The sequence below is a fragment of the Burkholderia sp. BCC0322 genome, from assembly GCF_902833045.1.
Taxonomy (GTDB): domain Bacteria; phylum Pseudomonadota; class Gammaproteobacteria; order Burkholderiales; family Burkholderiaceae; genus Burkholderia.
The window spans coordinates 341705-448893 of sequence record NZ_CADFDU010000006.1 but is presented as its reverse complement, the minus strand read 5'-3'; the positions used below and the strand labels follow the sequence as shown (position 1 = coordinate 448893).

Sequence of the window (107189 nt, the reverse complement as noted above, 5' to 3'; positions counted from 1 at the left end):
GGCCGAGCCGATCGCCGACTGGATCAGCGCCTCGTACATCACGCTCTGCGCATCCCACGGCTGCGAACGCGCACCGTTCTCGTCCATCATGCGCGCAAGCAGATCCTGGTCGAGACTGCCCCAGTTCACGCCGATCCGCACCGGCTTGTCGTACTTGGCCGCAGCCTCGATCATCTGCGCGAACTGCGTATCGCGCTTCGCACCCTGGCCGACGTTGCCCGGGTTGATCCGGTACTTCGACAGCGCCTCCGCGCAGCCCGGGTAGTCGCGCAGCAGCAGGTGGCCGTTGTAGTGGAAATCGCCGACGAGCGGCACGGTCACGCCCATGCGGTCGAGCTGCTCGCGGATCGCCGGCACGGCGGCCGCGGCCTCGGGCGTGTTGACCGTGATGCGCACCAGTTCGGAGCCCGCGTTCGCGAGTTCCTTGATCTGGATTGCCGTGCCGATCGCGTCAGCCGTATCGGTATTCGTCATCGACTGCACGCGCACCGGCGCGTCGCCGCCGATCGTCACGAGCTGCCCGCCCCAGCGGACATCCACCGCATGCGATACACGGCGCGGCTGATGCCCGCCGAACACCGGCTCGGTTGAACAAATCTGACTGCTGCGTGGGGATTGAGCTTCGGATTGCATCGATAGATCCATTTACGCGGAATGCGCCGCGACGCGGCGCATGAATTGAAAAAGCGCCGTGCCCTCGCGGCCTGTCGATATCGACGACAGGCCTTCGCCACGGCGCTTGACGTCAGGGCAACGTGAACCGCGCCACATTACCCCGCGCTGCCGAATATTTTGCCGGATCGACAGGTTTTCCGTCGAACGCGATTGCGTCGAGGCCCGCCTTGTTGCCGATCGTGACCTTGAACGGGCCGTCGCCGGCGACCTGCTTCGCCTCGCCGCCGTGTACCAGCCCGGAGAACAGCTCCTTGCCGCTCTTGTCGCGCACGCTGAACCAGCTGTCCTGCTTCACCTTCAGCTCCACCATCGACTGGCCGGCCGCGACCACGACGCTCGCCGGCGCGGCGGCGCTTGCGGCCGTCGTTGCCGCGACGGGCTGTGAAGCGGCTGCCGTCACGACCGGCGCCACGGGCGCAGGCGCCGGAACAGCCGACGCAACGGCCGGCGCCGGAGCTGCCGACGCAACAGCCGAGGCCGGAACCTCATTTGCGACCCCAGCAGAGGCACCACCCGAGGCCGCCTCTTCGGCGGATGACGGCGATGCCGCCACCGGCACGCTCGCGGCCGACGCATGCTCCGCGTCGCCGCTCTTGAAGCGCGCGAGCAGGCTCGACGAATCGCCGCCAGTGTGCCACATCAGTACTGCAACCACTGCGACGACGACGATCCCCGTGCCCCACAGCCACGGGTGATGGCGCGACGATCCGCCCAGCGGAATCGACACGCGGCCGCGCGGCAGATCCGTCCCCGACGACGCAGGCATCGACAGGTCGACTTCCTGCACCCCGCGCTCACGGCGCAACGCCTGCGCGAACGGTTCCGGATCGACGCCGAGCATCTTCGCGTAGCTGCGCACGACACCAAGCGCGAACGTCACGCCGGGCAAATGGCTGATGTCGCCGGCCTCGAGCGCCCGAAGCTTCTGCGGTGCGACCTTGAGTCGCGCCGACACGTCGTCGACGGTCCAACCTCTCGTTTCCCGAAGCTGCGCCAGTCGGCTGCCGACTGCCGCAAGCGATTCCAACCCTGCCGGTGCCGGCTTCGCGCCATTCGTCTCTGCGCCGTTAGACGGCTGCGGCTCACTCATCCTTGTCCTCGCGTCGATTCTTCTTCACTGGCGGCCGCCGCCGGTTCCCGCCGGCCGGCACCCGCAACTGTCCATACCATGCGCGACGCCGAGGCGCCGCGACCGATCGCTGTTCGCGTGTTGTACCGCTCAAAGGCCCTGGCATCCCCGGCCGGGCGCCCCTGTCAAATCGCCCTAACTTCGATGATTTTTCCTGCTGCGCCCGTACGTTCCGCGAGGCGCGTGCGATCCTTCACTGCGCCGGCCAGCTGGCCGCACGCGGCATCGATATCGTCGCCGCGCGTCTTGCGCACGGTCGTGACGACTCCCGCGTCGATGAGAATCTGCGCAAAGCGCTTGATCTGCTCCGGCTTCGAGCGGATGAGGCCCGATTCCGGAAACGGATTGAACGGGATCAGATTGAACTTGCACGGCACGTCGCGCGTGACGGCCAGCAGTTCGCGCGCATGCGCTTCGGTGTCGTTGACGCCGTCCAGCATGCAGTATTCGAAAGTGATGAAGTCGCGCGGTGCGACTTTCAGATAACGCTGGCAAGCCGCCATCAGCTCGCGCAGCGGATACTTCTTGTTGAGCGGCACCAGCTCGTCGCGCAGCGGATCGTTCGGCGCGTGCAGCGAAACGGCCAGCGCAACCGGCAGTTCGGCGCCGAGGCGGTCCATCATCGGCACCACGCCGGACGTCGACAGCGTGACGCGGCGGCGCGACAGGCCGTACGCGTTGTCGTCGAGCATCAGCCGCATCGCCGGCACGACCGCGCTGTAATTCAGCAGCGGCTCGCCCATGCCCATCATCACCACGTTGGTGACGACCCGCTCTGCCTTACCGTTCGGGCCGGGCGCGCGGCCCAGCGACGCTCGCAATGCAAATTCGGCCATCCGTAGCTGGCCGATGATTTCGGCTGTCGACAGGTTGCGGGAAAAGCCCTGCTTGCCCGTCGAACAGAAGCGGCAGTTGACCGCACACCCGGCCTGCGACGACACGCACAGCGTGCCGCGCGTCTCTTCCGGGATGAACACGGTTTCGACCGCATTGCCGTTTCCGACGTCGATCAGCCACTTGCGCGTGCCGTCGGCGGAAACGTGATCGCTGGCAATCTCGGGCATGCCGATCGACGCGCGGCCCTTGAGTTTCTCTCTCAAGGACTTCGCGAGATCGGTCATGCCGTCGAAGTCGCCAGCGTTGTACTGGTGAATCCAGCGCTGCAACTGCTTGGCGCGGAACGGCTTCTCGCCGAGGCTGCCGCAGTACGCGACCAGACCCTCGGCGTCGAAGTCGAGAAGATTGACGGAAGTTTCGCTCGTCATGATGTGCTGCCTTGCCGCGTGCGCTGAATCCTGCCTACTTGCTGCCAGCCGGGGCTTAGCGCGAGTAAACGTTCATTTCCGGGAAGAAGAACGCGATTTCGACCGCTGCCGTTTCTGCAGCGTCCGAGCCGTGAACGGCGTTCGCGTCGATGCTGTCGGCGAAATCGGCGCGGATCGTGCCCTTTTCTGCCTTCTTCGGATCCGTTGCGCCCATCAGGTCGCGGTTCTTCAGGATCGCGCCTTCACCTTCCAGAACCTGGATCATCACCGGGCCCGAGATCATGAAATCGACGAGGTCCTTGAAGAACGGACGTGCTGCGTGAACCGCATAGAACTTCTCTGCGTCAGCACGCGACAGGTGAGCCATGCGCGATGCGACGATCTTCAGGCCGGCGCCTTCGAAACGGCTGTAGATCTGGCCGATCACGTTCTTTGCCACCGCATCCGGCTTGATGATCGACAGGGTGCGCTCGATTGCCATAAAAACTCCAAAAAATTAAGAAGTTACAGGTTCAAATGAATCCGCTATTGTAGCACGATCCCGTGTATCATTGCGATTGAACCCTTACATACATGAAAGGTTCAGAATCCATATGTTTTAGTGCCGCCCGGCCATTGAAACCTCTCGGCACGGAACGTATCTTAGCCATAGCTGCCCCGGTTTGCTGCGCCGCACATCGCGCGCGCCGAACCGGCCCTGGACGCCCATGCGTTCAATGTTAGGAGAAACCATGAACGACTATCCGTACAATTTCGGCCGCGGCGGTTCCGTCAGCACCGCCGAAGTTCGCAACCGCGTGCTGCGAAACACGTACTGGCTGCTCGCGCTGTCGATGGTGCCGACCGTGTTGGGCGCCTGGGTCGGCGTCGCGACGGGCTTCTCGCTGTTCGCAGCCACGAGCCCGATGATGAGCCTGCTCGCGTTCTTCGCGATCGCGTTCGGCTTCATGTTCGCGATCGAGCGGACGAAGAACAGCGCGGCCGGCGTGTTCGTGCTGCTCGGCTTCACGTTCTTCATGGGCCTGATGCTGTCGCGGCTGCTGAGCTTCATCCTCGGCTTTTCGAACGGCCCGTCGCTGATCATGCTTGCGTTCGGCGGCACCGGCATCATCTTCGCCGCGATGGCGACGATCGCCACCGTCAGCAAGCGCGACTTCTCGGGGCTCGGCAAGTGGCTGTTCATGGGCGTGATCGTGATCCTGCTCGCCTCGGTCGCGAACATCTTCCTGCAACTCCCGGCCCTGATGCTCACCGTGTCGGTACTCGCGATCGCGATCTTCTCCGCATACATGCTGTTCGACGTCCAGCGCGTCGTGAACGGCGGCGAGACGAACTACATCTCGGCAACGCTCGCGATCTACCTCGACCTGTACAACGTGTTCACGAACCTGCTCGCGCTGCTCGGCATCTTCGGCGGCAACCGCAACTGACGTTTGCTGCACACCCTGAAAAAACCGGCCCGCGGGCCGGTTTTTTTACGTCCGCCGCGTGGGCTCAGTCGCGCTCGAACAGCGCGATCGATTCGACGTGCGACGTATTCGGGAACATGTTCACGACACCGGCGCCCTTCAGGCGATAGCCGGCCTCGTGCACGAGCAGACCCGCGTCGCGCGCCAGCGTCGACGGGTTGCACGACACGTAGACGATGCGCTTCGGCAGCGGGCCTTCACCGCTCTGCGCAATCTCGGCCAGCGCCTTCGACACTGCGAGCGCGCCTTCGCGCGGCGGGTCGATCAGGAACTTGTCGAATGCGCCGAGCGCGCGGATGTCATCGCCCGTCACTTCGAACAGGTTACGGCACGCGAACGTCGTATGGCCGTCGACACCGTTCTCGCGCGCGTTCGCCAGCGCGCGTGTCGTCAGCGTGTCGCTGCCTTCGATGCCCATCACCTCGCGCGACAGCCGCGCGAGCGGCAGCGTGAAGTTGCCGATCCCGCAGAACAGGTCGAGCACGCGGTCGTCGCGCGACGGCGCGAGCAGACGCAGCGCGCGGCCCACCAGCACACGGTTGATCTGATGGTTGACCTGCGTGAAGTCGGTCGGCTTGAACGGCATGCGGATGCCGAATTCCGGCAACGTGTAGTCGAGCGATACGTCGAGCGGATAGAACGGCGTTACCGTGTCCGGGCCTTTCGGCTGCAGCCAGAACTGCACCTTGTGCTCGTCCGCGAACGCGCGCAACAGCGCTTCGTCGTCCGCGTTGATCGGCTCCAGGACCCGAAGCACGAGCGCCGTGACTTCCGAGCCGACCGCAAGCTCGATCTGCGGCATCCGATCGCGGATCGACAGCCCCTCGACCAGCCGGCGCAGCGGCACGAGCATTGCGGACACGTGCGGCGGCAGCACTTCGCAGCTCGTCATGTCGGCGACGTAGCTGCTCTTCTTCTCATGGAAGCCGACCAGCACGCCGCCCTTCTTCGCGACGTTGCGCACGGTCAGGCGTGCGCGGTAGCGATAGCCCCAGGACGGGCCGTGGATAGGCGCGAACATCGTTTCCGCGCGCAGCTTCGCCAGGTGCCACAGGTTGTCTTCGAGCACGCGCTGCTTGACCGCCACCTGCGCACGCATGTCGAGATGCTGCATCGAACAGCCGCCGCAGGTGCCGAAGAACGCGCATTTCGGCTTCGTGCGCATCACGCTCGGGCGCAGAATGTCGACAACCGTCGCCTGCTCGTAGCTCGGCTTGCGACGGAAGCTCGAATAGGTCACGCGCTCGCCTGGCAACGCACCCTCGACGAAGATGACCTTGCCCGGCTCGCCGTCCTCGGTCATCGTGCGGCCAACACCGCGCGCTTCCATGTCGAGCGATTCGATCTCGAGAACCGGGGCAATTCCGGGCGCGACGGGCGCATTTCTAGATTTGCGCGCAGAAGTGGGGACGGCTTCGGACACCAGCTTTTCCTGACAAACGTTGAAGAAGGCGAGATTGTAGACGACGAAGGCCCGGATCGCCCGCTTTGCATGACGCAAGCGTCGATACTTGAGCATAGACGGTCCGGCATCGCGCCGGAGCCGCGAGGCAGGCGGCCCGGAAGCACCACGGCCGGGTGCCGATCGACAGGCCGATCGGACGCGGCCCTCGGCCCGAAATTCGCCCGACAGGAGATTCGACCATGCGACTGATCGACTGGAACATCCAATGGGGTCGGGACGCAGACGGCAGCGTCGATCTTTCGCGCACCGTCGCGGCGATCCGCGAACTCGGCGACTTCGACGTGCTGTGCCTTCAGGAGGTTACGCGCGGCTTCGGCGCACTGCCCGGCCGGCCCGGCGCCGACCAGTTCGCCGAACTCGCGGCGCTGCTGCCCGGCCATACGATCATCGAGGCGATCGGCGCCGACCTGCCAGCCATCGAAGCCGGCGCGCCGCGCCGCCAGTTCGGCCACGCGATCGCGACCCGGCTGCCGGTCGGGCGCGTGCTCCGCCAGTTGCTGCCTTGGCCAGCCGACGCCGGTGCGCCGTCGATGCCGCGCGTTGCGCTCGATGTCGAGTTGCAGGCGCCCTTCGGGCCACTGCGGGTGGTCACCACGCATCTGGAATACTATTCGGCGCGCCAGCGGCTCGCTCAGGTCGACGCGCTGCGTGGCCGGCACCGCGAGGCCTGCGCACACGCGGCACAACCGGCGCCTGCCGAAACCGCCGAGGGGCCATTCAGCGCAACCTGCCAGCCGTGCGATGCAATCGTGTGCGGCGATTTCAACAGCGCGTTCGGCAGCGATGCCTATCGCCGATTCCTGGAGCCGATCCCAGACGCGCCGCGCTTCATCGACGCATGGGTCGCACGGCACCCTGGCCGCACGCCACCGCCGACGGCCGGGGTCTACGATACGGTGCAATGGTCGGAGGGGCCGCTCGCGTGCGACTTCGTGTTCGTGACCGATACGTTGCTGCCGCGCGTCACGCGCTGCGAGATCGACGGCGATGTGCGCGCGTCGGATCACCAGCCGGTGCTGCTCGAACTCTCGTGATCGCACCGGCTGCTGAGCACCCCACCCGCGTTACGCGTCGAAGCCGGCCAGGTATTCGGTCCAGTGCGACGCAGGTTCCTGCGCAAGCGAGTTCCTCACGAGCAGGATCTCGTCTGCATACTCGCTCGGCGTCAGGCCACCGCGCATCAACTGGAACCGGCAATACAGCAGGTAGGTATTGACGACGTCGGTTTCGCAATAGTTGCGGATTTCCTCGATCCGCCCTGCCTGGAACGCCGGCCACACCTGGCTGCCGTCCATTCCGAGCTTGCCCGGAAATCCGCACATCTTCGCGAGCGCGTCGAGCGGCGCGTTCGCGCGCGCCTGATACATCGCGAGCACATCCATCAGGTCGGTATGCCGCGAGTGGTAGCGCGAGATGTAGTTGTTCCACTTGAAATCGCGATCGTCCTCGCCGAGATCCCAGTAGCGCGACGCGGGGATGCCGTGCACGAGCGCGCGGTAATGGAGCACCGGCAAATCGAAGCCGCCGCCGTTCCACGACACGAGCTGCGGCGTGTATTTCTCGATCACGCGATAGAACGACTGAATCAGCGTCGCCTCGTTGTCCTGCGGCGTGCCGAGCGAGCGCACGCGAAAACCGTTGTTGTCGCGGAACACGCAAGAAATCGCCGCGATGCGCTGCAGGTGATGCGGCAGGAAATCGCTGCCGGTCTTCTCGCGGCGCGCGGCGAACGCATGTTCGGCCACCGCGGCATCGTCGAGCGTCGCGGGCAGGTCTTCCAGACGGCGAATGCCGTCGACATCGGGAATTGTCTCGATGTCAAAAACAAGAATCGGAGTCATCGGTTACAGAACGGCGTCCTTACGCACACCGTTGGAGGCGAAAAACCGCTTGAGGCGCACCAGCGCTTCCTGCTGGATCTGACGCACGCGCTCGCGCGTGAGCCCCATCTCGTCGGCCAGCTCCTCGAGCGTCGCCGGTTCGATGTGGTTCAGGCCGAAGCGGCGCTCGATCACGTGCCGATGCTTGTCGGACAGCCGCGACAGCCACGCGCGCGTCAGCGTCTCGAGCTCGCGGTGCTGCACCTCGGCATCGGGCGACTGGCTCTGGTCGTCGGGCAGCAGGTCGAGCAGGCTGCTCGCGGGATCGAGGTCGAGCGGCGCGTCGAGCGACGCCGTGTGCTCGTTGAGCGCGAGGATGTCGGTAACTTCCTCGGCGGTCTTGCCGGTGAGATAGGCGATGTCGTCGATGCTGGCTTCGCGGCGCTCGGCCGCTTCGCCCGTCGACATCGAGTTCTTTTCGAGGTGGCGCTTCGCGCGCAGCACCTGGTTCAGTTCACGGATCACGTGCACGGGCAGGCGCACCGTGCGGGCCTGGTTCATGATCGCGCGCTCGATGCTCTGCCGGATCCACCACGTCGCATACGTGGAAAAACGAAAGCCGCGCGTCGGGTCGAATTTTTCGATTGCATGCATCAGGCCGAGGTTGCCTTCCTCGATCAGGTCGAGCAGCGGCACGCCACGGTTCAGATAGCCCTTCGCGATGCTGACGACGAGGCGCAGGTTGCGCTCGATCATCACCTGCCGCGCCTCGAATTCGCCGGCCTTGGCCAGACGCGAATAGCGCTGCTCCTCCTCGACGGTGAGCAGCGGCTTTACGCTGATGCGGTTCAGGTAATGCTGAATCGTGTCGGCCGTGAGTTCGGCCTGTAGCAGCGTGCGGAAATCGTCGACGTCGGGCGACCCCTCGGCGCGGCCTTCGCGCTCGTCGTCGCCACCTTCCGCGTCAGAGTCGCGTGCCTCGAGGTCACGCTCGTTGTCCGCGACATCGTCTTCGTCGTCCGTCGAAGCACCAGCTCGCCCCACCGATGCTTGCGTGGCACGACTGATTTTCTCAGACTCGGCTTGCGGCTCGTGGCGCTTCGATTTCGGCATGGTCGTCTCGATTATTGAGGCGGCAAATACTTCAGCGGATCGACAGGTTTACCCTGCCGGCGAACCTCGAAATGCAGCATCACACGGTCGGAATCGCTATTCCCCATCTCGGCGATCTTCTGCCCCTTCGTTACCGCGTCCCCCTCTTTTACCATCAAAGCGCGATTGTGTGCATACGCCGTGAGGTAAGTTGCATCGTGCTTGATGATAATGAGGTTGCCGTAGCCGCGCAGACCATTGCCGGAGTAGACGACGCGACCGTCGGCCGCCGCCTTCACGGTCTCGCCGGCCGTACCGCCGATATTGACGCCCTTGTTCTTCGCGTCGTCGAAACCGTTCAGCACGGGACCGCGCGCGGGCCACGCGAACGTCACGGGGCCGCTCGGCGCGGCAGCCGTATCGCTCGATGCGGCTGCCGCGGCAGGCGGCGTCGCGACCGACGACGTACCGGCGCCCGGCGTTGCCGGGCCGCTGCTGAGCGGCGCGGTCGCAACGGCGGCGCCCGCGATCGGCGCGGCGACCTGCGTGCCCGCCACGGCGGCACCGGCCTGCGGCGAAACGCGCAGCAGCTGGTCGACTTCAATCTGATTCGGGTTCGCCAGGTTGTTCCACGCAGCGATGTCGCGGTAGTTCTGCCCGTTTTCGAGTGCGATCCGGTACAGCGTGTCGCCCGGCTTCACCCGGTAGTAACCCGGCGGTGCCGGGGGGAGCGGCGCCGCCGGCTGCGCGGTGCCGGTCGTGCCGAGCGAACCGGAGCGATCGACGACGGGCGCGTTGTCGAGCCGCGTCGCACAGGCGGCCAGAAGCGTGGAGAACGCAGCTACGCAGATCGCGCGCTGGGCGAGCGTGAGCGGTTCCCTGGAACGGTTGTTTTGCATCGCGCGCAACATACTCATCGGTTTCAAATTACTCCGGATTTTAAAGGGACAAAGAAAACGCGATCAAGCCGTGACTCTCGCCATTGCGCGTGCGCGACGCGCTCGACGAGCGTGAGCACCTGGTGCGACCCGCTCTGCGCGCCCACCGGCGCGACGAGCCTCCCGCCGATCGCGAGTTGCTCGAGCAGCGCCTGCGGCACGTCGAGCCCCGCCGCTGCGATCACGATCGCGTCGAACGGGGCCGCGGACGGCAGGCCGACACGCCCGTCGCCGTAGTGCAGACGGATGTTCGGCACGCGTAGCGGCCGCAGGTTCAGCTTCGCGCGCTCGTAGAGCGGCTTGATGCGTTCAATCGAATACACGTCGCGTGCCACGTGGCTCAGCACGGCGGCCTGATAGCCGCAGCCCGTGCCGATCTCGAGGACGCGCTCGAGCGTGCGGCCGGCCATCGCGAGCTCGATCATGCGCGCGACGACCGACGGCTTTGAAATGGTCTGCTGGTGGCCGATCGGCAACGCGGAATCCTCGTAAGCCTGCGTCGCGAGCCCCGGATCCACGAACATGTGTCGCGGCACCGCGGCCATCGCTTCCAGCACGCGCGCGTCGGTCACGCCGTTCGCGCGCAGCCGTTCGACCATCCGTTCGCGCACACGTTCCGACGTGAGTGCAAACGTGCCGGCCGGCGCGGCCGGCTTCGGCATCGCGGGCTTCAGCACGGTTGGCTTCGGTGCGGTCGCCGGCTTCGCGGCGGCGGAGCCGGGCAATGCAGTGCGGGCCGCAGCAGGCTTCACCGCAACCGGTTTCAGCACGGCCGCGGGCTTGTCGGCGGCCTTCGATACCGCGACCGCCGCATGGCGTTCGCCGGCCCGGCCTTCCGACTTGCGTGGCGCTCGCTTGAGATCTTCGAGCGCGAGCGGGAACCGCTTCGCGCGCTCGCCGCTCATGAAGCCCGCCCTCCAGCGCGCGCCCATTCGCGCGTCGCGGGCAGCATCTGCGTATGCGTGAGGTCCAGCTGCAGCGGCGTGATCGACACGAAACCGTTTGCCACCGCGTGAAAATCGGTGCCGTCGCTGGCGTCCATCGCTTCGCCCGCCGCGCCGATCCAGTAGATCGGTTCGCCGCGCGGGTCGGTCTGGCGAATCACCGGCTGCGACGGATGACGCTTGCCGAGGCGCGTGACCTTCCAGCCTTTCAGTTCGTGGTACGGCAGGTTCGGAATATTGACGTTCAGCAACGGCTGGCCCGGCAGCGGATGCGCGAGATAGTGCTCGACGATTTCCGCGGCGACGCGCGCGGCGTCCGCCAGATGGGCCCAACCCTTATCGACCAGCGAAAATGCGATGGCCGGCACGCCGAACATGACGCCTTCGGTGGCGGCCGCAACTGTCCCCGAATAGAGCGTGTCTTCGCCCATGTTCTGGCCGTTGTTGATCCCGGAAACGACGAGGTCCGGCGTGGCGCCGGCCATCCCCGTCAACGCGACGTGCACCGAATCGGTCGGCGTGCCGTTCACGTAGAAAAAACCCGTACTCGCCGCGCGCTGCACCGACAGCGGCCGCGACAACGTGAGTGAATTCGACGCGCCGCTGCAGTTCTGCTCGGGCGCGATCACCGTGAGTTCGGCCAGCGGCTGCAGCGCGCCGCTGAGCGCGGCGAGACCGGGGGCGAGATAGCCGTCGTCGTTGCTGAGTAGGATTCGCATCCGGCGATTGTAACCGAGGAAAGATGGCGCGAGAGCGACAGTCCGGCGACTGCGGATGGAAGGTTGCGGGCACCCGGACACGCTGCGCCGTTGCGTTGCGGTGCGGCGTTCCGCGTGCTCAGGAAAACGCCGCGCCGCCCCGGGTTTCCCCTCGCCAACCACGCCCCGTTGGGGAGCACGCCATTCCGGGAGCCTGGCTCGATGCGACAGGCCCGAGGGCGCTCAAATCGCGCCCGCGTCGCGCAATGCGGCAATCGCCTGTGCGTCGTAGCCCAGGCCGCGCAGCACCTCGTCCGTATGCTCGCCGAGCTCGGGGCCGAGCCAGCGCGTTTCTCCCGGCGTGTCGGACAGCTTCGGCGTGATGTTCGGCAGCGGAATGTCGGTGCCGTCGGCCAGCTTGAAACGCTGGATCATCTGCCGCGCGACGAACTGCGGATCGGTGAACATGTCGGCGGCGCTGTAGATGCGCCCGGCCGGCACGTCGGCCGCGTTGAGCACGACGAGCGCTTCGTCGATCGTGCGCGGCGCGAGCCACGCGGCGATCGCTTCGTCGATCTCCTGGGTGCGCGGCACGCGCCCGTCGTTTTGCGCGAGCGCGGGATCGTCGGCGAGGTCGTCGCGCCCGATCGCCTTCATCAGCCGCTTGAAGATCGGATCGCTGTTGCCGCCGATCACGATGCTGCCGTCGCGGCACGCATAGGTATTCGACGGCACGATGCCCGGCAGCGACGCGCCGGTGCGCTCGCGCACCATCCCGTACACGCCGTATTCGGGCACCACGCTTTCCATCATGTTGAAGACGGCTTCATACAGGGCAACATCGACCACCTGCCCCGCACCGCCGTTGACCTTGCGGTGATGCAGCGCCATCAGTGCGCCGATCACGCCGTGCAGCGCGGCGATCGAATCGCCGATCGAGATGCCGATGCGCGGGGGCGGCAACTCGGGATAGCCGGTGATGTGACGCAGCCCGCCCATCGACTCGGCAATCGCGCCGAATCCCGGCCGGTCGCGGTACGGGCCCGTCTGCCCGTAACCGGACAGGCGCACCATCACGAGGCCCGGGTTGTCGGCCGACAGCACGTCGTAGCCGAGCCCGAGCTTTTCGAGCAAGCCCGGGCGGAAATTCTCGATCACGATGTCGGCTTCGCGCGCGAGTTGCCGCGCGATCGCCTTGCCGGCGTCGGCCTTCAGGTTGAGCGTGACCGATTTCTTGTTGCGCGCCTGGACGGACCACCACAGCGACGTGCCGCCCTGCTCCGGGTGGAGCTTGCGCCACTTGCGCAGCGGGTCCCCGCCGTTCGGATCCTCGATCTTGATCACTTCCGCGCCGAATTCGGCGAACAGCCGCGACGCAAACGGCCCCGCGATCAGCGTTCCGAATTCGAGCACTTTGACGCCCGCGAGCGGGCCCTGGCTGGTGCTCATGTGTCTCCCTGGTATGAGGAACGGCGCCGCCTGCAAGCGGCGCCCGGCTTACATCGTGCGGCGATCGAGCATCGCGCGGGCGATGGTGCCCGCGTCGACGTATTCGAGCTCGCCGCCCACCGGCACGCCGCGCGCGAGGCGCGTGACTGCGAGCCCGCGCGCCTTCAGCGTCTGGCCGAGGTAGTGCGCGGTGGCTTCGCCCTCGTTCGTGAAGTTGGTCGCGAGCACGACTTCCTTGACGACGCCGTCGGACGCGCGCCGCACGAGACGATCGAAATGGATTTCCTTCGGGCCGATCCCGTCGAGCGGGCTCAGCCGCCCCATCAGTACGAAATACAGCCCGCGGTAAGTCATCGTCTGCTCGAGCATGATCTGGTCGGCAGGTGTCTCGACGACGCACAGCAGCGTCGGATCACGTTCTTCGTCGCTGCAGACCTCGCAGATCTGCGCTTCGGTAAACGTGTTGCACTTCTCGCAGTGCTGCAGGTGCTCGGTCGCGAACAGCAGCGACCGGCCGAGCCGCTCCGCGCCCTCCCGATCGTGCTGCATCAGGTGGACCGCCATGCGCTGGGCGGATTTCGGCCCGACGCCGGGCAACACGCGCAACGCTTCGACGAGAGCGGACAGGGCGGACGGCTGTTTCATACGGCAGCAAAAAGTGGCACGGACGCTGCGCTCAGAACGGCAGCTTGAAGCCCGGGGGCAGCGGCAGGCCCGACGTCATGCCGCTCATCTTTTCCTGCGACGTCGCTTCGGCCTTGCGCACGGCGTCATTGAACGCAGCCGCGACGAGATCCTCGAGCATGTCCTTGTCGTCCGCGAGCAGGCTGGGGTCGATCGACACGCGACGCACTTCGTTGCGGCACGTCATCGTCACCTTGACGAGGCCGGCACCCGACTGCCCTTCGACTTCGATCAGCGCAAGCTGCTCCTGCATCTTCTTCATGTTTTCCTGCATTTGCTGCGCTTGCTTCATCAGTCCGGCGAGGTTGCCTTTCAACATGGGAATACTCCTTCTTGATCGTGTAAAAACCGGCACGCGGCGCGTGCCGGCCAATGTGTGGGCGTGATTGTGCCTGTCGCGGGGCGCTCAGTTCAATGCAGCGTCGGCGGCGGGCCATCCGACGCGGCGTCGGCGAGCGGGCGCACCGAACCCTCGACGATGCGCGCACCGAAATCGCGCACGAGCTGCTGGACGAACGGATCGCCGTGAATCTCCTGCTCGGCCTCGCGCTGACGTGCCGCGCGCGCGGCCGCATCGAGCGCCGCCGCCGTACGCCGTGCGGGCCCGACTTCGACGGCCACCTCGACCGGCTTGCCGAGCGCATCGGCCAGCGCGGCCTTCAGCTTCACCACCTGCGCGGCGTCCGCATATTGCGGCACCGGCACGGAAAGATTCAACGTCGTCGCATTGACGGCCGTCAGTTCGCTGTTGAACGCGAGCTGGTACGCGACGCCCTTGAGCGGCAGCCGCGCGGCCAGCGTCGGCCATTCACCGTCGAAGCCGACCGGATCGAGTGCGATCGCGGGCGGCAACGGACGCGTATCGACCGGCGCGGAAGGACGAATTTCCGCCGGTCCCGGCGTCACGCGCACATCGTCGGGGCCGCTGTCGAACACCGGCACGAAGCCATCGTCAGGCGGGCCGCCGAACATCTCGTCGGCGCTGAGCGGTACGTAGTCGTCGGGCGGGATGTCCTCCCACGGCGGCGACGCCTGGCGCGAATCGGCCGCCTGCGGCGCACGGGCCGCAGCGCGCGGCGTCGGCACCTGCACAGCGGCGGGACGCGGTGCAGCCGGCTTCTCGGCGGCCGGCTGGGCTGCCGGTTTAGCGGCGGCAGCGCCCGCGCGCCCGCGGTCGGACGATACACGCATCCCCGCGTTGCGCAGCACGTCGAGCGCGGCGGCGGCTCCTCCGGAACGCGCTGCCGGACGCGCGGCAGCCTCGGGCGGCGCAGCACGCGGAACCGGTTCGGCCGGCGCAGCCGGTTCGTCGCTTCGCTGCGCAACGGTAGCAGGCGGCTCGGGTTCCTTGCGCGCAGGTGCCGGGTTATCGCCGGCAGGCTCTGCTTGCGGTGCGGCAACCGTCTGCGGCTGCAGCGTTTCGATGGCTGGCGCGTCAACCGGGGCCGGGGCCGGGGCCGGCGCCGGCGCCCGGACGGCAGCCGGCTTCGCGGCCGGCCGGTCTGTTTCGTCGCCGGACTGCAGCGGCGCTGCAGGCACGACCGGTGCCGCGGGCGCTGCCGGTGCAACGGCCTGCGGCCGCGCTGCTTCGGCAGGTGCAGCCGACGCCGGCTTCGCCGCAGCGGCCGATGCCGCCGCAACGCGCGGACCCGGCACCGCACGCGGCACGGACGGCTGGCCGCCCGGCGCGCTGCCGGCGGCAACCGCCGGCTCGAACGCGAGCATCCGCAACAGCGTCATCGTGAAACCGGCGTACTCGTCCGGCGCCAGACCGAGCTCGGCGCGACCGACCGTCGAGATCTGATAGAACAGCTGGACCTGCTCGGGGCTCAGCGTCTCGGCGAAGCGGCGCAGGTCGCCCGCTTCCGGCCATTCGTCGAGCACCGAGCCCGGCGCGAACTGCGCCCACGCGATCCGGTGCAGCAGGCTCGCGAGATCCTGCAGCGCGGTCGAGAACGACAGGCTGCGCAGCGACATCTCGTCGGCGATCGCGAGGATTTCCGGGCCGCTGCCTGCGGCAAGCGCGTCGAGCAGACGCACCATGTATGTCTGGTCGAGTGCACCGAGCATGCCCGACACAGCCGACTCGGTCACTTCGTTCGCCGAATAGGCGATCGCCTGATCGGTGAGGGACAGCGCGTCGCGCATGCTGCCCTGCGCGGCACGCGCGAGCAGGCGCAGTGCCTGCGGTTCGAACGTGATCTGCTCTTCGCCGAGAATCCGTTCGAGATGCGACACGATGTGTCCGGCCGGCATCTGCTTCAGGTTGAACTGCAGGCAGCGCGACAGCACGGTAACGGGAATTTTCTGCGGATCGGTCGTCGCGAGGATGAACTTGACGTGCGGCGGCGGCTCTTCGAGCGTCTTCAGCATCGCGTTGAACGCGTGATTCGTCAGCATGTGCACTTCGTCGATCATGTAGACCTTGAAGCGTGCATCGACGGGCGCGTACACCGCGCGCTCGAGCAGCGCGGCCATTTCATCGACGCCGCGGTTGCTCGCGGCGTCCATCTCGACGTAATCGACGAAACGCCCTTCGTCGATCTCGCGACAGGCGCGACACACGCCGCATGGCTGCGACGTGACGCCGGTTTCACAGTTGAGCGCCTTGGCGAAGATCCGCGACAGCGTCGTCTTGCCGACACCGCGGGTTCCGGTAAACAGATAGGCGTGATGGAGACGCCCGCCGTCGAGCGCGTGCGTAAGCGCCCTGACGACGTGCTCCTGGCCGACGAGCGAAGCGAAATCCTTCGGACGCCACTTGCGTGCGAGAACTTGATAGGTCATCGGGAAATTGTATCAGTAACGCTGCGTCGCGCCGACACGCGAAACGGTGCGGAAGACAGGCAACGCGCAGGTAAAACGGAGTGTGATGCAGAAATAAAAAACGCCCGGCGAACGGGGCGAGAAGGAAGGTGACGAGCCCGACCCTCGGCACTGGCGGAAAACGATTGTGGCTGCTTCGTTCCCGACCTGACCAGGTTCACCGCCCCACCATGCGAGGAGGCCCGTCACGGCATATTCTATCACCGCTTCCGGATGAATGCGACCGTTTGTTCGCACCAATGCCAATTTGACCAGACAAACCGGCGCGCATCGGGCCGCACGAAGCTCCCCCGAAAGCGAATTGCATGCGCGCCCACCCCTTGTAATTCGCGGGCCGGCCTCCACCTGCGGGATACAACGGTCGAACGTCGCGTCGTACCCCTACTCGCGTAGCGGCTACTATCGCCGCCCGCAGCAGATAGCAATTTAGGCTAATATGACGCCCGAACGACCCGCGAGCCGCGGCATGCAGCGCTTACACCCCTCCTTTCCGGAGAGCGGAGTGACCTGCCGCAGCGGCCGGCAGCCAACGGCAGCCGGTACGCCGCAACGCGCAAGCAGGCAGTCCCCGAACCGAAAGAGGTATTGACCCAATGAGCGAACAGATCAAACACATCAGCGACGCATCGTTCGAACAGGACGTCGTCAAGTCCGACAAGCCCGTGCTCGTCGATTTCTGGGCCGAATGGTGCGGCCCGTGCAAGATGATCGCCCCGATCCTCGACGAAGTCGCGAAGGACTACGGCGACAAGCTGCAGATCGCGAAGATCAACGTCGACGACAACCAGGCGACGCCCGCGAAGTTCGGCGTGCGCGGCATCCCGACGCTGATCCTGTTCAAGAACGGCGCGGCCGCCGCGCAGAAGGTCGGCGCGCTGTCGAAGTCGCAGCTCACCGCATTCCTGGACAGCCACCTGTAATACAGGCAGTTCCGCGGACGTGTTGTCATCCGGCAACACGTCCGTCGACAAGCCGCCGATCGCTCGCTCAAGCGCGAATCGGCCTATGCTAGAATTAAAAAACGTCTACAAGACGCATTTAAGTCTCTGAGCGCTTCCGCTCGCCCTCCTCCCTTTATTTCTTTCGTCGTCTCCTCCCTGGCGGGTTCTCCGTATGCATTTATCCGAGCTCAAGTCTCTGCACGTCTCCGAACTGATCGAAATGGCCAATGGCCTGGAGATCGAAAACGCGAACCGCCTGCGCAAGCAGGAGTTGATGTTTGCCATTCTTAAAAAGCGCGCCAAGACGGGAGAGACGATCTTCGGCGACGGTACGCTCGAAGTGCTGCCGGACGGCTTCGGCTTCCTGCGCTCGCCGGAAATGTCGTACCTCGCGAGCACCGACGACATCTATATCAGCCCGTCGCAGATCCGCCGCTTCAACCTGCACACCGGCGACACCATCGAAGGTGAAGTCCGCACGCCGAAGGACGGCGAGCGCTACTTCGCGCTGGTGAAGGTCGACAAAGTCAACGGGCAGCCGCCCGAGGCCTCGAAACACAAGATCATGTTCGAGAACCTCACGCCGCTGCACCCGAACAAGCCGCTGTCGCTCGAACGCGAAATGCGCGGCGAGGAAAACGTCACGGGCCGCATCATCGACATGATCGCGCCGATCGGCAAGGGCCAGCGCGGCCTGCTCGTCGCGTCGCCGAAGTCGGGCAAGACCGTGATGCTCCAGCACATCGCACACGCGATCAAGCAGAACCACCCGGACGTCATCCTGTTCGTGCTGCTGATCGACGAGCGCCCGGAAGAAGTGACCGAAATGCAGCGCTCGGTCGCCGGCGAAGTGATCGCATCGACGTTCGACGAACCGGCCACGCGCCACGTCCAGGTCGCCGAAATGGTGATCGAGAAGGCCAAGCGCCTCGTCGAAATGAAACATGACGTCGTGATTCTGCTCGACTCGATCACGCGTCTCGCACGCGCGTACAACACCGTGATCCCGGCATCGGGCAAGGTGCTGACGGGTGGTGTCGACGCGAACGCGCTGCAGCGGCCGAAGCGCTTCTTCGGCGCGGCGCGCAACATCGAGGAAGGCGGTTCGCTGACGATCATCGGCACCGCGCTGATCGAAACCGGCAGCCGCATGGACGACGTGATCTACGAAGAGTTCAAGGGCACCGGTAACATGGAAGTGCACCTCGAGCGCCGTCTCGCGGAAAAACGCGTGTATCCGTCGATCAACTTGAACAAGTCGGGCACGCGTCGCGAAGAAATGCTGATCAAGCCCGAGATCCTTCAGAAGATCTGGGTGCTGCGCAAGTTCATCCACGACATGGATGAAGTCGAAGCGATGGAATTCCTGCTCGACAAGATCCGCCAGACGAAGAGCAACTCCGAGTTCTTCGACCTGATGCGCCGCGGCGGCTGATCGCCCCCGCCCCGCAACGAACGGCCGCCCGCGCATCCTGCCCGGCGGCCGTTTTTCGATCCCAACCTGAACGTGAACGTACAGGTTGATCTATAATCGTGCCATCGCCCCGATCTAATCCCCGCCTCCCGATGCCGAACGACGCCTCCACCCCACTGCTGACCGTGAGCGACGCCGCATCGCGCCTCGGCGTCACGCCGCGCACGCTGAAGTATTACGAAGAGCGCGGGCTCGTCACGCCATCGCGCAGCGAGGGCCGCTACCGCCTCTACGACGAAGCCGATCTCGAGCGCTTCGCGCGCATCCTGCGGCTGCGCGCGCTCGGCTTCTCGTTGCATGGCATCACCGAGATGCTGAAGCGCCCGCTGGAAGAAACGGGCGACGGCCGGCGTCGCTATTCCGACGCGTCGCTGCGCGACATCCGTACCGGCCTTGCCGAGCAGATCGGCACGCTCGACCGCCGGATCGCGGCCGTCCAGCGCGAGTTGAAGGAAGCCGTCGCGCTGCGCAAGGAGTTGCAGCACGATATCGACTACGTCGAGCGGCGTCTCGCCGGAGAAAGCCCCGATGCGCTGATCGCGCAGCGGCAGGCCGAGGCCGGCTCGCGGCGCACGCGCCAGGACCGCGAATGAATGCGGTGCCCGGCCGCTCGCCGCTGTGGAGCCGCGCCAACCTGCGCGCGGACCTGTTCCCGTGGGCGCTCGCACTCGTCACCGGCATCGACTATTTCGACAACGCGGCCTTCTCGTTCTTCGCGAGCTACATCGCAGGCGGCATCAACGCGTCGCCCGACGAACTCGTGTGGTCGTCGAGCGCCTACGCGGTCACGGCCGTGCTCGGCATCCTCCAGCAGCAATGGTGGATCGACCGGCTCGGCCATCGCCGCTACGCCGCCGGCTGCATGCTGATGTTCTCGTTCGGCGCGATTGCGGCCGCGCTCGCCGACACCTCGCTCGAACTCGCGTTCGCGCGCGGTTTTCAGGGATATTTCATCGGCCCGATGATGGGCGCGTGCCGGATCCTGATCCAGATCAGCTTCAAGCCGCAAGAACGGCCACCCGCGACACGCGCGTTCCTGATCATGATCCTGCTCGGCAGCGCGCTCGCGCCGATCGTCGGCGGCCTGCTCGTCGCGCATTCGACGTGGCGCGCGCTGTTCGCGTGCTCGGCGCCGGCCGGCATCGCGTTCGCGATCCTCGCGCTGCTCACGTTGCCCGATTCGGGCCGGACACCCGACGACGAACGCGGCTCCGGGCACTTCTGGCCGTATGTCGTGTTCGCGCTCGCGCAAGGCGCGCTGCAGATCGTGCTGCAACAGGTGCATTACCAGCTCTACAGCGGCTCGCCGATGCTGATCTTGTTGACGATCGCGGGGATCGGCGCGCTTGCGTGGTTCGCGTATCACCAGTGGCACCATCCGAAGCCGCTCGTGCGGCTGCACGCGTTCCGCGAACGGACGTTCCAGGTCGGGCTGCTGCTCTACATGTTCTATTACTACGAGTCGACGGGCTTCAGTTACCTGACGTCGCGGTTTCTCGAAGGCGGGCTCGGCTATCCGGTCGAGAACGCCGGGCGGCTGGTGGGCACGATGTCGCTGATTTCGGCCACCGCGCTGTTCGCGTACCTGCGTTACGCGAAATTCGTCACGCACAAGAAGTGGTTCGTCGTGCCGGGATTCGCGATCGCCATCACGGCCGCGCTGTGGATGACGCGGATGACACCGCAGGTCGGCGAAGCCGCGCTGATCGTCCCACTGCTGCTGCGCGGATTGCTGCTGCTCTTCATCGTGCTGCCGGTGGCCAACCTGACGTTCCGGATCTTCGCGATCGACGAATATACGCACGGCTACCGGCTGAAGAACATCGTGCGGCAACTGACGATCTCGTTCGCGACGTCGTCGGTGATCATCGTCGAACAGCACCGCGTGGCCGTGCACCAGACGCGGCTCGTCGAGCGCGCGAACGTGTTCGACCCGGCGTTCCAGCAGACCGTCGACGCCCTGACGCGCAGCTATGCCGCCGCCGGCCATGCGCTGAACGAGGCACACGGCCTCGCGATCGCGTCGATCGCGCGCATGGTCGCGCAACAGGCGTCGTTCCTTGCGTCGCTCGACGGCTTTTACTTCCTGGCGGGCGTGGCGCTGGTCGGCGGCCTCTTCGCGGCATGGCAAAAAGAGATCGATTGAGTTAAAAGACAGGCTTTGGATTTCCGCGAACCGCCTTCATGCTCTCGAAACTGACCCGCTGGTTCGACGACCGCCGCCGCGACCGCGCGCTGCGCAGCCACCCGATCCCCGACGCGCTGTGGCAGGACACCGTCGAGCGCCTGCCGTTCCTCGCGGCGCTGTCGCCCGACGCGCTCGGCCGGTTGCGCGAACTGACGAGCCTGTTCGTCGCGAAAAAATCGTTCTCGACCGCGCACGGGCTGGAACTGACCGACGCGATGATCGTCGCGATCGCCGCGCAGGCCTGCCTGCCGGTACTGAATCTCGACCTGTCGCTGTACGACGGCTGGGTCGGCGTCGTCGTCTATCCGGGCGAATTCGTGATCCGCAAGACGGTACAGGACGAAGACGGCGTCGTCCACGAAGTCGAGCAGGATGCGAGCGGCGAGGCCTGGGAAGGCGGCCCCGTGATCCTGTCGTGGGAAGACGCGCAGATGACGGACGGCCGCGATGCGTACAACGTCGTGATCCACGAGTTCGCGCACAAGATCGACATGGTCAACGGCGCGGCCGACGGCTATCCGCCCCTATTTCGACGCTGGCACGCGCCTCACCTCGATGCGCAGGCCTGGGCCGACGTGTTCGAGCACGCGTACGACCAATTCTGCGCGCGCGTCGACGCTGTGCCGGACCGCGCGTGGGCGCGCTTCGAGCGGGACTCGCTGATCGACCCGTATGCGGCCGACCACCCGTCGGAATTCTTCGCGGTATGCAGCGAAGCGCTGTTCGTGCGGCCGAAAGCGTTCGAGTCCGAATTTCCGGAGCTGTACCGATTGCTCGCTCGCTACTACCGGCAAGACCCGGCCGGCACCGGCGCGCTCGACGCACCGTGAAAATTATTCGTCAACCATCTGATTTTCTGGCATAATCGCCGTTTTTCGACCTTAGGCAAGTGGCTCGCGCCGGGCTTGGCGTCGTCTGGTTTGCGCAATGCGCGCGCTCCGGCACGGCAAGCGGCGGGTTGGCTACCGCTCTCACCAAGGAAAGACCATGAAAGAAGGCATCCACCCGAACTACCGCGAAGTCGTCTTCCAAGACATGTCGAACGGCTTCAAGTTCATCACGCGCTCGACGATCCAGACGCGCGAAAACATCGAACTCGACGGCAAGACCTACCCGCTCGCCAAGATCGAAGTGTCGTCGGAATCGCACTCGTTCTACACGGGTCAGCAAAAGATCATGGACACGGCAGGCCGTGTCGAGAAGTTCAAGAACAAGTTCGGCGTACGCGCCAGCGGCAAGGCGAAGTAAGCTTCGCATTGCATCCGGTGGTTGCAACGCACCGGTGTCGCACAAAAGGGCAGCCCAGGCTGCCCTTTTTTGTCTCTGCTCGCCCGACCGGCGCCGGCTGGCGCCCGGGCATCGACCTGACGCGCAACAGCGGGCGCGTCTACAATGCCGGATGCTCGAAGCCGGCTCGACCGCGCACCTCCGCGCCGGCCGCCCGCCCATAACAAATCGCTCATCTGCATGAAGCCTGTCGTCCGTCTCACCGCCTCCGCCACGCGCGCGCTGCCGCGCTGGCTGCTGCTCACACTCTGCTTCGTCTACGCAGCGTTCGGCCTGTTCGGCCGCGACCCGTGGAAGAACGAGGACGCGGCGGGCTTTGGCGTGATGTGGACGATGGCCAAGGGCGGCTGGCACGACTGGCTACTGCCGAACCTGGTCGGCAAGTTCATCACGACCGACGGACCGCTCGGCTACTGGCTCGGCGCGCTGTCGATCCGCGGCCTGGGCCCGTGGGTCGACGCGAGCAACGCGTCGCGCGTCGAAACCGGCGTGCTGTTCTGCGTCGCGTGTGCATTCGTCTGGTACGCGGCCTACCTGCTCGGCCGGCGTGCCGAGGTCCAGCCGTTCAAATACGCATTCGGCGGCGAGCCCGAGCCGCGCGACTACGGCCGCACGCTCGCCGACGGCGCACTGCTGGTTCTCGTCGCCTGCTTCGGTCTCGCGGAGCGCGGGCATGAAACGACGCCGCAGCTCGCCCAGTTCGCGTGGATCGCGATGCTCGTCTACGGGATCGTGCGCGGCATCGACAAGCCGATGCAGGGCGCGCTGTGGTGGGGTGTCGCGATCGGCCTGGTCGCGCTGTCCGGCAATCCGGTACTGGTCGTCGCGCTGCTCGTCGGTACGGCCGTGCTGTGGATCGTCACGCCCGAGATGCGCAACCTGAGCCTGCCGTTGGTCGGCGTGCCGCTCGCAGCCGCGATCTTCGCGCTATGGCCGCTGGCCGCGTTCGTCGCGGCGCCCGACGACGCCGCATGGTTCTTCAACCAGTGGATCCACGGCAGCCTGATGCGCTTTTCGGGGCCGCCGACCGCCGTGCTCGGCTATGCGGCGAAGAACCTGCCGCTGTTCACCTGGCCCGCGTGCCCGCTCGCGATCTGGGCGTGGTGGAGCTGGGCCGGCATGCGCCGCCGGGCGCACGTCGCGATTCCGCTGTCGGTCGCCGTGCCGCTCGTCGCGCTCGTGATCCTGCAGAGCCAGCAGTCGAACCGCATGTACATGCTGCTGTTGCCGCCGCTCGCGGTGCTCGCGACGTTCGCGCTGCCAACCCTCAAGCGCGGCGCGATCAACGCGATCGACTGGTTCGCGGTGCTGAGCTTCACGATCCTCGGCACCTTCGTGTGGCTCGTGTGGCTCGCATCGCTCACGGGCTTCCCGCATCCGCTCGCGCGCAACCTCGCGCGCCTCGTGCCCGGCTACGAACCGCATTTCAAGATCCTGTCGTTCATCTGCGCGGTGATCGCCACCGTGTGCTGGTGCTTCCTCGTACGCTGGCGCATCTCGCGGCAGCCGAAGGTGCTGTGGCGCAGCGTCGTGCTGTCGGGTGCGGGCACCACGCTGATGTGGGTGCTGCTGATGACGCTGTGGCTGCCGATCGTCAACTACGGCCGGACCTATCGCGATGTCGCGCAACAGATCGCGGTGCACCTGCCGTCCGACTACGAGTGCATCTCGCCGGTGCGGCTCGGTGACGCGCAGATCGCGACCTTCGCGTATTTCGGCAACATGCGCTTCGATTTCTCCGGCGACTGCGACGTGATCCTGCGTCAGGACCGCGCGGACTTCGGCGAGCCGAGCTCGGTGTCGCAATATGTGTGGCGTCTCGTGTGGGAAGGCCGCCGCGTCGCCGACCGCGACGAGCGCTTCCGCCTGTACGAGCGCATCGAACGGCCGAAGACGCCCGTCAAGCGACGTCCGCCGCGCCGCCAGCCGGCCGACTGACGATGTTCGGCGACATCCGCCGGATCGTCGGTCTCGCGTGGCCGGTGCTCGTCGGCCAGCTTGCGATCATCGCGTTCGGCGTGATCGACACCGCGATGGTCGGGCGCTACTCGGCCGTCGATCTGGCCGCGCTCGGGCTCGGCTCGTCGATCTACATATCGATCTATATCGGCCTGACGGGCATCCTGTCGGCGCTGCAGCCGATCACCGGGCAACTGTACGGCGCGCGGCGCTATGCGGAGATCGGCGAGGAAGTGCGCCAGGCGCTGTGGCTCGCGCTGCTGCTCGCGGTGCCCGGCTTTCTCCTGCTGCATTTTCCCGAACCGCTGCTGCGCGTCGCGCACACGCCCGCCGCGCTGCACGACCGCACCGTCGACTACCTGCGCATCCTGTCGTACGGGCTGCCCGCCAGCCTCGTCTTCCGCATCTACAACGCGCTGACCAACGCGGCCGGCAAGCCGCGCCTCGCGATGATGCTGCAGATCGGCGCGCTGCTGCTCAAGTTTCCGCTCAACGTGTGGTTCATCTTCGGCGGGTTCGGCGTGCCGGCCCTCGGCGGCCCCGGCTGCGGGCTCGCGAGCACGCTGATCAACTGGGCGCTCGCGCTGATCGGCTACACGCTGCTCGCGAAGCTCGACGTGTTCGCGCCGCTCGCGATCTTCTCGCGCTTCTGCTGGCCGGTCTGGGAACGCCAGAAGGCCATCCTGAAACTCGGCGTGCCGATGGGCCTGTCGTACCTGATCGAGGTCACGTCGTACACGTGCATGGCGCTGTTCATCGCGCAGTTCGGCACGACGACGCTCGCCGGCCACCAGATCGCCGGCAACATCGGCGCGGTGCTGTACATGACGCCGCTGTCGATCGGCGTGGCGGCGTCGACGCTGGTCGCGCGCGCGCTCGGCGCCGGGCGGCCCGAGGAAGCCCGGCTGCTCGGCCGGCACAGCGTGATTTTCGCGTGCGGCATTGCCGCGACCTACGGCCTGCTCGTGTTCGTGCTGCGCCCGCTGATCATCGGCGGCTATACGCCGAACCCGGCCGTCGCCGCGGCCGCGATGCCGCTCGTCGCGATCGTCGCGTGCTACCACGTCTTCGATGCGCTGCAGGTCACGTCGGCGTTCGTGCTGCGCGCCTACAAGGTCGCGGTCGTGCCGACCGTGATCTATGCGGTCGCGCTGTGGGGCGTCGGGCTCAGCGGCGGCTACGTGCTCGGTTTCGACGTGGGCGGGATCGCGCCCGCGTGGCTGACGGGCGCGCGCGGTTTCTGGTTCGCGAACACGATCAGCCTGATGCTCGCGGGCGCCGGGCTCGTGCTGTACCTGCGCCGCGTCAGCCGCGCGCATGCCTCCGCTTTCACGTCCGCCTGACGCGCTGCCCGCTACGTCTCGTCCAGCACGTCGGCCGCGTGATACGACGACCGCACGAGCGGGCCCGCGACGACTTCCCTGAAACCGAGCAATAGCGCCTCGTCGCGCCACGCGGCGAATGCGTCCGGGCTCACGTAGCGCCGCACCGGCAGATGGTGCGCGGACGGCGCGAGATACTGGCCGAGCGTCAGCACGTCGACGTCGTGCGCACGCAGGTCGCGCAGCGTGTCGCGCACTTCGTCGTCGCACTCGCCAAGGCCAAGCATCAACCCCGATTTCGTCACCAGTCCCGGCCGCGCCCGCTTCGCCTGCGCAAGCAGTTCGAGCGAGCCGCGATAGTCGGCGCCCGGCCGCGCTGCGCGATACAGCGACGGCACCGTCTCGATGTTGTGGTTGAACACGTCGGGCCACGCCGTCGACAACGCATCGAGCGCGCGGCCCGCGCGGCCTCGGAAATCCGGTGTCAATACCTCGACGCCGATGCCCGGCACGCTCGCGCGCACCGCCGCGATGCACGCGGCGAAATGCGCGGCGCCGCCGTCGCGCAGGTCGTCGCGGTCGACCGACGTGATCACGACGTAGCGCAGCCCGAGCGCCGCAGCCGCATCGGCCAGCCGCGCGGGCTCGTCGGGATCGAGCGGCTCGGGACGGCCGTGCGCGACGTCGCAGAACGGGCAGCGCCGCGTGCACAGGCCGCCCATGATCATGAAGGTCGCCGTGCGCTGCGCAAAGCATTCACCGATGTTCGGGCACATCGCCTCCTCGCAGACGGAATGCAGCCGATGGTCACGCAGCACGGCCGCCGTGTCGACGACCGCTGCGCTCATCATCGGCCGCGCGCGCAGCCACGGCGGCTTCGGCAATGCCGCACCGGCCGCGGGCTCGACGCGCACGGGAATGCGCGCGAGCTTGTCGCGGCTTCTCGCACCCGGCTGGCCGAGCGCCGTGAGGCTGGGTCGTTCGAGCGCGGCGGCCATCGTCAGTCTCCGAGAAACGCGACGATCAGGCGGTTCACGTCGGCGGCCGCCTCCATCTGCACCATGTGCCCGCTGCCGGCGATCACCTCGGCACGGACGCCATCCGGCAAACCCTGCGCGTGCTGCGCCGGGATCACCTGGTCGTGCTCGCCCCAGATCACGAGCGTGCGCGGCGCAAGCGTCGCGAGCCGGTCGCGGAACACCCGCCGCTGCGCGGCGCCGTCGAACGCGGCATGCGCGATCTTCTCCAGCGCAGCCTGCACGCCTTCGAGCCGCTTGTACTTGACCAGATCCTCGACGAGCTGCCGCGTGACCAGCGCATTGTCCGCGAACAGTGCGCCGAGATGCGGCTTCAGCGTGTTGCGGCTGTTGCCGGCGACGAAGCCGTCGATGTAAGCGCGGTTGATGTCGGTGCCGAGCCCCGCGCTCGCGATCAGCGTGAGCGACGCGACGCGTTGCGGGGCGCGCCCAGCGGCCGCCATCGCGACCGCGCCCCCCATCGAATGACCGATCAGGTGGGCCTTGTCGATGCCCTTCGCATCGAGCAGCGCGAGCACCGCGTCGGCCAGTTCATCGAGGCTGCCCGTCTCGACCGCCTTGCCCGACTCGCCATGGCCGGGCAGGTCGAGCGCCCACACCGGCCGGTGCGCGGCGAGATCCGCGTGATTGAACAGCCAGTTGTTGAGGTCGCCGCCGAAGCCGTGAATCAGCACGGCGGGAGTGCCGCCGCCTTCGCCGAGCTTCAGGAAGCGCACCGTCCGGCCGCCGATCTGCGCCTTTTCCGGCTGCGGACCCGCGGCTTCGTCGGAAGCCGCGCTCGGCACGAAATCGCGCTGGAAATCGGCGATCGCCGCGTCGATGTCGGCATCGCTCGCGTCGTCGGCCGCGACGACGCCAAGCAGCGCGCCGACCGGCAGCGTCTCGCCTTCCTGCGCGACCTGCCGGCGCAGCGTGCCGTCGAACGCGCATTCGACGCCCGACGAGATCTTGTCGGTCTCGACGTCGAGCACTTCGTCGCCCTTCGTCACGCGTTCGCCGAGCGCCTTCAGCCAGCCGTTGACCTGCCCCTGCTCCATCGACAGCCCCCACTTGGGCATCGTGATCATGTGAATCGACATCGTGTCAGCTCCTCGTCTTCAGGACCGCCTGCGCAATCGCATCGGCGGACGGGATATACAGGTCTTCCAGCACGCTCGCGAACGGCGCGGGCGTATGCGGCGCGGTCACGAGTTCGATCGGCGCCTTAAGCGTTCGGAACGCGCGCTGCGCGACGAGCGCCGCGATGTCGGTCGCGATCGAGCAACGCGGGTTCGCTTCGTCGACGACCACCACGCGTCCGGTGCGCTCCGCGCTTTCGAGGATCGTTTCCTCGTCGAGCGGCGACGTCGTGCGCAGGTCGATCACGTCGACCTGGATGCCGTCCTTCGCGAGCTTCGCGGCCGCGTCCATCGCGAGATGCACCATCCGGCCGTACGTGACGATCGTCGCGTCGTCGCCGTCGCGCATCACGTTCGCTTCGCCGAACGGAATCGCATAGGACTCCTCCGGCACGTCGCCTTCACGGGTATAGAGCAACTTGTGTTCGAGGAAGATCACGGGATCGTTGTCGCGGATCGCCTGGATCAGCAGCCCCTTCGCGTCGTACGGCGTCGACGGGCACACGACCTTCAGCCCCGGAATGTGCGTGAACAGCGACGTGAGCATCTGCGAATGCTGAGCCGCCGCGCGCAAGCCGGCGCCGTACATCGCGCGAATCACGACCGGCGTCACCGCCTTGCCGCCGAACATGTAGCGGAATTTGGCGGCCTGGTTGAAGATCTGGTCGAAACACACGCCCATGAAATCGATGAACATCAGCTCCGCGACGGGCCGCATCCCGCACGCGGCCGCGCCGACCGCCGCGCCGATGTAGCCGCCTTCGGACAGCGGCGTATCGAGCACGCGGCCCGGAAACTTGTGGAACAGCCCTTTCGTCACACCGAGCACGCCGCCCCACGCGTCGTCCTCGCCCGGCGCACCCGCGCCGCCCGCGTTGTCCTCGCCCATCACGATCACGCTGTCGTCGCGCGCCATTTCCTGCGCGAGCGCCTCGTTGATCGCCTGCGAATAAGTGATCTTCCTTGCCATGTCTGTCTCCTGAAATGTTCGGTTCGCCGTGCCGGCTGCGGTGTCAGGCCGTGCTCACGGGTACGACACGTAGACGTCGGTCAGCAGGTCGGCTGCATCGGGTACCGGCGCGGCCTTCGCCTGCGCGACCGCGTCGTCGATCAGCGCCTTGACCTGTGCATCGACCGCGCGCAGATCGGCGGTCGTCAGCGCTTCGGCCCGCACGACGCGCGTTTCGAAATGCTTCAGACAGTCCTTCTCGTCGCGCAGCTTCTGCACTTCGCCAGGTGCACGATAGGTTTGCGCATCGCCTTCGAAATGGCCGAAATAGCGCGTGAACTTCACCTCGACGAGCGTCGGGCCGCCGCCGTTGCGCGCACGATCGACGGCCTCGCCGAGCGCTTCGTGCACCGCGAAGAAATCGAAACCGTCGACGATCACGCCCGGCATCCCGAACCCGTTCGCACGATCGGCGATGTTGTCGGTCGCGACCGACCAGCTCGACGACGTCGCTTCCGCATAGCCGTTGTTTTCGGCCACGAAGATCGCGGGCAGCCGCCACACCGACGCGAGGTTCATCGATTCGAAGATCACGCCCTGGTTCGATGCGCCGTCGCCGAAGAAGCACACGCCGACGCCGCCGGTCTTCCTGTGCTTCGCCGCGAGCGCCGCGCCGCAGACGAGCGGGCCGCCCGCACCGACGATCCCGTTGGCGCCGAGCATCCCCATCGCCAGGTCGGCGATGTGCATCGAGCCGCCCTTGCCGTGGCAGACGCCCGTCTTCTTGCCGTAGATCTCGGCCATCATCCCGTGCACGTCGACGCCCTTCGCGATGCAATGGCCGTGGCCGCGGTGCGTGGTCGCGACGTAGTCGTCGAGGCCGAGGTGCAGCATCGTGCCGACCGCGGACGCCTCCTCGCCCGCATACAGGTGAACGAAGCCGGGGATCTCGCCGGTGGCGAATTCGACGTGCAGGCGCTCCTCGAATTCGCGAATCGTGCGCATCAGCCGGTAGGCGTCCAGCAGCGTGTCCCTGCTGAGCTGTGTCGAAGCTGTCATGTGTGTCTCCTGGGTAGGTCTGACTGCGAATGCCGCCGCGGCCGCGCCGTGGCGACGGATTGCACGGCCTGCGGCCGTCAGTGGAACGTGAAGCCACCGTCGACGTTCACGGCCTGGCCCGTCACGTTGTCCATCGTCGCGAAGAACAGCGCGAGCCGGCCCATGTCTTCCGGCGTCTGCGCGCGGCCCTGCGGAATCAGCGTCAACTGGTGCCGCTGCCACGACGCCTCGACCGATTCGCCGTCGGTCTTCCATGCGTCGGACAGACGGTCCCACATGTCGGTACGCACGATGCCGGGGCAGATCGCGTTGACGGTCACGCCGTCGCGCGCGACCTCCTTCGCGAGTGCATTCGTGAAGCCGACAACCGCGAATTTCGATGCGCTGTAATGCGCGAGATTCGGAAAGCCCTCCTTGCCGGCGATCGACGCGACGTTGATGATCCGGCCGCGGCCCTGCGCCTTCAGCGGCGCGAGCGCCGCGCGGCAGCCGAGGAACGTGCCCTTCGCGTTCACGTCCATCACGACATCCCAGTCGTGCTCGGTCAGTTCGCCGACCGGATGAATGCTGATCACGCCCGCGCAGTTCACGAGGATGTCGAGCCGGCCGAGTTCGGCGAGCGCCTGCGCAACCATCGCATCGACCTGCGCGGCCTGCGTGACGTCGACCTTCGCGACCGCCACCCGGCGGCCGAGCGCGCGTACCTCGCATGCGGTGGCATCGAGTGCGTCGTCGAGCAGGTCGGCGAGCAGGATGTCGGCGCCCGCGCCTGCGAGCGTCAGTGCAATGCCGCGACCGATACCGCGCGCACCGCCTGTGACGATGGCGACCTGTCCGTCGAGTGGGGGTGTCATGGCGATGTCTCCTGGGTAATCGTTATGGATGTCGAAATGTCACTCGGTAATACGGCGCCTCAATAGCGCCACTCGCCGGCATCGCGCAGCAGTTGGCGTGACGACGCGTAGCGCAGCGTGCGGCCGACGTCGACCGTCAGCGGCCCGCGCCAGTCGAGCGAGATCTCGTAGCGATCGCCGCGCGCGACCTCGATCTCGCGTTCGCCGTCGAACGCGAGCGTGCCGTGCTCGAACGGGATCGTCTGCCATGCACCCGGCTCGAGCCGCTCGCAACTGCGCATCACGACGCGATCGACGCGGCCCGGCGCAATCGGGGCCACGAGTGGCGTGCCGGCCGTCTTGCCTTCGGTCGCGAAGCGCATCGCGAGCCCGTGCGGCGCGCTGCGTTCGAGCGGCGCCCACGCGCCGCCGAGCGCGGACAGGCCGATCCCGTCAGGTTCCGCAAATGTCAGGTAGAGCGAGTCGATGTCGTCGGACCCCGAGATCGCACGGGCGCCGATGAAGCGCTGCCGTGCCGCGCACACGTCGACGAGTGCGATCTCCTCGCGCCCCGGCTGCGCGCCCGCCACGCAGCGCACGACGAGCCGCTTGTTGCGCGTGAACGCGACTTCGGCCGGTACCGCGCCGGTCGCGGCGAGTCCTGCCGCGACCCCGGCGACGGTGGCTTCGCGATGTTCGGGAAATGCGTTGTTGGTGCCGGTGGACAGCGCGACGAGCGGCGTCGCGCCGCAGTGCGCAGCCACGGCGCGATGGGTGCCGTCGCCACCGAGCACGACGATCAGCGCGACTTCCATCCGGTGCAGGTACGCGGCGCCGGCCTGTGTGTCGGCGACGGTGTCGGTGATCGGCAGGTCGACGAATTCGACCTCGGGCCAGCGCTCGTGCGGCGCAACCGCACGATGCGTGTCGAGCGCACGCAGCAGCAGCGTCGCGATGCCCGTCCGGTCGCGCAGCGTCAGCACGCGCTCGACGCCCATCGCGCCGAGGCCGGCCAGCAGGCGCACGATCATGTTCGCCTTCTCCGCCGTCGGAAATACGGATGCATGCGTCGTGAGGCGGCGGATATCGCGCCCCGATGCGGGGTTCGCGATCACGCCGACGGTAACGGGCGTCGTCACGGGTTCGTCTCCATCCGGTTGGCCGGCCCCGGGGCATGGGTGTGCGCCGCGGCCTTGCCTGTCTCGTCCGCTGCCATCGCCGGGCGGCGGATCGTCGTCAGCGCGACCGCGCCGACTTGCCCGTGATCTCTGCAAGCGGCGTGCCATCGTGCGTGCGATGCACGTGAAACCCATGTGAATGTTGACGCGGCGGGTATGCAGGCGCTCCCCGGTTCGCGGCTGGAAGGACGGAGCACGCGGCAATTCGACTCGTGCGTCTCACATCGTCGATGCGACGAAACGGTCCTCGCGACGCCGGTGCAAGCGTGCCGCTGCGCCCGCAAACCCCGCGGTATCGCGGCGCCGCGCATGCCGCGTCATGCGGGACGATCTCCGCCGGTCGCACATGAACGCGTCTCAACGTCACGAGACGGCCCGCGATACCGGTGAGACGAACGTCTCACGCCGGTCGCGTGCTGCGATGCAATGTGATCCGCCGAACGGGATGTGCTACAAGGACAGCGCATTCCCCGCCGTACGGAACCGGAGCCGACCATGCCTTACGCCGTCCCCCAGGCCCAGCACGCCGACCGTGTGCTCGGCGCGCTCGCCGGACGCCTGCCCGCGCCGGCCGAATCGTCGCGCCTCGTGTCGTCGTGGCAGCGGTCGCTGGAGCGCTACCGTCTCGACCCCGCTTCGTCGATCGGTCCGCGCGTGCTGACCGCGGCCGAGCTGCGCGAAGTGCGCGACAAGGAGGAGGCGTTCCTGCGCGCGTCGGGCCAGTGCCTGACGCGGCTGCACGACATGATCCGCGTCGCCGACTACTGCGTGATGCTGACCGACGCGCACGGCGTGACGATCGACTACCGGATCGACCGCGAGCGCCGCAACGACTTCCGCCACGCCGGGCTGCATATCGGTTCGTGCTGGTCGGAAAGCGAGGAAGGCACCTGCGGTGTCGCGAACGTACTGACCGATCTCGCGCCGATTACCGTGCACAAGACCGATCACTTTCGCGCGGCATTCACGACGCTCACCTGCAGCGCGGCACCGATCTTCTCGCCGGGCGGCGAACTGATCGGCGTGCTAGACGCGTCGGCCGTTCATTCGCCCGACGGCCGCGACAGCCAGCGTCTCGTCTATCAGCTCGTGCGGCAGAGCGCGGCGCTGATCGAGGACGGCTACTTCGTGCACAGCACCGCGCACCACTGGATCCTGTTCGGGCATCCGAATCGTCACTACGTCGAAGCGCAACCCGAGTGGCTGATCGCGTTCGACGAATGCGGCAATATCGTCGCCGCGAACCGGCAGGCACGCGATGCGCTGCCGGCGCTGCGCGAACCGCGCCATATCGACGAGATCTTCGATGCGACCGAGATGCCGCTGCGCGATGCCGCGCGGCTCGATGCGATCGCCACGCTGCGGCTGCGCGCGACCGGCGCGCCGCTCTATGCACGGCTGCGTGCGCCGCTACGGCGCACCGGCCGCGAACCCGGCACGGCCTCGCGCCGCCCGGGCACCGCGCAACGCCACGTCGGCGCGCTGACGCCGTTCCTGCACAGCAGCGACGCGCATATCGCGCAGCAGGCCGAGCTCGCGCTGCGTGTCGCGAGCAAGCGGCTGCCGATTCTCGTGCTCGGCGAAACCGGCGCGGGCAAGGAAGTGTTCGCGCGCGCGATCCACGACGCCGGTGCGCGACGTGCGCGGCCGTTCGTCGCCGTCAATTGCGGAGCGCTGCCGGAAGCGCTGATCGAGAGCGAATTGTTCGGCTATGCGGCCGGCGCGTTCACCGGCGCACGCAAGCATGGCGCGCGCGGCAAGATCGCGCTCGCCGACGGCGGCACGCTGTTCCTCGACGAAATCGGCGACATGCCGCTCGCGCTGCAGACACGCCTGTTGCGTGTGCTCGCCGATGGCGAGGTCGTGCCGCTCGGCAGCGATACCCCCGTACGCGTCGATCTCGACGTGATCTGCGCGACGCACCGCGATCTCGCACGCATGGTGGCCGACGGCACGTTCCGCGAGGATCTGTACTACCGGCTGAGCGGCGCGACGTTCGAACTGCCGCCGCTGCGTGAGCGTGCTGACGTGCGCGACGTGATTGCCGCCGTGTTCGCCGAGGAGGCGCAGGCAACCGGCCACGTGCTGACGCTCGACGCGACGCTCGCCGAACAACTCGCCGCGTACCCGTGGCCCGGCAACGTGCGGCAGTTGCGCAACGTGCTGCGCTATGCGTGCGCGGTGTGCGACACCGCGCGCGTGACGCGGCAAGATCTGCCGGCCGATATTGCCGCGTCACTCGGCGGCGTGGCGACCGGCACGCTGCCCGACGACGAACGCGGCCGCATCATCGCCGCGCTCACCGCGCATCGCTGGCGGCCCGACGCGGCCGCGCAGGCGCTCGGCATCTCGCGGGCGACGTTGTACCGGCGCATCGCGAAGCACCGGATCGTCGCGCCGCATCGCGCGTGACGCGCCGGCGCGCCGACCACTCACGACGCATGCACCGCCGCTTCGCGCGCGTTCGCGGTGTCACCCGTCTTGCCGGCCGCCTCGGCTTCGTCGCGCCGCACGAACACCTCGTGCGCGGCGAACAATGCGTTGAGCGCGGCTGGAAAACCCGCATAGACGGCCATCTGCATGAACACCTCGACGATCTCGTCGCGCGTGCAACCCACATTGAGCGCGGCCTCGATATGCACTTTGAGTTGCGGCTGCGCGTTGCCGAGCGCGGCCAGCGCCGCGATCGTCGCGATCTCGCGCGCTTTCAGGTCGAGTTGCGGCCGGCTGTAGATGTCGCCGAAACCGAATTCGACCAGGAGCCGACCGAAGTCCGGCGCGACCGGCGCGAGGGCCGCGATCACGCGCTCGCCCACTTCGCCGTCGATTTCCTTCAGTTTGTTCCAGCCGCGCGTGTAGCGGTCTTCAACGCGTCGTTCCATTGTGTCCGTCCTGTTCCGATGGAGAGTGAGAAGGTTTCGCCCGTCTCGCCGCATCCCGCTCCTGTGCTTCGTAGTACGCGATCTTGTCGCTGATCACGTCGAGGCTCGCCTGCAGCTCCGCGATATGCGCGCGCACCGCATCGCGATGCCCGACTAGCAGACTGCGCCGCGCACCGAAGGTCGCTTCGCCTTGCGCGCGCAGCGCCGCGAACGCCTGCATCTGCGCGACCGGCATACCGGTCGCCTTCAGGCGCATCACGAAGGCCAGCCAGTCAAGGTCGGCCGGCGCATAGAGCCGGTGCCCGGCCGCCGTGCGCGAAATTGCGCGCAGCAGGCCGGCCTGCTCGTAGTACCGCAGCGTATGCGTCGACAAGCCGGTCATTTCGGCGACCTGGCCGATCGTCAGCGGGCCGGCGGAGGAAGGTTGGGTTACGGTTTTCGACATGGCAGGAACAAGGTTAGGAGTTAGAGTTCACTCTAAGTCAAGCCCTGTCGAACAGCCAGTGCGACGATCATCGGCGATACCCCCGCGACACCGTAAAGAATGGTCAAAACCGCCGTCCGGCGCGAGCTTCGGCCTTTACAGCGCCGCAAGCCTTCAGCAAGATTCGGTCAGCCTGTCTTAAAAAGGGCACGCATTTGTCCTATGCTTAACGGCGACGCCCGGCCGGGCCTCGCTCCGCCGTTCGTTACAACAGCCATTCATCCGTCAGAACCAGGGAGCCTTTGCCATGCTGAAAAAGCTGCTGATGCTGTTCGTCGCGCTATCGCTATCGCTCGCCGCAGGCCTCGCCGCGGCCGTCGAGGTCAACACGGCTGACCAGGCCGCGCTCGAATCCGTGAAGGGTCTCGGGCCCGTGAAGTCGAAGGCGATCATCGACGAACGCACCAAGAACGGCCCGTTCAAGGACGCGGACGATCTCGCGAACCGCGTGAAGGGCCTCGGCACGAAGTCGGTCGGGCATCTCGAGGAAAACGGCCTGACGATCGGCGGCTCGGCGACGCCGCCGAAGGGGGTGAAACTGTCGAAGCCGGCCGCGACGACTTCGGCCGCCCCGTCGGCAACGACGTCGGCAGGCACGGCGTCCACGTCCACGACCGCGACGGCCGGCACGACGGCCACCGCACCGGCACCGGCGGCCAGCGCGCCGGATGCGGCGGCGAAGCCGGCCAAGGCCAAGCGCATGACGAAGAAGGAAAAAGCGGCCGCGGCAACGGCGGCATCCGCGGATGCGGGTGCGAGCGCACCGGCCGCAGCGTCGTCGGCTAAGGCGACGAAGGGTTCGAAGAAGAAAGGCAAGAAGGACAAGGCAGCCTCCGCCGCCGCGGCGTCGGGCGCCTGATGTGCGCCGCGCGCGCGACGGCGTGCGCGCGGCATTCGTTCAACGGGCGCCCACTGCGTGGCGCCCTTATCGGTAAAGGTGAAGAACCATGGGTCTCCTCGACATCGTTGGCGGTCTGCTCGGCGGCCAGGCCGGCGGCAACTCGCAAAGCGCACTGATCACGACCGCGCTCGAATTTATCAACAACCAGCCGGGCGGCCTGAATGGCCTGATCGAGAAATTCAAGGCCGGCGGCGCCGGCGACATCATCGGCTCGTGGGTCGGCACCGGCCAGAACCAGCCGATCTCGCCGGACACGCTGCAGAACGTGCTCGGCTCGGACGCGATCGGCGCGCTCGCGAGCAAGTTCGGTGTCGATCCGTCGATGGCCTCGACCGTCCTCGCGCAAGTGCTGCCGCACGTCGTCAACCACGCGACGCCGGACGGCACGGTGCCGGCCGACGGCCAGGCACAGGTCGATCCGTCGAATGTGCTCGGCTCGCTGTCGCAGATCGCCGGCATGTTCGGCGGCAACAAGCAGGGCTGACGCGCCGCGTCGTTGCGACGCGCCATAAACAAACACCCCGCCGAGGCGGGGTGTTTGCTTTTGCGCGCCCGGCGCGAACCGGGCGGCAGCCGATGGCAGGCGATCAGTGCACGACGCGGTCGAACACGAAGGTGCCGTCGTGGACGTCGACCGGAATCACGTCCTTCGGACCGAAGCGGCCCGCGAGGATGAGCTTCGCGACCGGGTTCTCGATCTCTTGCTGGATCGCGCGCTTCAGCGGACGCGCACCGAACAGCGGATCGTAGCCGACCTTGCCGATCTGTTCGAGCGCCGCTTCCGACACGTCGAGCGCCATGTCGAGCTTCGCGAGCCGTTCGTGCAGGCGCGCAAGCTGGATCTTCGCGATCGACTCGATGTTGCTGCGGTCGAGCGCGTGGAACACGACGACGTCGTCGATCCGGTTCAGGAACTCGGGGCGGAAATGCTGCTTCACCTCGAGCCACACGGCGTCCTTGATCTCTTCCTGCGGCGCACCCGTCATCGCCTGGATCACCTGCGAGCCGAGGTTCGACGTCATCACGATCACCGTGTTCTTGAAGTCGACCGTGCGCCCCTGCCCGTCCGTCATGCGGCCGTCGTCCAGCACCTGCAGCAGCACGTTGAACACGTCCGGATGCGCCTTCTCGATCTCGTCGAGCAGGATCACGCTGTACGGCTTGCGGCGCACGGCTTCCGTCAGGTAGCCGCCTTCCTCGTAGCCGACATAGCCCGGCGGCGCGCCGATCAGCCGCGCGACGCTGTGCTTCTCCATGAACTCGCTCATGTCGATGCGGATCAGGTGCTCTTCCGAATCGAACAGGAACGACGCCAGCGCCTTGCACAGCTCGGTCTTGCCGACACCCGTCGGGCCGAGGAACAGGAACGAGCCGTACGGACGGTTCGGATCGGCGAGACCCGCGCGCGAACGGCGGATCGCGTCGGCCACCGCACTGATCGCCTCGTCCTGGCCAACCACGCGCTCATGCAGCTTTTCCTCGATGTGCAGCAGCTTCTCGCGTTCGCCCTGCATCATCCGCGACACCGGAATCCCGGTCGAACGCGACACGACTTCCGCGATTTCCTCGGCGCCGACCTGCGTACGCAGCAGGCGCGGGCGCGTCGGGTTGTGCTGCTCCTGCTCTTCGGCCTGCGTGACCTGCTTCAGTTGCGCCTCGAGCTGCGGCAGCTTGCCGTACTGCAGCTCGGCGACCTTCTCCAGCTTGCCGTCACGCTGCAGCCGTGCGATGTCCGCCCGCACCTTCTCGATCTCTTCCTTCAGCTGTGCGCTGCCCTGCACCGCGGCCTTCTCGGCGGTCCAGATTTCCTCGAGATCCGAATACTCGCGACCGAGCCGCTCGATCTCTTCCTCGATCAGCTGCAGGCGCTTCTGCGACGCTTCGTCCTGCTCCTTCTTCACGGCTTCGCGCTCGATCTTCAGTTGGATCAGCCGGCGGTCGAGCTTGTCCATCTCTTCGGGCTTCGAATCGATTTCCATCTTGATCTTCGACGCGGCTTCGTCGATCAGGTCGATCGCCTTGTCAGGCAGGAAGCGGTCGGTGATGTAGCGGTGCGACAGCTCGGCCGCGGCGACGATCGCCGGGTCGGTGATATCGACGCCGTGGTGCAGTTCGTACTTCTCCTGCAGCCCGCGCAGGATCGCGATCGTCGCCTCGACGCTCGGCTCGTCGACGAGCACCTTCTGGAAGCGGCGCTCGAGCGCGGCGTCCTTCTCGATGTACTTGCGGTATTCGTCGAGCGTGGTCGCGCCGATGCAGTGCAGCTCGCCGCGCGACAGCGCCGGCTTCAGCATGTTGCCCGCATCCATCGCGCCTTCGGCCTTGCCCGCGCCGACCATCGTGTGGATTTCGTCGATGAAGACGATCGTCTGGCCTTCGTCCTTCGCGATGTCGTTGAGCACCGCCTTCAGGCGCTCCTCGAATTCGCCGCGATACTTCGCGCCCGCGAGCAGTGCAGCCATGTCGAGCGACAGCACGCGCTTGCCCTTCAGCGTCTCGGGCACTTCGCCGTTGACGATCCGCTGCGCGAGCCCTTCGACGATCGCGGTCTTGCCGACGCCCGGCTCGCCGATCAGCACCGGGTTGTTCTTGGTGCGGCGCTGCAGGATCTGGATCGAACGGCGGATTTCGTCGTCGCGGCCGATCACCGGATCGAGCTTGCCCGCACGGGCGCGCTCGGTCAGGTCGACCGTGTATTTCTTCAGTGCCTCGCGCTGGCTTTCCGCGTCCTGGCTGTGCACCTGCGAGCCGCCGCGCACAGCGGCGATCGCGGCTTCCAGCGCCTTGCGCGTGAGGCCATGCTGGCGCGCGAGCTTGCCGGCGTCGCCCTTGTCGTCGGACACGGCGAGCAGGAACATCTCGCTCGCGATGAACGTGTCGTTGAGCTTCTGCGCTTCCTTGTCGGCCTGGTTCAGCAACCCGGCCAGTTCACGGCCGATCTGGATATCGCCGCCCGTGCCCGTCACTTGCGGCAGGCGCGAGATCGCCTCGTTCAGCGCGCCTTGCAGCGCCTGAATGTGCACGCCCGCGCGCGACATCAGCGAGCGGGCGGAACCGTCCTGCTGCGCGACCAGCGCCGCGAGAACGTGAACGGGTTCGATGTATTGATTGTCGCGGCCTGCCGCGAGGCTTTGCGCGTCCGCGAGTGCTTCCTGGAACTTGGTGGTGAGCTTGTCGATTCTCATTTAGTCGAGACCTCCAATTTTCGATTAACACCAAGATGAGGATGGTTATGCGGCTTTCAAGCGAAATTCGGGTTGATTCAGCGCAAAAATCGATGGATATCCTTGACGCGGCGCCTGGACGGGCCGCAGCCGGATCGAGAAGCCCGGCGAGCGCGTATCAGCCGGCCGTCGACGGCGGCTCGACGGGCGCGGGTACGTCTTCCGGCAACGGCTCGGCACGCATGTGCACGACCGGGAGAATGCCGAGCAACGCGGCCAGCGGCGAGGCAGGTTCGACCAGTTCGCCTAGCGTGTGACGGTCGAGTTCGGCAAAGAATGCATCGCGCGCGGCCGCCAGCACGCCCTTCAACCGACACCGCGGCTCGATCACGCAGCCGCGCGACTCGCCGTCGGTCGAGAAGCAGCCGACCAGCGCAAAATCGCTCTCGGTCGCACGCACGACCTGGCCGACGGTCAGTTGCAGCGATTCGGGGAACAGCCGCAGCCCGCCATTGCGACCACGAACGGTATCGACCCACCCCAGCTCGCCGAGCTGCTGCACGACTTTCATCAGATGGTTCTTCGAGATGCCGTAGGCGTCCGAGATCTCCTGGATCGTGGCGAGCCCCTCGCCGCGCACGGCAAGGTACAGCATCACGCGCAGCGAATAGTCGGTGTAGTCGGTGAGTCTCATGGGCGAATACGGAAAAGATCGATCGTGTCCCGATTACGTGAGCCGGGCCGGTCGGGATGCACACGAAGCCGGTTGACGGCCCTGTTCTGCGGCCCCGGGTTGCCGGGAGGGCGTGCGCGCAATAAGATGCTTGACACTTACACGTTTTCAGGGGTCATTGGACGCCATTTTGCGTCAAAATTCGGCCGGTGTCCTGCACGATGTCCGCGCCGCCGCCCTGTCGTTGCCTATTTCTCCGGCCCTTTTGCCATGACCGTCATGCCCGCCTCGCCCGATACCGCACCGGCCCGCCCTCGCGACACCGAGCCGACCGAAGAGAACATCCGCGATCTCGTCTACGCGTTCTACGACCGCGTGCGCGCCGATCCGCTGCTCGGGCCCGTGTTCGACGCGAAGCTGGCGGGCCGCTGGGACGACCACCTGCCGAAGATGGTCACTTTCTGGTCGAGCCTCGTGCTTGGCACCAAGGGCTATCGCGGCAACGTGCAGCAGGCGCACCAGCCGCTCGACGGGATCGAGCCGGCCCATTTCAGCCGCTGGCTGTCACTGTTCCTGAAGACCGTCGAGGCGCGCTACGCGCCGCCCGCGGCAATCCGCTTCATGGAGCCCGCGCTGCGGATCGCGCAGAGCCTCCAGTTGAGCCGGTTCGGCTGGGACTACCGGATTCCGCCCGAGCAGCAGGCCCTGCTCGACGCGATCTCGCCGCGCCGTCGCGACGTGGGCGACGATCCGCACGCGTTGCCGTCGCGTGCCCGCGGCGAGCCGTTTCCGACGAAGATCATCGGCCGCGGCAGCGATCCGGACGCTTAACGGGCAACCGTCACGCGTGCCGCTTGCGCGCAAGCGGCACCACGCCGCACTCCGCTGACGCCGTGCTCAGCGCCGCGTATTGCCCGATTCGATGCCCCAGCGCGCGAGTGCAGCATCGTCGGTGCTGCGCGCATCGACCCAGCGCTCGCCATCCGGCGTCGTTTCCTTCTTCCAGAACGGCGCTTCGGTCTTCAGGTAGTCCATCACGAACTCGCACGACGCGAACGCATCGCCGCGGTGCGACGCAACCGTTGCGACCATCACGATCTGGTCGAGCGGCAGGAGTCGGCCGACGCGATGCACGATCGCGACGTCGATGCCCGGCCAGCGCCGGCCGGCCTCGGCGGCAATCTTCTCGAGCGCCTTCTCGGTCATTCCCGGATAGTGCTCGAGCTCCAACGCGGCAACCGAATCGCCTTCGTTCAGATCACGCACCGTGCCGACGAAGCACGCGAGCGCACCGATCTTCGGGTTGCGTGCGCGCAGTGCCGCGACTTCCGCATTCAGGTCGAAGTCGTCGGACTGGATTCGTACCGTTGTCATCGCCCGTGCCTCAACCGCCCGTCACCGGCGGAAAGAACGCGACTTCGCAGCCTTCGGTGAGCCGCGTGTCGGCATCGGTCATCTCGTGGTTGCACGCCATGCGCAGTGCGCGCCCTTCGGCGAGCGTCTCGGCCCACGCGCCGCCGCGCACGCGCAGCCACGCACGCACGTCGCCGACGGTCGTGACGCTGTCCGGCACGTCGGCCTGCTCGTCGGCGACGCCCAGTGCCTCGCGGACGCTTGCAAAGAATTTCAGTTGAATATTCATGGTTCGGCAAGCCGTCGCGTTACGACAGCAGTTCGGAAAACGGAATGAAACGCACGGTCTCGCCAGCGCTGATCGCGTGCTGCGGCGGGTTGTCGATCAGGCCGTCGCCCCACACTGTCGACGTCAGCACCGCCGAGCTCTGGTTCGGGAACAGGTCAAGGCCACCGGCCGCGTTCACGCGCGCACGCAGGAATTCGTTGCGCCGGTCGCCCTTGTTTTGCGAAAAGTCGGCGCGCAGCGACAGCGCGCGCGGCGCGACGTCGCGCACGCCGGACAGGCGCAGCAGGAACGGCCGCACGAACAGCAGGAACGTAACGAAGCTCGACACCGGGTTGCCGGGCAGCCCGATGAAGTGCGCATCGGCGCGATCGTCGCCGCGGCGCACCGCGCCGAACGCGAGCGGCTTGCCGGGCTTCATCGCGATCTGCCACAGCGCGAGCCGCCCTTCGGCCTCGACGGCCGGCTTCACGTGGTCTTCGTCGCCGACCGACACACCGCCGCTCGTCAGGATCACGTCGTGATCGCGGGCGGCCTCGCGCAGCGTGTCGCGCGTTGCGGCGAGCGAGTCGGGCACGATCCCGTAGTCGGTCACGTGGCAGCCGAGCCGCTCCAGCAGCCCACGCAGCGTGAAGCGGTTCGAGTTGTAGATCGCGCCGGGCTTCAGCGGCTCACCGGGCATCGTCAGTTCGTCGCCGGTGAAGAACACCGCGACGCGAATCCGCCGAGCGACCGGCAGTTGCGCGCAGCCAACCGACGCGGCCAGGCCGAGCGCCTGCGGCGTGAGCCGCGTGCCGGCCGGCAGGATCACCGAGCCTTGCCGGATATCCGCGCCCTGTGCGGTGATCCATTCACCGGCCTTCGGCGTGTGCAGGATCTCCACCGCATCGCCGTCGGCCGACGTCTGTTCCTGCATCACGACGGCGTCGGCGCCGGGCGGCACCGTCGCGCCGGTGAAGATCCGCGCGGCCGTGCCGGCAGCGAGCGGCGCGGCCGGATGACCTGCCGGAATGCGCTGCGACACGGGCAACCGCCGCTCGCCATGCAGCAGGTCGGCGACGCGCACCGCATAGCCGTCCATCGCACTCGTATGCATCGGCGGCACGTCGAGCGGCGAGCTCACGTCAGCGACCAGCACGCGGCCAAGCGCGTCGAGCGTGGCGACCGTTTCGGCGCCGGGCAACGGCTTCGCGGCATCGAGCAGCGCGGCGAGTGCCTCGGCGGTCGACAGCATCGGCGCGCGCGGCGCCGCGGGATTCGGGTTCGACATCGATGGAATCGGGGATCGTTGGATTCAAACCGTCATTGTAGCGACGCCGTCGCACGGGCGCGCGATATGGCCGACATGCGGAAACTGTGATCGGCGCGAACGCCCAGGTCTGGCACTTGTTTCGGGTGCAATGCGGCGGTCGCCGCGCGGCGCCGCCAAACGAAACGGCCGGAACCCCGATCCGTTCGACGAATCGGCATTCCGGCCGTCCTGCGCAGCCGGGCCCGCGGCCCGGCCGTGCGTCATGCGCCCGTATGGGCGGCGATGAAGTCCTTCACCTGCTGCGCGTCGGCCTTCACGACCTCGAAACGCTGCGGCAGCGCCTCGAGCCCGTCGAATGCAGCCGGACGCTCGGCTTCGCGATCGAGTGCTTCGCGAATCGTCTCGCCGAACTTGATCGGCTGCGCGGTCTCGAGCACGACCATCGGCACGCCTGCGTCGAGATGCTCGCGCGCGACCTTCACGCCGTCGGCCGTGTGCGTATCGATCATCGTGTCGTAGCGCGAGAACACGTCGCGAATCGTCGCGATGCGGTCGGTATGGCTGCTGCGGCCCGACACGAAACCGAACTCGGCGACGCGCGAGAAATCGCCGCTCTCCGCGAGATCGAAACCGCCCTTCTCCTCGACGTCGCGGAACAGCTGCATCACGCGCGCCGGATCGCGGCCGAGCAGGTCGAACACGAAACGCTCGAAGTTCGATGCCTTCGAGATGTCCATGCTCGGGCTGCTCGTGTGATAGGTGTTCTCGGCGCTGCGCACGCGATACGCGCCCGTGCGGAAGAACTCGTCGAGCACGTCGTTCTCGTTGGTCGCGACCACGAGCTTCGCGATCGGCAGCCCCATCATCCGCGCGATGTGGCCTGCGCAGACATTGCCGAAGTTGCCCGACGGCACCGTGAACGACACGCGCTCGTCGTTGGATTGCGTAGCCGCGAAATAGCCCTTGAAGTAGTACACGACCTGCGCGACGACGCGCGCCCAGTTGATCGAGTTGACCGTGCCGATCTTCTGCTGCGCCTTGAACGCGTGATCGTTCGACACGGCCTTCACGATGTCCTGGCAATCGTCGAACACGCCCTCGACCGCGAGGTTGAAGATGTTCGGATCCTGCAGGCTGAACATCTGGGCCGTCTGGAACGCGCTCATCTTCTTGTGGGGCGACAGCATGAACACGCGCACGCCGGCCTTGCCGCGCATCGCGTATTCGGCCGCGCTGCCGGTGTCGCCGGACGTCGCACCAAGAATGTTCAGCGTCTGCCCGTGCTTCGCGAGCGTGTACTCGAACAGGTTGCCGAGCAGCTGCATCGCCATGTCCTTGAACGCGAGCGTCGGGCCGTTCGACAGTTCGAGCAGCGAGATCGGCGCGCCGTGCTCGGTGCCGAGCGTCTTCAGCGGCGTGATGTCGGACGCGTTCTCGCCATGACGCGTGTTGCGGTAAACGTCGGCCGTGTACGTGCGGCGCGTGATCGCGTGCAGGTCGTCGGCCGGCACGTCGTCGCAGAACTTCGACAGGATCTCGAACGCGAGATCCGCGTACGGCAGCGTGCGCCAGCGCGCGAGCTCGTCGGCGGACACCTTCGGATACTCGGCCGGCAGGTAGAGCCCGCCGTCCTTCGCGAGACCGCCGAGCAGGATGTCGGAGAACGTGTGGCGCTCGCCGATACCGGCGCCGCGCGTGGAGATGTAGTTCATGTCGTCCTCAGCTCAGTTCAGCGCTTCCATGCGCAGCTTCGTCACCTTCGACACGACCGTCGCGAGGCTCTCGATTTGCGCGATCGCCGTGTTGACGCTCTTCTCGAGCGTCTCGTGCGTGATCAGGATGATGTCGGTCTCGCCGTTCGCGCCGTCGATCTGCTCCGATTCCTTCTGCAGCAGCGCGTCGATCGAGATGCCCGATTCGGCGAGGATGCGCGTGATGTTGGCGAGCACGCCCGTCTGGTCGGCCACCCGCAGGCGCAGGTAGTAGCCGCTCGTGACTTCCTCGATCGGCAGGATCGGCGTGTTCGACAGGCTGTCGGGCTGGAACGCGAGGTGCGGCACGCGATGCTCGGGGTCGGCCGTGTGCAGGCGCGTGACGTCGACGAGATCCGCGACGACCGCCGACGCGGTCGGCTCCGCGCCCGCGCCCTTGCCGTAGTACAGCGTCGTGCCGACCGCGTCGCCGTGCACGACGACCGCGTTCATCGCGCCCTCGACGTTCGCGAGCAGGCGCTTCTCCGGAATCAGCGTCGGGTGCACGCGCAGCTCGATGCCGCGCTCGGTGCGGCGCGTGATGCCGAGCAGCTTGATCCGGTAGCCGAGTTCTTCCGCGTAGCGGATGTCGGTTGCGTCGAGCTTGCTGATGCCCTCCACGTACGCGCGCTCGAACTGCACCGGCACGCCGAACGCGATCGCGCTCATGATCGTCGCCTTGTGCGCGGCGTCGACGCCTTCGATGTCGAAGGTCGGATCGGCTTCCGCGTAGCCGAGCGCCTGCGCGGCCTTCAGCGCGGTCGCGAAGTCGAGCCCGCGATCGCGCATTTCCGACAGGATGTAGTTGGTCGTGCCGTTGATGATGCCGGCGATGTACTGGATGCGGTTAGCGGTCAGGCCTTCGCGCAGCGCCTTGATGATCGGGATGCCGCCGGCGACGGCCGCCTCGAACGCGACCATCACGCCCTTCGCGCGCGCGGCCTCGAAAATCTCGGTGCCGTGCACCGCGAGCAGCGCCTTGTTGGCCGTCACGACGTGCTTGCCGTTCGCGATCGCGCGCAGCACGAGCTCGCGTGCGATGCCCGTGCCGCCGATCATCTCGGCGATGATCGCGATCGACGGATCATCGACGACTGCGTTGAAATCGTCGGTGATCTGCGCGTCGCCGGCGTTGCCGCCGAGCGCAGCCAGCGCCTTGGCCGGGTTGCGCACCGCAATGCGCGTCACCTCGATGCCGCGCCCCGCGCGTCGCTTGATTTCTTCCTGGTTGCGGCCCAGCACCGTGAAGGTGCCGCTGCCCACCGTGCCGAAGCCCAACAGGCCAACTTTGATCGGTTCCATGCTGCGTGTGATCGCTGAGTAAGAAGTAGTGAGTACCGTGTGGTTCTGCCGCTCAGGCCGAATGGCGCTTGCGGTAGCCGTCGAGGAAGCGTGCGATCCGGTTGATCGAATCGGTCAGGTCGTCGAGGTTCGGCAGGAAGACCACGCGGAAGTGATCCGGCGTCGTCCAGTTGAAGCCCGTGCCCTGTACGAGCAATACGCGCTCCTCGAGCAGCAGGTCGAGAATGAACTGCTGGTCGTTCTGGATCGGATAAAGCTTCGGGTCGAGGCGCGGGAACATGTACAGCGCGGCCTGCGGCTTCACGCAGGTCACGCCCGGGATCGACGTGAGCATGTCGTACGCGAGCTCGCGCTGCTTGTACAGGCGCCCGCTCGGCACGATCAGCTCGTTGATGCTCTGGTAGCCGCCGAGCGCCGTCTGGATCGCGAACTGCCCGGGCACGTTCGCGCACAGGCGCATCGACGACAGGATGCCGAGCCCCTCGAGATAATCCTTCGCGCGCCGGCGGTTGTCGCCGCCGAGGCCCGACACGGCCATCCAGCCCGCGCGGTAGCCGCACGATCGATAGCTCTTCGACAGACTGTTGAACGTGACGGTGATCACGTCCTCCGACAGCGAACCCAGCGCCGTGTGCTCGAGGCCGTCGTAGACGATCTTGTCGTACACCTCGTCGGCGAACACGATCAGCCCGTGCTGGCGAGCGATCTCGAGCAGCTCGAGCAGCAATTCGTCCGAATAAAGCGCGCCCGTCGGGTTGTTCGGGTTGATCACGACGATCGCCTTCGTGTTCGGCGTGATCTTGCGGCGGATGTCGTCGAGATCGGGCATCCACGCGTTCTGCTCGTCGCAGATGTAGTGCACCGGCGTGCCGCCCGACAGGCTGACCGCCGCCGTCCACAGCGGGTAGTCGGGCGCGGGCAGCAGCACTTCGTCGCCGTCGTTCAGCAGCGCCTGGGTCGCCATCACGATCAGCTCGGATGCGCCGTTGCCGATGTAGATGTCGTCGAGGCCGACGCCCACGACGCCCTTTTCCTGCGTGTAGTGCATCACGGCCTTGCGCGCCGAGAACACGCCCTTCGAATCCGAATAGCCGGACGACGTCGGCAGGTTGCGGATCATGTCCTGGATGATTTCGTCCGGCGCGTCGAAACCGAACGGCGCGAGATTGCCGATGTTCAGCTTGATGATGCGGTGGCCTTCTTCCTCGAGGCGCTTCGCGTGCTCGAGCACCGGGCCACGGATGTCGTAGCAGACGTTGAGCAGCTTGTTCGACTTCTGAATCGGTTTCACGACGACACGGTTCCTGGGTTGGCCTTGCGGCCGGGGGACGGGATCAAAACTGGAAAGCGGCCGGTCTGTGCGCGCTGTCTAGACTGGGAAAAAGCGGGCGGTCGGGCGCGGCTTGTGGCGACGCGCGACGCAAGTGGCGCCCGGGGGCGACCAAAAAGTTATAATTTAGCGGATTTTGGCCGACTTTCGCAATGCACCATAGCCGCGCCGGGCCCGCGCCGTCAGGCGTCCCGCGTGCTCGGGCGAGCGAAACCGGCCGTCCGGGCCCGTGTGGCCCTGCGATACATTCCCCTACGGAACCGCGGAATACCGATTTGAAACTGCACCAGGACACGAGCGGCGCGCTCAATACCGTCACCGGCTACGGCCCCGATTATGTCGACGTCAATCTCGAACGCCACGAAACGAGCGTCATCGTACTGCCCGGCGCGCCGGTCCAGGCATGGCCCGTGTCGTCGTTCGACGCGCTCGCGCCCGAGCATTTCGCGATGCTGCTCGACCCGACGCCCGAACTCGTGATCTTCGGCAGCGGCGCGCGGCTGCGCTTCCCGCACCCGCGGCTCGTCGCGGCGCTCACGGCCAAGCGGATCGGCGTCGAGACGATGGATTTCCAGGCCGCCTGCCGGACCTACAACATCCTGATGGCCGAGGGCCGCAAAGTCGCCGCCGCGCTCTTAATTGAACGTTAATCCCCGATGCGGTAAAACTCGGGCCGGCTCAGCGGGTCGATCCCCCGGATCGGCCCGGCCCGGCCGCCCGCCGCCGGCGCAACCCGCCGGCGGCCCGTCACAATAACCAACAGGCTGAAAATCCATGAACGATACGCCGTCGAGGCTACCGCTCAATCGCATCACGCTCGTCCTTCTCGTCGTCGCACTCGCGATCGTCTGGTTCGCGCCGCTCGGGCTGCGCCACCTGATCCCGAGCGACGAAGGCCGCTACGCGGAAATGGCGCGCGAGATGTTCGTCACCGGCGACTGGATCACGCCGCGCTACAACGGCTACAAGTATTTCGAGAAACCGCCGCTGCAGACCTGGCTGAACGCACTCACGTTCGCGTGGTTCGGCATCGGCGAATGGCAGGCGCGCCTCTACACGGCCGTCGCGAGCTTCGCCGGCATCCTGCTGGTCGGCTACACCGGCGCGCGCCTGTTCAACCCGCTGTCGGGCTTCCTCGCCGCCGTCGTGCTCGCGTCGTCGCCTTACTGGAACCTGATGGGTCACTTCAACGCGCTCGACATGGGGCTCGCGTTCTGGATGTCGCTGTCGCTGTGCTCGCTGCTGCTCGCGCAGCGGCCCGGGCTGCGCCCGGCCGCGGCGCGCGGCTGGATGTGGGCATGCTGGGCCGCGATGGCGTTCGCGGTGCTGTCGAAGGGCCTCGTCGGCCTGATCCTGCCCGGCGCCGTGCTCGTGCTCTATACGCTGATCGCACGCGACTGGGCGCTCTGGAAGCGCCTGTACCTGGTGAGCGGCCTCGTGATCTTCTTCGCGATCGTCACGCCGTGGTTCGTGCTCGTCCAGCAGCGCAACCCCGAGTTCTTCAACTTCTTCTTCATCGTCCAGCAGTTCCGCCGCTACCTGACCCCGGAACAGAACCGCCCGGGCCCGCTCTACTACTTCGTGCCCGTACTCCTGGTCGGCTTCCTGCCGTGGCTGTCGGTCGCGTGGCAGAGCCTGCGCCACGCACTGCGGATGCCGCGCCAGCCGAACGGTTTCTCGCCGATGCTCGTGCTGCTGATCTGGAGCGCATTCATCTTCCTGTTCTTCAGCGCATCGCATTCGAAGCTGATCTCGTACGTGCTGCCGGTCGCGCCGGCGCTCGCGCTCGTCATCGGCGCGTACCTGCCGCTGATGAGCGCCGACCGGTTCCGCCGCCACCTGCTCGGCTACCTCGTGTTCCTCGTCGTCGCGGCGTTCGGGATCATCTTCCTCGCATACCAGGGCGACGCCCGCACGCCGAACGCGCTGTACCGTGCGTTCCAGATGTGGCTGTACGCGGGCCTCGCGGTCGCAGCCGTGCTGACGCTCGCGGCCGCATGGCTGAACCGCCGCACGGGCGTCGCCGCCGCGCTCGCCGCATTTGGCGCCGCCTGGCTCGCGTTCGGCACGATCGGCGGCACCGGTCACGATGAATTCGGCCGCTACAGCTCGGGCGCGCTGCTCGCGCCAACGGTGCGCGCCGAACTGGCGAAACTGCCGGCCGATACGCCGTTCTACTCGATCGAGATGCTCGATCACACATTCCCGTTCTACATGGGTCACACGACGATCATGGTCCAGCGCCAGGACGAGCTCGCGTTCGGGATCTCGATGGAGCCGAACAAGTGGATTCCGACCGTCGACGAGTGGATCAAGCGCTGGAACCAGGAAACCCATGCGCTCGCGATCATGCCGCCCGGCCAGTACGACGCCCTGGTCAAGCAAGGCGTGCCGATGCGCGTGATTGCGCGCGACAACCGCCGCGTGATCGTCGAGAAACCGCAATCGTAAGGACGCCTGCCGCATGAATCCCGTTTCGTTCGTCTGCATCATCACCGGCGTGATGCTCAACGCCTGTGCGCAACTTCTGCTGAAAGCCGGCGTCAACGCCGTTGGACACTTCGAATTCAGCCGTGCGAACATCATCCCGGTCGGCCTGAAGATCGCGACCCAACTGCCGATCATCGGCGGCCTCGGCTGCTACGTGCTGAGCGTCGTGGTCTGGATCGTCGGGCTGTCGCGGGTCGACGTGTCGATCGCGTACCCGATGCTGTCGCTCGGCTACGTCGTCAACGCGTTCGCGGCCTGGTACCTGTTCGGCGAAGTGCTGTCGGTCCAGCGGCTCGTCGGCATCGGCATCATCCTGATCGGCGTGCTGGTGCTCGCGCGAAGCTGATCCCGCCCCGCCGCGTGCGTTAAGCGTCCGCCTACAAAAAATCACGGTGCGATTCCGCCAACCGGTGTTTAATGCCGGTTTCGGTCGGGACCGCCCGACCCTTTTATTACACGCCATTACAGGCCAAAGCGTACATGAGCCAGACTACCGCTCCGTTTCTGCCGTTCACCCGCCCCGAGATCGATGAGGAAACCATCCAGGGCGTCGTCGAAGTGCTGCGCTCGGGCTGGATCACCACCGGCCCGCAGAGCCAGAAATTCGAAGCGGCGCTGTCCGAGTACTGCGGCGGCCGTCCGGTCCGCGCGTTCAATTCGGGCACCTGCACGCTCGAGATCGGCCTGCGCATCGCGGGCGTCGGTGCCGGCGACGAGGTGATCACGACGCCGGCGTCGTGGGTCTCGACCAGCAACGTGATCCTCGAGACGGGCGCGACGCCCGTGTTCGCCGACATCGATCCCGTCACGCGCAACATCGACCTCGACAAGCTCGAGCAGGCGATCACGCCGCGCACGAAGGCGATCATCCCCGTGTTCCTGTCCGGCCTGCCGGTCGACATGGACCGCCTGTACGCGATTGCGCGCGCGCACAAGCTGCGCGTGATCGAGGATGCGGCGCAGGCGTTCGGCTCGACGTGGAACGGCAAGCGCATCGGCGCGATCGGCGACATCGTGTCGTTCAGCTTTCACGCGAACAAGAACCTGACGACGATCGAAGGCGGCGCACTCGTGCTCAACAACGAGGAAGAAGCCACGCTCGCACAGAAATACCGGCTGCAGGGCATCACGCGCACGGGCTTCGACGGGATGGACTGCGACGTGCTCGGCGGCAAGTACAACCTGACCGACGTCGCCGCACGCGTCGGCCTCGGCCAGTTGCCGCACCTCGAACGCTTCACCGCGCAGCGCCGCGCGCTGGCGCGCGCCTATTTCGCCGCGTTCGACGGCAGCGCGGCCGTGAAGCTCGGCGTCGGCCTGCCGATCGCCGAATTCGAGAACGGCAACTGGCACATGTTCCTGATCACGCTGCCGCTCGAGCGGCTGACGATCTCGCGCGCCGAGTTCATGGCGCAGATGAAGGAACGCGGCATCGGCACGGGCATCCATTACCCGGCGATCCATCTTTTCACGCTGTACCGTGCACGCGGCTTCAAGGAGGGCATGTTCCCCCACGCCGAACGGTACGGCGCGTCGACCGTCACGCTGCCGCTCTTCACGCAGATGACGGAAGGCGACGTGCGTCGCGTGGTCGACGCCATCAACCAGATTTGCGAACAATACGGAAAATAAGCGTACATGAGTCACCTTGAAGCACGCGCCGGGCATCCGGGCGCCGCGCACCTGGACGCCGGCCGACCCGAAGTGTCGGTCATCATCCCCGTGTACAACGAGGAAGACGGCCTCGCCGCGCTGTTCGCGCGGCTGTATCCGGCGCTCGACGCACTCGACACGTCATACGAAGTGATCCTGATCAACGACGGCAGCCGCGACCGCTCGGCCGCGATGCTCGCCGATCAGTTCCACGTGCGCCCCGACACGACGCGCGTCGTGCTGCTCAACGGCAACTACGGCCAGCACATGGCGATCCTCGCCGGCTTCGCGCAATCGCGCGGCGAGATCGTCATCACGCTCGACGCCGACCTGCAGAACCCGCCCGAGGAAATCGGCAAGCTGATCGCGAAGATGCGCGAGGGCTACGACTACGTCGGCTCGATCCGCAAGCAGCGCCAGGACAGCCTGTGGCGGCGCAAGGCGTCGCAGATGATGAACCGCCTGCGCGAGCGCATCACGCGCATCAAGATGACCGACCAGGGCTGCATGCTGCGCGCATACAGCCGCCGCATCATCGACACGATCAACGTGTGCGGCGAAGTCAACACGTTCATCCCCGCACTCGCGTACACGTTCGCGCAGAAGCCGACCGAGATCGAGGTCGCGCACGAGGAACGCTTCGCCGGCGAGTCGAAGTACTCGCTGTACAGCCTGATCCGGTTGAACTTCGACCTCGTGACGGGTTTCTCGGTCGTGCCGCTGCAGTGGCTGTCGTTCATCGGCGTGATCCTGTCGCTCGGCTCCGCCGCGCTGTTCGTGCTGCTGCTCGTGCGACGCTTCATCGTCGGCGCGGAAGTACAAGGCGTGTTCACGCTGTTCGCCATCACGTTCTTCCTGCTCGGCGTGATCATCTTCGCGCTCGGCCTGCTCGGCGAATACGTCGGCCGCATCTACCAGCAGGTGCGCGCACGGCCGCGCTACCTGATCCAGGCCGTGCTCGAGCAGCACGACGGCGTACCGGCGGTACCGGCCGGCGCGAACCGCACGGAGGCCGCGCAATGAAGCCGCGCGCAGTCGTCTTCGCTTATCACAACGTCGGCGTGCGGTGCCTGCAGGTGCTGCTCGCACGCGGCGTCGACGTCGCGCTCGTCGTCACGCACGAGGACAACCCGAACGAGAACATCTGGTTCGGCAGCGTCGCCTCCGTAGCCGCCGAGCACGGCATTCCGGTCGTCACGCCGGCCGATCCCGCCGATCCGGCGCTGCGCCGCGCGGTTTCCGACGCGCAGCCGGACTTCATCTTCTCGTTCTACTACCGGCACATGCTGCCGGTGGACCTGCTCGCGATCGCGCCGCGTGGCGCGTACAACATGCACGGTTCGTTGCTGCCGAAATACCGGGGTCGGGTACCGACCAACTGGGCGGTGCTGAACGGTGAAACCGAAACCGGCGCGACTCTGCACGAGATGGCCGCGAAGCCCGACGCGGGCGCGATCATCGGCCAGACCGCGGTGCCGATCCTGCCGGACGACACGGCCGCGCAGGTGTTCGACAAGGTCACGGTAGCCGCCGAGCAGACGCTCTGGCGCGTGCTGCCCGCGCTGCTCGCGGGCGAGGCGCCGCACCTGCCGAACCATCTCGCGACCGGCAGCTACTACGGCGGGCGCAAGCCCGAGGACGGCCGCGTCGACTGGTCGAAGCCGGCCGCGCAGGTCTACAACCTGGTGCGCGCGGTCGCGCCCCCGTATCCGGGCGCGTTTACGGACGTCGGCGGCACGCGTTTCGTGATCGCGCGCGCGCGCCTCGCGGCGCCCGGCAGCGCGGCAGCGGCCGCCGCGGCAGATTTGCCGCCCGGCCTGCACGTAAGCGATAATGCGCTATTCGGCGTCTGCGGCGACAGCCGCGCCCTATCCATTCTCGAGCTGTGGCAGCAGCGCGACGGCAGCGAAACCGTCGTGACGCCCGCGGAATTCGCGCAGTTCATTCATTCTTCCCGTCATTCATGAAAGCAAAAAAAGTCCTGATCCTGGGTGTGAACGGCTTCATCGGCCATCACCTGTCGAAGCGCATTCTTGAAACCACCGATTGGGAAGTGTTCGGCATGGACATGCAGACCGACCGGCTTGGCGACCTCGTCAACCACGAGCGGATGCATTTCTTCGAAGGCGACATCACGATCAACAAGGAGTGGGTCGAATATCACGTGAAGAAGTGCGACGTGATCCTGCCGCTCGTCGCGATCGCGACGCCCGCCACCTACGTCCAGCAGCCGCTGCGCGTGTTCGAACTCGACTTCGAGGCGAACCTGCCGATCGTGCGTTCGGCCGTCAAGTACGGCAAGCACCTGGTGTTCCCGTCGACCTCCGAGGTCTACGGCATGTGCTCGGACGAGCAGTTCGATCCGGATGCATCGGCCCTCACCTATGGCCCGATCAACAAGCCGCGCTGGATCTACGCATGCTCGAAGCAACTGATGGACCGCGTGATCTGGGGCTACGGGATGGAAGGCCTGAACTTCACGCTGTTCCGTCCGTTCAACTGGATCGGCCCGGGCCTCGACTCGATCTACACGCCGAAGGAAGGCAGCTCGCGCGTGGTCACGCAGTTCCTCGGCCACATCGTGCGCGGCGAGAACATCAGCCTCGTCGACGGCGGCTCGCAGAAGCGCGCGTTCACCGACATCGGCGACGGCATCAGTGCGCTGATGAAGATCATCGAAAACAAGGACGGCGTCGCGTCGGGCAAGATATACAACATCGGGAATCCGAAGAACAACTTCTCGGTTCGAGAACTCGCGCACAAGATGCTCGAACTGGCGGCGGAATTCCCCGAGTACGCCGATTCGGCCAAGCAGGTGAAGCTCGTCGAAACGACGTCCGGCGCCTACTACGGCAACGGCTACCAGGACGTGCAGAACCGCGTGCCGAAGATCGACAACACGATGCAGGAGCTCGGCTGGGCGCCGCAAGCGACGTTCGACGACGCGCTGCGCAACATCTTCGAAGCGTATCGCGGCCACGTTGCCGACGCGCGCGCGCTCGTCGAACAGCAAGGCTGATCGGGACGTTCGCTTGGCTCGCATCGTCCTCAAGATCGACGTCGACACGCTGCGCGGCACGCGCGAAGGCGTGCCGAACCTCGCGCGCATCTTCGACCGCTTCAATGCGCGCGCGACCTTCCTCTTCAGCCTCGGCCCCGATCACACGGGCTGGGCGCTGCGGCGCGTGTTCCGCCCCGGCTTCCTGAAGAAGGTGTCGCGCACGTCGGTGGTCGAGCACTACGGCGTGAAGCAGCTGATGTACGGCGTGCTGCTGCCGGGCCCCGACATCGGCCGCCGCGCGATCGCCGACATGCGCGCGATCCACGAGGCCGGCTTCGAATGCGGGATCCACACGTGGGATCACGTGTACTGGCAGGACAACGTCCGCGCGCGGGATCGCGACTGGACTGCGCGTGAAATGCAGAAGAGCCACGCGCGCTTCATCGAGGTGTTCGGCGCGCCGCCCGTCACGCACGGCGCGGCCGGCTGGCAGATGAACGATTCCGCGTTCGAGCAGATCGACGCATGGGGGATGCGCTACGCATCCGACGGCCGCGGCCATTCGCCGTACCTGCCCGTCGTCAACGGCCGCACGCTGTCGCACGTGCAGATGCCGACGACGCTGCCCACGCTCGACGAAGTGCTCGGCATCGACGGCGTCGACACGCACAACGTCGCCGCGCACATCCTCAAGTTCACCGAAACCAATCCGCACGACCAGGTGTTCACGCTGCATGCGGAACTGGAAGGCCAGAAGCTCGCGCCCGTGTTCGAACAACTGCTCGCCGGCTGGCGCGCGCAGGGCCACACGTTTGCGACGATGGGCGACTACCACGCGACGCTGGACCGCGACTCGCTGCCATCGTACCCTGTCACGTGGGGCGAAATCCCCGGCCGCTCCGGCGAACTGATCGTCCAGCCCGACTGAGTTCGCGCGCGAGCCGGCGTCGCCCGCCGCATTCTTGCGGCGTTGCCGCGACGCCCCGCCGAACCGCGCCGCCGCCGCGGCGCCTTTGCATAACAACAGGAGAAACACGTGTCTGTCGAAGTTGACCGTCAAGTTCCCGATTTCACCGCACCGGCCACGGGCGGCGACATTTCGCTGTCCGACCTGAAGGGCAAGAAGCTCGTGCTGTACTTCTATCCGAAGGACAACACGCCGGGCTGCACGACCGAAGGGCTGCAGTTCCGCGATCTCTATCCGAAGTTCAAGAAAGCCGGTGCGGAAGTCATCGGCGTGTCGCGCGACAGCCTGCGCTCGCATGACAATTTCAAGGCAAAGCTCGAACTGCCGTTCCCGCTGATTTCCGATGCCGACGAAGCGCTGTGCGCGCTGTTCGATGTCATCAAGATGAAGAAAATGTATGGCAAGGAAGTGCGCGGAATCGAGCGCTCGACGTTCCTGATCGACGCCGACGGCGTGCTTCGCCAGGCATGGCGCGGCATCAAGGTGCCGGGTCACGTGGACGACGTGCTAAGTGCTGTACAAGCGCTTTGAGGCGCGTTATATTGGGCCGCAATGAATGCCAGTTCGCCCCATATTTCTCGTAGCTGCGCCGGTGCCCGATGCGACGCTTCCCGGCACCTGACGCGCATCACGACGGTATCAGCCGAGCCGCATGTCCCTGTCGACGGGGCAGCGGCTTTTTTTATGGATTGCGCGCCGGCCTTCGGTCCGGCCCTCACCCCGTCAAGGAGCTGATCGACACTTAGGCGAACCGGCTAGACGAACTTCCTGTGCGCCACCGCGCGCAAACTGCATGCGTCTACGTCACGCAGGATGCGATCAGCGGCGCACGCCTTGCGACACGATTCCTCCCGAGGGACACCATGCCTTTGCCTACTCCCCCCAGCAAGCTCGGCAGCCTGCTGCCGCCCGACGAATACAAGGCGAAAGCGCGGCCCGCGAAAGCCGCGAAGAAATCCGCCGAAGGGGACGCATCCACAGCCGGTGACTATGGTCCGGCCAGCGTGGCCCAACCGATGATCGAAGCCGCGAACACGGCCGCGCCGCTGCGCGCCGTCGCGTCTTCGGCGCAAGATGCCGCGAGCGCACCCGCACGCGGCCGCAAGACCAGACAGACGGCCGCACTGTTGCAGCCGATGCCGGCGCCCGCCGAACCCGCGGCGCCGGTCGTCGCGCGCAACGACCGGCCGGCCGCCGACAAACCGGCCGCCGCCCCCGCGCGCGATGCCGGCGCGGCGACAAAATCGCGCGGCCGCAAGCCCGCCGACGCCGAACTGCAGAAACTGTTCGTGCTCGACACCAACGTGCTGATGCACGACCCGAGCAGCCTCTTCCGCTTCGAGGAACACGACGTCTATCTGCCGATGATGACGCTCGAGGAACTCGACAACCACAAGAAGGGGATGTCCGAAGTCGCGCGCAACGCACGCCAGGTCAGCCGTACGCTCGACGCGCTCGTCGCCGATGCCGGCGCGATCACGGCCGGCATTCCGCTGTCGCGCCTCGGCAGCCGCGAGGCGCTCGGTCGCCTGTACTTCCAGACGAAGCTTGCCGACATCGCGCCGATCGAAGGCTTGCCCGAAGGCAAGGCCGACAACCAGATCCTCGGCGTCGTGCGCGCGCTGCAGCGCGACCGCCCCGACCGCCAGGTCGTGCTGGTGTCGAAAGACATCAACATGCGGATCAAGGCGCACGCGCTCGGCCTGCCCGCGGAAGACTACTTCAACGACCAGGTCCTCGAGGACTCGGATCTCCTGTACAACGGCGTGCGCGAACTGCCGCAGGACTTCTGGACCAAGCACGCGAAGGGCATGGAGAGCTGGCAGGATACGAAGACGGGCACCACGTACTACCGCGTGACCGGCCCGCTCGTCGCGTCGATGCTCGTCAACGAGTTCGTCTATCTCGAGCCGCAGAACGGCGAGCCGACATTCCACGCGATCGTCCGCGAGCTGAACGGCAAGACGGCGCTGCTGCAGACGCTGCGCGACTACAGCCACCACAAGAACAACGTGTGGGGCATCACCGCGCGCAACCGCGAGCAGAACTTCGCACTGAACCTGCTGATGAACCCCGAGATCGACTTCGTCACGCTGCTCGGCCAGGCCGGCACCGGCAAGACGCTCGTCGCGCTCGCGGCCGGCCTCGCGCAGGTGCTCGACGACAAGCGCTACAACGAGATCATCGTGACGCGCGCGACCGTGCCCGTCGGCGAGGACATCGGGTTCCTGCCCGGCACCGAGGAAGAGAAGATGCAGCCGTGGATGGGTGCATTCGACGACAACCTCGAAGTGCTGCAGAAGACCGACGACGCGGCCGGCGAATGGGGTCGTGCCGCGACGCAGGAACTGATCCGTTCGCGCCTGAAGGTGAAGAGCATGAACTTCATGCGCGGCCGCACGTTCGTCGACAAGTACCTGATCATCGACGAGGCGCAGAACCTGACGCCGAAGCAGATGAAGACGCTCGTCACGCGCGCGGGCCCGGGTACGAAGATCGTGTGCCTCGGCAACATCGCACAGATCGACACGCCTTACCTGACCGAAGGCAGTTCGGGTCTCACGTACGTCGTCGATCGCTTCAAGGGCTGGGGCCACAGCGGCCACGTGACGCTCGCGCGCGGTGAACGCTCGCGGCTCGCCGACTACGCGTCGGACATCCTGTAACGCGACAGGCCGGCCGCCCGGCCGGCTTTCGACGCATCGCGGCGCTCCGTTTCCGGAGCGCCGTTTTTATTTGGGGTCGAAAACGCAGGTAACACATCGTCACGCAACAACCCGGTTTACGCGCGAAACTTCAAGTAAATTCTCAAGAACGGTTGCTTAAGCCCCGCCAGAGCGTCTACCATCGGGTCTATCCGTTGTCATACGATTCGCGAGCGCGCCGCGCTTGCCCGCCTTGCCATGCTTCGAATCTGGGTTCCCGTTGTTGTCGTGTCACTGCTTGCGGCCTGCTCCAGCGTGCCGCCGCAGTCGGCATCGCGCCCCGCCTCGGGCATGAAGATCACGACGCCACGTGCGTTCCCCGCCCCCGCCAATTTCCCGAAGTTCGTCGATCACAGCGTCGGCCAGGAAGAAATCTCGATCCAGGCAATGAGCCTCGTCGGCGTCCCGTATCGCTGGGGCGGCAATACCCCGACGAGCGGCTTCGACTGCAGCGGGCTCGTGCGCTACGTGATCGGCCGTGCGGCTGACGTGAACCTGCCGCGCACGACGGCCGACATGAGCGGCCGCGGCGTATCGATCGAGCCCGACCAGATCGCACCGGGCGACCTGATCTTCTTCAATACGACCGGGCGGCCGCATTCGCACGTCGGCATCTATGTCGGCAAGCTGCGCTTCGTCAACGCACCGTCGACGGGCGGCACCGTGCGGCTCGACTACCTGACGAACCCCTATTGGGCCAAGCGTTTCGACGGCATTCGCCGCGTCGCGCCGCCACGCGAGGCGCCTACGCCGTTCGATGCGCCGACCTACGAGGCGAAGCGTGACGAGCCGCGCAGCGCGCCGGTCGTTGCGCCCGCTCCCGTGGTCGTGACCGCCGCCGCGCCGCGACAGCCGGCCTATGCGTCGTCACGAACTGCCGCGCCCCGGGCACCTGCACCGGTCACGCCGGCCGCGCCGGTCGTATCGACCGCAGCGGTTGCCCTCGCAGCCGCGTCGGCCGACCCGTATGAAGCGCCGCCGCCGCGCATGCAGACGGCTGAGCAGCAGGCTACATCCGTGAATGACGGCACGGGCACCACTGCAATCACGGCGAATGCCGCACCGGCCGGCCCGGCCGAAGTCGGCACGCAGATTCCGACGACGGCGCTGACTGCCGCCGAGGCCGCGGCTTTCGATGCGGAACCGCCGCCCGCCACCGCCGCGGCGTCACCGCGCAGTATCGAGCCCGCCCCTGTTCAGGTATGGCGTGCGTCGACCCAATCTGCGCCCGTCAGCCCGCGCACTGCCACCGCGGACGATCCGATTGCCCGATTCGCGAACGGAAGCTACTAGCCCGCTTCGCCCCCGCCTGCACCCGCCCGCGACTGCACCCGCCATTCGCCGCCCATTCCCGCACGCCAAATGAAAATGCGCCGCAGCCTTTCGGCTTGCGGCGCATGTCATGTCTGCTCGACAGTATCGGCGATCAGAAGATCCGGTGGCCGAGCCACCATCCACCGGCCGCGAACAACGCAGCCGCGGGCAGCGTCAGCACCCATGCCCACACGATGTTGCCGGCCACGCCCCAGCGCACGGCCGACAGCTTCTGCGTCGCGCCGACGCCGACGATCGCGCCGGTGATCGTGTGCGTGGTCGACACCGGAATGCCGAGGAACGAGGCGAGGAACAGCGTCATCGCGCCGCCGGTTTCCGCACAGAAACCACCGACCGGCTTGAGCTTCGTGATCTTCTGGCCCATCGTGCGCACGATGCGCCAGCCGCCGAACAGCGTGCCAAGGCCCATCGACAGGTAGCACGCGCCGATCACCCACGCCGGCGGCGCATCGGCGGTCGCCGACGCATAGCCCGACGCGATCAGCAGCATCCAGATGATGCCGATCGTCTTCTGCGCGTCGTTGCCGCCGTGGCCCAGGCTGTACAGCCCGGCCGACAGCAGTTGCAGCCGGCGGAAGCGCCGGTCGACCTTGCTGGGCGCGGTGCGGAAATACAGCCACGACACGCCGAGCATGAACAGCGAGCCGAGGATGAAACCGAGCAGCGGCGAGATGAAGATGAATGCGATGGTCTTCAGCAGCCCGTCGATATTCAGCGAACTCCAGCCCGACTTGGCGAGCGCGGCGCCGACCAGGCCACCGATCAGCGCATGCGACGAACTCGACGGAATCCCGTAGTACCACGTGATCACGTTCCAGCCGATCGCACCGACCAGCGCACCGAACACGACGTAGTGGTCGACGATCTCGGGATCGATCGTGCCTTTACCGACGGTCTGCGCGACTTTCAGGTGGAAGATGAAATACGCGATGACGTTGAACGCCGCCGCGAACACGACGGCCTGCTGGGGCTTCAGCACCCCGGTCGACACGACGGTGGCAATCGAGTTCGCCGCGTCGTGAAAGCCATTCATGAAGTCGAATACGAGCGCGACGAGCACCAGCGTCGCGACCATCCATAGGGCAAGTTGTATCGAATGCATCGTGGTCCGCTCAGGCGTTTTCCAGCACGATGCCTTCGATGATGTTTGCGACGTCCTCGCACTTGTCGGTGATCTCTTCGAGCAGCTCGTAGATCGCCTTCAGCTTGATGAGCGTCTTCACGTCATCTTCCTCGCGGAACAGCTTCGACATTGCCGCGCGCAGCACGCGATCGGCCTCCGACTCCCAGCGGTCGATCTCCTCGCACTGCTTGAGGATCTGCGCCGACTGCTTCATGTCGGACAGCAACCCGACCGCCTGCTGCACGTGCTGGGCCGACTGCGTGACGATGTGCGCGAGCTGGCTCGCTTCCGACGTGACGGAACGGACGTCGTACAGCGACACGGCGGTCGCGACGTCCTCCATCAGGTCGAGGATGTCGTCCATCGTCGTGATCAGCTTGTGGATCTCGTCGCGATCGAGCGGCGTGATGAAAGTCTTGTGCAGAAGATCGATCGCCTCGTGCGTGAGCTTGTCGGCGGCCTTCTCGGCGGTTTGCACGTTTTGCTTGTGAATCTCGGCGTCGGCGAGATTGTCGATCAGCAGTTCGAGCTCGCGGCCACCGGAAACGATGTGCTTCGCGTGCGCGTTGAAGAGTTCAAAGAACTTGCCCTCGGTGGGCATGAATCGACCGAACATGGGATTCCTGAGAGATTGTCAAACTACTGTCACGAAAACGGGCGACATTGTACCGTTTTCGGTCGCGCCGCGACGCGCGCACATGCGCGCGCCGGGATTGGATACAACGTTTGGCGATTTAGGGCTTTACAACCGGCGTTACTCGCCGTAGAACGTCTGCGCCCCTGCAAAGTTGTCGAACTTCGTGTATTGCCCCAGGAACGTGAGCCGAACGGGGCCGATCGGACCGTTACGCTGCTTGCCGATGATGATTTCGGCCGTGCCCTTGTCGGGGCTGTCCGGGTTGTAAACTTCGTCACGGTAAATGAACAGAATCACGTCCGCGTCCTGTTCGATTGCGCCTGATTCGCGCAAATCCGACATCACCGGACGTTTGTTCGGACGCTGTTCGAGGCCGCGGTTAAGCTGCGACAGCGCGATCACCGGCACGTCGAGCTCCTTCGCCAGGCTCTTCAGCGATCGCGAGATTTCCGAGATTTCGGTCGCGCGGTTCTCGCCCTGCGACGAACCCGACATCAGCTGCAGGTAGTCGACGATGATCAGGCCGAGCTTGCCGCATTGCCGCGCAAGACGCCGCGCGCGCGAGCGCAATTCCATCGGATTCAGGCCGCCCGTTTCGTCGATGAAGAGCTGCGCCTCGCTCATCTTCTGCACGGCGTGCGTCAGTTTCGGCCAATCCTCGTCGGTCAGGCGGCCCGTCCGCATCCGGTGCTGGTCGAGCCGGCCGATCGAACCGAGCATACGCATCACGAGCTGGGTGCCCGGCATTTCCATCGAAAACACCGCGACCGGCAACCCGTACTCAACCGCCACGTATTCGCCGATGTTCATCGAGAACGCCGTCTTACCCATCGACGGACGCCCTGCGACGATGATCAGTTCGCCGCCATGCATCCCGGACGTCATCCGGTCGAGGTCGACGAAGCCCGTCGGCGTGCCCGTGACGTCGCTCGGGTTCGCCGTGTGGTACAGCGTATCGATGCGCTCGACGACCTGCGTGAGCAGCGGGCCGATCTCGAGGAAGCCCTGGTTGCCGCGCGCGCCCTCTTCGGCGATCGAGAACACCTTCGACTCCGCCTCGTCGAGCAGTTGGCGGACTTCCTTGCCCTGCGGGTTGAACGCATCGGCCGAGATCTCGTCGGCGACCGACACGAGCCGGCGCAGCACCGCGCGGTCGCGCACGATTTCCGCATAGCGGCGGATGTTCGCCGCGCTCGGCGTGTTCTGTGCGAGGGCGTTGAGGTACGCAAGCCCCCCGACGTCGTCGGCCTTGCCGGACGTGGTCAGCGCTTCGTACACGGTCACGACGTCGGCCGGGCGCGTCGACGCGATCAGGCGACCGATGTGCTCGTAGATGATCCGGTGGTCGTAGCGGTAGAAATCACCCTGCGACAGGAAGTCGGCAATCCGGTCCCAGGCCGCGTTGTCGAGCAACAGGCCGCCGAGCACCGATTGTTCGGCTTCGACCGAGTGCGGCGGGACTTTCAGCGATTCGATTTGAGGATCTTGCGGCGCGTTCATGGGTTGGGATTATCGCGAATAACCTACGACGACGCCAGAGAGACGGTCGCCGGCGAGCAGGCAATAAAAAAGGCAGGCCCCGGTTGCCCGGACGCCTGCCCTTGTCCGGACGGCGGAAGCCGCCCGGAAAGCTTGCGTACGCTTACGCGTGGTCGCCGATCACGTTGATCGTGACGTCGACGACGACGTCCGTATGCAGCGCGACCTGGACGTTGTGCTCGCCGATCATCTTCAGCGGGCCTTCCGGCATGCGAACTTGCAGCTTCTCGACTTCGAAACCTGCCTTCTTCAGCAGTTCCGCGACGTCGCCGTTCGTGACCGAGCCGAACAGACGGCCGTCAACGCCCGACTTCTGCGTGATTTCGAACGACTGGCCGTTCAGCTTCTCGCCGACTGCCTGCGATGCCGCCAGCTTTTCAGCGGCGATCTTTTCGAGTTCAGCGCGGCGAACTTCGAATTCGGCGATCGCTTCCTTCGTTGCACGGCGAGCCTTGCGGTTCGGGATCAGGAAGTTGCGAGCGTAACCGTCCTTGACCTTGACGATGTCGCCGAGGTTACCCAGATTGGCGACTTTTTCCAACAGAATGATTTGCATTCGAATTCTCCTTATTGCGTCGCCTGATTACGCCTTGTGCTGATCGGTGTACGGCAGCAGCGCGAGGAAACGCGCACGCTTGATGGCCGTATCCAGCTGACGCTGATAGTGCGCCTTCGTACCCGTCAGACGAGCCGGCGTGATCTTGCCGTTTTCGCCGATGAAGTCCTTCAGCGTTTCCGTGTCCTTGTAGTCGATCTGCTCGACGCCTGCAGCCGTGAAGCGGCAGAACTTCTTGCGCTTGAAGAGCGGGTTTTGTTGCTGACGACGCTTGTCGAATTTCTTACCAGTCGGGCGGGGCATGATTTCAGTCCTTTCCAATGTCCTGCAATGCTGTGATGTGAAACACCAAGGTTCTCGCGTTGCGGCTCTTCTTTGCCAGGAAGCCCGTGAACAGCGTTTCGACGCCCATTTCACGACTCTCCAGCCTGCCGCTCGCCTCACCGGCCGCCACCGCCTCGATCGTCATTTCGACCTGACGGGGAATGCCTGCTTCGACGACTTCCGTGCGGTGATGCAATGTGGCGCTTGCGATCGGAACACCAGCCGGCGTATATCGCACCGGTGCGCGTTCGACGACGCTTGCCGTCAATTGCAACCTGTTCACGTGAGTGACGCGCTCCTTGATGGCTTAATGAATGACGAACTTAAGCCTGCGCTTCGGTCGGCTGAGCTGCAGCCGCCTTCTTGGCTTCTTCGCGCTGAACTTCCTTCATCATCGGCGACGGGCCGGTTTCGGCCTTCTTCATCTTGACGATGAGGTGACGCAGCACGGCGTCGTTGAACTTGAACGCGTGTTCGAGTTCGTCGAGCGTCGTCTGGTCGCACTCGATGTTCATGCAGACGTAGTGAGCCTTCGCGAGTTTCTCGATCATGTAGGCCAGTTGGCGACGGCCCCAGTCTTCGACACGGTGGATCTGACCGCCGTGCGACGTGATCGTGGTCTTGTAACGCTCGATCATCGCGGGCACTTGCTCGCTTTGATCGGGGTGCACGATGAATACGATTTCGTAATGACGCATTACACACTCCTTGTGGATTGAAGCCACCCGGGCGTCTGAACCGGTGTGGCAAGTGAGAAGCCGAAGATTCTAACCCGGATACGGGGCGCATGCAAGGCCAATCGACGATTCGCGCGCGGATTCGGCCATGTTTTCAAAGACTTGAAGAGGCGAACCCGGCCAGGCAGGCCGCTCTTCGGTTCTTTTACTGGTCAGGGTCGGAACAGAAACGCACGGCGGGCCCGCAGGCCGCCGCCGCGCCGTCACTCGGTACGCGTACCGGCGAGCCGCGCATCGAGCGCGGTCCTGAACGCCGCGAGCGCCGGCGGCTCGGCGTCGGTCACGGCCCACCACGTCATCCCGGCCGCGTCCCAGCGGTCGAGCGCATAACCCTGCGACACGGTCGCGTACGGCGTGCCCGGCCCTTCGCCGGCCGGCCGCACGTAGACGTCGATCACGTGCTGCCGGTAACGGTAGACGAGCACCGCGACGCGGCGCCGCCCGACGTAGTCGAGCCGGCCGCCGACCAGCGCGAAGCCGTCCGCCGCGAGATCCTCGACCGGCGGCGCGTAGTCGAGCCGGCCGTTGAACCACGGCTTGACCGTGTGCCGGTCGGTCGAGATCACGTCGATGTCGCGCGCCGACAGGTCGGCCCGCACGTGGCTCGACACGAGTTCGTCGACCGTGCGGTCGGTGTCGGCGTGACGCGCCGACAATGCCATCCCGCCCGCCGCCGCGAGCGCCACCAGCAGTGCGACACCCCAGCCGAGGCCGGGCAGCGCGGCGACCCGCGGCCCCGCACCGGCAGGCGCCGGGCGTGTCGCTGCGCCTTGATCCGTCAGCCACGAGAACCAGCGGCGGCCACGCGGACGCGGCTGCGGCCGTGACCGCGGTTCGGGCTGCGGCTCCACCCGCGCCCGCTCGCGTGCAGTCGCATCGGCCGCTGCCGGCAGGCTCGCGAGGATGCTCGCCCGCAGCGCATCCGGCGCACAGTGATAGTCGGCCTGACGCACGGCCTGAACCAGCGTGACGATCCGCGCGCGTTCACGGCGGCACGCTTCGCACCCTTCGACATGCTGCTGGACCCGCAACGCGTCGGGCGCCGACAGCTCGCGGTCGACGTCCGCGTCCAGCAACGCTCGCGCTTCGTTACAGTCCATCGATAGCCTCCGATGCGGTTCCGCCCGCCGGCGTACGGCCCGGCCTGCCTTCGGCCGCCGGTGCCGGCGCGCCGCCCAGCAGCGCGGCGAGCTTGCGCCGGCCACGTGCGAGCCGCGACATCACCGTGCCGACCGGCACATCTGCGATCGCCGCGATCTCGCGATAGCTCAGGTCTTCCATCTCGCGCAGCACCAGCACCTCGCGGTATTCGGGCGGCAGCTTCGCGAGCGCTTCATTCACGAGCCGCACGTTCTCGCCGCGCAGCAGGTGCGCGAGCGGATCCTCGGTCGCCGGTTGCCAGTCGTCGGGCACGTCGGTGTCGTCCAGCGTGTCGGGCAGCGCGACCTCGTGCGCATGCGTGCGGCGCCGCCATTCCGTGTACCAGGTGTGGCGCACGATCGTCAGCAGCCACGGCCGCGCGTTGTCGCCGCGACACGAATCGACGAAGCGCAGTGCGCGCATGCACGCGTCCTGGACGACGTCGTCCGCATCGCCGGCGCTACCGCTCAGCCAGCGCGCGAGGTTGTACGCGGCGTCGAGATGCGGCAGCACGAGCGCGCGAAACCGCTCGCCGCGCGCAACCGCGTCGTCCGCCGACCGCTCATCGACCGCCTGTCCGCCTTGCCCCACATGGCCTCCCTGGTCCCGGCGGCCGAAGCCGCACCCGTTCCGCGCACGGTGCCCGGACAGACCGGCAACGCGCGCGCTCGATGACCTTACCGTCGTTGCGTCGAGTTTATTCCCGCGCCGCGCGCCCGAAGCGTAAAAAAACGCCGGGCGGCCCCGTGGCCGGGGCCGTCCGCGCCGGTTACGGCGTGGTGCTCCAGTAGCCGGGGCTCGCGTAAGCGGCGCGCAGGTAGTCGATGAAGTAGCGCACGCGAGCCGGCACGTAGCGCTGCTGCGGGTAGACCGCGAGGATGTCGTAGTCGGGCAATGCATACTCGTCGAGCACGGTTTCGAGCTCGCCCGTCTCGAGCTGCGCGGCGATTTCCCACGTCGAGCGCCAGCCGAGCCCCAGGCCCTCGGCCACCCAGCGGTGCAGCAACTCGCCGTCGTTGCAGTCGAGATTGCCCGCGACGCGCATCGTCGCGATCTTGCCGTGGCGCTGGAAATACCAGCCGCGGTTCTGCCCCCCCTGCAGGTTGAACGCGAGGCAGTTGTGCTTGAGCAGGTCGTCGAGTGACTTCGGCCGGCCGTGCCGGCGGAAATACTCGGGCGTGCCGCACACGACGCGCCGGTTCGACGCCAGCTTCACCGCGACGAAGTTCGGATCGACGGCACCGCCGATCCGGATCGACAGGTCGTAGCCTTCGCGCACGAGATCGACGACACGGTCGGTCAGGTTGAACGACAGCTGCATCTCGGGCTTGTCGGCCAGAAAGCCGGGGGCGTGCGGCGCGACGTGCTTGCGCCCGAACGCGGCCGGCGCGGACACGATCAGGTGCCCGCTGACCGCGCGGCGCCCGGCGGCCAGCTCGTTCTCGGCCTGGTCCCATTCCGACAGGAGACCGCGGCAACGCTCGAGGAACGCGGCGCCCTCCTCGCTGACCACCAGCCGCCGAGTCGAGCGGTACATCAGCTTCACGCCGAGACGCTTTTCGAGCGCGTCGATGCGCCGCCCGAGCACCACCGGCGACACGCCCTCCTCGAGCGCCGCCGCCGCGAGGCTGCCGGCATCGGCCACCCGCACGAACGTCTCGATCTGCTTGAAGCGATCCATCTCCCGTCTCCGTCTCTGTTCCGGCACCGGCGAACAGCCTCGCCCCGCCGTCATTCCATACTTTTAGTTTCGAAAAAAGCGACTTCGGCGGATCTTATCAAACCTTTCCTGCATCCCTAAAGTGTCCCCAACAGACCCATTTGCAAGATCCACCCCATTCAAGGAGACATTCATGGCCAAGATGAGAGCCGTCGACGCCGCTGTGCTCGTGCTCGAGAAAGAAGGCATCCAGACCGCGTTCGGCGTGCCGGGTGCGGCAATCAACCCGTTCTACTCCGCGATGCGCAAGTCGGGGGGCATCAGCCACGTGCTGGCACGCCACGTCGAAGGCGCGTCGCACATGGCCGAAGGCTTCACGCGTGCGGCCCCGGGCAACATCGGCGTGTGCATCGGCACGTCGGGCCCCGCCGGCACCGACATGATCACGGGTCTGTACTCCGCATCGGCCGACTCGATTCCGATCCTCGCGATCACCGGCCAGGCACCGCGTGCCCGGCTGTACAAGGAAGACTTCCAGGCCGTCGACATCGAATCCATCGCCAAGCCCGTCACGAAGTGGGCCGTCACCGTGCGCGAGCCGGCGCTGGTGCCGCGCGTGTTCCAGCAGGCATTCCACCTGATGCGCTCGGGCCGTCCGGGCCCGGTGCTGGTCGACCTGCCGATCGACGTGCAACTCGCCGAAATCGAATTCGACATCGACACGTATGAACCGCTGCCGGTCTACAAGCCCGCGGCCACCCGCGCGCAGATCGAGAAGGCGCTCGCGATGCTCAACGACGCGGACAAGCCGCTGATCGTGTCGGGCGGCGGCGTGCTCAACGCGGCGGCCGAAGACCTGCTCGTCCAGTTCGCCGAAACGACCGGCGTGCCGGTGATCCCGACGCTGATGTCGTGGGGCGCGATTCCGGACGACCACCCGCTGATGGCCGGCATGGTCGGCCTGCAGACGTCGCACCGCTACGGCAACGCGACGATGCTCGCGTCCGACTTCGTGCTCGGCATCGGCAACCGCTGGGCGAACCGCCACACGGGCAGCGTCGAGGTCTACACGAAGGGCCGCAAGTTCGTGCACGTCGACATCGAACCGACGCAGATCGGCCGCGTGTTCGGCCCGGATCTCGGCATCGTGTCGGACGCGAAGGCCGCGCTGGAACTGTTCGTCGCCGTCGCGCAGGAATGGCAGGCCGCCGGCAAGCTGAAGGACCGCAGCGCATGGGTCTCGGAATGCCAGGAACGCAAGCGTACGCTGCAGCGCAAGACGCACTTCGACAACGTGCCGGTCAAGCCGCAGCGCGTGTACGAAGAGATGAACAAGGTGTTCGGCCGCGATACCTGCTACGTCAGCACGATCGGCCTGTCGCAGATCGCCGCCGCGCAGTTCCTGCACGTGTTCAAGGCGCGCAACTGGATCAACTGCGGCCAGGCCGGCCCGCTCGGCTGGACGATTCCCGCCGCGCTCGGCGTGCGTGCGGCCGACCCGAGCCGCCCGATCGTCGCGCTGTCCGGCGACTACGACTTCCAGTTCATGATCGAGGAACTGGCTGCCGGCGCGCAGTTCAAGCTGCCGTACGTGCACGTCGTCGTGAACAACTCGTACCTCGGGCTGATCCGCCAGGCGCAACGTGCGTTCGACATGGACTACTGCGTGCAGCTCGCGTTCGACAACGTGAACGCGCCGGAACTGAACGGTTATGGCGTCGACCACGTGGCCGTCGCGGAAGGCCTCGGCTGCAAGGCGCTGCGCGTGTTCAAGCCGGAAGAGATCGAGCCGGCGCTGCGTCAGGCGCAAACGCTCGCGGAGGAGTTCAGCGTGCCGGTGGTCGTGGAAGTGATCCTCGAGCGCGTGACGAACATCTCGATGGGCGCCGAAATCGACGCGATCAACGAATTCGAGGATCTCGCCGAAAAGGCCGAGCACGCACCGACCGCGATCTCGATGCTCGACTGAACCGCACGACATTTTTTGACTGACCGACCGAAGAGGCTTAGCTCATGCCGAAGTTTGCTGCAAACCTGACCATGCTGTTCAACGAAGTGCCGTTCCTCGACCGCTTCAAGGCGGCCGCCGACGCGGGCTTCGACGCCGTCGAGTTCCTGTTCCCGTACCCATACGCGAAAGAGGAGCTCGCCGAGCGACTCGAGACGCATCGCCTGCGCCTCGTGCTGCACAACCTGCCCGCGGGCAACTGGGACCAGGGCGAGCGCGGCATCGCGTGCCTGCCCGATCGCGTCGGCGAATTCCAGGAAGGGGTCGGCCGTGCGATCGAGTACGCGAAGGCGCTGAAGGTGCCGCAGTTGAACTGCCTCGTCGGCATCCCGTCGGCCAGCACGGCGCGCGACAAGACGTTCGTCACGATCGTCGACAACCTGCGCTTTGCCGCCGACGCGCTCAAGCGCGAAGGCATCCGCCTGCTCGTCGAGCCGTGCAACAGCTTCGATATCCCGGGCTTCGCGCTGAACCGCTCGTCGGAGGGGCTCGACGTGATCCGTGCGGTCGGCTCGGACAACCTGTTCCTGCAGTACGACATCTATCACATGCAGCGCATGGAAGGCGAACTGGCCGCGACGATCGAACGCAACCTCGCTTCGATCGGCCACGTCCAGCTCGCGGACAACCCGGGCCGCAACGAGCCGGGCACGGGCGAGATCAATTACGCGTTCCTGTTCGCGCTGCTCGACCGGCTCGGCTATGCCGGCTACGTCGGCTGCGAGTACAAGCCCCGCACCACCACGACGGAAGGCCTCGGCTGGCTGCAAGGCGTCGCCGGCTGCGCACCGGGCTCCGCGCGTCGCGCAGCCTGAGTAGCGCCCTTCCCGTTTTCAGCCCCATAGGAGACTTTCACATGGCAACCATCGGTTTCATCGGCCTCGGCATCATGGGCGCGCACATGGCGCGCAACCTGCTCAAGGGCGACCACCAGCTCGTCGTGAACGGAGCGTTCCCGATCCCGGACGACCTGCGCGCGAGCGCGAAGGTCGTCGCGAACTCGACCGAAGTCGCTCGGAACGCGGACATCATCATCTCGATGGTGCCGGATACACCGGACGTGCGTAACGTGCTGCTCGCCGACGACGGCGTCGCGAAGGGCCTGACGGCCGGCAAGCTCGTGATCGACATGAGCTCGATCTCGCCGCTCGACACGCAGGAATTCGCGAAGCAGATCAACGCACTCGGCTGCGACTACCTCGACGCGCCGGTGTCCGGCGGCGAAGTCGGTGCACGCGAAGCGACGCTGACAATCATGGTCGGCGGCCCGGAGGCGGCATTCGAGCGCGCCAGGCCGCTGTTCGAGAAGATGGGCAAGAACATCACGCTCGTCGGCGACAACGGCGCGGGCCAGACCTGCAAGGTCGCGAACCAGATCATCGTCGCGCTGAACATCGAGGCGGTCGGCGAAGCGCTGCTGTTTGCCGCACGTTCGGGTGCCGATCCGGAGCGCGTGCGCCAGGCGCTGATGGGCGGCTTCGCCGCATCGCGCATCCTCGAAGTGCACGGCGCGCGGATGACGAAGCGCACGTTCGATCCGGGCTTCCGCATCGAACTGCACCAGAAGGACCTGAACCTCGCGCTCGACGGCGCGCGCAAGCTCGGCCTCGCACTGCCGCACACGGCCAGCGCGCAGCAGTTGTTCAGCGTGTGTGCATCGCACGGCGGCAAGGCATGGGATCACTCGGCACTCGTGCGTGCGCTCGAGATCATGTCGAACTTCGAGATCGGCCAGACGCCGGACGCTTGACGCGGCTGCGGCGATGCGCGTTTCCGCTGCGATCGCGGAGGCGCGCGACGGACATACGTGACCGGCCCGGCCGGTCGCATCGATGCGCGGCACGCTCGCGCATCACGGTGGGGCGCCCCGCCCTGCACTGCCAACGGCATGCGGAACGGGGCGAAAAACGCCGCTCTGGGCTGAGAGCGGCGTGGTGGGGTCCGCAGCGGCACCCGGCGACGCCGGGGAAGCCTTGGTCGGTCAGACGTCGTCGTCGGGTGTCCGCCTGTCGGATTTCGCGTATTACATTTCTTTACGTTCAAGCGCGCGATTTTTCATGCAATCGTCGTCATGAACGCCTACACTTTCGCCACGCCTTTCGAGAAAGCCGCCGCGCTTGCGGCCACCTCCGGTGACCGCGCCCAGCGCGGTGTTTTTTTCGCCACTTCATGGCGCGTTTTCTTTTCAACCACCTAAGGAGTGCAACGATGGGTCTTCTTTCGTTTATCAAAGAGGCGGGTGAAAAACTGCTGGGTCATGCCGATGCGCAAGCAGCGGAAGATCCGAATGCCGCAAACCAGACCGCGGCCGATGCCATCAAGAACTACATCAACACGCAGGGTCTCGATACGTCGAACCTGACCGTCGCGTTCGACGGCGCATCGCGCACCGTGACGCTGTCGGGCAGCGTCGCCGACCTCGACACGAAGGCCAAGGTCAAGGTCGCGGCCGGCAACGTGCAGGGTGTCGCGGGCGTCAACGACGACGATCTGCAACCGGACGATCCGGAAGTGCAGTACCACGACGTGAAGCCGGGCGACACGCTGTCGGCGATCGCCAAGGAAGTCTATGGCGACGCGAACAAGTACCCGGCGATCTTCGAGGCGAACAAGCCGATGCTGTCGAGCCCGGACCGGATCTACCCGGGCCAGAAGCTCGTGATTCCGCCGCAGTCCTGAGCATTGTCGCCGGACTGATACGACAAAAGCAGGCCATCGGCCTGCTTTTTTCATGGTGACGCGCGGCGACCCGGGCTGCGCGGATCAATCCGCCGGTTACAACGCATCGAACATGCGCTGCAGTTCGTCGCGGCCATGAATGCCGTTCGCGAGCGCGAGCATCAGCAGCACGCGTGCCTTGAACGGGTTCAGCGACCCTGCGCTCACGAAGCCGAGCGCATCGTCGTTCGCAGCGCCGTTGCGCATCACGTGCCCCGACCCGACGCGCGACGCGCGAACCACCGCGACACCTGCGTTCACCGCATCGGCCAGCGCCGCCTGCAGCGTCGCATGGATCGAGCCGTTGCCCGTGCCCGCGACGACGAGTCCGCGCACGCCGGCCGCGACGAGCGCGTCGACAGCCGTCCGCGTCACGCCCGCGTAGCTCGCGACAACTTCGACGGGCGGCCACGCGGCGGCGATCGCCAGTTGCGTGTCGCGCGAACGCGTGACGCGGCGCGCGAATTCGACCCGGCCGTCCTGCACCCAGCCGAGTGCGCCGAGTTCCGGCGACTGGAACGCGTCGACCGCATAGGTGCTCGTCTTCACGACGTCGCGCGCGCCATGGATCCGGTTGTTGAACGCGACCAGCACGCCCTGCCCGCGCGCGGACGGATGCGCGGCCACCGTCACGGCGTTCAGCAGGTTCAGCGGGCCGTCGGACGACAGTGCGGTCGCCGGGCGCATCGCGGCCGTCAGCACGACCGGCTTGTCGCCGTTGACGACCAGGTGCAGCGCATACGCGGTTTCCTCGAGCGTGTCGGTGCCATGGGTGATCACGATGCCGTCGACCGCCGGATCGGCCATCAGCGTGTCGATCCGCGCGGCGAGCGTATTCCACAGCGGCGGCGCGAGATCCTTGCTGTCGATGCTGGCGATCTGCTCGGCGTCGATGCGCGCGATGGACGCGAGCGCCGGCACCGCGTCGACCAGCAAATTGACGCCGAGCGCGCCGGCCTGGTAGCCGGCCGTGCTGGCCGCGTCGGGCGCGGCGCCGGCGATCGTGCCGCCGGTGGCGAGCACGGCGATGCGCGGCAGGGTCGCCGCGGACGAACGGAATGCGGAATTCGGAGTATTCATGGCCGCGATTGTAAAGGCTCGCGGCCGGGATCCGGCAGGTTCCGGTCGGTGACCGAGGCTGGCCGCCGCACATCATCATGGTTTATCCCGATCGTCCGGTAACACGTGCCGTCAACGGCCGTGGTGTCCGCAACGTTATAGAAAGTGCCGTTTTGGTGTTTTCACATTGATTTGCCATAATCGAAGCGCGCTGTGCGATGCGGCCCCAACTTCATTGCGCGGTGCTTCGTGACGGCGTCGATAACACGCAATTCACCCCATGGGAGTGTCGAAATGAAAATCCAATCGCTCGTAGCCGCAGTGCTTCTCGGCGGCATGCTGGCTTCCCCCGCGTTCGCGGCGAACAGCCAGCAGGACAAGATGAAAGCCTGTAACACCCAGGCAGCCGGCAAGACGGGCGACGAACGCAAGGCGTTCATGAAGGACTGCCTGTCGGCGAAGCCCGCGAAGGCAATGTCGCAGCAGGACAAGATGAAGGCGTGCAACACGCAGGCCACCGGCAAGAAAGGCGACGACCGCAAGGCGTTCATGAAGAGCTGCCTGAGCAGCCAGCCGGCAGCCTGAGTTCCGGCGCTCCCGTATCGAATGCCGCGCACCGCTTCGGCGGGCGCGGCATTTTTGTTTTCGTTGCACGCGCATCGACGCGCCCTGCCCCCGCGCTTTCACCACGCCGCCTGCCCCGCTTTCCCGGCTTGCCGTGCCGGCGTCGCCACATGGTGCGGCAATTCGCCGCGATTTCTTCTATGATGGCTGCAACGCGGCCCATCCAAGTACAAGAAGCGCCATCGGGCCGCCCTCGAGACAGACGCGCACGCGCGTCAAACGGAGGCATGGATGGCATGGAGACAACACCGCTGGTTCCGCCGCTGGCTGATCGTGATCGTATTCTGGGCCGTGCCCGTTGCGATCGTCGCCGTGCGCGAAATCCGCGAGGAAATGGCGTACAACAATGCAGACCTGCAGCTCGCGCTGACCACCTGGCAGCTCACCGACGCGCAGCAGGGAACCGGCGCCGCCGCGAAGTGCCACGGGGATCCTGACGAGGCGCGCGCAGCCGGCTGCCCGGCCGATGTGCTCGCCGCCAATGCGCCGCGCCAGCAGGCTGCCCGCGACGAATACGTGGTGCGCCGCAGCACGCTCACGAGCTACCTGTGGCACGCGTTCGTCGGCTACTGGGTCGTGCCGGCCGCGTTCCTGTTCGCGTGCGGGGTCGTGATCGCGCTGATCCGCCGCGCGCTGCGCCGCCCCCCGATCAAGCCGCCTGTTCCGCCCGTCACGCACTGACGCGCACGGCAGGCGCCGCAGTCCGATCGACCCCCGCGTGTTTCCCGCATGCCGACGTGACGTCGGCGCGCGGGCGCCGGTTCGTCCGTTGGCGTGCCGCGACACCCTCGAGCGATTTGACGCTTTTTCACGTCGCGACGAAAAAGGACTGTAATCCGCTGTGATATAACTGCCGACGTGATCCGCTCCCTGAGCGAGACTCACTCCGAACATCATCCGATGGAGAAGAACGATGCAAAAACGGAATCTTGTGCTGAAAGCCGCCGCGGCGCTCATCGTCGGTAGCCTCGCGCTCACCGGTTGCACCACCACCCCGGACAAGCCGGACAACGCCGCAACGAACGCGTCGAAGCGCCAGGCAATCGACTCGAGCGTCGACGCCACGCTGTCGCGCATGTACTCCACGGTCAAGGGTTCGCGTGAACTCGTCGCGAAGTCGCGCGGCGTGCTCGTCTTCCCGGACGTCATCCAGGCCGGCTTCATCGTCGGCGGCCAGTCCGGCAATGGCGCACTGCGCGTTGGCGGCAGCACGGTCGGCTACTACAACACGTCGTCGCTGTCGGTCGGCCTGCAGGCCGGTGCACAGTCCAAGGCGATCGTGTTCCTGTTCATGACGCAGGAAGCGCTCGACGAATTCCGCGGCTCGGACGGCTGGGCAGCCGGCGCCGGCGCGTCGGTCGCGCTCGTGAAGATGGGCGCGAACGGCGCGGTCGACACGACCACGGCCACCGCACCGGTCCAGGTCGTCGTACTGACGAACGCGGGCCTGATGGGCGACGTGTCGATCAACGGCACGAAAGTCACGAAGCTGAAGATCTGACGCTGGCGCAACGCCCGTGCGCACGGCGCGCGGGCGATGCGCAAACGGCGATGTCCTTGCGGGCATCGCCGTTTTTTTATCCGCGCGCGCCGTGCGCCACGCGCGTCAGGTCGTCGAGTCGATCACCTTGAAGCGCGAGCGTTTCTGCGCACGGATCACCGACTGGTAGACGTCGACATACTGCTGCGCCATGCGGCGCGACGTGAAGCGCGCCTCGAAGCGCTGCCGCACGCGCGCACGCGGCAGCAGGTGCAGCCGGTTCACGGCGGCCACCGCGCTGATTTCATCCTCGACGATGAAACCCGACACGCCCTCGTCCACCACTTCGGGCACTGCGCCGCGATTGAACGCAATCACCGGCGTGCCGCACGACATCGCCTCGATCATCACGAGGCCGAACGGCTCCGGCCAGTCGATCGGGAACAGTAGCGCATGCGCGCCCGACAGGAATTCGGCCTTCTGGTGATCCGCGATCTCGCCGATGAATTCGACGTGCGGCAACGCGAAGAGCGGCTTGATCTCGCGCTCGAAGTATTCCTGGTCGGCCGCGTCGATCTTCGCGGCGATCCTGATCGGCAGTCCGCACTGGCGGGCAATGCGGATCGCCGTGTCGACGCGCTTCTCCGGCGAGATGCGGCCGAGGAACGCGAGGTAGCGCGGCTCGACCGGCTGCGGCATATACAGCGTATCGGGCAGCCCGTGGTAGACGGTCGTCAGCCATTTCGCCTGCGGCAGCGGCTGGCGCTGCGAGTTCGAAATCGAGATCACCGGCGCCGTGTTGAACGTGTCGAACACCGGCTGCTGCTCGGGCAGGTCGAGCCGGCCGTGCAGCGTCGTCACGTAAGGCGTCTCCTGCCGGTTGAAGACCGAGAACGAGTAGTAGTCCATGTGGAAATGGAGCACGTCGAAGTCCATCGCCCGGCGCGCGACCGTCTCCATCAGCAGCATGTGCGGCGCGACCCGGTCGCGGATCGACGCGTCGAGCCGCAGCGCGCGTGGCCAGACCGGCTCGAGCTTCGCCCGCGTCGTCGAATCGCCGCTGGCGAACAGCGTCACATCATGGCCGAGCTCGACGAGCGCCTCGGTGATGTAGGACACGACGCGCTCCGTGCCGCCGTACAGCTTCGGCGGCACCGATTCGGTCAGCGGCGCGATCTGGGCAATTCTCATGGTCCACGTCTCCTGTGTCCTGTCCGTTGCGGCACGGCCGGCGAGCCCTACGCTTTCGCGCCCCGCTCGCCCCCATGCGGCGCCGGCCGGCACGGGGCCAGCCGGATATCCCTTCATTATTCGCGATCCCGGCGCCCGGAACCGCCCGTCTTTCATTTTATGGAAGTTGTTACAGGCAGGATACATTCCGCCAGTCGGGCCGATCCGCCCCCCGATGCGACGATCGAGCCCGGACGCAGGCCACCCTGCCTGTCAGCGCGACGGCCACTTCCATGCCGGCAGGTCGCGCGTATCGGCATCGACGAGCCGCGTCGCACCGAGCTGCTTGTCGAGCACCAGCGATTCGCAGCCGGCCTCGCGCTCGAGCGTCGCGATGAGCCGCGCCGCGTGCGACACGACGAGCACCTGCGAACGCTGCGCCGCCTGCGCGATCAGGCGGCCGAGCGCCGGCAGCAGATCGGGGTGCAGGCTTGTCTCCGGTTCGTTCAGCACCATCAGCGCCGGCGGCCGCGGTGTCAGCAGCGCAGCCGCGAGCAGCAGGTAGCGCAGCGTGCCGTCCGACAGTTCGGCCGCCGTGAGCGGCCGCAGCAGCCCCGGCTGGCGCATCAGTACGTCGAAGCGGCCACGGCCGCCCGGATTGTCGATCTCGATCGACGCACCGGGAAACGCGTCGTCGAGCGCCGCATCGAGTGCCGCGCCGTCGCCGATTTCGCGGATCGTCTGCAACGCGGCGGCCAGGTCGGCGCCGTCGTCCGCGAGCACCGGCGTATGGGTGCCGATGTGCGACTGCCGCGCCGGCGCCTGCGCATCGGTCCGGAAGTGATCGTAGAAGCGCCACGAGCGAATCCGCTCGCGCACCGCGATCATCTCGGGCGCGCCGGTCGGATCGGCGAATTCGGTCATCATGCTGTCGAAGCTGGCCACCGGCTGCGGAATCGTCTGCCATTCGCCCGATGCGGTGCGCGCGCGGATCTGCGCGCCCTGCCGGTCGACCAGCAGCGTCGACGGGCGTAACGGCGTGCCGCCCCAGATACACTCGCGCTTGACCACCGGATCGAGCGAAAACTGCGATCTGCTCGGGGTCGGCATGCCGAGATCGATCGAATAACCGAAATCGTCGCAAGCGAAGCCGAGCTTCAGGCTCACGGGCCCCTTGCGCACCGTGCCGGTAACCGGTGCATCGCCGTTCAGCATCGCCCGGGAGAAACGCTCGGGGCCGGCCCACAGCGTCGACGGCAACCCGCCTTCGCGGGCCAGCGAAGGGATCACGCGCCCCTGCGCGGTATCGGCGAGCAGCCGCAGGGCGCGGTACACGCTCGACTTGCCGCTGCCGTTCGGCCCCGTGACGACGTTGAGCGCCGCGAGCGGCACGATCAGCTCGCGCAGCGAGCGGTAATTGGCGATGGCGAGCGTGTTCAGCGCGGTCATGACGAGGGACGGTGAGCATGCGGGCCGCTGTCAGCGGCCTTCGGTGGCCTGCGGGTCGGCCGCGGTATTGGCCGCCGTACTGGCGGCAGGCGACCGCGCGTGCGGCCGTTCGGGATTCGGTGCGTCCGGCGCGCAATCGTGCGGATACAGTTCCATCCGGCTGCGCGGCAGGCATTGCGGATAGCGGTCCTGCAGGTAGGCGATCAACCCTTCGCGCACGCGGCAGCGCAGGTCCCAGCATGAAGACGAATCGGCCGCGCTGACGAGCGCGCGCAACTGCATCGTGCGTTCCGTCGCGTCGGTCACCTGCAGCACCTGCACGCGACCGTCCCACTCGGGTGCCGCGTGGACGAGCCGCGCGAGTTCCTCGCGCAGCGGCGCAAGCGGCGTGCGGTAATCGACCGACAGGTAGACCGTGCCGATGATTTCCGAGCTGTTGCGCGTCCAGTTCGTGAACGGGTTCTCGATGATCCATTGCAGCGGCACGACGAGGCGCCGCTGGTCCCACAACCGCACCGACACGAACGAACCGGTGATTTCCTCGATGCGCCCCCACTCGCCCTGGATCACGACCACGTCGTCGAGCCGGATCGGCTGCGTCAGCGCGATCTGCAGCCCGGCAATCAGGTTGCCGAGCACCGGCCGCGCGGCGATACCGGCGACCAGGCCCGCAACACCGGCCGACGCCAGCAGGCTCGCGCCGACCTGGCGCACGTTCGGGAACGTCATGAGTGCGGCGCCGGTGCCGATGATCACGATCAGCACCATCACGGTCCGCACGAGCACCTTCGCCTGCGTATGGATCCGCCGGGCCTGAAGGTTGTCGGCCGTATCGATCGGATGCGCCTGGATGATGGCGTCGCCGACGCCGGCCGCGAGCCGCACCAGCAGCCACGTGAGCGAAATGATGGAGCCGACCGCCGCCGCCGTGCGCATGCCGCGCACGAACGACATGCCGTCGTCGGCCTGGACCCACAGGAATTCGAGCGCAAGCAGCGCGAGCACGACGAGCGACGGCCTGTCGATGTAGCGCAGGATCGCGCTCATCAGCGGATATGGCTGCGCGATGCGCTTGACGATGCGTGCGCCGAGACGGTGGACGACCGTGACGACCAGCAAGACGATGACGGACACGGCCAGCGTGCCGAGCCATGAATGCAGCGGCGCATCGGTGATGCGCTGCAGTTCCTCGATTGAAATCATCGGCGCCCGTGGGTTATGAGGCGCGCGCGCCTCGTCCTGGATGCGTCGGCGACGCCCGGGCCACGCGCGGACCCGGACACGGCGTCAGGTCAGCTGCCGCTCCTGCAGGGAAACGCCTTGCCGAGACCGAGCGACACCGCGGTACTCGCGTTGTAGTCGGCCAGCTTCGGATTTTCCGCGATGTACTTGCGCACCGCGTCGGTCATCTGCTGCGCCCGGATGTCGGGCGGCAGGCAGAAATACTGGCCGACCCGCGGCCCCGTCGTGCCGCCGATCGCGTCGATGGTGTTGTAGACGCCGTCGGCGGCGCCTTCGATGTAGGCCGCGCACGACGCCCGCGATTTCACGTCCGTCTTCGCGCACAGCCGGTCGAGATCAGCGCCCGTGAAAGCCGCGGCCGACAACGGCACGGCAAACGCCGCGGCACAAAACATTGCGCGCAACATGGTGTTCCTTATGTCAATGCGGCCCGAGACCGCCTGCTGCCTTGGCCGGCGCGGCGCCGGGACGCCCTGCGCCGGCCGGAATCCGGCCGCGCGGGCACCGTCTGCCGCACCGAAAACCGCTATTTTGCACTCTTTTGCGCATCTGCCGGCGTCGATGCCCCGATACGCGTCGTCCGCTTGCTCAGGATCTCGATCGCGTCAGGCGCGTTGTAGTGCTTCGCGAATTCGAGCGCGGTGATGCCGAGCTGGTTCTTCACCTGCGGATCGGCGCCCTGGTCGAGCAGCAGCGTGACCGTCGACGGATGGTTGCCGCGTGCGGCCATCATCAGCGGCGTCGTGCCGTTCGGCGATGCGGTATCGATATACGCGTCGTGGTCGAGCAACAGCTTCACCACTGCGTCCTGGCCGTTGGTCGCTGCGTAGTGCAGCGGCGCCCAGCCCTTCTTGCTGACTTCCGCGCCCTTGTCGATCAGCAGCTTCGCGAGGCCGACGTCGCCGTTCAGCGACGCGAGCATCAGCGCATTTTCGCCGGCCTTGTCTTCCTTCTCGAGGTCGACGTTCGGCGTCGTGGCGAGCGCCGCCGCGACTTTGTCGGACTTCTCGCGTGCGGCGATCACGATCAGCGGGTCGCCGTTCGGCGCGACCGTGTTCGGATCGAGCTTGCCGCTCTTGAGCTGCTGGCCGATGTCGGCGATGTCGTCGAACTTGACGGCCTTGACGATCGCATCGAGCGATTCGGCATGCGCGCCGGCTGTCGCGAACAGGCCGCTCGCGACAAGCGCGGCGGCAACGAGTACGCGTTTCGGCAGATGGTTGGTCGGCTTCGTCATTGTTGTGGGCTCCTTCCCTGGGTTGTCGGCTGCGCGCACGTCGTCAGCGGGCGATCTTGAACAGCCGGAAAAAGTTTTGCGTCGTCGCATCGGCGAGCGCCTCGACGGCGATCCCGCGCTCGGATGCGATAAAGCGTCCGACATGGCTGACGTACGCAGGTTCATTCGGCTTGCCGCGATACGGCACCGGCGCGAGGTACGGCGAGTCGGTCTCGATCAGCAGCCGGTCGAGCGGCACGCGCCGCGCGACGTCCTGCACGTCGGTCGCGTTCTTGAACGTGACGATGCCCGACAGCGAGATATGGAAATTCTGCGCGAGTGCCTGTTCGGCCACCGGCCACGGCTCGGTGAAGCAGTGCATCACGCCGCCCGGCACGTCCGCGCGCTCCTCGGCCATGATCCGCAGCGTGTCTTCCGACGACGAGCGCGTGTGGATGATCAGCGGCTTCATCGTCGCGGTCGCCGCGCGGATATGCGTGCGAAAGCGTTCGCGCTGCCATTCCATATCGTCGATCGAGCGGCCTTCGAGACGGTAGTAGTCGAGGCCCGTTTCGCCGATCGCGACGACCTTCGGGTGCGCGGCCAGCTCGACGAGCTCCGCAAGCGTCGGCTCGCGCGCGTCCTCGTGATCGGGATGCACGCCGACCGATGCATAGACGTTGTCGTGCGCGTCCGCGATCGCAAGGACCTCCGGCAGCGTCTCGAAATCGACGGACACGCACAGCGCGTGCGTGACGTCGTGCTCGCGCATGTTCTCGAGAACAGCCGGCAGGCGGTCGGCCAGGCCCTTGAAATTGATGTGGCAGTGAGAATCGACGAACATCGTGTTTCCTGAATTCGTAAGGCGGTTGCTCATGCGTGCACCGGCATGCGGCAACGGGTGGCGTTCGCGGGCCGGCCGGCCACGGTCGCGTCGTGGTGAGAGCCCGTCTTCGTTTCGCAATCCATGCGAAACAATTCGGGCTCACGCGAATATTTCCCGATAGCCGAGAAACAATTCCTCGAATACGAGCCGCGCGTTGAGCGGATGGTTCTCGACCGTCCGCTGCCGCGTCACGGCCTTCATGAAGCGGGCGAACGCGTTCGCATCGACCGCTTCCGCGCAGCGCGCGAGCGCCGCCGCGTGCATCGGGAAGTAGCGCGGCGTGCCCGCCATCCGCTGTGCGAGCAGGTCGTACAGCCAGCGCTGCAGCCAGCCAAGCACCAGCGGCACCGGCAGCTTCTGCAGCGTCTCGCCGCACGCGAACGGGTCGCAAGCCGCACCGGCCGCCAGTTGCCCGAGCGTGTAGTCGCGTAGCGGGCGATTCTCGTCGCTCGCGAGCGCCAGCGCGGCGAGCGGCGCGCCGCCGGCCTCGGCGAGCAGCGCAGGCGCATGGTCGACGCCCTGCGCGGCGAGCCAGGCCGCGGCCGCGTCCGGCGCCGGCACGGTCATCGGCCACTGCCGGCAGCGGCTGATGATGGTCGGCAGCAGGCGGTCGATACGCGCCGACACCAGCAGGAACACGACGCCGGACGGCGGTTCCTCCAGCGTTTTCAGCAGCGCGTTCGACGCGGCGACGTTGAGTGCCTCGGCCGGATACAGCACGACGACGCGCGCGCCGCCGCGATGCGAACCGACCCCGCAGAAGTCGAGCAGCGCGCGCACCTGCTCGATCTTGATTTCCTTGCTCGGTGCCCGCGTCTTCTTGCCGCCTTCGTCCGCGTCGGCCGCCTTCGCGTCGTCAGCGGCGCCCGGCGCCTCGCCCGCCAGCGCCTCGGGCAGCACGATCCGGTAGTCCGGATGGTTGCCCTGCGAAAACCAGGTGCAGGCCGCGCAGGTGCCGCACGGCTCGCCGTTCGGCTGCGGCGATTCGCACAGGAAGCCCTGCGCGAGATGCTGCGCGAACTGCAGCTTGCCGATCCCGGCCTGCCCATGCAGCAGCAGCGCGTGCGGCCATTGCGCACGCAGCTGCTGCAGGCGGTTCCAGTCGTCGGTCTGCCACGGATAGATCATGGGGTGCGCTCCTTGCGAATTACAGCGCGGCGAGCACGCGTTCGAGCTGCTGGCGGATCTCGGGAATCGTCTGCGTCGCGTCGACGATCGCGAAGCGGTGCGGCGCCTCTTCCGCGCGTCGCAGATATTCGCTACGCGTGCGCTTGAAAAACGCGTCGGACTCGCTTTCGAACTTGTCGGGCATGCGCGCGGCGCCGCGGCGCTCACTCGCAACCTGCGGCGCGACGTCGAACAGCACCGTCAGGTCGGGCTGGAAACCGCCCTGCACCCAGCGCTCGAGCGTCTCGAGCTTGTCGCGCGGCAGCCCCCGGCCGCCGCCCTGGTACGCGAACGTCGCATCGGTGAAGCGATCTGACACGACCCAGTCGCCGCGCGCGAGCGCCGGCTCGATCACGAGCGCCAGGTGCTCGCGGCGCGCGGCGAACATCAGCAGCGCTTCCGTCTCGAGATCCATCGGCTGGTTCAGCAGGATCTCGCGCAGTTTCTCGCCGAGCTGCGTGCCGCCCGGCTCACGGGTGACGACGACCTGTCTGCCGGCCGCAGCCAGCTTGCCCTGGAGGCGTTCGCAAAACCATTGCAGGTGGGTGGTCTTCCCCGCCCCGTCGATGCCTTCGAACGTGATGAATTTACCGCTCGCCATTATTGCCCTCTTATGTACTTGTCCACGGCCTTGTTGTGGTCGCCGAGCGTGTCCGAGAACACGCTCGTGCCATCGCCTTTCGCGACGAAATAGAGCGCGCTCGTCTGTGCCGGATTGATCGCCGCCTGCAGCGCGGCCACGCCGGGCAACGCAATTGGAGTAGGCGGCAGCCCGCGCCGGGTGTAGGTATTGTAAGGAGTGTCGGCCTGCAGGTCGCGCTTGCGCAGGCGGCCGTCGTACAGATCGCCGAGCCCGTAGATCACCGACGGATCGGTCTGCAGCGGCATGCCGATGCGCAGCCGGTTCGCGAACACCGCTGCGACGAACGCGCGGTCGGCCGCATGGCCGGTTTCCTTCTCGATGATCGACGCGATCGTCAGCGCTTCGTAAGGTGTCTTGTACGGCAGGCCCGGCACGCGCGCGGCCCAGGCCTCGTCGAGACGCGTCTGCATCAGATGGTATGCGCGCCGGTAGATGTTCAGGTCGCTCGTGCCCTTGTCGAACAGATAGGTATCGGGGAAGAACAGCCCCTCGCCGCTGCCGCGCTGCACCGCGCTCTCCGACGCGCCGATCGCGCGCAGCAGCTCGGCGTCGCTCATGCCGGCCGTCGAGTGCGCAAGATCGGGATTCGAGTCGAGTTCCGCGCGCATCCGCTTGAAGGTCCAGCCTTCGATGACCGTCGCGACATACTCGTTCACGTCGCCGCGCGCGATCTTCTTCAGTACCTCGTAAGGCGTGATGCCGGTCTTGAATTCGTAGTTGCCGGATTTGAGCCGGCTCGACAGCCCGAGCACGCGCGTCATCGCGACGAAGCCGAGCGGCTCGACCGGCACGCCGCCGCGCTTCAACTGCAGCGCGACGCTCTTCACGCTGCTGCGCGGCTTGATCGTGACGTCGAGCGATGCCGAACCCAGCAGCAGGGGCCGGGTTGCCCAGTAATACCCGCCGCCCGCGCCGGCAGCGGCCACAACGACGGCCAGCGCCACGATCGTCGCGGCGCATTTCTTCAGTAGGGACATGGAAACGTGACTCAGGTAAGACCCATATAATACCCGTTTACGGCGCCTTAGACCCCCATCCGCAACCTACTGATTTGGTAGCGTATTTTCGAGGTGCGCCCATAAACGTTGACTCTGAGTGAATTTAGTTTGGTCTATTTTAGCCCATTTCGGTAGCATGGAGCATTGTCCCGAGTGTGCCAGTGTGCCAGAATGTGTGCCACGGGTAGAGCGTAGTTCGCCGCTCCGTCTGCCCGCGGCACACAACGGGGAAGCAAATGGCTACGGTTACGCCACGAACAAACGCAAATGGTACAACGACTTACAAGGTTCAGGTCAGGGTGCGCCGGGACGGGAAGATAGTTCACCAGGAAACGCAAACTTTCGATCGACGCCAAGCGGCTGTCGCCTGGGGGAAAAAGCGTGACTCCGAGCTTGCCGCTCCGGGATCCATAGAAGCAGCGAAGGCCGACGACCCGCCGCTCGCGGCCGCGATTCGGCGCTTTCTCGATCAACCGCGCCTCGAACTCGACAAGAGCAAGAAACAGGCGCTCGAATTGATCGAGAAAAAGGACATCGCGAAGCTGCGGTGCTCCGAGGTGACGAGCACGGCTCTCGTGAAGTTCGGTGAGGAACTTGGCCTAGCACCCGTCACCGTCGCCGGATACTTCAGCCACCTCAAAACTATTTTCAAGATCGCGCGCCCGGCATGGGGGTTCCCGCTCGCCAAGGCGACCATCGCCGAGGCGATCGACGTTCTTTCAGAGCTTGGTGTCATCGGCACGTCGGTTCGCCGGGATCGGCGCCCGACCCTCGACGAGGTGACGCACATTGTCCGGCGCATGTACGAGAAATGGCTCCGCAATCAGAAAGCGGCCCCGTATCACCTCATCGTCCTCTATGCGATCTTCTCGGCGCGGCGCCGCAGCGAAATCGTGCGCATGACCGTTCAGGATGTCGATCAGGCCGGATGCCGCCTGCTCGTATTCGACATGAAAGACCCGAAAAAGAAAATCGGAAATCACGTTTGGGTCGATATGACGTTCGAAGCGCTCCGGATTCTACGGGCCGCCCCGGCGATCTCTGAAGGGGAAGTTTTCGATCTTGATGCGAACACCGTCACGATCGAATTTCACGAGGCGTGCGTCGAGCTTGGGATCAAGGATCTGCGATTCCACGACCTGCGGCACGAGGGGGTAAGTCGGCTGTTCGAAATGGGGAAAAGTATCCCCGAGGTTTCAATGATGTCCGGGCACAAGACCTGGACGCACCTGAAGCGGTACGCCCACATTCACGCATTCGGCGACAAGTACGCGACCTGGGAATGGCTCGACATTATCGCGCCACTCCCGCAATTGCCGCTCGGCTACGTCAGACCGCAGAGTTGATTCCGTTCCTTGACCGCCGCGGCGCGCTGCTTGTCGATGTACTCGGCAAGGTCTTGCGGATGTACGCCGCGCGCGGCCTTCTGGCTCCCCTCGATTCGCACGATCGGGAGCGCAATCTCTCCCGAGCTAATTTTTCGCTGGAACTTGTTCAGGTCGAGGTGCGGGAAATATTCGCGGCGCACGTCTTCAATCGGGATGACTGCTCGTGCGCCGAATTGCGCCATCAGCAAAAATGCAGTGTTCATTCTCGCCTCACGCGGTTCGGCGCGTGCTCATAGCGAGCGCGTGGTGTCGATCGAGCCAGTCCCCGTAACCCGTCAGGGCCTTACCCATCCATTCCGGCGTGTCGCTCTGATCCGCTTTACGCTGCGCCATGTCCGCGAGCTGGACGAGCGTGAGACGGATGTATTCGAACCGTCCGCCTACATACGTGCGCCAAACAGATCCCTTTTTCACGAGCGCTTCGAGCGCGTCGAGTACCGCTGCTTTCGGCTTATCGTACAGTAGCGAAGTAACGTCGCTTCTTCGGTAACTGTATCCCTCGACCATCGTTTCGAGCAGTTCGTGTTCGGTTACGGCGCCACTCATCTTTATACCCTTTCGGACGCAGGCACGAATTCGATTAGCGCGGCCTGCGTGTCCCGTATCAAGTCAATCTCTCGGAACCCGAAATGGGCGAAATACTCGTCGTCGCCCATGTCGTGAACCCCCTCGCCGCTATGCTGATGGTGATGTCCGCATAGGCCGCACGTCTGATAGTTGCTCGATCGCCCCCATCCTCCCCGCCCCCTAACTCGGTGGTGAACGGCTGCCTGCATGTCGTCCACGTTGAACCCGAGTCGCCTGCATGCCGCGCACCCTCTCGACGCGACCATCCCCATATATCTGCGCTCTGCTGCCGGTGCCTGCTTCTTCGCCAATCTCACCTCACGCGGTATAAATATTACTCGAAATATATCTTTTTGGTAGTATTTACGGTCAAATGTTCAGGCCGTCATAGCCTCGTCCCGCAGGGATCCGCACATCGTTTTGCGTACACCACGCCGTCACGTATTCAAGCAGGCTTGCCATGCGTTTCACGCCCATCTGAGCCGTGGATTCGCGGATGTTCACAAACTCGCCTTCGAGCCCTGGAACCATGTCCGCTCCGTGCCCCGTTGCTGTCGCATGCCCCGAGACGAAAATCACTTTCCACTGAGTAGGCGTCAGAACACGCCCCATGAATTTCTTTTGCTTCGCCACGAGGTCGAAGAGCTTGTGCAGGAGTGCGTTTTGATCGAGGGATCGCGTTGGAGGGGCGAGGGTTAAATGCCAGCCGTCCGGCGCGTCGACGAACGCTTGCGCGGCCTGTTGTCTGTTGCTGTCACAGAGTCTGAATGTCTGCTTTTCCATAGATCGGCTCGCCGAGTTCCATGTATTCGCGCAGACGTTGCGCGGCCTCTTCCCATCCCTTCGTCACGACGCAGTGATAGCCCTCCTTTCGGAGGGCGTCGATCATGTCTTTCTGCTCGTCGCTGACGGAACCGCCCTTGCGGCGCTTCATTTCGATGTACATGCCGTGGTAGATCCCGCGGGCACGGGCTACGGTCATGTCGAGGACACCGGCCAACACTCCCTCAAGCTTCAGGAGAATTGCCGTTCGTTTGGCCCGCTTGCCGCCGTTTGCATTCGCCCATACGAGCAAATCGGGGTATTGGAGCCGAACCCATTTGATGAACGCCACTTGCTCGTCATGCTCAAGCGGCACGCTCAATGCTCTTCTTTTAGTCATGCAGGTTTCTCGCTTCGGATGTACGCCCACAACTCGCGCTTGGCAATCTCGGCGGCGGCGTCGCCTCTAGCTCTGCGAACAGACTCGACTATCTGGCTCGCGCTGCCGTAGTGCCCTCTTCTGCCCTCGCGAACTGCCGACATAAATCGGCTTCGGCAGTCCGCGATGTGCTTCTGCGATTCCACGGTTAGAAAGCGAATTCGCCTTCCGGAATCTGCGAGCACGTCGGAGCCGGAAGCGGCTGGAACGTCATGCGCTTGTAGCAGGCTCGCGACGCGTCGATGTCGTCGGCGCAGTAGGCCGCGACCTCTGCGATGCGACCGGAACGCACGTAGTCCCAAACCTGCGAGCCGTCCATGCCCTCGGTCTTTCCGGGAACGCCCAGGGCACGGCAGAGCGCGTCGAGCTTGATCGTGCCGTTGTGGCCCGCCCATTGCGTCATCGTATCGAAGATCGTGTCATCCCAAGGGCGCGCATGGAACGGAATGAACGACGGCGGCTTGATGCCGAGAATGGCAGCGCGATGAAAAATGAAACGCAGATCGAAGCCGCTGATGTAGTGGCCGATGAAGATCGGGTGCCGCATCGATTCCGGGTGGAACGTGTCGGCGATAAACTCGAACGCCTCGGCGATGACGCCTCGCTCGGCATCCGGATCTTGCCAGTTCGGCGAATAGAACATTTGCGGATCGCGATCGTCGAGCGCGAGGCCGAAAACGGCGATCTGGCCGAGCGCTCCGTTGAACGACGTTTTGCGATACTCTGCCTCGACCGTCTCTTCGAGTTTCTCGTCGCGGAAACGCTCGACCCACATTTCGAGCGCGCGCGCCTTCGACGTGAACTTGATTTCGTTCGGGTCCGTCATGCCGAGTTCTGCGCACGCACGTTCCTTTGTCATATCGGACGGCGCCTTGAAATCAGCGCTCAGGCCTTGTCGAATCGATTCGATGAGTTCGGGGTTCTGCGCCGGGATGGTTTCGATGTCGAGGTGAATTTCGGGCCGCGTGTTCATTGATTTCTCCGATGAGTTCGATGTGCTACCGTGTGGGGATTATCATATGCCAAATACGCCCTTCACGGTAGTATTTGGCGGCGAATTTTTTACGCCGAAAGTCGCTGGCGCGCCCGCTCCGCGTTGCGTTCACGCTCTTCCGTTTCGCGGCGCTCACGGTCGACCGCATGCACAAGCGTTGTAGCGAGTTTCATGTGTTCGCGTGCGAGCGCCGCGGTGTCAGGCGTACAGCCGTTGCACATCGTTTCGCCAAGTTTCGCGAGACACTGTTGTGAGCGGATCAGGAGTTCTGCGGTATTCATTCGGTTGCTTCCTTGTTCGATTGGTTGTTGTATTCGATCGCCGCGTCGATCGCGTTGCGCGGGTTCCCTGCCTGGAACATCGGATAGCTGTTCTTATCGAAAACCGCATACTGCGGATCGTCCGAAATCTGCTTGATGTAAGCCCCGGTTTCGATCAGGAAATCGAGCCGAGCCGTATCGGCGTGCGGTTTCTTCGGCTTCGGCTCGCCCAAGTGCTTTCCGGTGATGCGCGTCTTTCCCGCCGCGGCGGCCGTTTCCTTCGCCTCCTGGAGCTGTCCGACTGCATGCGTACCGTGTTCCTTGATCGTCTTGATTGCTGTCGTCGCGGAAACCTCGCCAGCCGACACCATGTCGCGAATCTGCGTCGGCGCCGCAATGAGCGTGAGGGCGTTTTGCACCTTCGTGATCGAGTAGCCGGTGCGTCGGGCGATTTCCTTCTCTGCGATGCCGCGGCCGATCAGTTGCTTGATGACGATCGCCTCGCCCATCGGCGTCAGGCGCTTCCCGTTATTGTTCAGGATCAGGCCGAAAATCCGATCGTCCTCGTTCGTGCCCTTCTGCTCGGGCATAAACGGGATCTGCTCGATCCCCGCGCCCTCGCTGTTTGCGAGCAAGGCGGCCTCGTATCGCGAGTGGCCGTCCGAGGGAACGGCAAGCCCTTCCGGCGTGATGACGCCGACGAGCGGCTTGTGACGCAGCCAGCCGTTAGCCTTCATCGAGTCGGCGATTTCACGCACGTGCGCCGGGTAGTCCGGATCAGCCTTTCGTGCATCGTTGAACCCTTCTCGGATTCGGACGATGCCGAGCGGGATCATGTAAGCGTCCGGGCGGCCCGTGGCGACGCTGCGAATCACTTCTCGATTTCCGGCGACGAGTTCGTTGATGTCATTCATGGCTGCGTTCCTTGTTCGTGTTTGTCGGCGATCCAGTTGAGAATTTGGATAACCGTCTTGTGAATCGTTTTGCTAACGGGCCGCTGAATCGGCGGGCTTGCGAGCTGCTCGGCGAGAAACAGGATCGACGACATCGGCACGCTGAACGCGTCAGCGTACTTCTGAAGCATTTCGACGCTCGGCTGGCGCTTGCCGCTTTCGAGCATCGAAATCGTCGGTTCGACGACGCCCGTTCGTGCGCTCACTTCCTTTTGCTTCAGGTCGTGGTAGACGCGGATCAGGCGCAACGCCTCGCAGATATTCGGTTTCTCGCCGCTCATGCTCGGGCCTCGATTTTTCGGATTGCTTCGAGGACGGCGCAAACGTGGCGGATGTTCGTGTACCGCTTCGCGTTTTCGCTGAGTGCGTCAACGATTTGCTGCGCGGTCGGCAGGCCGCCTTGTGCTGGCTGTTGCGCGGGTACGTGCTCGTGCATGTCAGAATTACGCACGACAGACATGGCCCGATCAAACGGTTTCGTATCCACCAGATCGAGCAAATCAGCGTCGTGAGCCGCGGGAACATGTGCGGCGACTCGCGGATGCGGCGGAGCGTCTTCCTCGACGCTCGTCTCTGTCGTCGCCCACCCTTGCGGCGCTTCGTTTTCTCGGGGCGGGATATAGACCGGCTTTACCTGCGCGGCTTGCGCGGCCGTCGCTGCGGCGAGCTGCGCTTGCAGCTCTTCGTTCTTTCGGCGCAACTCTGCCGCTTCTGCTTCCGCCTTCTCGCGCTCCGCGCGCAATGCGGCTTCACGCTCTTTGCGCTCCGCTTCCTCGCGATCGCGCCTTTCCTTTTCCTTGCGCTGCTCTTCGGCCTTGATCTGCTGATCGTATGCCGTTTCGAGCGACGCAATCTCCGTCGTGATGGTCGCCGCCTTGTCGTCGACAGCTCGGCCAGCTTCGAGAATCGGAGCTTTCAGTTTTTTCCGGATGTCCTCGACGCGCAGTCGATAACCTTTCACTTCTGCTCGGTCCTTGCGGCATGCTGCCATGCCCGCGGCGGTTTTCACGTCGTGAATGACGCCCTCATGCCGCTTGCGAAGCTCTTCGAGCGCCATCGTGACCGGATCGAATGCCGAAAGATCCGTCAAAGTTACTGCCGTCGTTGTCGTCGTTTCCATGTTCGTTTGCCTCGTTCTCGTGCGCGGGATAGCGTTCGTCGTAAAAATCCGGATCGCCTGGGTGTCTCTGCTCTCCGTTTGCGCGATACCAGCACTGCTTACTACCCCGTCTGTGCATCGCGCCGGACATCAGGCCGCCCCAGGCGTATCCCGCACACATGCAGCCCATCGCGCGGGTGTTCCGTCGCTGCATCCACGGGTCGATCCGGTAGTCGTCGTGACCACAAGACCGACACTTAGGAATTCGCTTGTATTGCTCAGGAGTCCGATTAAAAACTCTTCTGGCTTCGCACTTTTTGCACCGCACGTGATACCGCGCCACTTCGCCGCCCTCCCATGTGCGGCGGCATCAGCCGCCGCGACTCATCTGCTCCCGTTAGAAGGGAATGTCGTCCGGTGCCCCGCCGTGGCCGCCGTAATAGTCATCCTCTGCGCCGCGGGATCCAGCCGGGCGCGAATGGCCGTTCGTCCGTTTCTTCAGCGGACGATCGCGCAGCGACTCGATCAGGTACGGGAGCTTTTCCGGACGAGTCTTGCGGTCGAGAATCTCGCTCGCCACCAGCTCGTCAGACGAGCGAAACACGGCGTTAAGGCGTGCGCCCCATCCCGTTCCGCCGCCGTCGCGCTCGTACTCTTCCATGATGAAGAGGCAGCCAATGTCTTTGTTGAGCAGGTCGACGAACTGCTCGCCGTCCCGCTCGACGACGCCGCCCGCCTCTTTGTCATACTCCTGGATCTTCGAGCGCTTGGGCTGAATCTCCCGGATCCCGAGGACCGTCATGATCGACACGACGATGCCGTAATCGCGCAGAAGCTCGCCATCTTTCTTGCGGGTGTAGAGCGAGAAATTCGACAGAACGCCGTCATGCCCCTTGAAGGAAAATCCGATCCCTTCCGTTCCGGTGCTTGCGACGATGCGCTCGGCCTTCGTGAACTGACCGACATACTTGCCCTTCTCGTTGACGAAGTTCGTGCGATTCTCCGCTTCGCGTGCGGCTTGGGCGCTCTCTCGTGTGACTGCGTACATGGCTCGTTCTCCTGTGGTTAAGCCGTTGCGTGGATGTCGTAGAACTCGCAAATCGCGTTATCAACGGCCGCGAGATCGTTCGGGATTGAGTCAGACTCGAACATGCCTTTCGGGCTCTTGCACGTCGTCCGTCCGTTGTTCTGCGTGACGAACCGATAATCGTGATCCAGTACGTCGGTTTTCAGGACAATCGTCACCATGCCTTCGAGGCAGATTTTTTCGTCGAGCATCCGTCCGATCGTCTTCATCTTCGTGCGCCCGTCGTCGCTTGTCTCGACGTGGCTCAGGACGTACACGCGGACGTGTTCCGGCAGGTCGTTCGCGGCGGTGATGATTTCCCACATGTCGCGACCGATTTCGGTGAACTTGTCGAATCCCCGCTCTTCGCTGCGGCGCATGAACGCGTTCGCCATGATGTATTGCGCATCGTCGATGACGATGATCGGGCGACGCGTGCGACGCATTGCGTCGATGATCTTTCGCGCGTCATCCATGCACAGCACGTTTCCGCTCGTGTTCTCGCGCGTCAGGTAGCCCCATTTCGTCGATTTGAACGGAAGGCGCTTCCGGATCGACTGAATCAAAAGGGTCTGCGTCGGGTCGAGGTTCTCCATCGACGTGCTTTTCCCGGTGCCAGATTCGCCGAGGATGAAAGTTACCGTTGCCATGTTCGTGTGCTCCCGTCAGTTCCGTTTGCTCTCGTTCGTCCTGTTCCTGCCGCCTGTTGTCGCCGTCGTCGTCATCCATGCCAACTCCCGAGCGAGTCGTGTGCGGCAATCGCCGCGATGAAGATCGCGAATGCGGCACACGCGATCCACTCGATAACCCGGCTCATTTGAAAATCCGCCCGAGCAGTTGAGTCGCCCGACGGCTCAGGACGTGGAGCCAAACTCCGTTGCCCTTGCACTCTTCCGACACGTCGCGAGCGAGTGACAGATAGTCGACGAACGATTTAGCGAGTTGAACTTGACGATCGATCGCAAGCGAATTCGCGAGCGCTTCATCGAGTGCGGCGAGCGTTTCCGAAGACTTGGCCGCGCGGTGCGCTGCGATTGCGGAATCCAGAATTGCGAGCCCATGCGCGCGGGCCGCGATCGTCATTTCAACCATCCGCGCGTCAACCGGAAACTCTCCCGGAAAGATATAATTTCCGACGCATTCCCACTGCGGAGCAACGCTGCGGTCGCTTTCCCGGCGCGACGCGAAGGCCGCGCCGGATCTTCTTCTCAGTACGTCGTCAAAGGGGGTTACGCTCATTTCGTGTGCTCCCGTGTGGTTCGTGCTGCGTTGGTATGAATACTATCTGCACGGTAGCATTTAAGCAAGAAGAAAATTTGCGCCTTTGACTATTTTTTTATCGCCTCGCGCTGCGGGGGCAGCCAGCCCTGCGCCTGGAAGGCCGGACGCAGCATGTCGACGGTTTCACGACGCAGTGCCGCCACTTCGTCCTGGACACGCTTTGCTACCCGGAAGACGGTAGTTTTCCCGACGCCTGCCTCGTTCGCGATGTCCTCAAGACTCCGGCAGTACGTTTCCCCAAACTCGAATTCACGTTTGATGACAGCGCGCACGAGCGCCGTGTTCCTGTGCGCCTTATTGAAAAATCCGGAAAGGAAATCGAGCGACGCGTCTCGGGCCGCCCCTGCGCCGTCGTATGTGCATGTCACCCATGCCGAATGGTGCGGCGCCAGTGCTTCGCCGACTGCCTTCGCGATCCAGACTGCCTGGGCGAGTCGATCGGTTAGCGACACCTTTTCGGTGACGGTGCTAGCCGACGTAGGGACGCCATAGGCCGGGCATTTCACGCCGCATACGGCGAGCGTGTTGTAAGTGCTTTCGAGTGCTTTGTGTACGCTCAGAAACGGGTATTGGCTCATGGCTTCTCGGTCAGTTCGTCAGGAGGTCGGGGGCGATTCGAACGGGCTTGCCCGATCGGCCGGTGATCGGGTCTTTGCGGGGTTCGTCTTCGACGACGAGTCCCTCATCTTTTAGCGTTCCGATCCGGCCGCAAATCGACTGAATCGACAGGCCAAGGATTCTGGAAAGCTCATTCCGCGTGAAGCCCTTCAGCGGGTTCCCTTTCAAATGGTTGAGCACGACGAGAAGCTGGTTTTTCTCGCGCCCCTCTCTTCGTAGTGCTAAATAGGATTCAATGCTAGTAGCTGCGATCATGGATTGCCCCTAGGTTGATTCGGTCAGAGAAGGTCGCCGATGTCTCTCGCTTGGCGTCTGTAGGATTGCCAGTCGCACGAGATAAACGCGGCGCGCTCGCGTAGACGATCGGCGATGCGATCGCCTACGTATGCGCCGAGTTCAGTTGCGGTCAGGTTGCTGAGAAGTAGCGCCGGGCGAGCGTCCCGATACCGCCGATCGAAGACATTGAACAGGTGCGTTTGAACGTCATCCGACAGCTTCTGTACGCCGAGTTCGTCGACGATCAGAAGGTCAACGGATCCAATGACGTCCAGCATCGCACCCGGCCCAATTGGCGAATCCTGGCGCATCGCATCGCGCAGCTTCGTCACCATGTCCATTGCGGTCGTGTACATGACCGTGTGGCCGGACGCGGAAACGTGCTGTGCGGCGGCGATTGCAAGATGCGTCTTGCCGGTTCCCAAGCCGCCGCACAGCGCCAGCATCGTCCCCTTCTTCGCATATCGGTCGAAGCCGCCTGCAAAGCGACGGGTCGTGTCGAGAGCTTTTTGCTGGCTCGGCTCGGTGGCGATGTAGCTCTCGAACGTGCGATCGAGAAAGCCGTGCGGTATACCAGCTTGCTTGATCTGGCGTTCGAGGCGTTCTTGTCGCGCGCGGGTTTCCTTTGCTACGCGCTCACGTTGCTCGCGCTCGTCTTCGTCGGCGACGCACTTCGGGCATTTGCTCGGGCGGAGCACCAACCGCCCGATCGAAATCGAGCGAGCCGGGTATTCGCCGTGCTTCTCGCAAAACAAGGTCGGCACGTTCATAGCAGCATCCCCGAGCCGTCAACGCCCTGCCCGTAGTCCTTACCTCTGACGCTATGGGCGCCGGTCGAGCGCGACGGTTGCGCGGCAGCCGGTCGATCGTTCGTTAGCCAGTCAGACTTGAAACTGCCCCAGCCTCGCACGCATGCGTACTTCACGGCTTCAGCCATCGAGATACCCGCCTTCTCGGCTTCGCGCGCAACGCCTTCGAATGCCGTGACAGTCGGCGCCAGCCTCTTCGCCTTCCGGGTCTTCAGCCAGTCATCCGCCACCTTGGCTTCAACGCCCATCGACACAAGATGCGCTTGCGCATCGAAGCGCTCTGCGCGTTCAGTGTTTCTAGAAGCCTTTACAGTCTTTTTCTTAGAGTCAGTATTATCTAGTGTCGGATTTTCCGGATCTGGCTTTTCCCTGTTTGGGATTTCCCGGATTTGGGTGTCCCCTGCCTGATCCGGATTTTCCGGATGAGGCCCCGCGCCTTCCTGGTCGGACGTTTGCGGCTCGTCGTAGACCATGTAATCGAGGCTGCCGTCGCAGTTCTTCTGCTTCGACATGTACCCGGCGCCGATCAACTCGTTGATGATCGAATACACGCCGTCACGCCCCGTAGGGCGCGCGGATGGCTTGGTGAAGTTCACGAGCGCCTCGACCGAGACGCGCCAGTTATCCGGCTTCGCGAGGAGGAAAACGAGCATGCCTTTCGCCGACCACGAAATGCGCTGGTCGTTGGCGAGCACGTTGTCGAGCATGTAAAAGCCGCGGTCTTTCTGTCTCGAGCGGACAATCATGCCGCGCCCCTCTTCGGGCCTTCGAGCAGCGTTATGATGTCCATCGTCTGCCCAGTGATGCGCGTGCCGTGCTCCGACAGCTTCTTCGCAAGGTCATAGCTCGGTCTTTTCCGACCGTGCGCGATGTGCTTGAAATACGGGAATGTCGTCTCCGCTGCATCGCAGACTTCGACGACCTTTTTTGACCCTACCGCCTTCCAAAATGCCATAGCATCCATATGGGTTCCCTCCCGTTGGAAATATACCCATATGGTAGCATTTTACGGAGGGCCGCAGCAACCATCCTGCCTCAATCCGCCAATCCATCCCCAATATAGTACCTTTATGGTAACTTGCTTGTGTAAAATACTCCCCTTTTGAGTTCACTTGGAGTGAAGAATGGACATCAGCGAGATTCGACGGCGGAACTACGAATTCTTGTTCGAGCGGTTCAAAGAGGCAGTCCGGGCGGAATCCGGCGGCCCAGAGGAAGCGCCCGAACATGGGATGCTAAAACGGTTCGCTGAAAAGATAGGCGTTTCCCAGGCTTACATGTCACACATCAACACGGGATACAAGCCGATCGGGGCGCGCATGGCCCGGAAGTTCGAGCATGGGCTAAGTTTGCCGGATGGATGGATGGATCATGTCCACGACGAAACGTCGACGCGATCGCCGGAGGAAGAAGCTTTTATTGCTGCCGCCCTGGAGTTGTATCGCGAGTCGCCGACCGATGCCCAGGCTGCGCTGCTGAAAGCTTTCGCCGCGAAACTCCGCACTGGAGCAAAGTAATCCCTGACTGCGCGGCAAACTTTGCGTCGTATGCAAACTGTTGTTGCTTGTATACTATCTAATTGGTATTATATTCAGACCGTTTGGAAGAGACGGCAACCACATGCGAGGGCAGAAGTGCAAACTGTAACCACGATTACAAGTGAAAGAAGAACGAATGACGGGGTAGCGTCGGCGATTGGAGCAAGCAAGGCGCCACGCGGGGAAGCGAGCGAATCCGAATTTATCAAATTACTTTCAGCCATCCCGGAGGAAGAGCGGGCGGCGGTGCTTGCGGGCATCGAGCGAGCCGTGCGAGCAAATACTATCATTACGATATAAATATGTTGACGGGGTGGAACGAGTCCACTATAGTTTGACTACCGTGGCAGTAGTACGCAAAAGATGAGACGGACAGATTTGTAGGGGCGAGCACTCGAAAGATGCTCGCCCCTTTTTCGTTTCTGCGGGCGTGGCCGAATGGTCAGGCAGCGGCCTTCCAAGCCGTTCACACGAGTTCGATTCTCGTCGCCCGCTCCAGTTTGGACGTATAGCGCGTAAGTGGAAGCGCCCCGGTCTGTAAAACCGGATCCCTCAGGGGACTTGAGAGGTTCGATTCCCTCTGCGTCCACCAAACAAGTCCCGAGTAACTTGCGCGCCGCTACGTGCGAGCATCGGGCCGCCTCGCCCTCGTAAGGGGCGCCCTTTGGGAAGCCCGCTGTTCCGGGTGCAATGCTCGACCTGTCGCTGTCTTGTGCGTGCCAGGACGCGCAAGGCGACGCGGCGGGCTTTCCAAGGGGCTTCATAATCGCCAGAACCGGCGAACGACATGCGACAGCGGGGTGCGCTATGAAGTAGCGTCGATCGACACAAACCGATCTCAGATAAGCGAATACGGCTGCACACACAATAGAAAACCAGATGTCGAGGTTTTCATGAAGTGACGGAAACGCGCGAACGCGCTTGATGTGTCCATGTGACGTTAAAACTACGATTGCCCGTCTGTGTGTCGGGCTACCCAATCCCTTAGATCGACTCCCCTCGCCGCGCTATTGCGCACCGCCCGGCGAGACGTTTCGTGCGGTGAGCGGGCCTAGAGGTAAGTGAGATAGCGGGGGCTTCCTGCAGGCCCGCATGCGGCGCCGAGCCCGTCGCCCCCGCACGTCTCAATCGTTCCAATACCGATCATCCGCTTTTTGGCGGGCGATTTCGTCGCGTTCCTCGTTCGTGAGGGGCGTTTCGTCGTAATCGTCTGCGTCGTCGTTCACGGTGATGCTCCGATCGCCTTCGCTGCGCGCTGCTGTAGCGTGATGACTGCTTCCGGGTTGTGGATCAGGTCTTTCCCCCACGACACGAGCGCCCGAGCGATGGCGTGCAGTTCCTTCGCGTTCTCGATAGTTGCTCGCCTGTCGAGGACGGCTTGCGACACCTTGCGCGGCGCCGGTTTGTTCGCTTCGAGTGCGGCTGCCAGCTCTGCGCTACCGCGTTTGTCGAGCGAGGTGATGTAGAACGATTTCGGGCGCCGGGCGTAATCGCCAGCGTTGCCGAATATCGTTCTGTGCATGTTGACGAGCGTTTCTTTGCTCAGGTCGTCGAGGTCTGGTCGCATAAAAGTTCCATTTGTTCGAAAGGCATGTCGGGCCACGTGAGCGCGCCCTTGCTTGCGTTTGGGCGCCAGTGGATGACGCGCATGTTGCCGTGCCAGTGCAGGCCGGAAACGGTCTTGCCACGCAGCGGCACGATGTGATCGACGACGTGAAGCTCGCCGGTTTCGCGCGTGAGGCGTCTCGCCTCTTCGTGCAGCGCTTCGATCGCGGCGTGGTCGACCCAAGGCGGCGTCGCTCGGCGCTCCTGACGGCTGCGAAGTGTGCTGCGCTTCTTGCCGCCCGGCGCTTTGGCGGGCCGCGTCTTGCGGATCTCGAACAGCGGCCCCGCATGGAAGCCGCCGACGAGCGGAAGGGATCTCATTGCGCGCTGCCTTACCAGCGTGCGGCCATGCCGCCGAGCTGAAACAGGCGTTTTGCTGCTGCCTCATTCCAGCCCGGCAACGCGAACCACTCGCCCCATTTGCGAGCGGCGCGGGCTTCGTGTGCGCACGCCAGCATTTCGCGGCGCAGGAATTCTTTGCGGGTCGGCTTGATCTGCGGCTTTTGGTGCGTCATGTCGTTCCCCTTGGTGGGCAGTTGATCAATAGCCGAGCCAGTCGCGCGCGGCCTTCAGCGTTGCCGGGATCGTTGCGTACTCGGTGAACACGCCGCCCTTCGCGTCGACTGCGATGCACGACACGTTCAGCGTGCCGTCGCCGTTGTCGACGGTCGGCTCTGCGGTGTCGTGGCCGTCGATCCAGGCGATCAGGTTTTGCGTGTTCATGTCGTGCCCCGTGTGCGTTGTCGATGTCTCAAATACTACCGTTTAGGTATTCGACAGTCAACAGGAATTTTCGCTGTTCATTCGTTAGGAGAAACCCTCATGTATGCGCGCATTTCGGAGTACTGGCGACGCGTGTTCGGCGAGCGCTTCCACGCGGCGATGCACTTTGCGGGCTTCCCGACGACGGGGCGCGTTCCGCTCGGCGCTCATGGGCTGCTCGCTTTCCACCCTCACCACGTAGGAGCCGCGGCGCAATGAATCCCTCGCAGGTAGCAAAAATCCTTCACGAAGTGGCGCGCGCCCAGGGCGAGCGCGGATTGCTGCAATGGGAATTCGAGTCGCCCGACTACCGCGAGCGGGTGTCGCGGCTTGTCGGTCAGGTGCTCGACGGGAAGATCGCGCCCGAACAGTGCTTCAACGGCGACCCGGTGCGACAGGCCGTCGTGATTGCCTGCATGGCGCCCGTGCTCGACGCGCCCGAGGCTGGCGACGAACAGGGCTATAAGGAACGCGAGAAGCAGCGCGAGAAGGCCGAGCGCGGCGTCGATCGCGGCAGAAATCCGGGTGAATGCGTGACGGTGGATCCTGCCGCCTACGTGCCCGCGTAATCCCCGCGCCTGATGGCGCACAACCGGCGACGATTCGCCAAAGAGGTCGATATGGATCAGCTTGTCGAGAAGGCCCGCGCATTTGCACATGCTGCGCGCGCAGGTAGCATCTGCAAATACACGGGGCGCGACATGATTTCGCGGCACGCAGACATCGCGAACACGCTCGCGGTGCATCGTGCGTCACCCGAACTGGTGGCCGCTGGCTGGCTGCTCGACATCCACACGGATACCGACGTGCCGCTCGGCATGGTCGAGCACTTCTTCGGCCCGGCCGTGGCGATGCTCGTCCGCGATGCGTCGCACTACGGCTACGAGAACATGTCGACGGCGAACCGTGCCGAGCGGATGGCGATCGAGCGTGAGCGGATCGCGGATGTCTGCGAAGAAGGCCACGGCAACGCGGTGCGCACGCTCAAGCTCGCATACATGATCGTGATGACGCGCTTGATCGTCGCGTGTGACGCCCGTTTCGCCCACACATACATGCGTGAGGTGCGCCGCGTGCTCGGGCTGCTCATCGGCGGCCATACTGGCCTGTTCTTGCTGCTCGCCAGTCAGGTCGAGCAGTACTTCGCGCCGACTGCTGCCGCCGAGGCACCGCCCGCCGCGAGTAAATTCGGCTTGCTCCGATCGCCTGCACGGTATATCCAGCTCGTTGACAGCCCGTATCCTCTGCACTGATGACGACGGCACGCCAAACCGCCCAGGCGCTCCAAGCGGACATCGATCGCAGCGTGCCGCGCCTGCACGACTGCACGCACGGGATCGGCGAGGCGCTGAACACGCTCGATGAGGGGCGCGTTCTGCCGCGCGATTCCGAAATCACAGTCGAGACTGCAATCGCCTGTTGGCGAGCGGTCGAGTACGTGCGAAATCTGCCGGGCATGTTCCCGGAAAGGTTCAGGCTATGAGGATCAGCCGAGAATTCACGCTGCACGAGATCATGGACATTCTCGCCGAGCATATGGGCGGTGCCCTGGTGCGAGGCTATTCGATGGAGTGTCCGCGGGGCATGTCTGTCGTGGTCAAGATCGAATGCGAGACATTTCCGGAGCATCCGGCGCGCTCGCCCGCGATCGACTGGTGCGCTCGCGAGCTGGCCCGCTCTCGCCGTCCTCTGGCGCCGGATTATGGCGCGGCGATGTGGGCGGGAATTCGCGCTGCTCGACAAGCGGCTGACGACGATTGGCACAAACGCGAGATTCGGGCGGCCCGTCACCTTGAGCCGCTCGGGCAGTTCGCCGCAAAGCGTATCCTCGCGGCCGTGATGGAGATGAGGCCATGAGCTTCTGGCAAGCGGTACAGATGGGCGCAGGCTTCGGCGTAGGCGCGACGGGCGTTCAACTCGCCTTCGCGCTCTTCCGATCCGTGCTGCGCACTGCGAAGGCCGTCCGCGAGCTGCGGGCGGGCTGACGATCATAGGGAAGGGGCGAGCCCTTCGACGGCTGCGCTACCCCGGATGACTCGATGAGCCCGGCGAACGTGCGCGCGCCCTCCTGCTCGTGCCCTTCCCTCCCTACAGGATCCACATGAACGCATACATGAACCCCGCGCTCGACGCGAAGGGACGGACGCTGCGCGCTCCGCGTCGGCTCGTGAAAGAGCATCGCGACGGCTGGCTGCTGCGCACCGGGCGCACGGACGGGATGGCGGTCGGCGTTGTCGGCTTCGTCGAGCCCGATTGCGTGTATGAGCTGCGGTTACGGCTGTTGGAGCGACGGCAGCCGCACTAACTGGCTAGGCGCGTACTTCTCAATCACGAGCAAGGCGTTGTTGAGAGACTCATCGATCGCGCTCAGGCGGGCGCGTGCAGACGGGCTGCGGCTTGCCTGCTGCGCCTCAAGAACGCCTATGCTCGCTTCGAGGATGTGCGCCTTCAGCGCGTGAATGTCGAATTCGTTCATGGCGCGCTCCGGACGCGGGCAGACGGGCTTTCAGTGTAGGCGATGCCGAGCGGGCGGGGAGTGAAAACGACAAGTTTCGCGCCCCTCTTCCCTGTCGGCCTCACGCCGAATCCGGAATCAACCGCATGGTCAACAGCCGTTTCGATTCTTCGCTGTTCCCCTCTTCCGAGCCAACAGTCGGCGAATATTTCGCTGTTACCGGCATGAGCGTGCGGAGACTGTTCGGGCTCGATGGCCGCGTCGTGTCCTTTCCTACCGAGCCGGAACGCGTCGAGCGCCCGAGTCACGAACTCGGTTGCGCTCCTGGCGCGCTCCCGGCTCGGTCCTACCTGCCGCACTACGCGCCGAAGTCTCGGTGCTTCGCGTGCGGCGGCGAAGTTCGCGCCGACTGGCGCTGTTCGTTCTGCGGACGCGACAACGGATAGTTGCCCGTCCGCGCTGGCTCTTCTGTTCGCGTATCGCTGCATGGTGCGCCCTCTCTGTTCGTTGCCCGCTTTGTAGCGGGGACAGATGAATACTACCCGTTAGGTAGTATCTCGTCAACAGGCTTCAGCAACTTTTTCTGTGGCCGCATGGCGGCGATACTCGCTCGGCGATTGCCCGAGCGTGCGCCGGAACGTGCGCGCCAGATGCTCGCCGCTGCCGAAGCCGCTGTATCGGGCGACGGACTTGATCGATAGCTCGGTGTCGATCAGCAGACGACGGGCGCGCATGATCCTCGACTTCGCAATGTAGTCGCTCGGCGGCATGCCGATAGTGCTCGTGAAGTGGCGCAGGAAATTGCGCTCGCTCATCGCGGCGACGGCCGCGGCCTGCGCGATGGTGATCGGACGCTCGCAGTTCGCAGAGATCCAGGCGGCAGCGGCCCTGACGCGCTCGTGCGCGGGCCGCTCGAAGAATGGGGCATCCATAGCGTGTGATTGCATGGCGCCCAGGCGGGCGCGGTTTTAGGCTGCGGCCTGCATCGTGGCGCGCAGTTCCTTCGCCCATGCGTCGCGCTGCTGCGCGGCCCGGACGAGTTCAGTCGTGCGGATTTGCGCCTTTAGTGCGCCGAGCTGGTCGCCCCGCTCTTTCGCATCGCGCGCGATCCGACGATTGCATGCGGCGAGTGTGCGGTAATGCTTCGCCTCGGCGCGCATGCGCGCGATTTTTGCTCTCGTGTCCATGTGTGCCCCGTATGGTTGTCAAACGTAGCCGAGCCGCTTTGATGCTGCGAACGCAGCCTGTGCGGCCCGCTCGATCTCTTTCTCGTTCTCGATGCGCCACGGGCAGTCATCGCACGTCCACGGGTGCGCGTGATCGCAGTCGAATTCGCCCCAGTAGTCACGGCTCCCGCCGCATCCCCGTGCGACGACGCGCGCGTATCCGGGCGTCCCTTGCTTCGGTTCGTAGCTCATCGTCATCCTATTCGCAGTACTGACGGCCATCGTCAGGCAGCGCCACACGCTGCGATCAACCCGCGATGTTCTGCGGGCGACGTGAAAGATTTCGGCCTAGCGGTCAGATTGCCCGCCGTAGCGGGAGCGGTTGTTCAACGTCGATGTGCGTATGTCGAAGCCGCGAATGGCTCGTGATCTTTCGGTTCGATACGCTGCACGGATCCGGCCGGAATAAGGAATACGGCGTCCAAGCAATATCCTGCGAACTGGTCGCGCGCTTCCCACTCGATGCGCGATGCGCCGTCTCGCTGAGCCGACCAAGCCATCGTTGCTCGCGAGCGGTATTCGTGATGCTCATGAATGTGGATCATGGTTTTCTCCTGTAGCGGGGGCGGTTGTTAGGCGATGACGCTGCGGATGTAGTCGGGGTCGCCCTCAATCCAGATTCCGACTACCGCGTCTTCGTCAAACGCAGTGGCTTGGCCGTCCTCGTGAAACGTGTCCGCGAAAAGAGCTTCACATGCGGACTCGGCGCGTTCTTTCGTGCGCGCAAAGCACTGCATAAGGACACCCTTTCTTTGGCTGGTCACAGCGACCAGATAGCTAGTTTTCACGGTCTTTCTCCTGTAGCGAGAGCGGTTGTTAGGCGACATGCGCCCAAGCCGCGCCGATCAAGAAGCCGATAAAGCCGCCGACAACGAAGGCAAGAGAGACAGCGGCTCCGGGGTACCGGTCGAAAAATTTATTGCGCTTCATATTTCGCGATCAGCGCCATTGCTTGCTTTGCCACGGCGTCACGGCCCGCCAGCTTGGCGACCAGCAGAACCGTGCGGGCTTGCTCTGCGTTCGTGACCGTGTATCCCATCAGCGTGTATGCGGTTTGCATCGTCGTTCCCCTTCGTGTTGCGTTGTCGATGGGTTAAATACTACCTTTTGGATAGCATTTACGCAAGCACCTTTTCCACTGTTCCTTCTCAGGGAGATCCCGCAATGAAGAAATTCAATTTCCGCTACGTGTCGCCGGTCATGACGGCGCGCAAGGTCACGCAGGACGAGAAGGATCAGAGCGCCGAGCGTCGACGCAGACAGCGGCTCTACCGGCAGATCCGCACGGGGGCGTGATGGCGAAGGGCACGTATCAGATCCCTTTTGACTCGAAAGGCAACCAGAAGGGCTACCCCGACACCTGGGGCGGCCTGGAATGGCGCGATAACGTGCCGTTCGAGGACGCGCTCACGTATTCGGGCTACGGCCGGGGGCGATCGTCTGCGACGCTGCATTTCAAGCGCAGCGACGGCGCGAGCGTGCAGTTCTTCATGACGGATTTCGACGACATCGCGCGTCACATGGTTCGCGGCGTGCTCGCGGGCCGGTTCCAGTTCGTCAAGCGCGGCCAGAACTACGGCTGCCAGCGTATCGGGGACGCGTCATGAGCGCCGACCCCTGGGCGCATGTCGAGCCGCCGACATTCACCGCGACGCCGCACTACGAGTCGTGGAAGACCGGTGACGGCGAGGGGCGCGCCGTGCGCAGCGGGACGATGTGGGAGCGCCAGACCGTGAACGGCGGCCTGCACTGCGTGTGGGAATACCCGAACGGCGAGGCGATCGAGTTCTGGAAAGATGCGGCCGGGCGCGTTGTGGCCGGGCCGCGGGTGACGCAGCGGGTCTAGCCTGCCCGGTGCGACAGAACGTCGCCGAGCGACGGAGTGGGCGACTCAATCCAGGTGTAGAGTCCATAAGCGACGGCAAGAGCCGCGGCCAGCATGAGCGCGGCGCAGATCGCTGAAAATGTTCGCTTCATGTGAAATAGCCCCGATGGGATGTCGGGGCTATTCTACATGCGGCGCGAAACGTGGTTTGTTACGTGGCGGATACGACCAGGGCGAGCAGGTCGAAGCCGCTCACGCGGCGGCCGTCGACCTTGAAGCGGATCTTGTCGTCCGCTCCGAGGTTCGCCGTGACCTTGTATCCGGCGATCGTCGCCGTTGCAGTCGTGTACTGCTGTGCGCGCTTGCGGAGGTTCGTGACTTTACGTGCGCTCATGCTGATGTGCTCCTGTGGTTGGTGATTCGATTGTGATTCGGATTAGCGGGGCTGCGATGCTGCCGCGCCGGCTGGAAGCAGCCCCGACAGCTTCACGATGTCGACTACCATTTCGACGCAATCGACCGGCAAGCAGATTCCGTGCGCGTCACAGATCGAAACCACGTCGTCGTAATCGAAAGCCGCTCGCCCGTCTGCCGGCGCTGCCGCTGCCGCTGCATCTGCGGAGGGAGGCGTGGTGACTTGATCGAGCATTGCCTGATAGACGGCGGCGGCCGTCCAAGGACCGCCGACGCCGACCGGAAGCGCCCAATGCCCGGCATCTTTCATGACGCCAGTCGGTTTGATCGGCACAAGCTTCCACCCCTCCCGCATCGCTCCCGCCACCTCAGTGCGAGGGGCGCGGGAAACAATCGGTCGCATCGACGTCCAGCGGTCGATCGTCTTGTTGGCGTAATCGCTTGCCGCACTCCAGCTATCAGCTTGATCGGGCGTATCCTCGCGGTCGTAATGCTGGCCTTCACGCCACGCAGCACGCAGATATGCAAACAGGTCGCGCACATCAATCGATACCTGATACTCGTTATCCGCCCCATTGCCCGTGCCTTCGAGCGGGGCGGAGGGTGCGGGCGCGCTTGCCGCGAGCAGATCGTCATGCCTCGGCCCGAGCAGCGACACGTCGTCGCCGCCGCAGTGCCGCACGACCTGCCGCCACGTATCATCCAGCGAGCGCCGGTGAACGTTGGTGAGCGGCCGGTTCTTCACCTCCGCGTCCCATCGCCTGACCGCCCAATCCAGCATCGCGGCCCCGGCCGGCGCTGCTTCGTGCTGCTCGACAGGGGATGCGAAGATAGCCGGCACGATGGCGCGGTCGATCAGGTCGTCGATGAAGCGATCATTGTGATAGTCGATCAAGGACAGAATTCGGTCGGGCGTATCGATTCCGATGTTGCGGTCCAGTTCGGCAAAGTATTCGGTCAACGCTTCGCCGAGGGCTTGCCGCTTGTCGCCCGTCAGCGCATCAGCGCGGCTATTGTCGGTGGTGGTCATGCTCGACGCTCCCGTACGGTCGTCTGCGCGAACAGCGTCGACGCAGAGCGGCCCGACAGTGCGCTCGCCGCCTCGATCGCGCCGCGCTCGGTGATTGCCTTGACCACTTCTACGAGCACGTCTCCGCAGTACACGTACCACTTCTTCAGTTGGGATCGCGGGTACATGGTCAGACCTCGATTTCGACGGGGACTGCGGTTGCAACCGCGGATTCGTCCGAATGCCTGCGTGCGGCGGCTTCATTGTCATGCCACACCGCGAAATTCCCCTGCGATTTGCCAAGCGGGTTCGCTTGGTCGTAGATGTTCACGTACACCGTGCGCTTGCGCGGAGCCATGAACAGGTCGAGGTCGTCGGGGCCTTCTTTGAAGTACGCGCCGGATTCGAAATAGCAGCGCGGCGCAGTGGTTCCTTCGACGCGAGTAATCACCCGATGCGTTTCCGAGAAATTCGGGTCGTGCGCCACGAAAGCCACGCTGCGCCCATCTCTCGTGACGATCGGCTCGCCGCGCTTCGCTGCTTCCAGATCAAACGGTTTCATCCTGATTTCCTCCGGTAGGTGTCTGTCGATACTGCCGGATTAAATGCTATCTCGTCGGTAGCATTCGCGCAAGAACAATTTTCATGAGGATCCGCACATGCCGCATATCTGCGGGGCTAAGACTCGCAGCGGTGCGCCCTGCCAGCGGCCCGCCCTAGCCGGGAAAAAGCGGTGCCGCCTGCATGGCGGCGCCAGTACAGGCGCACCGAAAGGCAACAAAAACAGCCTGAAGCACGGCATTTACAGCCGCGTGATACGGGAAGAAGACCGGGAGATATACGACTCGGTTGCTACCGCTTTGGGCTCACTCGATCACGAAATCGCGATCGTGCGCATGCAGCTTCACAACACGCTCGAAGCGCAGAACCGGGCGCGTGACGGCGACACCGACGCCCCCAGCGCAGCTCTCGGGCTCGAAATGCAGAAGTACGTCGACAAACAGGCAACCGAGTTCACGGCCGGGCCCGAAGGCGTCTACGAGCGCGTCGACTACAACGGCCATATCGACCGGCTAACGGCCCGTATCGCGATGCTCGAAAAGACGCGCGCGGAACTGCTCGAAGCGGAAGTGAAACGGCGCGAGAACGACGACCCGGACGGCGACGATGCGCCGAAATGGGAAATCACGATCGTGCCAGCGAAAAAGGGATAGCCGATGGGGCGCATTGTCCGATCGACAATGACCGAGCCCCAGGCAGAATTTTTCCAGCTCACCGCCAAATACCCCGCCTTCGTCGGCGGGTTCGGCGTTGGCAAGTCCGAAACGATGGCGAATTGCGCCATCCGGGACGCTCAGACATCAAGCGATACGTTGATCGGCCTGTACGAGCCGACGCACGACCTTATTCGCCTGATTATGGCCCCTCGGATGGAGGGAAAGCTGTCCACGATGGGGATTCGGTACAAGTACAACAAGACCGAAAACATCATCTACACGTCGTCGGGCGGGATCGGTGACTTCGTGCTGCGCTCGATGCAGAACCCTGAACGCATCGTCGGCTATGAGACGTACCGGGCTCACGTCGACGAAATCGATACGCTGAAAAAGAAAATGGCGTATCACGCGTGGCGCAAGATCATCGCGCGGAATCGACAGGTGCCGAAGCGCGTGCGCGACGTGCATTTCAAGCCGTTCAACCGGGTCAGCGCGTACACGACGCCGGAAGGCTTCTCATTCGTGTACGAGACATGGGCGAAGGATCGGGCCAAAGCAGAAGCCAAGGGCTACGTCATGATCCAGGCGCCGACGCTATCGAATCCGTTCCTTCCCGAGGATTACGTCGATTCGCTGCGCGCCAGCTACCCGCCGCAGTTGATCGAAGCGTACCTGAACGGCCACTTCGTCAACCTGAACACGGGCACGGTGTACCTGTGCTTTGATCGCGCGCTGAACGTCAAGCGATGCCCGTACAACCCGGCGCTGCCGCTCCATATCGGGATGGATTTCAACGTTAATCCGATGTCGGCCAGCGTGCACCAGGAACAGCCGAACGGCGACATATGGTGCGTCGGCGAGATCGTGCTCAAGACGAGCAACACGCACGAAATGGCCGACGAGATTGTGTCGCGGTACGGAA

Annotated in this window: 128 protein-coding genes, 2 tRNA genes, 1 other RNA gene and 1 pseudogene (2 of these 132 running past the window's edge); 48 read left to right on the top strand and 84 right to left on the bottom strand. The window is 65.2% G+C overall.

Annotated elements, in window-relative coordinates; translation table 11 throughout:
• The 4 genes from ispG to ndk all read right to left on the bottom strand — a co-directional run.
• On the bottom strand, positions 1-633 hold the 5' end (the start) of the coding sequence (gene ispG, locus HWX39_RS20535) for a flavodoxin-dependent (E)-4-hydroxy-3-methylbut-2-enyl-diphosphate synthase (RefSeq protein WP_175969727.1). Its footprint begins 672 nt before the window's first position; only the first 633 of its 1305 coding nucleotides appear in the window; it begins with the start codon at positions 631-633; its stop codon lies beyond the left edge, outside the window.
• 112 nt (positions 634-745) lie between these two features.
• Positions 746-1765 carry a helix-turn-helix domain-containing protein gene (locus HWX39_RS20530; RefSeq protein ID WP_175969726.1) on the bottom strand — a complete coding sequence of 340 codons (1020 nt, stop codon included), beginning with the start codon at positions 1763-1765 and terminating at the stop codon, positions 746-748.
• A gap of 164 nt (positions 1766-1929) precedes the next feature.
• Positions 1930-3069 carry a 23S rRNA (adenine(2503)-C(2))-methyltransferase RlmN gene (gene rlmN, locus HWX39_RS20525; RefSeq protein WP_175969725.1) on the bottom strand — a complete coding sequence of 380 codons (1140 nt, stop codon included), beginning with the start codon at positions 3067-3069 and terminating at the stop codon, positions 1930-1932.
• Between the two features lie 55 nt (positions 3070-3124).
• Entirely contained in the window at positions 3125-3550 is a 426-nt protein-coding gene (ndk, locus tag HWX39_RS20520; RefSeq protein WP_006478674.1) for a nucleoside-diphosphate kinase, read from the bottom strand.
• Between the two features lie 250 nt (positions 3551-3800).
• Between ndk and HWX39_RS20515 the strand changes: the two genes are divergently transcribed.
• Complete coding sequence (locus HWX39_RS20515; RefSeq protein WP_006761414.1) at positions 3801-4499, top strand: Bax inhibitor-1/YccA family protein; 699 nt, start codon at positions 3801-3803, stop codon at positions 4497-4499.
• Between the two features lie 64 nt (positions 4500-4563).
• Here HWX39_RS20515 and rlmD read toward each other — a convergent pair whose 3' ends face one another.
• The gene (rlmD, locus tag HWX39_RS20510) at positions 4564-5961 is read right to left on the bottom strand and encodes a 23S rRNA (uracil(1939)-C(5))-methyltransferase RlmD (RefSeq protein WP_175956018.1); all 1398 of its coding nucleotides are present in this window, start codon (positions 5959-5961) and stop codon (positions 4564-4566) included.
• A 221-nt stretch (positions 5962-6182) separates the two neighbouring features.
• Between rlmD and HWX39_RS20505 the strand changes: the two genes are divergently transcribed.
• Positions 6183-7037, top strand: a complete 855-nt coding sequence (locus tag HWX39_RS20505; RefSeq protein ID WP_175969724.1) for an endonuclease/exonuclease/phosphatase family protein — start codon at positions 6183-6185, stop codon at positions 7035-7037.
• A 30-nt stretch (positions 7038-7067) separates the two neighbouring features.
• On the opposite strand, the gene HWX39_RS20500 is transcribed toward HWX39_RS20505, so the two are convergent.
• The 10 genes from HWX39_RS20500 to ffs all read right to left on the bottom strand — a co-directional run bounded on the left by HWX39_RS20500 (position 7068) and on the right by ffs (position 16641).
• Entirely contained in the window at positions 7068-7844 is a 777-nt protein-coding gene (locus tag HWX39_RS20500; protein WP_175956008.1) for a 3'-5' exonuclease, read from the bottom strand.
• 3 nt (positions 7845-7847) lie between these two features.
• Positions 7848-8936 (bottom strand): RNA polymerase sigma factor RpoS, encoded by a 1089-nt coding sequence (gene rpoS, locus HWX39_RS20495; protein ID WP_175969723.1) that lies wholly within the window; start codon positions 8934-8936, stop codon positions 7848-7850.
• An 11-nt stretch (positions 8937-8947) separates the two neighbouring features.
• Positions 8948-9832, bottom strand: coding sequence for a peptidoglycan DD-metalloendopeptidase family protein (locus HWX39_RS20490; RefSeq protein ID WP_175969722.1), 885 nt, complete (start codon positions 9830-9832; stop codon positions 8948-8950).
• 5 nt (positions 9833-9837) lie between these two features.
• Positions 9838-10758 carry a protein-L-isoaspartate(D-aspartate) O-methyltransferase gene (locus HWX39_RS20485; RefSeq protein WP_175969721.1) on the bottom strand — a complete coding sequence of 307 codons (921 nt, stop codon included), beginning with the start codon at positions 10756-10758 and terminating at the stop codon, positions 9838-9840.
• Positions 10755-11516 (bottom strand): 5'/3'-nucleotidase SurE, encoded by a 762-nt coding sequence (gene surE / locus HWX39_RS20480; RefSeq protein ID WP_175969720.1) that lies wholly within the window; start codon positions 11514-11516, stop codon positions 10755-10757. The genes HWX39_RS20485 and surE overlap by 4 nt, the downstream gene beginning before the upstream one ends.
• Before the next feature lie 222 nt (positions 11517-11738).
• Positions 11739-12944 carry a CaiB/BaiF CoA-transferase family protein gene (locus HWX39_RS20475; RefSeq protein WP_175969719.1) on the bottom strand — a complete coding sequence of 402 codons (1206 nt, stop codon included), beginning with the start codon at positions 12942-12944 and terminating at the stop codon, positions 11739-11741.
• A 48-nt stretch (positions 12945-12992) separates the two neighbouring features.
• Positions 12993-13589, bottom strand: coding sequence for a recombination mediator RecR (recR, locus tag HWX39_RS20470; protein WP_006478665.1), 597 nt, complete (start codon positions 13587-13589; stop codon positions 12993-12995).
• A 31-nt stretch (positions 13590-13620) separates the two neighbouring features.
• Positions 13621-13947, bottom strand: a complete 327-nt coding sequence (locus HWX39_RS20465; protein WP_006482124.1) for a YbaB/EbfC family nucleoid-associated protein — start codon at positions 13945-13947, stop codon at positions 13621-13623.
• 92 nt (positions 13948-14039) lie between these two features.
• On the bottom strand, positions 14040-16415 hold the full coding sequence (locus tag HWX39_RS20460; RefSeq protein ID WP_175969718.1) for a DNA polymerase III subunit gamma/tau: 2376 nt from the start codon (positions 16413-16415) through the stop codon (positions 14040-14042).
• A 127-nt stretch (positions 16416-16542) separates the two neighbouring features.
• Positions 16543-16641: signal recognition particle sRNA small type (gene ffs / locus HWX39_RS20455), an RNA gene on the bottom strand.
• Positions 16642-17047: 406 nt separating this feature from the next.
• On the opposite strand from ffs, the gene trxA reads away from it, so the two are divergent.
• The 8 genes from trxA to HWX39_RS20415 all read left to right on the top strand — a co-directional run bounded on the left by trxA (position 17048) and on the right by HWX39_RS20415 (position 25646).
• Positions 17048-17374, top strand: a complete 327-nt coding sequence (trxA, locus tag HWX39_RS20450; RefSeq protein WP_006402348.1) for a thioredoxin TrxA — start codon at positions 17048-17050, stop codon at positions 17372-17374.
• A 193-nt stretch (positions 17375-17567) separates the two neighbouring features.
• Positions 17568-18830 carry a transcription termination factor Rho gene (rho, locus tag HWX39_RS20445; protein ID WP_006478662.1) on the top strand — a complete coding sequence of 421 codons (1263 nt, stop codon included), beginning with the start codon at positions 17568-17570 and terminating at the stop codon, positions 18828-18830.
• 131 nt (positions 18831-18961) lie between these two features.
• Positions 18962-19462 (top strand): MerR family transcriptional regulator, encoded by a 501-nt coding sequence (locus tag HWX39_RS20440; protein WP_175969717.1) that lies wholly within the window; start codon positions 18962-18964, stop codon positions 19460-19462.
• Entirely contained in the window at positions 19459-21015 is a 1557-nt protein-coding gene (locus HWX39_RS20435) for an MFS transporter (RefSeq protein ID WP_175969716.1), read from the top strand. The genes HWX39_RS20440 and HWX39_RS20435 overlap by 4 nt, the downstream gene beginning before the upstream one ends.
• 38 nt (positions 21016-21053) lie before the next feature.
• Positions 21054-21887, top strand: coding sequence for a M90 family metallopeptidase (locus HWX39_RS20430; protein WP_175955991.1), 834 nt, complete (start codon positions 21054-21056; stop codon positions 21885-21887).
• A gap of 157 nt (positions 21888-22044) precedes the next feature.
• Positions 22045-22305, top strand: coding sequence for a type B 50S ribosomal protein L31 (locus tag HWX39_RS20425; protein WP_006753671.1), 261 nt, complete (start codon positions 22045-22047; stop codon positions 22303-22305).
• Between the two features lie 144 nt (positions 22306-22449).
• Positions 22450-24282, top strand: a complete 1833-nt coding sequence (locus HWX39_RS20420; protein WP_175969715.1) for a glycosyltransferase family 39 protein — start codon at positions 22450-22452, stop codon at positions 24280-24282.
• Between the two features lie 2 nt (positions 24283-24284).
• Complete coding sequence (locus HWX39_RS20415; protein WP_175969714.1) at positions 24285-25646, top strand: MATE family efflux transporter; 1362 nt, start codon at positions 24285-24287, stop codon at positions 25644-25646.
• 11 nt (positions 25647-25657) lie between these two features.
• On the opposite strand, the gene lipA is transcribed toward HWX39_RS20415, so the two are convergent.
• From lipA to HWX39_RS20385, 6 genes are all read right to left on the bottom strand, one after another.
• Entirely contained in the window at positions 25658-26623 is a 966-nt protein-coding gene (gene lipA / locus HWX39_RS20410; protein ID WP_175969713.1) for a lipoyl synthase, read from the bottom strand.
• A 2-nt stretch (positions 26624-26625) separates the two neighbouring features.
• Positions 26626-27741, bottom strand: a complete 1116-nt coding sequence (locus tag HWX39_RS20405; protein ID WP_175969712.1) for an acetoin dehydrogenase dihydrolipoyllysine-residue acetyltransferase subunit — start codon at positions 27739-27741, stop codon at positions 26626-26628.
• Between the two features lie 4 nt (positions 27742-27745).
• Positions 27746-28750 (bottom strand): alpha-ketoacid dehydrogenase subunit beta, encoded by a 1005-nt coding sequence (locus HWX39_RS20400; protein WP_111016885.1) that lies wholly within the window; start codon positions 28748-28750, stop codon positions 27746-27748.
• Positions 28751-28804: 54 nt separating this feature from the next.
• Complete coding sequence (locus tag HWX39_RS20395) at positions 28805-29788, bottom strand: thiamine pyrophosphate-dependent dehydrogenase E1 component subunit alpha (protein WP_175969711.1); 984 nt, start codon at positions 29786-29788, stop codon at positions 28805-28807.
• Between the two features lie 77 nt (positions 29789-29865).
• Entirely contained in the window at positions 29866-30642 is a 777-nt protein-coding gene (locus HWX39_RS20390; protein ID WP_175969710.1) for an SDR family NAD(P)-dependent oxidoreductase, read from the bottom strand.
• A gap of 59 nt (positions 30643-30701) precedes the next feature.
• Positions 30702-31760 (bottom strand): NAD(+)/NADH kinase, encoded by a 1059-nt coding sequence (locus HWX39_RS20385; protein ID WP_175969709.1) that lies wholly within the window; start codon positions 31758-31760, stop codon positions 30702-30704.
• 534 nt (positions 31761-32294) lie between these two features.
• Here HWX39_RS20385 and HWX39_RS20380 point away from each other — a divergent pair.
• A complete protein-coding gene (locus HWX39_RS20380; protein ID WP_175969708.1) occupies positions 32295-34211 on the top strand; it encodes a sigma-54-dependent Fis family transcriptional regulator in 1917 nt (638 codons plus the stop codon).
• A gap of 20 nt (positions 34212-34231) precedes the next feature.
• Here HWX39_RS20380 and HWX39_RS20375 read toward each other — a convergent pair whose 3' ends face one another.
• Both HWX39_RS20375 and HWX39_RS20370 read right to left on the bottom strand, forming a co-directional pair.
• Positions 34232-34681 (bottom strand): carboxymuconolactone decarboxylase family protein, encoded by a 450-nt coding sequence (locus HWX39_RS20375; protein WP_175969707.1) that lies wholly within the window; start codon positions 34679-34681, stop codon positions 34232-34234.
• Positions 34665-35126: a MerR family transcriptional regulator gene (locus tag HWX39_RS20370; protein ID WP_175969706.1), complete on the bottom strand. Its 462-nt coding sequence runs from the start codon at positions 35124-35126 to the stop codon at positions 34665-34667. Before HWX39_RS20370 ends, HWX39_RS20375 begins: the two co-directional genes overlap by 17 nt.
• A 286-nt stretch (positions 35127-35412) precedes the next feature.
• Between HWX39_RS20370 and HWX39_RS20365 the strand changes: the two genes are divergently transcribed.
• Both HWX39_RS20365 and HWX39_RS20360 read left to right on the top strand, forming a co-directional pair.
• Positions 35413-36024 (top strand): helix-hairpin-helix domain-containing protein, encoded by a 612-nt coding sequence (locus tag HWX39_RS20365; protein WP_175969705.1) that lies wholly within the window; start codon positions 35413-35415, stop codon positions 36022-36024.
• Positions 36025-36112: 88 nt separating this feature from the next.
• Positions 36113-36550: a YidB family protein gene (locus HWX39_RS20360; protein ID WP_175969704.1), complete on the top strand. Its 438-nt coding sequence runs from the start codon at positions 36113-36115 to the stop codon at positions 36548-36550.
• Between the two features lie 103 nt (positions 36551-36653).
• Here the strand turns inward: HWX39_RS20360 and clpB are convergent, their stop codons facing one another.
• Together clpB and HWX39_RS20350 are read right to left on the bottom strand one after the other, a co-directional pair.
• Complete coding sequence (clpB, locus tag HWX39_RS20355; protein ID WP_175969703.1) at positions 36654-39251, bottom strand: ATP-dependent chaperone ClpB; 2598 nt, start codon at positions 39249-39251, stop codon at positions 36654-36656.
• A 157-nt stretch (positions 39252-39408) separates the two neighbouring features.
• Positions 39409-39924: an Rrf2 family transcriptional regulator gene (locus tag HWX39_RS20350; RefSeq protein WP_175969702.1), complete on the bottom strand. Its 516-nt coding sequence runs from the start codon at positions 39922-39924 to the stop codon at positions 39409-39411.
• Positions 39925-40173: 249 nt separating this feature from the next.
• Between HWX39_RS20350 and HWX39_RS20345 the strand changes: the two genes are divergently transcribed.
• A complete protein-coding gene (locus HWX39_RS20345; protein ID WP_175969701.1) occupies positions 40174-40734 on the top strand; it encodes a group III truncated hemoglobin in 561 nt (186 codons plus the stop codon).
• A 66-nt stretch (positions 40735-40800) separates the two neighbouring features.
• Here the strand turns inward: HWX39_RS20345 and HWX39_RS20340 are convergent, their stop codons facing one another.
• The 6 genes from HWX39_RS20340 to HWX39_RS20315 form a co-directional block, all read right to left on the bottom strand.
• A complete protein-coding gene (locus tag HWX39_RS20340) occupies positions 40801-41277 on the bottom strand; it encodes a molybdenum cofactor biosynthesis protein MoaE (protein WP_175969700.1) in 477 nt (158 codons plus the stop codon).
• A 10-nt stretch (positions 41278-41287) separates the two neighbouring features.
• Entirely contained in the window at positions 41288-41545 is a 258-nt protein-coding gene (gene moaD / locus HWX39_RS20335; protein ID WP_175969699.1) for a molybdopterin converting factor subunit 1, read from the bottom strand.
• A gap of 19 nt (positions 41546-41564) precedes the next feature.
• Positions 41565-42812: a gephyrin-like molybdotransferase Glp gene (gene glp / locus HWX39_RS20330; protein ID WP_175969698.1), complete on the bottom strand. Its 1248-nt coding sequence runs from the start codon at positions 42810-42812 to the stop codon at positions 41565-41567.
• A 242-nt stretch (positions 42813-43054) separates the two neighbouring features.
• Entirely contained in the window at positions 43055-44506 is a 1452-nt protein-coding gene (thrC, locus tag HWX39_RS20325) for a threonine synthase (protein WP_175969697.1), read from the bottom strand.
• A 12-nt stretch (positions 44507-44518) separates the two neighbouring features.
• Positions 44519-45847 (bottom strand): homoserine dehydrogenase, encoded by a 1329-nt coding sequence (locus HWX39_RS20320; protein ID WP_175969696.1) that lies wholly within the window; start codon positions 45845-45847, stop codon positions 44519-44521.
• Positions 45848-45899: 52 nt separating this feature from the next.
• Positions 45900-47138: a pyridoxal phosphate-dependent aminotransferase gene (locus tag HWX39_RS20315; RefSeq protein WP_021156506.1), complete on the bottom strand. Its 1239-nt coding sequence runs from the start codon at positions 47136-47138 to the stop codon at positions 45900-45902.
• A 314-nt stretch (positions 47139-47452) separates the two neighbouring features.
• Between HWX39_RS20315 and HWX39_RS20310 the strand changes: the two genes are divergently transcribed.
• From HWX39_RS20310 to HWX39_RS20270, 9 genes are all read left to right on the top strand, one after another.
• Positions 47453-47827, top strand: coding sequence for an Mth938-like domain-containing protein (locus tag HWX39_RS20310; RefSeq protein WP_012328660.1), 375 nt, complete (start codon positions 47453-47455; stop codon positions 47825-47827).
• 124 nt (positions 47828-47951) lie between these two features.
• Positions 47952-49628, top strand: a complete 1677-nt coding sequence (locus HWX39_RS20305) for a glycosyltransferase family 39 protein (RefSeq protein WP_175969695.1) — start codon at positions 47952-47954, stop codon at positions 49626-49628.
• A 13-nt stretch (positions 49629-49641) separates the two neighbouring features.
• Positions 49642-50013, top strand: coding sequence for an EamA family transporter (locus HWX39_RS20300; protein WP_011352303.1), 372 nt, complete (start codon positions 49642-49644; stop codon positions 50011-50013).
• Between the two features lie 134 nt (positions 50014-50147).
• The gene (locus HWX39_RS20295; protein WP_175969694.1) at positions 50148-51299 is read left to right on the top strand and encodes a DegT/DnrJ/EryC1/StrS aminotransferase family protein; all 1152 of its coding nucleotides are present in this window, start codon (positions 50148-50150) and stop codon (positions 51297-51299) included.
• Between the two features lie 6 nt (positions 51300-51305).
• Positions 51306-52343, top strand: a complete 1038-nt coding sequence (locus HWX39_RS20290; protein WP_175969693.1) for a glycosyltransferase — start codon at positions 51306-51308, stop codon at positions 52341-52343.
• Positions 52340-53287 carry a formyltransferase gene (locus tag HWX39_RS20285; protein ID WP_175969692.1) on the top strand — a complete coding sequence of 316 codons (948 nt, stop codon included), beginning with the start codon at positions 52340-52342 and terminating at the stop codon, positions 53285-53287. The genes HWX39_RS20290 and HWX39_RS20285 overlap by 4 nt, the downstream gene beginning before the upstream one ends.
• Positions 53284-54339: a bifunctional UDP-4-keto-pentose/UDP-xylose synthase gene (locus HWX39_RS20280; RefSeq protein ID WP_006482864.1), complete on the top strand. Its 1056-nt coding sequence runs from the start codon at positions 53284-53286 to the stop codon at positions 54337-54339. The genes HWX39_RS20285 and HWX39_RS20280 overlap by 4 nt, the downstream gene beginning before the upstream one ends.
• Before the next feature lie 13 nt (positions 54340-54352).
• Complete coding sequence (locus tag HWX39_RS20275) at positions 54353-55249, top strand: polysaccharide deacetylase family protein (RefSeq protein ID WP_089425589.1); 897 nt, start codon at positions 54353-54355, stop codon at positions 55247-55249.
• 108 nt (positions 55250-55357) lie between these two features.
• Positions 55358-55819 (top strand): peroxiredoxin, encoded by a 462-nt coding sequence (locus HWX39_RS20270; protein ID WP_006756046.1) that lies wholly within the window; start codon positions 55358-55360, stop codon positions 55817-55819.
• A 192-nt stretch (positions 55820-56011) separates the two neighbouring features.
• Here the strand turns inward: HWX39_RS20270 and HWX39_RS36840 are convergent.
• Positions 56012-56250 (bottom strand): annotated as a pseudogene (locus HWX39_RS36840) (hypothetical protein); the annotation flags it as partial.
• Here HWX39_RS36840 and HWX39_RS20265 point away from each other — a divergent pair.
• Both HWX39_RS20265 and HWX39_RS20260 read left to right on the top strand, forming a co-directional pair.
• Positions 56152-57954 (top strand): PhoH family protein, encoded by a 1803-nt coding sequence (locus HWX39_RS20265; protein ID WP_175969691.1) that lies wholly within the window; start codon positions 56152-56154, stop codon positions 57952-57954. The pseudogene HWX39_RS36840 and the gene HWX39_RS20265 sit on opposite strands and share 99 nt — an antisense overlap.
• A gap of 237 nt (positions 57955-58191) precedes the next feature.
• Positions 58192-59286, top strand: a complete 1095-nt coding sequence (locus tag HWX39_RS20260; RefSeq protein ID WP_175969690.1) for a C40 family peptidase — start codon at positions 58192-58194, stop codon at positions 59284-59286.
• 133 nt (positions 59287-59419) lie between these two features.
• On the opposite strand, the gene HWX39_RS20255 is transcribed toward HWX39_RS20260, so the two are convergent.
• The 10 genes from HWX39_RS20255 to HWX39_RS20210 all read right to left on the bottom strand — a co-directional run bounded on the left by HWX39_RS20255 (position 59420) and on the right by HWX39_RS20210 (position 67065).
• On the bottom strand, positions 59420-60430 hold the full coding sequence (locus HWX39_RS20255) for an inorganic phosphate transporter (protein WP_011354200.1): 1011 nt from the start codon (positions 60428-60430) through the stop codon (positions 59420-59422).
• A 10-nt stretch (positions 60431-60440) separates the two neighbouring features.
• Positions 60441-61067, bottom strand: a complete 627-nt coding sequence (locus tag HWX39_RS20250; RefSeq protein ID WP_034188683.1) for a DUF47 domain-containing protein — start codon at positions 61065-61067, stop codon at positions 60441-60443.
• Between the two features lie 138 nt (positions 61068-61205).
• On the bottom strand, positions 61206-62588 hold the full coding sequence (locus tag HWX39_RS20245) for a replicative DNA helicase (RefSeq protein WP_006486249.1): 1383 nt from the start codon (positions 62586-62588) through the stop codon (positions 61206-61208).
• 142 nt (positions 62589-62730) lie between these two features.
• Positions 62731-63183: a 50S ribosomal protein L9 gene (gene rplI / locus HWX39_RS20240; protein WP_021156519.1), complete on the bottom strand. Its 453-nt coding sequence runs from the start codon at positions 63181-63183 to the stop codon at positions 62731-62733.
• Positions 63184-63210: 27 nt separating this feature from the next.
• On the bottom strand, positions 63211-63486 hold the full coding sequence (rpsR, locus tag HWX39_RS20235; protein ID WP_006486248.1) for a 30S ribosomal protein S18: 276 nt from the start codon (positions 63484-63486) through the stop codon (positions 63211-63213).
• Positions 63487-63490: 4 nt separating this feature from the next.
• Entirely contained in the window at positions 63491-63790 is a 300-nt protein-coding gene (priB, locus tag HWX39_RS20230) for a primosomal replication protein N (protein WP_011657069.1), read from the bottom strand.
• A 40-nt stretch (positions 63791-63830) separates the two neighbouring features.
• Positions 63831-64205 carry a 30S ribosomal protein S6 gene (gene rpsF, locus HWX39_RS20225; RefSeq protein ID WP_006402295.1) on the bottom strand — a complete coding sequence of 125 codons (375 nt, stop codon included), beginning with the start codon at positions 64203-64205 and terminating at the stop codon, positions 63831-63833.
• Between the two features lie 242 nt (positions 64206-64447).
• Positions 64448-65344, bottom strand: coding sequence for an anti-sigma factor (locus HWX39_RS20220; protein ID WP_175969689.1), 897 nt, complete (start codon positions 65342-65344; stop codon positions 64448-64450).
• The gene (locus HWX39_RS20215) at positions 65334-65975 is read right to left on the bottom strand and encodes an RNA polymerase sigma factor (RefSeq protein ID WP_175969688.1); all 642 of its coding nucleotides are present in this window, start codon (positions 65973-65975) and stop codon (positions 65334-65336) included. The genes HWX39_RS20220 and HWX39_RS20215 overlap by 11 nt, the downstream gene beginning before the upstream one ends.
• A gap of 178 nt (positions 65976-66153) precedes the next feature.
• On the bottom strand, positions 66154-67065 hold the full coding sequence (locus tag HWX39_RS20210; protein ID WP_085039475.1) for a LysR family transcriptional regulator: 912 nt from the start codon (positions 67063-67065) through the stop codon (positions 66154-66156).
• 172 nt (positions 67066-67237) lie between these two features.
• Between HWX39_RS20210 and gcl the strand changes: the two genes are divergently transcribed.
• The 5 genes from gcl (at position 67238) to lysM (ending at position 71731) form a co-directional block, all read left to right on the top strand.
• On the top strand, positions 67238-69013 hold the full coding sequence (gcl, locus tag HWX39_RS20205; RefSeq protein ID WP_175969687.1) for a glyoxylate carboligase: 1776 nt from the start codon (positions 67238-67240) through the stop codon (positions 69011-69013).
• A gap of 44 nt (positions 69014-69057) precedes the next feature.
• Entirely contained in the window at positions 69058-69867 is an 810-nt protein-coding gene (gene hyi, locus HWX39_RS20200; protein WP_039367004.1) for a hydroxypyruvate isomerase, read from the top strand.
• 26 nt (positions 69868-69893) lie between these two features.
• Positions 69894-70802, top strand: a complete 909-nt coding sequence (locus tag HWX39_RS20195) for a 2-hydroxy-3-oxopropionate reductase (protein WP_347879584.1) — start codon at positions 69894-69896, stop codon at positions 70800-70802.
• Between the two features lie 321 nt (positions 70803-71123).
• Entirely contained in the window at positions 71124-71249 is a 126-nt protein-coding gene (locus HWX39_RS36675; protein WP_279613096.1) for a hypothetical protein, read from the top strand.
• Positions 71250-71260: 11 nt separating this feature from the next.
• Entirely contained in the window at positions 71261-71731 is a 471-nt protein-coding gene (gene lysM, locus HWX39_RS20185; protein WP_021162125.1) for a peptidoglycan-binding protein LysM, read from the top strand.
• A gap of 96 nt (positions 71732-71827) precedes the next feature.
• On the opposite strand, the gene HWX39_RS20180 is transcribed toward lysM, so the two are convergent.
• Positions 71828-72850 (bottom strand): asparaginase, encoded by a 1023-nt coding sequence (locus HWX39_RS20180; protein ID WP_175969685.1) that lies wholly within the window; start codon positions 72848-72850, stop codon positions 71828-71830.
• Between the two features lie 273 nt (positions 72851-73123).
• On the opposite strand from HWX39_RS20180, the gene HWX39_RS20175 reads away from it, so the two are divergent.
• From HWX39_RS20175 to HWX39_RS20165, 3 genes are all read left to right on the top strand, one after another.
• Entirely contained in the window at positions 73124-73414 is a 291-nt protein-coding gene (locus HWX39_RS20175) for a PsiF family protein (RefSeq protein ID WP_166965838.1), read from the top strand.
• A gap of 270 nt (positions 73415-73684) precedes the next feature.
• Positions 73685-74134 carry a hypothetical protein gene (locus HWX39_RS20170; protein WP_175969684.1) on the top strand — a complete coding sequence of 150 codons (450 nt, stop codon included), beginning with the start codon at positions 73685-73687 and terminating at the stop codon, positions 74132-74134.
• A 232-nt stretch (positions 74135-74366) separates the two neighbouring features.
• Positions 74367-74954: a YSC84-related protein gene (locus HWX39_RS20165; protein ID WP_039367021.1), complete on the top strand. Its 588-nt coding sequence runs from the start codon at positions 74367-74369 to the stop codon at positions 74952-74954.
• Between the two features lie 105 nt (positions 74955-75059).
• Here the strand turns inward: HWX39_RS20165 and HWX39_RS20160 are convergent, their stop codons facing one another.
• The 9 genes from HWX39_RS20160 to mltG form a co-directional block, all read right to left on the bottom strand.
• On the bottom strand, positions 75060-76124 hold the full coding sequence (locus tag HWX39_RS20160; RefSeq protein WP_175969683.1) for a glycosyltransferase family 4 protein: 1065 nt from the start codon (positions 76122-76124) through the stop codon (positions 75060-75062).
• Positions 76125-76376: 252 nt separating this feature from the next.
• Complete coding sequence (locus tag HWX39_RS20155) at positions 76377-77552, bottom strand: AAA family ATPase (RefSeq protein ID WP_175969682.1); 1176 nt, start codon at positions 77550-77552, stop codon at positions 76377-76379.
• 30 nt (positions 77553-77582) lie between these two features.
• Positions 77583-78755, bottom strand: coding sequence for a mechanosensitive ion channel domain-containing protein (locus tag HWX39_RS20150; RefSeq protein ID WP_175969681.1), 1173 nt, complete (start codon positions 78753-78755; stop codon positions 77583-77585).
• An 89-nt stretch (positions 78756-78844) separates the two neighbouring features.
• The gene (locus HWX39_RS20145; protein WP_059506076.1) at positions 78845-79201 is read right to left on the bottom strand and encodes a Rap1a/Tai family immunity protein; all 357 of its coding nucleotides are present in this window, start codon (positions 79199-79201) and stop codon (positions 78845-78847) included.
• 119 nt (positions 79202-79320) lie between these two features.
• Entirely contained in the window at positions 79321-80031 is a 711-nt protein-coding gene (locus HWX39_RS20140; RefSeq protein ID WP_175969680.1) for an ankyrin repeat domain-containing protein, read from the bottom strand.
• Positions 80032-80074: 43 nt separating this feature from the next.
• Entirely contained in the window at positions 80075-80854 is a 780-nt protein-coding gene (locus HWX39_RS20135; RefSeq protein WP_175955909.1) for a TatD family hydrolase, read from the bottom strand.
• Between the two features lie 141 nt (positions 80855-80995).
• On the bottom strand, positions 80996-82024 hold the full coding sequence (locus tag HWX39_RS20130; RefSeq protein ID WP_175969679.1) for a DNA polymerase III subunit delta': 1029 nt from the start codon (positions 82022-82024) through the stop codon (positions 80996-80998).
• Between the two features lie 19 nt (positions 82025-82043).
• Positions 82044-82664 carry a dTMP kinase gene (tmk, locus tag HWX39_RS20125; protein ID WP_175955906.1) on the bottom strand — a complete coding sequence of 207 codons (621 nt, stop codon included), beginning with the start codon at positions 82662-82664 and terminating at the stop codon, positions 82044-82046.
• Positions 82664-83683, bottom strand: coding sequence for an endolytic transglycosylase MltG (gene mltG / locus HWX39_RS20120; protein ID WP_175969678.1), 1020 nt, complete (start codon positions 83681-83683; stop codon positions 82664-82666). The genes tmk and mltG overlap by 1 nt, the downstream gene beginning before the upstream one ends.
• A gap of 257 nt (positions 83684-83940) precedes the next feature.
• Between mltG and HWX39_RS20115 the strand changes: the two genes are divergently transcribed.
• Entirely contained in the window at positions 83941-85050 is a 1110-nt protein-coding gene (locus tag HWX39_RS20115; RefSeq protein WP_175969677.1) for a site-specific integrase, read from the top strand.
• Here HWX39_RS20115 and HWX39_RS20110 read toward each other — a convergent pair.
• The 17 genes from HWX39_RS20110 to HWX39_RS20025 all read right to left on the bottom strand — a co-directional run bounded on the left by HWX39_RS20110 (position 85029) and on the right by HWX39_RS20025 (position 95180).
• Entirely contained in the window at positions 85029-85295 is a 267-nt protein-coding gene (locus HWX39_RS20110; protein ID WP_175969676.1) for a pyocin activator PrtN family protein, read from the bottom strand. The genes HWX39_RS20115 and HWX39_RS20110 overlap by 22 nt on opposite strands.
• 7 nt (positions 85296-85302) lie before the next feature.
• Complete coding sequence (locus tag HWX39_RS20105) at positions 85303-85638, bottom strand: hypothetical protein (protein ID WP_175969675.1); 336 nt, start codon at positions 85636-85638, stop codon at positions 85303-85305.
• Between the two features lie 390 nt (positions 85639-86028).
• The gene (locus HWX39_RS20095; RefSeq protein ID WP_175969673.1) at positions 86029-86442 is read right to left on the bottom strand and encodes a recombination protein NinB; all 414 of its coding nucleotides are present in this window, start codon (positions 86440-86442) and stop codon (positions 86029-86031) included.
• A complete protein-coding gene (locus tag HWX39_RS20090; RefSeq protein WP_175969672.1) occupies positions 86414-86821 on the bottom strand; it encodes a VRR-NUC domain-containing protein in 408 nt (135 codons plus the stop codon). Before HWX39_RS20090 ends, HWX39_RS20095 begins: the two co-directional genes overlap by 29 nt.
• A 187-nt stretch (positions 86822-87008) precedes the next feature.
• Positions 87009-87635, bottom strand: a complete 627-nt coding sequence (locus HWX39_RS20085) for a hypothetical protein (protein WP_175969671.1) — start codon at positions 87633-87635, stop codon at positions 87009-87011.
• Positions 87636-87922: 287 nt separating this feature from the next.
• Positions 87923-88135: a hypothetical protein gene (locus tag HWX39_RS20080; protein ID WP_175969670.1), complete on the bottom strand. Its 213-nt coding sequence runs from the start codon at positions 88133-88135 to the stop codon at positions 87923-87925.
• Positions 88132-89028: a ParB/RepB/Spo0J family partition protein gene (locus tag HWX39_RS20075; RefSeq protein ID WP_175969669.1), complete on the bottom strand. Its 897-nt coding sequence runs from the start codon at positions 89026-89028 to the stop codon at positions 88132-88134. Before HWX39_RS20075 ends, HWX39_RS20080 begins: the two co-directional genes overlap by 4 nt.
• Complete coding sequence (locus tag HWX39_RS20070) at positions 89025-89348, bottom strand: helix-turn-helix transcriptional regulator (RefSeq protein ID WP_175969668.1); 324 nt, start codon at positions 89346-89348, stop codon at positions 89025-89027. The genes HWX39_RS20075 and HWX39_RS20070 overlap by 4 nt, the downstream gene beginning before the upstream one ends.
• Positions 89345-90187: a hypothetical protein gene (locus HWX39_RS20065; RefSeq protein ID WP_175969667.1), complete on the bottom strand. Its 843-nt coding sequence runs from the start codon at positions 90185-90187 to the stop codon at positions 89345-89347. The genes HWX39_RS20070 and HWX39_RS20065 overlap by 4 nt, the downstream gene beginning before the upstream one ends.
• Before the next feature lie 376 nt (positions 90188-90563).
• Positions 90564-91214: a hypothetical protein gene (locus HWX39_RS20060; RefSeq protein ID WP_175969666.1), complete on the bottom strand. Its 651-nt coding sequence runs from the start codon at positions 91212-91214 to the stop codon at positions 90564-90566.
• 17 nt (positions 91215-91231) lie between these two features.
• Positions 91232-91882, bottom strand: a complete 651-nt coding sequence (locus HWX39_RS20055; protein WP_175969665.1) for an AAA family ATPase — start codon at positions 91880-91882, stop codon at positions 91232-91234.
• A gap of 163 nt (positions 91883-92045) precedes the next feature.
• On the bottom strand, positions 92046-92471 hold the full coding sequence (locus tag HWX39_RS20050; RefSeq protein WP_175969664.1) for a hypothetical protein: 426 nt from the start codon (positions 92469-92471) through the stop codon (positions 92046-92048).
• An 89-nt stretch (positions 92472-92560) separates the two neighbouring features.
• Positions 92561-93091 (bottom strand): hypothetical protein, encoded by a 531-nt coding sequence (locus tag HWX39_RS20045; protein ID WP_175969663.1) that lies wholly within the window; start codon positions 93089-93091, stop codon positions 92561-92563.
• A 10-nt stretch (positions 93092-93101) separates the two neighbouring features.
• Entirely contained in the window at positions 93102-93386 is a 285-nt protein-coding gene (locus HWX39_RS20040; protein ID WP_175969662.1) for a helix-turn-helix domain-containing protein, read from the bottom strand.
• A 23-nt stretch (positions 93387-93409) separates the two neighbouring features.
• Positions 93410-94177 carry an ATP-binding protein gene (locus HWX39_RS20035; RefSeq protein ID WP_175969661.1) on the bottom strand — a complete coding sequence of 256 codons (768 nt, stop codon included), beginning with the start codon at positions 94175-94177 and terminating at the stop codon, positions 93410-93412.
• Positions 94174-94962, bottom strand: a complete 789-nt coding sequence (locus tag HWX39_RS20030) for a hypothetical protein (RefSeq protein WP_175969660.1) — start codon at positions 94960-94962, stop codon at positions 94174-94176. The genes HWX39_RS20035 and HWX39_RS20030 overlap by 4 nt, the downstream gene beginning before the upstream one ends.
• A complete protein-coding gene (locus HWX39_RS20025; protein WP_175969659.1) occupies positions 94959-95180 on the bottom strand; it encodes a transcriptional regulator in 222 nt (73 codons plus the stop codon). Before HWX39_RS20025 ends, HWX39_RS20030 begins: the two co-directional genes overlap by 4 nt.
• Positions 95181-95340: 160 nt before the next feature.
• Here HWX39_RS20025 and HWX39_RS20020 point away from each other — a divergent pair, with 160 nt between their 5' ends.
• The 3 genes from HWX39_RS20020 to HWX39_RS20010 all read left to right on the top strand — a co-directional run bounded on the left by HWX39_RS20020 (position 95341) and on the right by HWX39_RS20010 (position 96346).
• Positions 95341-95733 (top strand): helix-turn-helix transcriptional regulator, encoded by a 393-nt coding sequence (locus tag HWX39_RS20020; RefSeq protein ID WP_175969658.1) that lies wholly within the window; start codon positions 95341-95343, stop codon positions 95731-95733.
• Positions 95734-96178: 445 nt separating this feature from the next.
• Positions 96179-96252, top strand: a tRNA-Gly gene (locus tag HWX39_RS20015).
• Between the two features lie 4 nt (positions 96253-96256).
• Positions 96257-96346, top strand: a tRNA-Tyr gene (locus HWX39_RS20010).
• Positions 96347-96976: 630 nt separating this feature from the next.
• Here HWX39_RS20010 and HWX39_RS20005 read toward each other — a convergent pair.
• The 4 genes from HWX39_RS20005 to HWX39_RS19990 are packed head-to-tail and all read right to left on the bottom strand — an operon-like array spanning position 96977 to position 98082.
• Positions 96977-97321: a hypothetical protein gene (locus HWX39_RS20005; protein ID WP_175969657.1), complete on the bottom strand. Its 345-nt coding sequence runs from the start codon at positions 97319-97321 to the stop codon at positions 96977-96979.
• Complete coding sequence (locus HWX39_RS20000; protein ID WP_175969656.1) at positions 97297-97680, bottom strand: hypothetical protein; 384 nt, start codon at positions 97678-97680, stop codon at positions 97297-97299. The genes HWX39_RS20005 and HWX39_RS20000 overlap by 25 nt, the downstream gene beginning before the upstream one ends.
• 11 nt (positions 97681-97691) lie before the next feature.
• Positions 97692-97874 (bottom strand): hypothetical protein, encoded by a 183-nt coding sequence (locus HWX39_RS19995; protein WP_175969655.1) that lies wholly within the window; start codon positions 97872-97874, stop codon positions 97692-97694.
• Between the two features lie 25 nt (positions 97875-97899).
• Positions 97900-98082 (bottom strand): hypothetical protein, encoded by a 183-nt coding sequence (locus HWX39_RS19990; RefSeq protein WP_175969654.1) that lies wholly within the window; start codon positions 98080-98082, stop codon positions 97900-97902.
• Between the two features lie 254 nt (positions 98083-98336).
• Here HWX39_RS19990 and HWX39_RS19985 point away from each other — a divergent pair, with 254 nt between their 5' ends.
• The 6 genes from HWX39_RS19985 to HWX39_RS19965 all read left to right on the top strand — a co-directional run bounded on the left by HWX39_RS19985 (position 98337) and on the right by HWX39_RS19965 (position 100426).
• Positions 98337-98690, top strand: coding sequence for a hypothetical protein (locus HWX39_RS19985; RefSeq protein ID WP_175969653.1), 354 nt, complete (start codon positions 98337-98339; stop codon positions 98688-98690).
• Positions 98691-98702: 12 nt separating this feature from the next.
• Positions 98703-99374 (top strand): HD domain-containing protein, encoded by a 672-nt coding sequence (locus HWX39_RS19980; RefSeq protein ID WP_347879582.1) that lies wholly within the window; start codon positions 98703-98705, stop codon positions 99372-99374.
• On the top strand, positions 99374-99604 hold the full coding sequence (locus HWX39_RS19975) for a hypothetical protein (protein WP_175969651.1): 231 nt from the start codon (positions 99374-99376) through the stop codon (positions 99602-99604). The genes HWX39_RS19980 and HWX39_RS19975 overlap by 1 nt, the downstream gene beginning before the upstream one ends.
• Positions 99601-99978: a hypothetical protein gene (locus HWX39_RS19970; protein ID WP_175969650.1), complete on the top strand. Its 378-nt coding sequence runs from the start codon at positions 99601-99603 to the stop codon at positions 99976-99978. Before HWX39_RS19975 ends, HWX39_RS19970 begins: the two co-directional genes overlap by 4 nt.
• The gene (locus HWX39_RS36670) at positions 99975-100106 is read left to right on the top strand and encodes a hypothetical protein (RefSeq protein WP_279613095.1); all 132 of its coding nucleotides are present in this window, start codon (positions 99975-99977) and stop codon (positions 100104-100106) included. Before HWX39_RS19970 ends, HWX39_RS36670 begins: the two co-directional genes overlap by 4 nt.
• A gap of 128 nt (positions 100107-100234) precedes the next feature.
• The gene (locus HWX39_RS19965; protein ID WP_175969649.1) at positions 100235-100426 is read left to right on the top strand and encodes a hypothetical protein; all 192 of its coding nucleotides are present in this window, start codon (positions 100235-100237) and stop codon (positions 100424-100426) included.
• Here HWX39_RS19965 and HWX39_RS19960 read toward each other — a convergent pair.
• From HWX39_RS19960 to HWX39_RS19930, 7 genes are all read right to left on the bottom strand, one after another.
• The gene (locus HWX39_RS19960; RefSeq protein ID WP_175969648.1) at positions 100394-100597 is read right to left on the bottom strand and encodes a hypothetical protein; all 204 of its coding nucleotides are present in this window, start codon (positions 100595-100597) and stop codon (positions 100394-100396) included. The genes HWX39_RS19965 and HWX39_RS19960 overlap by 33 nt on opposite strands.
• 539 nt (positions 100598-101136) lie before the next feature.
• Positions 101137-101508: a helix-turn-helix domain-containing protein gene (locus HWX39_RS19955; protein WP_279613094.1), complete on the bottom strand. Its 372-nt coding sequence runs from the start codon at positions 101506-101508 to the stop codon at positions 101137-101139.
• A gap of 36 nt (positions 101509-101544) precedes the next feature.
• Entirely contained in the window at positions 101545-101763 is a 219-nt protein-coding gene (locus HWX39_RS19950) for a hypothetical protein (RefSeq protein ID WP_175969646.1), read from the bottom strand.
• 18 nt (positions 101764-101781) lie between these two features.
• Positions 101782-101994, bottom strand: a complete 213-nt coding sequence (locus tag HWX39_RS19945) for a hypothetical protein (protein ID WP_175969645.1) — start codon at positions 101992-101994, stop codon at positions 101782-101784.
• Positions 101995-102128: 134 nt separating this feature from the next.
• On the bottom strand, positions 102129-102347 hold the full coding sequence (locus HWX39_RS19940; protein WP_175969644.1) for a hypothetical protein: 219 nt from the start codon (positions 102345-102347) through the stop codon (positions 102129-102131).
• 27 nt (positions 102348-102374) lie between these two features.
• Entirely contained in the window at positions 102375-102590 is a 216-nt protein-coding gene (locus HWX39_RS19935; protein ID WP_175969643.1) for a hypothetical protein, read from the bottom strand.
• Positions 102591-102718: 128 nt separating this feature from the next.
• Entirely contained in the window at positions 102719-102862 is a 144-nt protein-coding gene (locus HWX39_RS19930; protein WP_175969642.1) for a hypothetical protein, read from the bottom strand.
• 104 nt (positions 102863-102966) lie between these two features.
• On the opposite strand from HWX39_RS19930, the gene HWX39_RS36665 reads away from it, so the two are divergent.
• From HWX39_RS36665 to HWX39_RS19920, 3 genes are read left to right on the top strand one after another with little or no spacing between them, the layout of a single operon-like run.
• A complete protein-coding gene (locus tag HWX39_RS36665) occupies positions 102967-103098 on the top strand; it encodes a hypothetical protein (RefSeq protein ID WP_279613093.1) in 132 nt (43 codons plus the stop codon).
• Positions 103098-103409 carry a hypothetical protein gene (locus tag HWX39_RS19925; RefSeq protein WP_175969641.1) on the top strand — a complete coding sequence of 104 codons (312 nt, stop codon included), beginning with the start codon at positions 103098-103100 and terminating at the stop codon, positions 103407-103409. The genes HWX39_RS36665 and HWX39_RS19925 overlap by 1 nt, the downstream gene beginning before the upstream one ends.
• Positions 103406-103648, top strand: coding sequence for a hypothetical protein (locus tag HWX39_RS19920; protein ID WP_175969640.1), 243 nt, complete (start codon positions 103406-103408; stop codon positions 103646-103648). Before HWX39_RS19925 ends, HWX39_RS19920 begins: the two co-directional genes overlap by 4 nt.
• 190 nt (positions 103649-103838) lie before the next feature.
• On the opposite strand, the gene HWX39_RS19915 is transcribed toward HWX39_RS19920, so the two are convergent.
• From HWX39_RS19915 to HWX39_RS19900, 4 genes are read right to left on the bottom strand one after another with little or no spacing between them, the layout of a single operon-like run.
• Complete coding sequence (locus tag HWX39_RS19915; protein WP_175969639.1) at positions 103839-104021, bottom strand: hypothetical protein; 183 nt, start codon at positions 104019-104021, stop codon at positions 103839-103841.
• A gap of 42 nt (positions 104022-104063) precedes the next feature.
• Positions 104064-105071: a hypothetical protein gene (locus HWX39_RS19910; RefSeq protein WP_175969638.1), complete on the bottom strand. Its 1008-nt coding sequence runs from the start codon at positions 105069-105071 to the stop codon at positions 104064-104066.
• Positions 105068-105238, bottom strand: a complete 171-nt coding sequence (locus tag HWX39_RS19905) for a hypothetical protein (RefSeq protein ID WP_175969637.1) — start codon at positions 105236-105238, stop codon at positions 105068-105070. The genes HWX39_RS19910 and HWX39_RS19905 overlap by 4 nt, the downstream gene beginning before the upstream one ends.
• A gap of 2 nt (positions 105239-105240) precedes the next feature.
• Positions 105241-105612, bottom strand: a complete 372-nt coding sequence (locus tag HWX39_RS19900) for a hypothetical protein (RefSeq protein WP_175969636.1) — start codon at positions 105610-105612, stop codon at positions 105241-105243.
• Between the two features lie 97 nt (positions 105613-105709).
• Here HWX39_RS19900 and HWX39_RS19895 point away from each other — a divergent pair, with 97 nt between their 5' ends.
• Positions 105710-106264, top strand: coding sequence for an HGGxSTG domain-containing protein (locus HWX39_RS19895; RefSeq protein ID WP_175969635.1), 555 nt, complete (start codon positions 105710-105712; stop codon positions 106262-106264).
• Between the two features lie 3 nt (positions 106265-106267).
• Positions 106268-107189: the 5' portion of a terminase family protein gene (locus HWX39_RS19890; protein WP_347879581.1), read on the top strand. It continues 407 nt past the right edge of the window; the window shows 922 of its 1329 coding nt (coding positions 1-922); its start codon is at positions 106268-106270; the stop codon falls past the right edge of the window.

What these genes read in the sequence shown, in the direction of transcription:
- HWX39_RS20530 (WP_175969726.1), bottom strand. Translation starts at nt 1,765, where the DNA reads ATGAGTGAGCCGCAGCCGTCTAACGGCGCAGAGACGAATGGCGCGAAG.
- rlmN (WP_175969725.1), bottom strand. Translation starts at nt 3,069, where the DNA reads ATGACGAGCGAAACTTCCGTCAATCTTCTCGACTTCGACGCCGAGGGT.
- ndk (WP_006478674.1), bottom strand. Translation starts at nt 3,550, where the DNA reads ATGGCAATCGAGCGCACCCTGTCGATCATCAAGCCGGATGCGGTGGCA.
- HWX39_RS20515 (WP_006761414.1), top strand. Translation starts at nt 3,801, where the DNA reads ATGAACGACTATCCGTACAATTTCGGCCGCGGCGGTTCCGTCAGCACC.
- HWX39_RS20505 (WP_175969724.1), top strand. Translation starts at nt 6,183, where the DNA reads ATGCGACTGATCGACTGGAACATCCAATGGGGTCGGGACGCAGACGGC.
- HWX39_RS20500 (WP_175956008.1), bottom strand. Translation starts at nt 7,844, where the DNA reads ATGACTCCGATTCTTGTTTTTGACATCGAGACAATTCCCGATGTCGAC.
- rpoS (WP_175969723.1), bottom strand. Translation starts at nt 8,936, where the DNA reads ATGCCGAAATCGAAGCGCCACGAGCCGCAAGCCGAGTCTGAGAAAATC.
- HWX39_RS20490 (WP_175969722.1), bottom strand. Translation starts at nt 9,832, where the DNA reads ATGAGTATGTTGCGCGCGATGCAAAACAACCGTTCCAGGGAACCGCTC.
- HWX39_RS20485 (WP_175969721.1), bottom strand. Translation starts at nt 10,758, where the DNA reads ATGAGCGGCGAGCGCGCGAAGCGGTTCCCGCTCGCGCTCGAAGATCTC.
- surE (WP_175969720.1), bottom strand. Translation starts at nt 11,516, where the DNA reads ATGCGAATCCTACTCAGCAACGACGACGGCTATCTCGCCCCCGGTCTC.
- HWX39_RS20475 (WP_175969719.1), bottom strand. Translation starts at nt 12,944, where the DNA reads ATGAGCACCAGCCAGGGCCCGCTCGCGGGCGTCAAAGTGCTCGAATTC.
- recR (WP_006478665.1), bottom strand. Translation starts at nt 13,589, where the DNA reads ATGAAACAGCCGTCCGCCCTGTCCGCTCTCGTCGAAGCGTTGCGCGTG.
- HWX39_RS20465 (WP_006482124.1), bottom strand. Translation starts at nt 13,947, where the DNA reads ATGTTGAAAGGCAACCTCGCCGGACTGATGAAGCAAGCGCAGCAAATG.
- HWX39_RS20460 (WP_175969718.1), bottom strand. Translation starts at nt 16,415, where the DNA reads ATGACCTATCAAGTTCTCGCACGCAAGTGGCGTCCGAAGGATTTCGCT.
- trxA (WP_006402348.1), top strand. Translation starts at nt 17,048, where the DNA reads ATGAGCGAACAGATCAAACACATCAGCGACGCATCGTTCGAACAGGAC.
- rho (WP_006478662.1), top strand. Translation starts at nt 17,568, where the DNA reads ATGCATTTATCCGAGCTCAAGTCTCTGCACGTCTCCGAACTGATCGAA.
- HWX39_RS20440 (WP_175969717.1), top strand. Translation starts at nt 18,962, where the DNA reads ATGCCGAACGACGCCTCCACCCCACTGCTGACCGTGAGCGACGCCGCA.
- HWX39_RS20435 (WP_175969716.1), top strand. Translation starts at nt 19,459, where the DNA reads ATGAATGCGGTGCCCGGCCGCTCGCCGCTGTGGAGCCGCGCCAACCTG.
- HWX39_RS20430 (WP_175955991.1), top strand. Translation starts at nt 21,054, where the DNA reads ATGCTCTCGAAACTGACCCGCTGGTTCGACGACCGCCGCCGCGACCGC.
- HWX39_RS20425 (WP_006753671.1), top strand. Translation starts at nt 22,045, where the DNA reads ATGAAAGAAGGCATCCACCCGAACTACCGCGAAGTCGTCTTCCAAGAC.
- HWX39_RS20420 (WP_175969715.1), top strand. Translation starts at nt 22,450, where the DNA reads ATGCCGGATGCTCGAAGCCGGCTCGACCGCGCACCTCCGCGCCGGCCG.
- HWX39_RS20415 (WP_175969714.1), top strand. Translation starts at nt 24,285, where the DNA reads ATGTTCGGCGACATCCGCCGGATCGTCGGTCTCGCGTGGCCGGTGCTC.
- lipA (WP_175969713.1), bottom strand. Translation starts at nt 26,623, where the DNA reads ATGGCCGCCGCGCTCGAACGACCCAGCCTCACGGCGCTCGGCCAGCCG.
- HWX39_RS20405 (WP_175969712.1), bottom strand. Translation starts at nt 27,741, where the DNA reads ATGTCGATTCACATGATCACGATGCCCAAGTGGGGGCTGTCGATGGAG.
- HWX39_RS20400 (WP_111016885.1), bottom strand. Translation starts at nt 28,750, where the DNA reads ATGGCAAGGAAGATCACTTATTCGCAGGCGATCAACGAGGCGCTCGCG.
- HWX39_RS20395 (WP_175969711.1), bottom strand. Translation starts at nt 29,788, where the DNA reads ATGACAGCTTCGACACAGCTCAGCAGGGACACGCTGCTGGACGCCTAC.
- HWX39_RS20390 (WP_175969710.1), bottom strand. Translation starts at nt 30,642, where the DNA reads ATGACACCCCCACTCGACGGACAGGTCGCCATCGTCACAGGCGGTGCG.
- HWX39_RS20380 (WP_175969708.1), top strand. Translation starts at nt 32,295, where the DNA reads ATGCCTTACGCCGTCCCCCAGGCCCAGCACGCCGACCGTGTGCTCGGC.
- HWX39_RS20375 (WP_175969707.1), bottom strand. Translation starts at nt 34,681, where the DNA reads ATGGAACGACGCGTTGAAGACCGCTACACGCGCGGCTGGAACAAACTG.
- HWX39_RS20370 (WP_175969706.1), bottom strand. Translation starts at nt 35,126, where the DNA reads ATGTCGAAAACCGTAACCCAACCTTCCTCCGCCGGCCCGCTGACGATC.
- HWX39_RS20365 (WP_175969705.1), top strand. Translation starts at nt 35,413, where the DNA reads ATGCTGAAAAAGCTGCTGATGCTGTTCGTCGCGCTATCGCTATCGCTC.
- HWX39_RS20360 (WP_175969704.1), top strand. Translation starts at nt 36,113, where the DNA reads ATGGGTCTCCTCGACATCGTTGGCGGTCTGCTCGGCGGCCAGGCCGGC.
- clpB (WP_175969703.1), bottom strand. Translation starts at nt 39,251, where the DNA reads ATGAGAATCGACAAGCTCACCACCAAGTTCCAGGAAGCACTCGCGGAC.
- HWX39_RS20350 (WP_175969702.1), bottom strand. Translation starts at nt 39,924, where the DNA reads ATGAGACTCACCGACTACACCGACTATTCGCTGCGCGTGATGCTGTAC.
- HWX39_RS20345 (WP_175969701.1), top strand. Translation starts at nt 40,174, where the DNA reads ATGACCGTCATGCCCGCCTCGCCCGATACCGCACCGGCCCGCCCTCGC.
- HWX39_RS20340 (WP_175969700.1), bottom strand. Translation starts at nt 41,277, where the DNA reads ATGACAACGGTACGAATCCAGTCCGACGACTTCGACCTGAATGCGGAA.
- moaD (WP_175969699.1), bottom strand. Translation starts at nt 41,545, where the DNA reads ATGAATATTCAACTGAAATTCTTTGCAAGCGTCCGCGAGGCACTGGGC.
- glp (WP_175969698.1), bottom strand. Translation starts at nt 42,812, where the DNA reads ATGTCGAACCCGAATCCCGCGGCGCCGCGCGCGCCGATGCTGTCGACC.
- thrC (WP_175969697.1), bottom strand. Translation starts at nt 44,506, where the DNA reads ATGAACTACATCTCCACGCGCGGCGCCGGTATCGGCGAGCGCCACACG.
- HWX39_RS20320 (WP_175969696.1), bottom strand. Translation starts at nt 45,847, where the DNA reads ATGGAACCGATCAAAGTTGGCCTGTTGGGCTTCGGCACGGTGGGCAGC.
- HWX39_RS20305 (WP_175969695.1), top strand. Translation starts at nt 47,952, where the DNA reads ATGAACGATACGCCGTCGAGGCTACCGCTCAATCGCATCACGCTCGTC.
- HWX39_RS20300 (WP_011352303.1), top strand. Translation starts at nt 49,642, where the DNA reads ATGAATCCCGTTTCGTTCGTCTGCATCATCACCGGCGTGATGCTCAAC.
- HWX39_RS20295 (WP_175969694.1), top strand. Translation starts at nt 50,148, where the DNA reads ATGAGCCAGACTACCGCTCCGTTTCTGCCGTTCACCCGCCCCGAGATC.
- HWX39_RS20290 (WP_175969693.1), top strand. Translation starts at nt 51,306, where the DNA reads ATGAGTCACCTTGAAGCACGCGCCGGGCATCCGGGCGCCGCGCACCTG.
- HWX39_RS20285 (WP_175969692.1), top strand. Translation starts at nt 52,340, where the DNA reads ATGAAGCCGCGCGCAGTCGTCTTCGCTTATCACAACGTCGGCGTGCGG.
- HWX39_RS20280 (WP_006482864.1), top strand. Translation starts at nt 53,284, where the DNA reads ATGAAAGCAAAAAAAGTCCTGATCCTGGGTGTGAACGGCTTCATCGGC.
- HWX39_RS20265 (WP_175969691.1), top strand. Translation starts at nt 56,152, where the DNA reads ATGCCTTTGCCTACTCCCCCCAGCAAGCTCGGCAGCCTGCTGCCGCCC.
- HWX39_RS20260 (WP_175969690.1), top strand. Translation starts at nt 58,192, where the DNA reads ATGCTTCGAATCTGGGTTCCCGTTGTTGTCGTGTCACTGCTTGCGGCC.
- HWX39_RS20255 (WP_011354200.1), bottom strand. Translation starts at nt 60,430, where the DNA reads ATGCATTCGATACAACTTGCCCTATGGATGGTCGCGACGCTGGTGCTC.
- HWX39_RS20250 (WP_034188683.1), bottom strand. Translation starts at nt 61,067, where the DNA reads ATGTTCGGTCGATTCATGCCCACCGAGGGCAAGTTCTTTGAACTCTTC.
- HWX39_RS20245 (WP_006486249.1), bottom strand. Translation starts at nt 62,588, where the DNA reads ATGAACGCGCCGCAAGATCCTCAAATCGAATCGCTGAAAGTCCCGCCG.
- rplI (WP_021156519.1), bottom strand. Translation starts at nt 63,183, where the DNA reads ATGCAAATCATTCTGTTGGAAAAAGTCGCCAATCTGGGTAACCTCGGC.
- rpsR (WP_006486248.1), bottom strand. Translation starts at nt 63,486, where the DNA reads ATGCCCCGCCCGACTGGTAAGAAATTCGACAAGCGTCGTCAGCAACAA.
- rpsF (WP_006402295.1), bottom strand. Translation starts at nt 64,205, where the DNA reads ATGCGTCATTACGAAATCGTATTCATCGTGCACCCCGATCAAAGCGAG.
- HWX39_RS20220 (WP_175969689.1), bottom strand. Translation starts at nt 65,344, where the DNA reads ATGGACTGTAACGAAGCGCGAGCGTTGCTGGACGCGGACGTCGACCGC.
- HWX39_RS20210 (WP_085039475.1), bottom strand. Translation starts at nt 67,065, where the DNA reads ATGGATCGCTTCAAGCAGATCGAGACGTTCGTGCGGGTGGCCGATGCC.
- gcl (WP_175969687.1), top strand. Translation starts at nt 67,238, where the DNA reads ATGGCCAAGATGAGAGCCGTCGACGCCGCTGTGCTCGTGCTCGAGAAA.
- hyi (WP_039367004.1), top strand. Translation starts at nt 69,058, where the DNA reads ATGCCGAAGTTTGCTGCAAACCTGACCATGCTGTTCAACGAAGTGCCG.
- HWX39_RS36675 (WP_279613096.1), top strand. Translation starts at nt 71,124, where the DNA reads ATGAACGCCTACACTTTCGCCACGCCTTTCGAGAAAGCCGCCGCGCTT.
- lysM (WP_021162125.1), top strand. Translation starts at nt 71,261, where the DNA reads ATGGGTCTTCTTTCGTTTATCAAAGAGGCGGGTGAAAAACTGCTGGGT.
- HWX39_RS20180 (WP_175969685.1), bottom strand. Translation starts at nt 72,850, where the DNA reads ATGAATACTCCGAATTCCGCATTCCGTTCGTCCGCGGCGACCCTGCCG.
- HWX39_RS20175 (WP_166965838.1), top strand. Translation starts at nt 73,124, where the DNA reads ATGAAAATCCAATCGCTCGTAGCCGCAGTGCTTCTCGGCGGCATGCTG.
- HWX39_RS20170 (WP_175969684.1), top strand. Translation starts at nt 73,685, where the DNA reads ATGGCATGGAGACAACACCGCTGGTTCCGCCGCTGGCTGATCGTGATC.
- HWX39_RS20165 (WP_039367021.1), top strand. Translation starts at nt 74,367, where the DNA reads ATGCAAAAACGGAATCTTGTGCTGAAAGCCGCCGCGGCGCTCATCGTC.
- HWX39_RS20160 (WP_175969683.1), bottom strand. Translation starts at nt 76,124, where the DNA reads ATGAGAATTGCCCAGATCGCGCCGCTGACCGAATCGGTGCCGCCGAAG.
- HWX39_RS20155 (WP_175969682.1), bottom strand. Translation starts at nt 77,552, where the DNA reads ATGACCGCGCTGAACACGCTCGCCATCGCCAATTACCGCTCGCTGCGC.
- HWX39_RS20150 (WP_175969681.1), bottom strand. Translation starts at nt 78,755, where the DNA reads ATGATTTCAATCGAGGAACTGCAGCGCATCACCGATGCGCCGCTGCAT.
- HWX39_RS20145 (WP_059506076.1), bottom strand. Translation starts at nt 79,201, where the DNA reads ATGTTGCGCGCAATGTTTTGTGCCGCGGCGTTTGCCGTGCCGTTGTCG.
- HWX39_RS20140 (WP_175969680.1), bottom strand. Translation starts at nt 80,031, where the DNA reads ATGACGAAGCCGACCAACCATCTGCCGAAACGCGTACTCGTTGCCGCC.
- HWX39_RS20135 (WP_175955909.1), bottom strand. Translation starts at nt 80,854, where the DNA reads ATGTTCGTCGATTCTCACTGCCACATCAATTTCAAGGGCCTGGCCGAC.
- HWX39_RS20130 (WP_175969679.1), bottom strand. Translation starts at nt 82,024, where the DNA reads ATGATCTATCCGTGGCAGACCGACGACTGGAACCGCCTGCAGCAGCTG.
- tmk (WP_175955906.1), bottom strand. Translation starts at nt 82,664, where the DNA reads ATGGCGAGCGGTAAATTCATCACGTTCGAAGGCATCGACGGGGCGGGG.
- mltG (WP_175969678.1), bottom strand. Translation starts at nt 83,683, where the DNA reads ATGTCCCTACTGAAGAAATGCGCCGCGACGATCGTGGCGCTGGCCGTC.
- HWX39_RS20115 (WP_175969677.1), top strand. Translation starts at nt 83,941, where the DNA reads ATGGCTACGGTTACGCCACGAACAAACGCAAATGGTACAACGACTTAC.
- HWX39_RS20110 (WP_175969676.1), bottom strand. Translation starts at nt 85,295, where the DNA reads ATGAACACTGCATTTTTGCTGATGGCGCAATTCGGCGCACGAGCAGTC.
- HWX39_RS20105 (WP_175969675.1), bottom strand. Translation starts at nt 85,638, where the DNA reads ATGAGTGGCGCCGTAACCGAACACGAACTGCTCGAAACGATGGTCGAG.
- HWX39_RS20095 (WP_175969673.1), bottom strand. Translation starts at nt 86,442, where the DNA reads ATGGAAAAGCAGACATTCAGACTCTGTGACAGCAACAGACAACAGGCC.
- HWX39_RS20090 (WP_175969672.1), bottom strand. Translation starts at nt 86,821, where the DNA reads ATGACTAAAAGAAGAGCATTGAGCGTGCCGCTTGAGCATGACGAGCAA.
- HWX39_RS20085 (WP_175969671.1), bottom strand. Translation starts at nt 87,635, where the DNA reads ATGTGGGTCGAGCGTTTCCGCGACGAGAAACTCGAAGAGACGGTCGAG.
- HWX39_RS20080 (WP_175969670.1), bottom strand. Translation starts at nt 88,135, where the DNA reads ATGAATACCGCAGAACTCCTGATCCGCTCACAACAGTGTCTCGCGAAA.
- HWX39_RS20075 (WP_175969669.1), bottom strand. Translation starts at nt 89,028, where the DNA reads ATGAATGACATCAACGAACTCGTCGCCGGAAATCGAGAAGTGATTCGC.
- HWX39_RS20070 (WP_175969668.1), bottom strand. Translation starts at nt 89,348, where the DNA reads ATGAGCGGCGAGAAACCGAATATCTGCGAGGCGTTGCGCCTGATCCGC.
- HWX39_RS20065 (WP_175969667.1), bottom strand. Translation starts at nt 90,187, where the DNA reads ATGGAAACGACGACAACGACGGCAGTAACTTTGACGGATCTTTCGGCA.
- HWX39_RS20060 (WP_175969666.1), bottom strand. Translation starts at nt 91,214, where the DNA reads ATGTACGCAGTCACACGAGAGAGCGCCCAAGCCGCACGCGAAGCGGAG.
- HWX39_RS20055 (WP_175969665.1), bottom strand. Translation starts at nt 91,882, where the DNA reads ATGGCAACGGTAACTTTCATCCTCGGCGAATCTGGCACCGGGAAAAGC.
- HWX39_RS20050 (WP_175969664.1), bottom strand. Translation starts at nt 92,471, where the DNA reads ATGAGCGTAACCCCCTTTGACGACGTACTGAGAAGAAGATCCGGCGCG.
- HWX39_RS20045 (WP_175969663.1), bottom strand. Translation starts at nt 93,091, where the DNA reads ATGAGCCAATACCCGTTTCTGAGCGTACACAAAGCACTCGAAAGCACT.
- HWX39_RS20040 (WP_175969662.1), bottom strand. Translation starts at nt 93,386, where the DNA reads ATGATCGCAGCTACTAGCATTGAATCCTATTTAGCACTACGAAGAGAG.
- HWX39_RS20035 (WP_175969661.1), bottom strand. Translation starts at nt 94,177, where the DNA reads ATGAACGTGCCGACCTTGTTTTGCGAGAAGCACGGCGAATACCCGGCT.
- HWX39_RS20030 (WP_175969660.1), bottom strand. Translation starts at nt 94,962, where the DNA reads ATGATTGTCCGCTCGAGACAGAAAGACCGCGGCTTTTACATGCTCGAC.
- HWX39_RS20025 (WP_175969659.1), bottom strand. Translation starts at nt 95,180, where the DNA reads ATGGATGCTATGGCATTTTGGAAGGCGGTAGGGTCAAAAAAGGTCGTC.
- HWX39_RS20020 (WP_175969658.1), top strand. Translation starts at nt 95,341, where the DNA reads ATGGACATCAGCGAGATTCGACGGCGGAACTACGAATTCTTGTTCGAG.
- HWX39_RS20005 (WP_175969657.1), bottom strand. Translation starts at nt 97,321, where the DNA reads ATGCGACCAGACCTCGACGACCTGAGCAAAGAAACGCTCGTCAACATG.
- HWX39_RS20000 (WP_175969656.1), bottom strand. Translation starts at nt 97,680, where the DNA reads ATGAGATCCCTTCCGCTCGTCGGCGGCTTCCATGCGGGGCCGCTGTTC.
- HWX39_RS19995 (WP_175969655.1), bottom strand. Translation starts at nt 97,874, where the DNA reads ATGACGCACCAAAAGCCGCAGATCAAGCCGACCCGCAAAGAATTCCTG.
- HWX39_RS19990 (WP_175969654.1), bottom strand. Translation starts at nt 98,082, where the DNA reads ATGAACACGCAAAACCTGATCGCCTGGATCGACGGCCACGACACCGCA.
- HWX39_RS19985 (WP_175969653.1), top strand. Translation starts at nt 98,337, where the DNA reads ATGAATCCCTCGCAGGTAGCAAAAATCCTTCACGAAGTGGCGCGCGCC.
- HWX39_RS19980 (WP_347879582.1), top strand. Translation starts at nt 98,703, where the DNA reads ATGGCGCACAACCGGCGACGATTCGCCAAAGAGGTCGATATGGATCAG.
- HWX39_RS19975 (WP_175969651.1), top strand. Translation starts at nt 99,374, where the DNA reads ATGACGACGGCACGCCAAACCGCCCAGGCGCTCCAAGCGGACATCGAT.
- HWX39_RS19970 (WP_175969650.1), top strand. Translation starts at nt 99,601, where the DNA reads ATGAGGATCAGCCGAGAATTCACGCTGCACGAGATCATGGACATTCTC.
- HWX39_RS36670 (WP_279613095.1), top strand. Translation starts at nt 99,975, where the DNA reads ATGAGCTTCTGGCAAGCGGTACAGATGGGCGCAGGCTTCGGCGTAGGC.
- HWX39_RS19965 (WP_175969649.1), top strand. Translation starts at nt 100,235, where the DNA reads ATGAACCCCGCGCTCGACGCGAAGGGACGGACGCTGCGCGCTCCGCGT.
- HWX39_RS19960 (WP_175969648.1), bottom strand. Translation starts at nt 100,597, where the DNA reads ATGAACGAATTCGACATTCACGCGCTGAAGGCGCACATCCTCGAAGCG.
- HWX39_RS19955 (WP_279613094.1), bottom strand. Translation starts at nt 101,508, where the DNA reads ATGGATGCCCCATTCTTCGAGCGGCCCGCGCACGAGCGCGTCAGGGCC.
- HWX39_RS19950 (WP_175969646.1), bottom strand. Translation starts at nt 101,763, where the DNA reads ATGGACACGAGAGCAAAAATCGCGCGCATGCGCGCCGAGGCGAAGCAT.
- HWX39_RS19945 (WP_175969645.1), bottom strand. Translation starts at nt 101,994, where the DNA reads ATGAGCTACGAACCGAAGCAAGGGACGCCCGGATACGCGCGCGTCGTC.
- HWX39_RS19940 (WP_175969644.1), bottom strand. Translation starts at nt 102,347, where the DNA reads ATGATCCACATTCATGAGCATCACGAATACCGCTCGCGAGCAACGATG.
- HWX39_RS19930 (WP_175969642.1), bottom strand. Translation starts at nt 102,862, where the DNA reads ATGCAAACCGCATACACGCTGATGGGATACACGGTCACGAACGCAGAG.
- HWX39_RS36665 (WP_279613093.1), top strand. Translation starts at nt 102,967, where the DNA reads ATGAAGAAATTCAATTTCCGCTACGTGTCGCCGGTCATGACGGCGCGC.
- HWX39_RS19925 (WP_175969641.1), top strand. Translation starts at nt 103,098, where the DNA reads ATGGCGAAGGGCACGTATCAGATCCCTTTTGACTCGAAAGGCAACCAG.
- HWX39_RS19920 (WP_175969640.1), top strand. Translation starts at nt 103,406, where the DNA reads ATGAGCGCCGACCCCTGGGCGCATGTCGAGCCGCCGACATTCACCGCG.
- HWX39_RS19915 (WP_175969639.1), bottom strand. Translation starts at nt 104,021, where the DNA reads ATGAGCGCACGTAAAGTCACGAACCTCCGCAAGCGCGCACAGCAGTAC.
- HWX39_RS19910 (WP_175969638.1), bottom strand. Translation starts at nt 105,071, where the DNA reads ATGACCACCACCGACAATAGCCGCGCTGATGCGCTGACGGGCGACAAG.
- HWX39_RS19905 (WP_175969637.1), bottom strand. Translation starts at nt 105,238, where the DNA reads ATGTACCCGCGATCCCAACTGAAGAAGTGGTACGTGTACTGCGGAGAC.
- HWX39_RS19900 (WP_175969636.1), bottom strand. Translation starts at nt 105,612, where the DNA reads ATGAAACCGTTTGATCTGGAAGCAGCGAAGCGCGGCGAGCCGATCGTC.
- HWX39_RS19895 (WP_175969635.1), top strand. Translation starts at nt 105,710, where the DNA reads ATGCCGCATATCTGCGGGGCTAAGACTCGCAGCGGTGCGCCCTGCCAG.